Raw genomic sequence first — 114073 nt, 5'->3', positions numbered from 1 at the left:
GAGCAGCAACACCGCCGCCGTGGCCAAGGGCTTCCAGTGCGGCTTGATGCGCCGCCAGGCGCTGGGCTTGCGCGGTGCATTGAGGGCCACGGCGGCGCTGTGTACCGGCGCACCGCCCCAGGCGGCCTGGGCTTTGGCAAAGGCTTGGGCGTGACTCGGGTCGGCGGTGAGCCAGGCCTGGAACTCGGCCTGCTGGCCTGGCTGCGGGCATTGCAAAGCGATCAGCCAGTCGAGGGCTTGGTCCATGGCCGCATGTTGCAACACCTCATGAGCCAGCTCATGGGGGCGCAGTTTGTTCGGGTCCGTCACGGTGTTCCTCGGGTCTTCGCCACGTTTTATTCAGTGTCTTGCGTATTTTTGCGACATTTCTGTCGGCTTGTCCCGACAAAGCTTAAGGGTGATCGAGTCGTTCGGCCACACCTATGCAGATGGCCATGATCAATTTCAGTTCCTTTTGCACGGTGCTCAAGGACACCTGCAACTGGTCGGCAATCTCCTGATAGCTGCAGCCGTGCAGGCGGCTGAGGATAAAAATCTGCTGCTGGCGGGCGCTCAACTGTCCGAGGCTGACACTCAGGTGCTCCAGCAATTGCTCGGCGTGGGCGGCATCTTCGGGCGTCGTGACCGGGGAGGCGACGCTTTGCAGGACATCCAATGGGACATCTTCCTGCAAGGTGCGGGACTGGATCCGACGCGCGCGCAGATGGTCGAGGGCCAGGTTGCGTGCGGTCTGGAACACGAAAGGTTCGAGGTGATCAATCGGTCGCTCGCTGAGCGCCCGGGTGACGCGCAGGTAGGTTTCCTGCAACAGGTCCTCGGCGGTGCTGTGGTTATTCACCATCCGCTGCAAGGTGCGCAGTAGCACCACCCGTTGGGTGAGGAAGACTTGATTGAAGCGAGATAGGCTCACAGTGATACCGGACCAATTGGCAGTTAATGATAATGCTTATCATCAACGCAAATGGCAAGTGGCTATTTCTCTGAACCCACGCAAGACAAATGTGTGCGGGCTTGCTCGCGAATGCGGTGGGTCAGTCAATACATTTATTACTGACCCACCGCATTCGCGAGCAAGCCCGCTCCCACAGGGGGGGGTTACTCGGCGTTACACAGCGCCAGGCAGTTATCCAGCATACGGTTGGAGAAGCCCCATTCGTTGTCGTACCACGCCAGTACCTTGAGCAGCTTGCCGCTGGACTTGGTGTGGTTGGCGTCGAAGATCGACGACAGCGGGTTATGGTTGAAGTCACTGGAAACCAGCGGCAGGGTGTTGTAGCCGAGGATTTTCGAGTGTTGGCTGGCTTCTTTGAGCAGCGCGTTGACCTCATCGGCCGTGGCTTCTTTTTTCAGTTGCACGGTCAGGTCCACCAGCGACACGTTGATCACCGGCACGCGCACCGCCATGCCCGTCAGCTTGCCCGCCAGTTCCGGCAGGACCAGGCCCACCGCTTCGGCTGCACCGGTCTTGCTCGGGATCATGTTCTGCGTGGCCGAGCGGGCGCGGTACGGGTCGGTGTGGTAGACGTCGGTCAGGTTCTGGTCGTTGGTGTAAGCGTGGATGGTGGTCATCAGGCCGCTTTCGATACCCAATTCGCGGTGCAGCACCTGGGCCACCGGCGCCAGGCAGTTGGTGGTGCAGGAGGCGTTGGAGATGATCTGGTGGGATTGACGCAAGATGTCATGGTTGACCCCGTAGACCACGGTGGCATCCGCGCCCTTGGCCGGGGCCGAGATGATGACCTTGCGCGCGCCGGCGCTAATATGGGCAGCAGCCTTGTCACGGTCGGTGAACAGACCGGTGCATTCGAACACCACGTCGATCTTGTGCGCAGCCCACGGCAGATCGGCGGGGTTGCGAATGGCACTCACGGCGATCCGGTCGCCATTGACGGTCAGGCTTTCCTGATCGTGAGCAACCTCTGCATCGAAAGTGCCATGGACGGTGTCGTATTTGAGCAGGTGGGCATTGATCGAACTGTCGCCCAGATCATTGATGGCGACGATCTGCAAATCCTGGCGGTAACCTTGGGTATAAAGTGCACGCAGGACGTTGCGGCCAATACGGCCAAAACCATTGATTGCAATCCGAAGAGTCATTTGAAAGCGCCTGTCGTCGATTTGTTGTAAGAATTACAAGATTATTCGCATAAAAATAGAAAACAAGCCTTTTTAGTGGCAATATTTTGTTCAATCTACAACGAGTGACCTGAATCAACTGGTCCGATGATCCAAACGACTCCCTGCCATCCCATGAGCGGTGGGCGTTTGATCAGCATAGACACTCAGGTCGCCACATCCGTTAGCCTGGAGTTCTACACATGCATCCCCGCGTACTTGAGGTCACCGAACGCCTTATCGCCCGCAGCCGGGCAACCCGTGAGGCGTACCTTGCGCTGATTCGCGGCGCGGCCAGCGACGGGCCGATGCGCGGCAAGCTGCAATGCGCCAACTTTGCCCACGGCGTGGCCGGGTGCGGCACTGAAGATAAAAACAGCCTGCGGATGATGAATGCCGCCAACGTGGCAATTGTTTCGTCATATAACGACATGCTCTCGGCGCACCAGCCGTACGAACATTTCCCGGAACAGATCAAAAAAGCCCTGCGCGAAGTCGGCTCGGTCGGCCAGTTCGCCGGCGGCACCCCGGCCATGTGCGACGGTGTGACCCAGGGCGAGCCGGGCATGGAGCTGAGCCTGCTCAGCCGCGAAGTGATTGCCATGTCCACGGCGGTAGCGCTGTCCCACAACATGTTCGACGCCGCGCTGATGCTGGGGATCTGCGACAAGATCGTCCCGGGCCTGATGATGGGGGCCCTGCGTTATGGCCATCTGCCGATGATCTTCGTGCCCGGCGGGCCGATGCCCTCGGGGATCTCCAACAAACAGAAGGCCGATGTGCGCCAGCGCTATGCCGAAGGCAAGGCCAGCCGCGAAGAGCTGCTGGAATCGGAGATGAAGTCCTACCACAGCCCCGGCACCTGCACCTTCTACGGCACCGCCAACACCAACCAGTTGCTGATGGAAGTGATGGGCCTGCACTTACCCGGCGCTTCGTTCGTCAACCCGTACACACCGCTGCGCGATGCACTGACCCGCGAGGCTGCGCACCAGGTCACGCGCCTGACCAAGGCCAATGGCAACTTCACACCGATCGGCGAGATCGTCGACGAAAAATCCCTGGTCAACTCCATCGTCGCTCTCAACGCCACCGGCGGCTCGACCAACCACACCCTGCATATGCCGGCCATCGCCATGGCCGCGGGCATCATCCTCACCTGGCAGGACATGGCCGACCTCTCGGAAGTGGTGCCGACCCTGTCCCACGTCTACCCGAACGGTAAAGCTGATATCAACCACTTCCAGGCGGCGGGCGGCATGTCGTTCCTGATCCGCGAGTTGCTGGAAGCCGGCCTGCTCCACGAAGACGTCAACACCGTGGCCGGCCATGGCCTGAGCCGCTACACCCAGGAGCCATTCCTGGTGGATGGCGAACTGGTCTGGCGTGAAGGCCCGATCGAAAGCCTCGACGAAAGCATCCTGCGCCCGGTGGCCCGTGCCTTCTCCCCGGAGGGTGGCTTGCGAGTGATGGAAGGCAACCTCGGCCGTGGGGTGATGAAAGTCTCGGCCGTGGCCCTCGAGCATCAAATCGTCGAAGCGCCGGCCGTGGTGTTCCAGGACCAGCAGGACCTGGCGGACGCGTTCAAGGCCGGCCAGTTGGAGAAGGATTTTGTCGCGGTGATGCGCTTCCAGGGGCCGCGCTCCAATGGCATGCCGGAATTGCACAAGATGACGCCGTTCCTTGGTGTGTTGCAGGACCGGGGTTTCAAAGTCGCATTGGTGACAGACGGGCGCATGTCCGGCGCCTCGGGTAAGATTCCCGCCGCGATTCACGTCAGCCCCGAAGCCCAGTGCGGTGGGGCGCTGGCGCGGGTCAAGGATGGCGATATCATTCGCGTCGATGGCGTCAAAGGCACCCTCGAGCTTAAGGTGGACGCCGAAGAATTTGCAGCGCGCGCGCCTGCCACGGGCCTGTTGGGCAATAACGTGGGGGCCGGTCGCGAGCTGTTTGCATTTATGCGCCTGGCCGCAAGCTCCGCAGAGCAGGGCGCCAGCGCCTTTACCTCTGCCCTGGAGACACTTAAGTGAAACTTGCGCTGGTTGGTGACATCGGCGGTACCAACGCCCGGTTTGCGTTATGGCGGGACCAGGCACTGCATTCGATCCGGGTGCTGGCCACGGCGGATCACGCCAGCCCTGAAGAGGCGATCAAGGTCTACCTCGCCGAGGAAGGCCTGGCGCCGGGTTCCATCGGCGCGGTGTGCCTGTCGGTGGCCGGGCCGGTAAGTGGTGATGAGTTCAAGTTCACCAACAACCATTGGCGCCTGAGCAAGACCGCGTTCTGCAAGGCCCTGCAAGTGGACGAGCTGCTGCTGGTCAATGACTTCTCGGCCATGGCCCTGGGCATGACCCGCCTGCAACCCGATGAGTACCGCGTGGTCTGCGCCGGCACCCCGGAGCCGTGGCGCCCGGCCGTGGTGATCGGCCCAGGCACAGGGCTGGGCGTGGGCACCTTGCTGGACCTGGGCGCCGGCCGCTGGGCCGCGTTGCCGGGTGAGGGCGGGCATGTCGACCTGCCCCTGAGCAGCCCACGGGAAACCCAGTTGTGGCAACACATCTACAACGAGATCGGGCATGTCAGCGCCGAGACCGCCCTGAGCGGTAGCGGTCTGCCACGCCTGTACCGGGCGATCTGCGCGGTGGACGGCCATCCGGCGGTATTGGAAACCCCGGAGGCGATTACTGCGGCAGGGTTGGCTGGCGATCCGGTGGCGATGGAGGTCCTCGACCAGTTCAGCATCTGGCTGGGCCGCGTGGCCGGCAATAACGTGCTGACCACCGGCGCCCGGGGTGGGGTGTATATCGTGGGCGGGGTGATCCCGCGGTTTGCCGAGTTCTTTATCAACAGTGGCTTTGCCAAGAGCTTTGCGGACAAAGGTTGCATGAGCGACTACTTCAAAGGGATCCCGGTGTGGTTGGTGACGGCGCCGTATTCCGGGTTGACCGGGGCGGGTGTGGCGTTGGAGCAGGCATTTGCGTAGGCAGTGATGGCCTCTTCGCGGGCAAGCCCACTCCCACATTTGATTGTGTTCACAAATCAAAATGTGGGAGTGGGCTTGCCCGCGAAGAGGCCCTAGAGAGCACCCCATAACAACAAGGAGGCCCCCGTGAGCGTAATCAGTAAATCCATTCTTCTCGTCGATGACGACGAGGAAATCCGCGAGTTGCTGCAAACCTACCTCAGTCGCGCCGGCTTCCAGGTGCGGGGCGTGCCCAATGGCGCAGGGTTTCGCCAAGCCATGGACGAAGCCCCGTGCGACCTGGTGATCCTCGACGTCATGCTGCCCGACGAAGACGGCTTCAGCCTCTGCCGCTGGGTACGTCAGCACCCGCGTCAGGCCCAGGTGCCGATCATCATGCTCACCGCCAGTTCCGACGAGGCCGACCGGGTCATTGGTCTGGAGCTGGGTGCCGACGATTACATCGGTAAACCTTTCAGCCCCCGTGAGCTGCAGGCACGCATCAAGGCCCTGTTGCGCCGCTGCCAGTTTGGCCAGGAGCGCAGCGGTGGCGATGTGCTGGTGTTTGATGAGTGGCGGCTGGACATGATCAGCCATCGCTTGTTTCACGTTGATGGCGAGGAAGTCATCCTCTCCGGCGCCGACTTTGCCCTGCTCAAACTGTTCCTCGATCACCCGCAGCAAATCCTTGATCGCGACACCATTGGCAATGCCACCCGTGGCCGTGACCTGATGCCCCTGGACCGCATTGTCGATATGGCCGTCAGCCGCCTGCGACAACGCCTGCGCGACACCGAGAAACCGCCACGGCTGATCCGCACCGTGCGCGGCAGCGGTTACCAACTGGCGGCCAGTGTGGTTGCCAGCAATGCCCACTGAGCGCCGGCGCATTCCGGTCCCGCGTTCCTTGTTGGGGCGCATGCTGCTGCTGACCCTGTTGGCGGTGCTGTTCGCCCAGGCTTTATCCAGCGTGATCTGGGTCTCGCAGCTGCGCGCCACCCAGCTTGAGGGCCTGGTCACCAGCGCCCGCAGCCTGGCCCATTCGATGACCGCCAGCGTCAGTTATTTCCGTTCCCTGCCGGTGGCTTATCGCCCGCTGGTGCTCGACCAGTTGCGCAGCATGGGCGGCACGCGCTTTGTGGTGACGCTCAACGACAAACCGCTGGATATGCAGATCTTGCCGCAAACCCCGCGCAAACAGGCGGTGCTCGGCGCGGTGGACGAAGTGCTGCGCCAGACCCTGGGCAGTGATGTACATTTTTCGGTGGAATTTGTCAGTGCCAAAGACCTGCGTATCTTCAATGCCGGCCTGAAACTCGATGAGCTGCCACGTTCCTGGGCGCATTACGCGCTGACCCTGGAGCCGGTCAACCCGCCGGTGCTGGTGACGCAGATCGAATTGGGCGCCGGCGAATGGCTGTATATCGCCTCGTTGCTGCCCGAGCCCTACACCAGCCTCGAAGAACAGGGTCTGCCGTCCCAGCAAGTGTGGTTTATCGTGCTGACCAGCGGCTTTCTGTTGCTGTTTATCGGCTTGCTGGTGCACTGGCAAAGCCGGCCGCTCAAGCGCCTGGCGCGGGCGGCGCGGGACCTGTCCCTGGGCGCCGACGTGGAGCCGGTGGCCGAAGGCGGCGGCAGCGAAGTGGTGGAGGTAGGCCGCGCGTTCAATGCCATGCGCGAGCGGATCAGCCGCTACCTGACCGAACGCAGCCAGTTGTTCAGCGCAATTTCCCACGACTTGCGCACACCAATCACACGCCTGCGGCTGCGGGTGGAACTGCTGGAAGACGAAAAGCTGCAAGCCAAGTTCGGCCGTGACCTGGATGAGCTGGAACTGCTGGTCAAGGGCGCGTTGCAGTGCGTCAAGGACACGGACATCCACGAGAACATCGAGCCGGTGGACCTCAACCATGTGCTCGACTGCCTGGTGGAGCCGTATCTGGCGCCCAACGGCAATGGCCGGGTGACCCAGCACGGCCGGGCGTTGACGGCCTATCCGGGCAAGCCGCTGGCGCTCAAGCGCTGCATTGGCAACCTGATCGACAACGCCTTGAAGTACGGGCAGAACGCCCATCTGCGTATCGAGGACGATGGTGCGCAGTTCATCCTGCATGTGGATGACGAGGGGCCCGGTGTACCGGAGCAGCGTCTGGAGCAGGTCTTCGAACCGCACTTTCGCCTGGCCGGGCAGCAGCAGGGCTATGGCCTGGGGCTGGGGATTGCACGCAATATCGCCCATAGCCATGGCGGCGAAGTGAGTTTGCAGAATTTGCGCGAAGGTGGCCTGCGGGTGACCTTGCAACTGCCCCGCACCCCGGACTAAGCAGCGCTGCCGAGCCTATGTGGGGGCGGGCTTGCCTGCGACAGCGGTACATCTGACCCACCGCCATCGCAGGCAAGCCAGCTCCCACAGCGGTCCGCAGTAGGTCAGAGGCTCTGGCGCAACCTGGCTAAATCTCTAAGCGGCGGCGCCCCAAACAATCGGCTGTATTCCCGGCTGAACTGCGACGGGCTCTCATACCCCACCCGATACCCCGCCGCCGAGGCTTCCAGGCCTTCGGCGATCATCAGGCGCCGCGCTTCCTGCAAGCGCAGTTGCTTCTGGTACTGCAACGGACTCATGGCCGTGATGGCCTTGAAGCGGTGGTGCAGGGTCGACACGCTGAGATTCACTTCCTTGGCCAGGTCATCAATGCGTAGCGGTTGTTCGTAGTTGCCGTTCAGCCAGGTGATTGCGCGGCTGACCCGATGGCTCTGGCTATTGGCCACGGCAATTTCGTACAGGCGATAGCCCTGTGGCCCACGCAGCAAGCGGTAGAGGATTTCGCGATTGATCAACGGCGCCAACATCGCGATATCTTTGGGCGTATCCAGCAGGCGTGCCAGGCGCAATACGGCGTCGAGCAACTGGGTGTCGATCCGGTCGACATACATACCGCGCGCGGTCGGGCGCGTGGGCACCCCCATCGGGCCGGCTTCGGCAATCAGGGCGGTCAGTTGCGCCGGGTCGATATTGATGCGCACCGATAGGTTGGGGTCTTCGACCGTGGCGTCGATGACTCGCCCGGCCACCGGCATCGCGACCGAGAACACCAGGTAGTTGAGGGGGTCGTAGGCAAAGATTTCGTCGGCCAGGCGCACTTCCTTGCTGCCGTTGGCGAGGATGCACAGGGCAGGTTCAACCAGCACCGGCATGAAGTCGCGCGGCGTATTGTGGCGGTTCAGGTAGAGCGAAGTGATCGCGGTGCCGTAGGAACCGTCCTCCCAAGTGTGCCGGTGCACAATGCTGGCCAGTTCGGCGCGCTGTTTTTCCATCTCGGCATCGAGGGGAATGGACTGCTGTTCGGGCGACGACATGGAGCGTCCTCTGCATGCTTCTTTGATGGGCACAGCTTAGCGGTGGCGCTGCAAGCAGTGTTATGTCGATTCTGCACAATCCTTGCCTGATCCTGCGGCGCGTCTGGAATCAGGCAAGCCCCCCGGCCTGTCATCTGCCTGAAACAAGGCGCTTGTCCCTGCAATAAAGCCTGGGGCCGAACCGGGTGTCTACGCTTCTGGCAGGATTGTGCAATAAGCCGGCAGGAATCGACTAACCGCGCAGGGGCCTGCGCCCGTATCTTTGATTGTGTGGCAACACGCCCTCACAGTGCTTGCCGAGCATCACTTCTCAACGGGAGAGTCGAACATGTCCACCCCCATTCCCGCGAGCCATCTGGCCTTTATCCGCGCCCGCAGCGGGTGCAGCACCGAACTGGGTGCACGCTTGAGCAGTTTGATCGAACCGGGCCGTCAGGCTCAGGGTTGCCTGCAATTCTCGTTGCAGCATTCCCAGGTTGACCCCGATGTCTGGCTGGTTTCAGGTTTCTGGAGCAGCGAACAGGCCATGAGTGCCTACTTCAGCTCGCCGGCGCTGGTGCTGTTTACCGAGTTGTTGAACGACAGGGTCGTGCGCAGCATGGACTTCCAGACCTTCACTGACGCCTGCGCCGACAAGGCTTATGGCGAGTACCTGCAACTGGCCGGTTAGGGTTTAGAATGGCCGACTTTCCATTGGCCAGGACCTGCAACATGGCACGTAAAGAATTTGCCCACCACGAAGCTGTTTCCGCCCTAGTGCGCGAAGACCAGGGCGGCTATAGCGCCGCCATTGCCGTCAAGGCACTGGACGGCATGAGCGCACCGCGCTTTCACAAGATCCTCGATGGCCAACTGTTCAAGACTGCCGACGACGCCGACGATGCGGCGGCCCAGCAACTGGAGCGCTTGAGCGATATCGATGAAGAGGGCCAACTGGCCTGGGCAACCGCAACAAACTAAAGAACACCACCGACCCAACGGTGGGCGCGGGGTTTGTGTGGGAGCGGGCTTGCTCGCGAAAGCGTCGTGTCAGCCAGCCAATTTGGAACTGATCCACCGCTTTCGCGAGCAAGCCCGCTCCCACATTTTTAATTGCATTCGATCCAATCAGGGTTTGGTAGCCCCTGGGCGGTACATCTTGAACAGCGCTTCCGGCCCCATCTGGAAATAATCCGCCGGGCCGCCGCCCCGCAGAATCGGCTCGGCCGCCGCAGTGTCGTACACCCCATCCTTGAGCAACCATTTGGCGATATGCACCGCGACCACTTCGCCAAGCACCAGCCAGCTGGGCACCAGTTCCTTGTCGGCCCGCTGTAGCTGAATGATCTGCGTGACCTTGCACTCGAACGACACCGGGCTTTCGCCGACCCGCGGCACAGCGATCACTTTGGAGGCCACTGGCGTCAGCCCGGCCAATTCAAACTCGTTGACCTCTGGTGACACGGCGGCGCAGCTCTGGTTCATCTGCTCGGCCAGCGGGCGCGTGGCCAGGTTCCAGACAAATTCGCCGGTCTGTTCGATGTTATTCAGGCTGTCTTTACGCCCGACGCTGGAAAAACCAATGATCGGCGGGATGTAGTTGAAGGCATTGAAAAAACTGTAGGGCGCCAGGTTCAGGCGGCCTTCGCGGTCCTGGGACGAAATCCAGCCAATCGGGCGTGGGCCGACGATGGCGTTGAACGGGTCATGGGGCAGGCCGTGGCCGTTGGCGGGTTCGTAGAAATGGATATCGTCAGGCATGGACGGGGGTTCCTGCGGCGGGGAAAAGCGCAATAGTGCAGGCCCAAGGGCAGGATTTCCACCGGATTGGCGGTGCCGCATGGAGTTTTCATCCGGCAACCACCTGTTTTTTACCGCCCTGCGGCCAGTCTGCACGCCCGGTCGATGATCCTGCTCGTCTGGTTGCTGGTGATGATCGCCGGTGCTTGGTAGGTCCAGCGCGGGGACAACCGTCAGCTGCTGGCAGAGCTGCCCTGACGGGATGAAAAAAGGGCCATGTCATTGGATGACATGGCCCTTTTCTACACCTGGAGAACCCTTAGTCCGTGGTGATCCGCGAATGTTTGCGGGTGTCTTTCATGGTGATGTAGACCAGCAGCGACACGGCAATACACGCGGTGACGTACCAGTAGTAGCCGGTTTCCATGCCGATGCTCTTGAACCACAGGGCGATGTATTCAGCGGTACCGCCGAAGATCGACACGGTCAGTGCGTAAGGCAGGCCGACACCCAGTGCACGGATTTCGGTAGGGAACAGCTCGGCCTTCACCACGGCGTTGATCGAGGTGTAGCCGCTGACGATGATCAGCGCCGCCATGATCAGGAAGAACGCGCCCCACCAGGTCTGGACGGTGTGCAGAGTGGTGAGGATCGGCACGGTGAACAGGGTGCCGAGGATGCCGAAGGCGATCAGGATCGGCCGGCGACCGACCTTGTCCGACAGGCCGCCGACAATCGGTTGCAGGCACATGAACAGGAACAGTGTGGCCGCAGAAATGGTGGTGGAGTCGGAAATGCTCATGCCGACAGTGTTCACCAGATACTTCTGCATGTAGGTGGTGTAGGTGTAGAAGGCCAGGGTGCCGCCCATGGTCAGGCCGACCACGGTCATCAGTTCCTTGGGGTGGCGCATCAAGGTGCGCATTGCGCTTTCCTTGGCTTTTTCCTTCTTGGTGAACGACTCGGTTTCTTCCATGCCGCGTCGCAGGTACAGGGCTACGACTGCGCACAGTGCGCCGATGGCAAACGGGATACGCCAGCCCCAGGCATACAGCTCTTCGGTGGTGAGGATCTGTTGCAGCACGATCAGCACCGCCAGCGCGATGAGCTGGCCGGAGATCAGGGTCACGTACTGGAAGCTGGAGAAGAAACCGCGACGTTCCTTGGTCGCCATTTCACTCAGGTAGGTGGCCGAGGTGCCGTATTCGCCACCGACCGACAGGCCTTGCAGCAAGCGGGCGAACACCAGCAGGATCGGCGCGCCGACACCAATGGTTTCATAACCGGGGCTCAGGGCGATGATCAGCGAGCCGAAGCACATCAGCAGCACCGACGCCATCAATGCGGCTTTACGGCCTGCGCGGTCGGCGTAGAGGCCCATCAGCCAGCCGCCAATCGGGCGCATCAAAAAGCCCACGGCGAAGATCGCGGCGGTGTTGAGCAGTTGGGCGGTAGTGTCGCCTTTAGGGAAGAAGGCCTTGGCGAAGTACAGCGAGAAAGCAGCGTAGACGTACCAGTCGTACCACTCGACCATATTGCCGACCGATCCGCTGAAGATCGACTTGATGCGGCTGGAGGTGGTGCGTGCTTGCGCCGGCGCAGCCGCCGACCCCAGAGGCAGGGTATTGGAGTTATCCATTGAAGGATCCTTCATGTCATTGTTTTTGTGGAGCGCGCGTCAGCGCAGCCTGGTTGGACCTATAGCAGGAGCTGTGCCAAGCAGGTGAGGGCCCGATCTAGAAGGGTTGGGGGATTATTTTGAGCGGAAAGTCGCTGATCATTTTTTGTTGATGAGCGGAAATCCGCTTATGGCGGCTGTCCTCATCGCAGGCAAGCCAGCTCCCACATTCTGATTTGCGAATACATTCAAGTGTGGGAGCTGGCTTGCCTGCGATGAGGCCCTCAGGGGGCCCTCAATCCATCGACAAAAACATTTCCCGGGTCAGCCCATGGCGCTGCATCTTTTCATTGAAGGTCCGCCGTGGCAGTTGCAGTTCGGCCAGAACCGCCTTGATATCGCCCTTATGCCGAGTCAGCGCGGCTTTCAGGCAATGGGCCTCGAATGCCTCCTGCTGCGCCGCCAGGGATTGCCCGACCTCGATACCTTCCGGCTCCGGCTCGCCCAGGCCCAGCACCTGGCGTTCGGCGACGTTGGCCAGTTCGCGCACGTTGCCCGGCCAGTCATGGCTCAGCAACTGCCCCAGTTGCGGCCCGTTGAGGGGCACGGTCTCGCGGCCCAGGCGTTCGGCGGCTATCTGGGTAAAGTGGTCGAACAGCAGTGGGATATCTTCGCGGCGTTCGCGTAACGGTGGCAGGCGCAGTTGTGCCACCGTCAGGCGGTAGGCCAGGTCTTCACGAAAACGCCCGGCGCGGGCTTCGTCCAACAGGTCGGGCTTGGTGGCCGCAATGATGCGCAAGTCGACCTTGATGCTCTGGTTGGAACCCAGACGCTCCAGTTTCTGTTCCTGCAACACCCGCAGCAGCTTCACCTGCTGGGCCAGGGGCATGCTTTCGATTTCGTCGAGAAACAACGTGCCGCCGTTGGCGTACTCCAGCTTGCCGATGCGCTTGCCCTGGGCGCCGGTGAAGGCGCCGCTTTCATGGCCGAACAGTTCGGCTTCAAACAGTTGCTCGGGAATCGCCGCACAGTTGAGCGCGACAAATGGCTTCTTTGCCCGGGGCCCGAAGTCATGCAGGCAACGGGCGACGAGTTCCTTGCCGCTGCCGGTCTCGCCGCGGATCAGCACATTGACCGGCAAACCGGCCAAGTCCAGCACCTGGCGCCGCAGGTTCTGCAGGCTGCGCGACACCCCCAACAGGGTCGACTCCAACTGGGCGCGATGATCGGCCTGTTGGTGCAGGCGGCGGTTTTCCAGGATCAGTCCGCGTTTGTCCAGGGCCCGGCGCAGGCTGGCGAGCAGGGCGTCGGGGCTGAAGGGTTTCTCGAGGAAGTCGTAGGCGCCGTCGCGCATGGCTTCGACGGCCATCGGCACGTCGCCATGGCCGGTCAGCAGGATCACTGGCAAATCGGTATCGCGCCGTTGCACCTCGGCCAGCAGCTCCAGGCCGCTGAGGCCCGGCATGCGCACGTCGCTGAGAATCACCCCGGGGAAATCCCTGGGCAGCTTGGCCAGGCAGTCCTCGGCACGGCTGAACAACTGCACCTCGAACCCGGAGAGGCTCAGCCACTGTTCCACGGCCGTGCGGATGCTGGCCTCGTCATCGACCACGATCACCGCGTTCAGCATAGGTCTGGCGCCTCCAGCGCGATGGGCAGGATCAGGGTGAAGACGGCGCCGTCTCCCTGGTTGGCAGCAATCAGGCGCCCCCCCAGTTCATGCACGATAGCGTACGACACCGCCAGCCCAAGTCCGAGCCCGTCCCCCACTGGCTTGGTGGTGAAAAACGGGTCGAACACATTGTTCAGGTGTTCCTCGGCAATCCCACCGCCGCTGTCGCTGACGCTCAGGTGCCACAGTTGTTGATCGGCATGCAGGCGGATTTCCAGGCGCTTGCGTGGCTTGTTGGCCATGGCGTCCAGGGCATTGCGCAGCAGGTTGATCAGTACTTGTTCCAGGCGAATGGCATCGCCGCGCACCCAGGCCGGGCGGGTCAGGTCGAGCACGGTGCCGATGGCTTCGTCCCGCAGGCGTGCGTCGAGCAACTGCAGGGACTGGTCGACCACGGTCGCCAGGTCCAGGCGTTCGCGCAGGCCACTGGGGCTTTTGCGGGCGAAGGTCTTGAGGTGGCCGGTGAGGGCGGCCATGCGGGTGAGCATGTCGTCCAACGGCGTCAGGGCCTGGTAGGCGTCGTCGATACGCCCGTGGTCGAGCAGCAGGCGCAAGGTGGCCAGTTGCATGCGCTGGGCAGTCAGTGGCTGGTTGATTTCATGGGCCAGGGCCGCGGACATCTGTCCCAGCGCCGCCAGCTTGGCCGATTGCACCAGGCCATCCTGGGCGGTGCGCAAGGCACGGGTGCGTTCTTCCACCAGGCTCTCAAGCTCTGCGCGGCTGCGCTGGCGCAAGCGAGCGAGGCGCCAGCGCTGGCTGAGGAACAGCACCAGGAACACCAGGGTCAACCACAGGCCAGCGGCGGCGAGGCCGGCGTTACGTTGGTCTTCAAAGGCGACCTGGGGTTTGCGCAGCAGGTGCAGGGTCCAGCCTTCGGCTTTGAGAGGCAGGGATTCCCAGATGTAGTTGGCATTGCCTTCGGGCCCGGCGACGCGCATCAAGTGACTGTTTTCGTCAAAGCGCTGCAAAGTCTGGGTGTCCAGGGGCTGCAGTTGTTTTTTATCGTATTGGCGCGTGGCTTTGAGCTCGGCCAGATCGTTGGCCGACAGCGGGCGCAGGTTGCGGTAACGCCATCCGGGTTTATTGGCGATAAACACAATGCCCCGGGCATCGCTGACCAATAGCAGGTCGTCGCCCTGGGCCCATTCGCGCTCCAGTTCCGGGAACTCCAGTTTCACCACCATGGCGCCGAGAAACTGCTCCTGCTCATCCAGCACTGCGCTGGACAGGAAATACCCCGGAATCCCGGTGGTCACCCCCACCGCATAAAAGCGCCCGGTGCCCTGGCTGCGGGTCTGGCTGAAATACGGGCGAAACGCATAGTTGTGGCCGACATAGCTACTGGGCAACCGCCAGTTGCTGGCCGCCACGGCCAGGCCGGTGCGGTCCATCAGCTCCAGGGTCGACGACTGCGCGGCACCGTTGATGCGTTCCAGTTTGTGGTTGAGCACGTCCTGGGTCGCCGGATCCAGCGGGCCTTGCAAGGCGCGGATCATTTCCGAATCCAGGGCCAGTACGGCGGGCAGGGCGCGGTAACGTTCAATCAGGGTGTGCAGGGAGTTGGCGTACAGCGCCAGTTGCTGATTGGCACGGCCGGCATCGTCCACCAGGGACTGGCGTTCGGCCTGGCGCATGGCAAGAGCGGCGGCCAAAACGGCACCGGCGATAATCAGCAGGGAGTAGAAGGTCAGACGCAATGGGCGAGGGATCGCGATCATACGAGAATGAACAGCTGCAGTAGGGGGCGAGCACCATACCATGCAGCAGGACGAGCGCAGTACTTGTGGGAGCGGGCTTGCCCGCGATTGCATCGACGCGTTCTGCAGCCAGACCGCAGTGCCTGCATCGCGGGCAAGCCCGCTCCCACAAAATCGTCGGTCATAAAAAAGGCGACTGCGGCATGGAGCCACAGTCGCCTTTTATCCTTGCGGGGAGGTGCTTACTGCACCTCTACCGCCAGGCTCTCACTGATCTTTTTCTGCCAGATGGCAGGACCGGTGATGTGTACCGACTCGCCCTTGCTGTCGACCGCAACAGTGACCGGCATGTCCTTGACGTCGAACTCGTAGATCGCTTCCATGCCCAGTTCGGCGAAAGCGACCACGCGCGACTTCTTGATGGCTTGCGCCACCAGGTAAGCAGCGCCGCCGACGGCCATCAGGTACACGGCCTTGTGGTCCTTGATCGCTTCGATGGCGGTCGGGCCGCGCTCGGATTTGCCGATCATGCCCAGCAGGCCGGTTTGTTCGAGGATCTGGCGGGTGAACTTGTCCATCCGCGTGGCGGTGGTCGGGCCAGCCGGGCCAACCACTTCTTCGCGCACCGGATCTACCGGGCCGACGTAGTAGATAAAGCGACCCTTGAGGTCCACCGGCAGGGTTTCACCCTTGTTCAGCATCTCGACCATGCGCTTGTGCGCCGCGTCGCGACCGGTGAGCATCTTGCCGTTGAGCAGGACGGTTTCGCCCGGCTTCCAGCTTTGCACGTCTTCCGGGGTCAGGGTGTCGAGGTTGACGCGACGGGCCGACGGGCCGGCTTCCCAGACGATTTCCGGGTACGCGTCCAGCGGTGGCGCTTCCAGCGAGGCCGGGCCGGAGCCGTCGAGCACGAAGTGCGCGTGACGGGTGGCGGCGCAGTTGGGGATCATGCACACCGGCAACGAGGCGGCGTGGGTCGGGTAGTCCATGATCTTCACGTCGAGCACGGTGGTCAGGCCACCCAGGCCCTGGGCGCCGATCCCCAGTTGGTTGACCTTCTCGAACAGCTCCAGGCGCATCTCTTCGATACGGTTGGACGGGCCGCGCTTTTTCAGCTCGTGGATGTCGATGGATTCCATCAACACCTCCTTGGCCATCACTGCGGCTTTCTCGGCGGTGCCGCCGATGCCGATGCCGAGCATGCCCGGTGGGCACCAGCCGGCGCCCATGGTCGGAACGGTCTTGAGCACCCAGTCGACAATCGAGTCGGACGGGTTGAGCATGGCCATTTTCGACTTGTTCTCGGAACCACCGCCTTTGGCGGCCACGTCCACTTCCACGGTGTTACCCGGGACGATGGAGTAGTGGATCACGGCCGGGGTGTTGTCCTTGGTGTTTTTGCGCGCACCGGCCGGGTCGGCGAGGATCGAGGCGCGCAGGACGTTTTCCGGCAGGTTGTAGGCGCGACGCACGCCTTCGTTGATCATGTCGTCCAGGCCCATGGTGGCGCCATCCCAACGCACATCCATGCCCACGCGTACGAACACGGTGACGATCCCGGTGTCCTGGCAGATCGGGCGGTGGCCGGTGGCACACATGCGCGAGTTGATCAGGATCTGCGCCATGGAGTCACGGGCTGCCGGCGATTCTTCGCGCAGGTAGGCCTCGTGCATCGCCTGGATGAAGTCAACGGGGTGGTAGTAGGAAATGAATTGCAGGGCGTCGGCAACGCTCTGAATCAGGTCGTCTTGCTTGATCACGGTCATGAGTCGCGCTCCTCTATAAGGGAACATTCAATAAAGGTGGCTTCAGATGGGTGCATCGGTCGCTGAAGCCACCTTTTCCAAGGCACGCCGGGTAGTGCTGGCGCGACGCTAAAAAGGCGCGGCAGTATAACCCGGCGCGATGGCCGATACACCCGACGATGGTCAAACGCTGCCGACCACCCTCCTGGAGGAGCCGACGCCTGCAAAAAGCAGTTACAGTGATCGCACATTTTGATGCGAGGCCTTTCATGCCTGAACTGCACGTCGGCGAACGCCGCTGGTCGGTCTCCACCGGCAGCAATCTGCTGGATGCCTTGAACCAGGCCGGTGTGGCTGTGCCCTACAGTTGTCGCGCGGGCAGTTGCCATGCGTGTTTGGTGCGCTGCCAGGGCGAGGTTGACGACAAGCAGCCCGATGCCCTGAACCCGGCACAACGCCAGGACGGTTGGCGTCTGGCCTGCCAGTGCCAGGTCGTGGGCGATGTACAGGTCGAGACCTTTGACCCCTTGCGCGACGGCGCGGCGGCAACGGTGCTGAGCGCCGACTGGCTGAACCCGACAGTGTTGCGCCTGCGCCTGCAAGCGGAACGTGGGTTGCGCTACCGGGCCGGCCAGCACCTGGTGTTGTGGGCGGGCACGGTGGCGCGGCCGTATTCCCTGGCCAGCCTGCCCGAGGAAGATCCGTTCCTGGAGTTCCACCTCGATTGCCGCCTGCCCGGCGAATTCAGCGACCTTGCGCGGCAGTTACAGGCCGGCGATCCATTGCGCCTGGGCGAGTTGCGCGGCGGCGCGTTGCACTACGATCCGGACTGGCAATCCCGGCCGCTGTGGCTGCTGGCATCCGGCACCGGAATGGGCCCGTTGTGGGGCGTGTTGCGTGAGGCGTTGCGCCAGGATCACCAGGGCGCCATTCGCGTGATTCACCTGGCCCATGATGCTGATAGCCATTATCTGGCCGAGCCCCTGAGGCAACTGGCCGCGAGCCATCCCAGCCTCAGTGTGGAGCTGTGGACGGCGGCGCAGTTGACCGAGGCTTTGGCGCAACTGCGGCTTGTTTCCCGGCAAACCCTGGCCTTACTCTGCGGGCACCCCAGCAGTGTCGAGGCCTTTTCCAAGCGCCTGTTCCTGGCTGGCTTGCCGCGCAATCAACTGCTGGCCGATGTGTTCCTGCCCCGTGGTTGAGCGCTGATGTCTATCTGCGAGACTCACCATGACCGACGCCATCCTGCTGCACCGTGACCGTGGGCTGCTGATCCTGCAGCTCAATCGCCCCGACAAGAAAAATGCCCTGACCCGCGCCATGTACAGCCAATTGGCGGCGGCGCTGGAGCAGGCCGATGCCGACACGACGGTCAATGCCGTGCTGATCCAGGGCAGCAGCGACTGCTTTACCGCCGGCAACGACATCGGCGACTTCCTTGAGCAGCCGCCCACAGACCTGGACAGCCCACCCTTTCATTTCATGCAAAGCCTGCTCAACTGCCGTAAACCGGTGATTGCCGGCGTGGCCGGGGCGGCGGTGGGCATTGGCACCACGCTGCTGCTGCATTGCGACCTGGTGTATGTCAGTCGCGATGCCCGGTTGCGCATGCCATTCGTCAACCTGGGGCTGTGCCCTGAGTTTGGCTCCAGCCTGATCCTGCCGCGCTTGCTGGGGCACGCGAAAGCCGCCGAGTTGCTGCTGCTGGGCGAAGGGTTCAGTGGAGAGCAGGCTGCGCAGTGGGGGATCGCCACCGAAGCGTTGGGCAGCGGCGAAGCGGCCCTGGCCAAGGCGCGGGAAGTCGGCGGGCGCTTTGAGACCCTGGCGCCGGGGGCGGTGCAGGTGACCAAGCAATTGATGAAGAGCGTCGACCGCGAGCAATTGCGCCAGGTGATCGAGGAGGAGGGTGCATTGTTTACCCAGCGCTTGAGGTCGCCGGAGGCGATTGCGGCGTTGTCTGGGTTTATTGCCCGGCGCTGAAATCCAAGTGGTTGGACTGGCGTTATCGCGGGCAAGCCCGCTCCCACACTTGAAATGCGCTCCAATGTGGGAGCGGGCTTGCCCGCGATAACGCCAGTCCAGTCACCACAGCAGCGTGACTTGAAATGCAAAAGGCCCTGTCACTCACGTGCCAGGGCCTTTGCTTTTCAGCGGGTCACTCAGACCATTGGATCGCCAACGTGCAGGATCTTCATGCCGTTGGTGCCACCGATGGTGTGGTAGCTGTCGCCCTTGGTCAGGATCACCCAATCGCCTTTCTCGACTACGCCACGCTTGAGCAGTTCGTCGATGGCAGCCTGGCTGACTTGCTCAGGCGGCAGCGACGCCGGGTCGAACGGTACGGTGTAGACGCCACGGAACATGGCCGCACGGGCCTGGGTTTCGCGGTGCGGGGAGAACGCGTAGATCGGGATCGAGGAACGGATACGCGACATGATCAACGGCGTGTAGCCACTTTCGGTCAGGGCGATGATCGCCTTCACACCCGGGAAGTGGTTGGCGGTGTACATGGCGGCCAGGGCGATGCTCTGGTCGCAGCTTTCGAACACTTTGCCGATGCGGTGGCTGGAGGTTTTGCTGGTCGGGTGTTTTTCAGCGCCGACGCAGATACGCGCCATGGCCTGGACTGCTTCCAGCGGGTACGGGCCGGCAGCACTTTCCGCCGAGAGCATCACGGCGTCGGTGTAGTCGAGCACGGCGTTGGCCACGTCGGACACTTCGGCACGGGTCGGCATCGGGTTCTGGATCATCGACTCCATCATCTGGGTCGCGACGATCACCGCTTTATTGTGGCGGCGTGCGTGCAGGATGATTTTCTTCTGGATGCCGATCAGTTCTGCGTCACCGATTTCTACACCGAGGTCGCCACGGGCAACCATCACTGCATCGGACGCCTTGATCAGGCCGTCGAGGGTTTCGTCGTCGGCCACGGCTTCGGCGCGCTCGATCTTCGCCACCAGCCAGGCGGTACCGCCGGCTTCGTCGCGCAGTTGGCGGGCGTACTCCATGTCGGCAGCGTCACGCGGGAAGGATACGGCGAGGTAGTCCACTTCCATTTCGGCGGCGAGCTTGATGTCAGCCTTGTCTTTTTCGGTCAGGGCCGGTGCAGTCAGGCCACCACCGCGACGGTTGATGCCTTTGTGGTCGGACAGCGGGCCGCCGATGATCACGGTGCAGTTGAGCTCGGTGACGGTGGCGGTGTCGACACGCATGACCACGCGGCCATCGTCCAGCAGCAGTTCGTCGCCGACGCCGCAGTCTTTGACCAGGTCCGGGTAGTCGATACCCACGACCTGCTGGTTGCCTTCGGTCAGCGGATGGCTGGTTGAGAAGGTGAATTTGTCACCAATCTTCAGCTCGATGCGCTTGTTGGCGAATTTGGCGATACGGATCTTCGGCCCTTGCAGGTCACCCAGCAGCGCGACGAAGCGGCCATGCTTGGCGGCGAGGTCACGTACCAGCTTGGCGCGAGCCTTGTGCTCGTCCGGGGTGCCGTGGGAGAAGTTCAGACGGGCAACGTCCAGGCCAGCCAGAATCAGCTGTTCGAGGACTTCCGGCGAGTTACTGGCCGGGCCAAGGGTGGCGACGATTTTGGTACGACGGACGGACATGCACGGACTCCTGAGTTCTAGCGCTGGGGAAGGCTACTATGCTCTTTGGCTGTAGTCATTGTTCGTTTGCACTACTTATTGTCGATTCGCTTGTTTTCACGCGATGACGCCAGACGAACAACCTTGAAGATTTTCGCCCAAGGGTCGATACACTGCTCAAGACAGGAGAACACCCATGCGAGTTTTGATCATTGCAGCCCTGGCCGTCAGTGTTGTCGGCTGTACCCGTTGGTCGATGGACCATCATTTGAACAATGCCTACCGGGCCTACAATGTAGGCGACTGCGAACGGGTCACCCTGGAATTGTCCCAGGTCGACCGTCAAAGCCGGTCCCGGCGCTACGTGCAGCCGGAGGTCTCGATGCTGCGTGGGCAGTGCCTGGAACGGCAGAAGTTGTTCGTGGATGCCGTGCAGACCTATCAGTTCATCATCAGCCAATATCCGTCGAGCGAATACGCATTCCGTGCCCGCGCACGCCTGGATACCCTGCAACAACTGGGGCATTACCCCGGTGCAAGCACTGCCCGCGCACGGCCAGCCGCCTTGTGATGACATTTGTAATTTGACAGCTGGCCTCTTGCCGGAGTTGGGCTATTCTTCGAATGTCTGTTTGTACAACTTTCAATCCAAATAGATGTAGCCCCTGATTCGATGGCGTTTAAGCGACAGGGCAAAGGCTGCTGTTGTAGCGAAATCCGGGGGAGAGCGGGGTGCTGCTGGCAGCGCTCCGGTCCGAATCACAGGAACGGCCAGAATCATGGCCATTGGACGGCGATCTCATCATGTTTACCGACCGAAGGATTGAGCGACACCAGTTGCCCTGTTTTTTACAGGTGTTCAACCGCCACACGGATAAACCCATCGGTTACTTGGGTAACATCTCCAGCGAGGGGCTGATGTTGGTCAGCCGATTACCCATGATGGTCAACGCGGATTTTGAGCTGCGCTTGAAGATCCCCGGACCTGAGGGGGATGTGCATGCCATTGACTTCACTGCCACCTGCCTGTGGAGTCGTGAGGATATCAACCCCCAGCATTACGATTCGGGGTTCACCCTGCTGCAGGCCCCCGACGAGTACGGGCAATTGATTGCCGCGCTGTTGCAGTACTTCAGCTTTGATCCCTTGCAGGCTTCGGCCTAGCGTCATGCGCCACTCATAGCACGCCGGCCTTTTTCCAGCCCAGGTAACGGGTTACCAGGTCTGCGCCGAGGTCCGAGGGTCGGGCGTCCAATACCGCCAGGCCCTGCGCCTTCATGCGGTCATGCAATTCTTCCCGGGCATTGAGGTAGTCGACGCTGCCACAGTAGGCCAGCGCTTCCGGCAAGGTTTGCACAGGCGCCTGGTGCACTTGATCCAGCACTTCTTCGCGCAGGCTCGCGACCAATACCCGGTGCTGGCGGCTGATGCGCTTGACGGCGGTCAGCAGATCCTCGTCGTCCTCATCACGCAGGTTGGTCACGACAATCACCAAGGCCCGGCGTTTCTGGCGGGCCAGCAGTTGGTTGGCCGCAGCCTGGTAGTCGGCCGCGCGCCGGGTGGTGTCCAGGTCGTATACCGCGTTGAGCAACTGGTTCAACTGGCCGCTGCCCTTGACGGGTGCCAGGTAGCGCGGCTGGTCGCAGGCGAAGGTGCACAAGCCCACGGCATCGCCCTGGCGCAGGGCCACATAGCTGAGCAGCAGGCACGCGTTGAGAGCGTGGTCGAAATGCGCCAGCTCGTTGTCCTGGCTGCGCATCCGCCGGCCGCAGTCGAGCATGAACACAATCTGCTGGTCGCGCTCATCCTGATATTCCCGGGCAATCGGCGTGCGTTGCCGGGCCGTGGCCTTCCAGTCGATCTGGCGCAGGCTGTCACCCTCGCGAAATTCCCGCAACTGGTGAAACTCCAGGCCCAGGCCGCGACGCTGGCGCTGGCGTACACCCAGTTGGCTGAGCCAGTTGTCTACCGCCAGTAATTGCGCGCCGTACAGTCGGGCAAAATCCGGATAGACCCGGGTGGCATCCTTGACCGGCACCTGGCGCTTGGCAGTCCACAGCCCCAGGAGGCTGGGGAGGTGCACCTCACAGCGCTCAAAACTGAAATGCCCACGGCTCAAGGGGCGCAGGCGGTAGCCCAGTTCGCTCTGTTCCCCGGGGCGCAGGGTGATGGACTGGGGCAGGTTTTGCACGCTCAAACCATCCGGTACGTGATCAAACACCTCCAGGACCAACGGCTGTGGATAGTCATGTTCCAGGGTGATCCGCACCTCGCTCCAACGCCCCAGCGCCAGGCTGCCCGGCATCTGCCGGCGCAGGCGTGGCGAGGGGCGGCGTTTCAGCCGGCCAGCATCGAGCAAGGCCAGCAAGAGCAGCGCCAGGAGCAGGCCCCAGGCGATGGAATGCAGAGCGGCCGGCACGTTGAGTTGCAGGGCCACGGCCGTCCCGAGGGCGATGTTCAGGCCCAGCAACACGGCAAGCCAGGCCAGCAACAGGCGAGTCGGTCTCATGGGCATGTCACTGGCGTGGTGCCGGCACTTGGTCGAGTAACTGGGTCAGCACCTGATCCACCTCCAGGCCTTCGATATCCAGCTCCGGGGCGATGCGTACCCGATGGCGCAACACTGCCAGCGCACAGCTCTTGATGTCGTCCGGCGTGACGAACTCGCCACCTCGCAGCAGGGCGCGAGCACGGGCACCCCGCACCAGGGCGATGGACGCACGCGGGCCCGCGCCCAGGGCCAGACCGGGCCAGGTGCGGGTGGTACGAGCCAGGCGCACGGCGTAGTCGAGTACCTGTTCATCCAGGGCCAGCTCACTGGCGACCTGCTGCAACAGCAACACGTCAGCGGCTTGCAGCACGGTGCGCAGTGGTTGCACGTCGAGCATGTCGGCGCGCGATGAACGGGTCACTTCACGCACCATATCCACCTCTTGCTGCGCCTCGGGGTAGTCCATGCACACCTTGAGCATGAACCTGTCGAGTTCGGCCTCCGGTAGTGGATAAGTGCCTTCCTGTTCGATGGGGTTCTGGGTGGCCAGCACCATAAAGGGCTGGCCGATAGGCAGGGCTTCGCCTTCGAGGGTGACCTGGCGTTCCTGCATGGCTTCGAGCAGGGCGGCCTGGGTTTTTGCCGGGGCCCGGTTGATCTCGTCCGCCAGCAGCAAGTGGGTGAACAACGGCCCCTTGCGCAGTTTGAACTGCTCGGTGTGCAGGTCGTACACGGCATGCCCGGTTACATCACTGGGCATCAGGTCCGGGGTGAACTGGATACGCGCGAAGTCGCCGTCAAAGCAGCGGGCCAGGGCCCGTACCAGCAGGGTCTTGCCCAGGCCGGGAACCCCTTCGAGCAACACGTGGCCGCCGGCGATCAATGCGGTCAGCACATCATCAATCACCCCATCCTGGCCAATCACGGCCTTGCGCAACTCGGTGCGCAGCGCCTGGGCCAACTGGGTGGCCCGACCGGTGTCGAGGGTGTTGGGTGAATCCACTGGAGAGTCGCTCATAGGGCATTCCTGAGGGTTTGCAGGCAGGCCACCTGGCGGCTGAAGTCGGCGCTGGAAAGCCGCTTTGCCGGGAGTGGGCCCAGGGCCTGGCTGATAATGGATGGCGGTTGGCGAGTCAGGCGTTCAAGGGCTTGCCATTGCCCGGCAGTGTCCAACTGTTCGAAGCCGGGGTGGCGGCGGCGGGCGGTGCGCAGGATGTCCCGCTGCAGGGCGTGCAACAGGCTGTTTTGCCCACTGCGGCGCAGCAGGAAATCGGCACTGGCATTCAAGTGTTCCAGCAGTTGCCGGCGTGCCTTGGGCGCGGGTGCCTGGATGGGCCCCTGGCGTACGCCGGCGCGCCACAACCCCAGCACAATCAAGGCGGCGAGTGCCAACAGGGCCTGGGGGAAGTAACGCAGCAACAGGCTGAACAGGTTCTCGACATCCGTGTTGGACAGTAGGGTGACATTGCTGCCCTGGGTCAGGTACCAGAGCAGCCAGGCATTATCGTGCAGGCCTATATCCGGGGTTTTCCACAGTTCGCTGTCGGTGATCACTGTCACACGGCCCTGCCCGAGATCGAGTTGCATCAGGTGGCTGGACTTGGCGCTGTTGGCCGAAAACTGGGCCAGGTGCCTGGGGTCGATCAAGGTGAAGTCGGTGTCGAAACTGAAGAAGGCCGGTGCGGTTTCATTATCGACATACAGGCGTGTCAGGTCCGGCTTCTTGCCCTTGCGAGGTGGGACTGGCTGGTCGAAGTCATCGCTGAAGGCCTGGCGCAACTGCAGGCGATCGAGCAGCAGGTCGCCGCTGTCCTGGGTTTCTTCATCCCATATAGCTTCGGCCACCAGCAGCAGGTGGCCGCCGGCCTGGGTCCACTCCAGCAACTGGTCAACCTGGCGCGGGGTCATGTTGCTGCGTTCGCTGAGCAACAACAGGCTGCCGCCCTTGGTGGGCAGGGTAGCCAGGCGTTCCAGGCTGTTGGCGTGCTCAACGGCTATGCCTTGCTGGCGTAGGAAATGCTCCGCCGCCAGGTAGGGATTAGCCTGGGCTTCGGGTGATGGCCCGCGCTCGACCACTTCCCCGTAAGGGATCGCCTTGTGCCAGGCGTAGAAGCCCCCCGCCGTCAGCAGGCAGGCCAGGATCAGCGCGAGCCAGATCAGTGGCCGGTTCATCCCGTGGCCTCGCTGTCGAACAGCGCGCGCCAGTGGGCGCACAGTTGTTGTTGGGCCAGGGCAGGCGGTACGCGATGGCCATAGGCGAGGTTTTGCCAGTGGCGGGTCAGGTCGTCGCTGAATGCCAGCAATTGCGGCTGTTGCAAGTGACGCACGCGCTCCAGGACCTGGCCTTCGGTATCGGCGTTTTTCAGGGGCAGGTTGAAGTCATGCAACAGGCGGCTAAGCAGGCCGCGATAGAGCAGGCCAAGCGCTTCACGGGGCTGCGAGGCCCACAGTTGCTCGGCGGTACCGGCGATGTCATCGGGTAATGTTTCCACGCCCATGTCCAGGCCGAACAGTTGTGACGGCACTGGCTGGTCAACGGTGCGGGGGGCGCGGCGATGGCTGACAAAGGCGTGCAGCCAATCACGATAGCGCCAGGCCACCAAGGCAATGCCGGCGATCAGCAGGCTCCACAACAGCACCTCCATGACCAGGGCCAGGGACTTGAAGGTGTCGCTGTTGAGGTTGTCGAGCAAGGATTTAAGCCAGGCAGGCAACCGGGCATCCCCTGTGGGCTTTGGTTTGTCGATGGTCTTGTCTTCGCCGAAACGGTAGCGGGTCACGGATTCCGGATTCTTGAACGGGGGCTCTTCCAGCAGGCGCTTGATCGCCTGGCTGGCGGCTGGCGTACTCAAGGGTTGTGCAGCCACGGGTTGATCGGCCATGGCCTGGGGTGTTGGCGGGAGCAGCAGCAGGCCGACAGCCAGCAGCAGGACGGCCACCGTTGACCCCAGGCGCTGGCGCAGACGGCGGAACACCAACTCCAGGTCCCAGGCTTCGAGCACGGTACGCCGGTTCAGGTAGAGGCTGAACCCGCAGGCCACATAGATCGGCTCCCAGAGCACCAGGACCAGGGCGTACAAGGCATTGGTCAGGTGTTCCAGCCAGAGCCAGTCCTGGCTGCTGGCCAGCGCCAGTTGTTGCCAGTCCCAGTCGAGCTCTACCTGTTGTGGCAGGAACAGGTAGAACAGCGCCATCAAGCCAATCCACAGTGCTGTTTCCAGGTGAATACCGATCAGCGTCAGCCAGCGCGCTGCACCGGCATTGCGCTGTTGCAGCACCCCCAGCCGTTGTTGGCGGGCCAGGCCGCCGAGGCCTTCGAGTTGCACCACGGGCATGACGAAGCTGCGACTGAGGCTCAAGCGTCTCCAGGTCAGGCTGGCCAGCAGTTGACCTTTGAGCAGGCGGGGCCATTGGCGCAGCGCCTGCTTGAGGGTAGGCGTTTCGCCAAACAGTGCTGTGGACAGGATATACAGCGGCAGGCGCTCAAAGGCCGGTTTCAACCACCAGAACACCAGTACAGCAACAGATGGGTAGTCCCACAGCGCAAGGCTGATCAGGATAAAGATCGGCAGGCTGACCAAGGCCCAACTGCTCATCAAGAGCACGCGGTGCTTGCGGGCCAGCAATACCCCCAGGTCCATGGCTTCCCACGTAGTGCGGGGGCGGATTACCACGCTGGCGTCACTCAGGCGCATGACGACCCCTGCCGGCAAACAGCAGATAGGCGAGCACCATCGCCCAGAGCGCGGCGCCCACCAGGTACTTGCCCCAAGGTTCCACGGCGGTGGTGGAGGACCAATAGGCCTCTATAAAGGCCGCGATCAGCAGGAATAAAATCACGCCGCAGATCATTTTCACGCTTTTGCGGGCTGCCAGGCGCAGTGCTTCACCCCGGGGCAATGCTCCCGGCGCGATCAAGGCCCAGCCCAGTTGCAGGCCGGCCGCGCCGGCCAGGGCGATGGCCGTCAGTTCAAAGGCGCCGTGGCCGATGACAAAGGACCAGAAGGTCTGCCCATAGCCGATTTCGGTCAGGTGACCGGCGATGGCGCCGATCATCAGGCCATTGAAAAACAGGAAAAACACGCTGCCCAGGCCAAACAGCAGGCCGCCGGCAAAGGTCTGGAACGCGATGCCGATGTTATGCATGACGTAGTAGCCGAACATCATCCAGTCTTCGCTCGACGCCCGTGCGGCTGCGCGGCCCAGGCGACTGGCATCGGGGTCGTACATCTCCTGCATCTCGGACACTTGCGGGGCACTGACGATGGTGTAGATCAGTTCGGGGAACAGGTAGACCAGCAGCGCAATGCCGATCAGGCTGCCAAAGAACAGCAGGCTGGCGACCAGCACGAAGCGCCATTGCTCGCGAACCGTGCGGGGGAAATCCGCCAGCAGGAAGCCCAGCACCTTGGCCCCGAGCTGGCTGCGATGGCGATACAACTGTTGATGGCCGCGCAAGGCCAACTGTTGCAGCGGGTCTATCAGGTAGCTGCTATAGCCCCGCTCCTGCGCCAGTGCCAGATGTTGGCACAGGCGTCGGTAATCTTGAGGGAAACGCGTCAGGTCCTCGGCCTTTGCCTTGCCTTGTTCAAGCAGGGCCAACTGGCTGGCAAATGCCTGCCAGTGCGGCTGGTGACGGGTTTCGAACAGGCTTTGCTTCATGTCGGCCCCAACAGGCCGCGGGCCACGCCATTGAGCTGTTCCACGGCGCGCGCGGGGGAGACCTGCAGGGGCGTGGCCAGAATCGCCGCCAGCTCGTGGGTCCGTTCGGCGGACAGCTCACCCTGGCGCTCGGCAAAACCCAGGATCGCACGTTGCTCGTCCAGCTCGAGGGCAAAGGGCAGGCGCAATGCCGGGGCCTGGGGCAGGAGGGGGCGGGCCAGGGGCTGTTCGCGATAGATCACCAGGGTACCGGCCGCAATGTCGCCCAGGCGTTTGAAGTGGGGATGTTGCAGGCAACTGATGGCCCCGAGGAAATAGCCGAACGGCAACATATCGACAAACCGCAGCAGGTTGCGGATCAGGGATGCGGACCAGCCAATGGGCGTGCCGTCATCCTGTACCACGCGCAGGCCCATGATCTGTTTGCCCGGTGAACTGCCCTGGTTGAGCACTTCGAACAGCACCATGTACCACCAACTGACGAGGAACAGCAGGATCGAGCCCAGGCCGATGCCCAGGTTGCCGAGAAACGCCAGGGCGATGAACAGGACACCGAGGATCAGGCCGCGCAGGCCCAGGTCGAAGCCGAATGCCAGTGCCCGGGGCATCAGCCCGGCGGGGCGCAAGGGCAGGTCGATGCCTTCCGGGGTCTCGATCTGATAGCGGGTGTCCAATGGTGCGGTGGGCATTGCATTCCCTGGCAGTGCGGTGTGGCTGGGCATGGGCAACCTCGTCGGGCAGCCGGCAATTCGAGAGGCCGATGCTAGCAGTGTCGCGGACGGAAGTAACACCTGAAAATGCGCCAAGGTTTCACTGAATGTTTATCCAGTGCACACGGCGCTGGCCCCGGGCGGCGTCCAGCGCCTAGACTTTGTCGGTCTTCAGCACAGGAATAGCCCGTGACCTCGATCTTCTGGTACGACTATGAAACCACCGGCATCAACCCGCGCAGCGACCGTGCGCTGCAGGTTGCCGGGATTCGCACCGACCATGACCTCAATGAGGTCGGGCCGCCGGTCAATCTCTATTGCCAGCCCAGCGACGATATCCTGCCGCACCCGGCCGCGTGCATGATCACGGGCATTACCCCCGGCCAACTGGCGGAAAAGGGTCTGGCCGAAGCCGACTTCATGACGCGGGTGCATGCCGAGCTGGCCGCCCCCGGCACCTGTGGTGCGGGTTACAACACCCTGCGTTTCGATGACGAAATGACCCGCTACAGTTTGTATCGCAATTTTTTCGACCCTTACGCACGGGAATGGCAGAGCGGGAACAGCCGCTGGGACTTGATCGACGTGATGCGCACGGCCTATGCCCTGCGTCCCGACGGCATTGTCTGGCCCGAGCAGGACGGACGCGTGACCCTCAAGCTGGAGCGCCTGACGGCGGCCAATGGAATTGACCATGGCCAGGCTCACGAGGCTTTGGCTGACGTGCGGGCCACCATCGCCCTGGCGCGGTTGGTCCGGGAAAAACAACCCAAGTTGTACGATTGGTTGTTTCAACTGCGCAGCAAGCAGCGGGTCATGGATCAAATCCGCCTGTTGCAGCCCATGGTGCATATTTCCGGGCGCTTTTCCGCTGAGCGCCATTACCTGGGGGTGGTCCTGCCCCTGGCGTGGCATCCGCGCAATCGCAACGCGTTGATTGTCTGCGACCTGGGGCTCGACCCACAGGCGCTGCTGGACCTGGATGCCGAAACCCTGCGCCAGCGCTTGTATACCCGGCGCGATCAATTGGCGGAGGGTGAGTTGCCGGTGCCGCTCAAACTCATTCACATCAATCGTTGTCCGGTCGTCGCGCCGCTGAATGTGTTGCGGGCGCAAGACCAGCAGCGATTGAACCTGGACATGCGTGAATATCAGGCCCGGGCACTGCGGCTAACTGACGCACAGGAACTTTGGCGGGATAAATTGCCGGCGATTTATGCCGAGGACGATTTCGCCGCAAGCGCCGACCCGGAGCAACAGCTCTACGATGGTTTTATTGGTGATCGGGATCGACGTTTATGTGAGCAAGTCCGCACTGCTGAACCCGAGCAACTAGCACGCCAGCAGTGGCCTTTTGATGATCATCGTTTGCCGGAATTATTATTTCGCTATCGTGCCCGCAACTTTGCGCACACCTTGGACAGTGAAGAGCAACAACGCTGGAAACTCTTCTGTCAGCAACGCTTGTCAGATGCGGATTACGGCGCGCCAAATACCCTTGAGAGTTTCAATAAGGCCAGGCTTGAATTGGACGCTAGTGCTACATCGTTTCAGCGTCAGGTGCTGGATGAGTGGCAGGAATATGCTGACGCTTTAAGCCAGCGCCTGGGCCTGTAATCGACGTTTGATAAAAAGTGGGCAATAAAAAACGCCAGCGAACTGGCGTTTTTTATTGTGTCGCGAATCAGGTGACGATCTGGCGAACCTTAGTCCAGCAGGGTAGCCCAGCCTTCAACCACGTCACCGCCCCACTTGGCTTTCCACTCTTTCAGAGTCTTGTGGTTGCCACCTTTGGTTTCAATCACTTCGCCGTTGTGCGGGTTTTTGTATTGCTTGACCTTGCGCGCGCGCTTGGTACCGGTAACTTTCACGGCGGCGCGTGGTGCTTTAACTTTCGATTCCGGATCCAGCAGCGCGATGATGTCACGCAGGGATTTGGAGTATTCACCCATCAGGGTGCGCAATTTGCCTTCGAATTCCAGCTCGGTTTGCAGTTTGTCGTCTTGGGACAGATTCTTCAAACGTTCTTGCAGCTCTTTGATAGCGGATTCGGTGGCACGGTATTCGTTGATCAGGGACATGAGGACTACCTTATACGGGACGCTGAGGGACAGGGATAGTGGCCTAATAATAGTCAGACAGTTTGCCCAAGTAAACATTTAAGCTCGGTTTTATGTGATTTACTTTGGTTGTTTGTAGCGAAAGGCTCGGAGTGCATTATTTAGTGCGTCCAGCCGGCTAAAGATAATCTCATTAGATCTCGGCTAATTGCGGTAACAGATGCTTGTACTGACATAGTGCCCAGGTAAAAACCATACGCTGTTTAGGGCCGCCGCAAGGAATCGCGCGAATAAGCGCTGAGGAGTACTGCAGTTTTTCTACGGTGTCGCTAGAATGGCGGCCTTTGCGAAGTTCTGGAGTTTGCCCCTAATGCGCACTTTTCGTCTGGTGATTGCTTGCCCGGATCGGGTTGGTATCGTCGCTAAAGTCAGTAACTTTCTGGCCTCCCACAATGGCTGGATCACCGAAGCGAGTCATCACTCGGACAATCTCAGTGGTTGGTTTTTCATGCGCCACGAAATTCGCGCGGACACCCTGCCGTTTGGCCTTGAAGCGTTTCGCGAGGCGTTTGCGCCCATCGCCGAAGAGTTTTCGATGACCTGGCGTATTACCGACACCGAGCAGAAAAAACGCGTGGTGCTGATGGCCAGCCGCGAATCCCACTGTCTGGCGGACTTGCTGCACCGCTGGCACAGCGATGAACTGGATTGTGAGATCGCCTGTGTGATTTCCAACCACGACGACCTGCGCAGCATGGTGGAGTGGCATGGCATTCCGTACTACCACGTCCCGGTCGACTCGCAGAACAAACAGCCGGCCTTCACCGAAGTCTCGCGTCTGGTCGAGCAGCATCAAGCGGACGTTGTAGTCCTGGCGCGCTATATGCAAATCCTGCCGCCGGAACTGTGCCGCGAATACGCAGGCAAGGTAATCAACATTCACCACAGCTTCCTGCCGTCCTTTGTCGGGGCCAAGCCGTATCACCAGGCGTCGCTGCGTGGCGTGAAGCTGATTGGTGCAACCTGCCACTACGTCACCGAAGAGCTGGACGCAGGTCCCATCATCGAGCAGGACGTGGTCCGCGTCAGCCACAGCGACAGCATTGAAGACATGGTGCGTTTCGGCCGCGACGTCGAGAAGATGGTCCTGGCCCGTGGCCTGCGCTATCACCTGGAAGACCGCGTGCTGGTGCACGGCAACAAGACCGTGGTGTTCTGATCGACTGTTTTGGGTTGAAGCAAAAAGGGCCTGGGCGTTAAATCACCCAGGCCCTTTTTATTAGTGTCAGTTGCGAGGATCGAACCATGAATGATCCCCTGGATAAAGCCACGTCCAAGGCGCCCGCCACCTTGGGGGAGGGCTGTTTGAGCCGCTATGACCCGGATGCCCTGGATGCCGAGGACGGCACGGATTTCCCCGATGCCGCCCGGTTGTGGGAGCAGTTGCAGGAAGAGTCAGGGCCGCACGACAAGCCCGGCCCTGACAAAAACAACGCTGGCTGAATGTAGGCGCTGCTGTGTTGAGGTCTAGATGCGGAAGCTCCCCACCAATTGTTTCAAGCGCGCCGCTTGCTGCTCCAGATCGGAGCAGGCGCGCAAGGTGGACTGCAGGTTTTCCACACCCTCCTGATTGAGCGTGTTGATCTCGGTGATGTCGATATTGATCGACTCCACCACCGAGGTCTGCTCTTCCGTCGCGGTAGCCACTGATTGGTTCATGCCGTCGATTTCACCGATGCGCTGGGTCACGCTGCTCAGGCGCTCGCCTGCCAGGTTGGCGATTTCCACGCTTTCGAGGCTGTGGCGCTGGCTTTCGCTCATGGTGCTGACCGAATCCCGGGCGCCGACCTGCAGCTCCTCGATCATCTTTTGCACCTGTTGCGCCGATTCCTGCGTGCGGTGGGCCAGGTTGCGCACCTCGTCGGCCACCACCGCAAACCCGCGTCCGGCTTCCCCGGCTCGCGCAGCTTCAATGGCTGCGTTGAGTGCCAGGAGGTTGGTTTGCTGGGAAATACTGGTGATCACTTCGAGGATCTGGCCGATATTCACGGTCTTGCTGTTAAGTGCCTCGATATTGCTGCTGGAGGCACTGATCATCTCGGACAGTTGCGTCATGGCCTTGATATTGCGCTCCACCACTTGCTGGCCATCTTCGGCCAGATGGCGTGCGTCGCTGGCCTGGTTCGAGGCCTGGGCGGCGTTGCGGGCAATTTCCTGGGCAGCGGCACCCAACTGGTTGATCGCTGCCGCGACACTGTTGGTGCGGTTGGCCTGTTCGTCGGAGTTGACCATCGACGAGTTGGAGGCGCTTACCACGCGCAGGGCCACTTCATTGACCTGGCCGGTGGCGGAGGACACTTCGCGAATCGAAGTATGAATCCGCTCCACAAAGCGGTTGAAGGCTTTGCCCAGAATGCCGAATTCGTCGTGGTTCTGGATCGTCAGGCGGCGCGTCAGGTCACCTTCGCCATCGGCGATGTCTTCCATGGCCCGGGTCATGACATGCAGCGGTTGCATCAGCACGCGGATCAGCATGCCCAGCAGCGCGATGATGATTGCCACGGCAATCACCGTGGCAATAATGGCCGAGGTGCGGAATTCGCTGAGCATTGCGAAGGATTTGTCTTTATCTACCGACAGACCGATATACCAGTTCACTGACGGCAAACCCTTGATCGGGGCGAAAGTGACGATACGGGTTTTGCCCTCGACCTCGATTTCGCTGAAGTCGGCACTGATCTTGACGGTCTGGTTCGGGTACGCCTCGCCCAGGGTCTTCATCACCAGGTTTTTTTCCGGGTGCACCAGGATCTTGCCGTCGGCACTGACCAGGAACGCGTAGCCCATGCCGCCGAAGTCCAGCGCGCCGATATTGTCCACCAGGGTTTGCAGGCTCAGGTCACCGCCGACCACGCCGACGCTTTGCCCGGCCTTGCTGCTGGGGGTGGCGATGGAAATGATCAACTGGCCGGTGGCGGCGTCGATATAGGGCTCGGTCAGGGTCGAGCCATTGCTGCTCTGGGCACCCTTGTACCAGGGGCGCACGCGTGGATCGAAGCCGTCGGGCATCTTGGCATCGGGGCGAATGGTGAAGCCGCCTTTGCTATCGCCCAGATAGGTTGCCATGAACGAAGATGTCAGGGCTTTCTGCTCTAGCAGGCTGGCGATGACGCTCGGCTCGGGGTTGATGGCGATGTTCTGGGCGGCGTTTTCCACCAGCACAATACGTCCGGCCAACCAGCTCTGGATATTGCTGGCGGTGACATCCCCCATTTCGTGTAGGTAGCTGTCGAGGTCATTGCGAATCGCGTTGCGTTGCAGGTAGTCGTTGTACAGCGTAAACAACGCAAATGCGGCAATGACGATAAGGGCGGCTGCAAGCAGGATTTTGTGGCTGAAGCGCAGATTTTTATTCATGGCTCGTCGTGTCCGCTAGTGTCTTAATGTCCAAGGCGCGTCTTTTATGGCAACGCATAAATGACAGCGTTAAATAAAGTGTGATATTTCCATTTGCTCCTGCAGGAATTATCTGACCTAACTTTTTTAGGCTTTTTGGGTCTCTCGCTTTATCTGTATCGACCGTGCAGGGCTAAAGATTAATCATGGGTGACAAAATGCCAGACTCCTCGCAACTTCTTATTGGTGCAGACCTCGAAGGCCAAGTCATCGCCCAGGCCATGCGCCTGGGTAACCGCCATGGCCTGATAGCCGGCGCTACCGGCACCGGCAAGACCGTGACGTTGCAGCGGCTGGCAGAGGCGTTCAGTGATGCTGGCGTGGCGGTGTTCGCTGCAGATATCAAGGGTGACCTGTGTGGCCTTGGCGCTGCAGGCAATCCCCAGGGCAAGGTGGCCGAGCGGATCGCCGGCATGCCGTTCCTGAATTACGCGCCTAAGGCATATCCGGTAACGCTGTGGGATATCCACGGTCAGTCCGGTCATCCACTTCGTACAACCTTGAGTGAAATGGGCCCACTGTTGCTGGGCAGTCTGCTGGAGCTGACCGACAGCCAGCAGTCGACCTTATATGCAGCGTTTAAAGTGGCCGATCGCGAGGGCTTGTTGCTCTTGGATCTCAAGGACCTCAAGGCCCTGCTCAATCACCTCAAGTTCCACCCCGAATTGCTCGGCGATGATGCGGCCCTGATGACCACGGGCTCCAGCCAGGCTTTGCTGCGGCGCCTGGCCGTGCTGGAACAGCAGGGCGCCGAAGCTCTGTTCGGCGAGCCGGCGCTGCAACTGGAAGATATTCTGCAACCGGCCAGCGATGGGCGAGGGCGTATTCATTTGCTGGATGCCAGCCGCCTGGTGCACGAGTCACCCAAGGTCTATGCGACCTTCCTGCTGTGGTTGCTGGCGGAGCTGTTCGAGCAGTTGCCGGAACGCGGAGATGCCGACAAGCCGCTGCTGGCACTGTTCTTCGACGAAGCGCATTTGCTGTTTGCCGATACGCCCAAGGCCTTGCAGGATCGCCTGGAGCAAGTGGTGCGGTTGATTCGCTCCAAAGGTGTGGGGGTGTATTTTGTCACCCAGTCGCCGGGCGACTTGCCGGATAGCGTACTGGCGCAACTGGGTTTGCGGATCCAGCATGGCCTGCGGGCGTTCACCACCAAGGAGCAAAAATCCCTGCGGGCGGTGGCCGATGGTTTCCGGCCAAATCCTGCATTTGATGCGCTGGCGGTATTGACCGAGCTGGGCACGGGTGAGGCGCTGGTGGGTACGCTGCAGGAAAAAGGCACCCCCGAGGTGGTCCAGCGGGTGCTGGTCTCGCCGCCGCAGTCGCGGATCGGGCCGTTGACTGCCGCCGAGCGGGCAGGGTTGATTGCCGGCTCGCCCCTACAGGGGCGCTATGACAAGCCGATTGATCGTGAATCCGCCTATGAAGTGCTGATGGCACGCAAGGAGCTGGGGCCCGAGGCGAGTGCTGCGCCTGCCGCTGAAGAACCGAGCTTCACCGACAAGGCCGGGGCGTTTCTTGGCACGACTGCGGGCAAGGCCCTGAAATCGGCGATGCAGCAGGCGGCCAACCAGATGGGCCGCCAGTTGGTGCGCGGGCTGTTGGGGTCTTTGCTTGGCGGTAGCAAGCGCAAGTAGCCATCCAGGTCTATGCAACCCAATGGGGGAGCGGGCTTGCCCGCGATTGCGCTGTATCAGTCGATACATGTGCCGACTGGCACACCGAACTCGCGGCTGCCCGCTCTCAGGTCTTGGGCTTGGCGTGACTGGCCAGGCGCTCCAGCGCTGCGCGCAACTTCGGATCTGTAATCCCGTCTGCCGTCGCCTGGATGGTTTCGGCGGCATTCACCGACAAATCCATGGTATGCCCCACCGCACCTTGCTGCACGGTCGGTGGCTGGACCTTGAACTGGATGCGCTGCAGGCTCTCAAATACCTCAAATGCCTGTAGCTGGCGCTGCAAGCGTTTTTGTTGGTAGCGCAGGCGGGTTGCCCAATGCCCATCGGTGACGATCAGCAGCAGCGTACCTTCACGCCACGACGCCACATGACAGTGCTCGCGGGCTGCAGGTTGCAGTTGGCTTTCCAGGAGGCGTTGCAGATGGCCCAGGCGTTGCGCATGGCCAAAGATGGCTTTTAAAGGCTTGGCTTCGCGCAGCAACACGGCGGGAGCACGGGCCGTAAGAGGGCGAAATGCCATGATCTAGACACCTTAGGTAACAGAGCCGCCATGGTAGCAGAAAGCGTGTGCGGCACCGTGGTCATTGCTTTGTCAGCAGTTTATCCATTAAATCAATAAGTAACTTCTCACTCGAATGGGTTGAAGTTCAGCAAAAAGCCCCTATTTTAAACAAGCCCTCTGGGAACGCTGTGCCTGCATCGTGGAACAACGCCACTTTCCTCACCCTCGTTTCCGGGTAGAATGCTCGTTCGCATGCGGCCGTGAGGGCTGCTCGGGCGACTCACGGGGCGCCCCTTCATCCCTAATGTGTGGAAGAACCTGCCGATATGTTTGCGCCTTTGTTAAAGAAACTTTTTGGAAGCAAGAATGAGCGCGAAGTCAAACGCATGCTCAAGACGGTGCAGCTGGTCAATGCCTTCGAAGAGCAGATGGTTGCTTTGTCGGACGAGCAATTGCGCGCCAAGACCGAAGAGTTCAAGGCCCGCATAGCCAAAGGTGAGACCCTCGACAAACTGCTGCCCGAAGCCTTTGCGGTCGCCCGCGAAGCCGGTAAGCGGGTGATGGGCATGCGCCACTTCGACGTCCAGTTGATCGGCGGCATGACCCTGCATGAAGGCATGATTGCCGAAATGCGCACCGGTGAAGGCAAGACCCTGGTGGCAACCCTGGGTGTTTACCTCAACGCACTGTCCGGCAAGGGCGTGCACGTTGTGACGGTGAACGACTACCTGGCCCGCCGGGACGCCAACTGGATGCGTCCGCTGTATGAATTCCTCGGCCTGACCGTCGGCGTCGTGACGCCGTTCCAGCCGCCGGAAGAGAAGCGTGCCGCCTACGCCGCCGACATCACCTACGGCACCAACAACGAATTCGGTTTCGACTACCTGCGCGACAACATGGCGTTCAGCATGGAAGAAAAATTCCAGCGCGAACTCAACTTTGCCGTGATCGACGAAGTCGACTCCATCCTCATCGACGAAGCCCGTACTCCGCTGATCATCTCCGGCCAGGCCGAAGACAGCTCGCGCCTGTACACCGAAATCAACAAACTGATCCCGCGCCTTGAGCAACATATCGAGGAAGTGGAAGGCGTGGTGACCAAAGAAGGTCATTACTCCATCGACGAGAAGACCCGTCAGGTCGAACTCAACGAAGCCGGTCACCAGTTCGTCGAAGAAATGCTGACCCAGATCGGCCTGCTGGCTGAAGGCGAAAGCCTTTACTCGGCGCACAACCTGGGCCTGTTGACCCACGTGTATGCCGGCCTGCGCGCCCACAAGCTGTTCCATCGCAACGTCGAATACATCGTCCAGGACGGCCAGGTGGTACTGGTCGACGAACACACCGGCCGTACCATGCCCGGTCGTCGTTTGTCCGAAGGCCTGCACCAGGCCATCGAAGCCAAGGAAGAGCTCAATATCCAGGCCGAGAGCCAGACATTGGCCTCGACCACCTTCCAGAACTACTTCCGCCTGTACAACAAGCTGTCCGGCATGACCGGTACTGCGGATACCGAAGCGTTCGAATTCCACCAGATCTACGGTCTGTCGGTGATGGTCATCCCACCGAACAAGCCGCTGGCGCGTAAAGACTACAACGACCTGGTGTTCCTGACCGCCGACGAGAAATACGCGGCCATCGTCGCCGACATCAAGGAATGCATGACCCACGGCCGTCCGGTCCTGGTGGGTACTGCCACCATCGAAACCTCCGAGCACATGTCGAACCTGCTCAACAAGGAAGGTATCGAGCACAAGGTCCTCAACGCCAAGTTCCACGAAAAAGAAGCCGAGATCATTGCCCAGGCCGGTCGCCCAGGCGCGCTGACCATCGCGACCAACATGGCCGGTCGTGGTACCGACATCCTGTTGGGCGGCAACTGGGAAGTGGAAGTGGCGTCCCTGGACAACCCGACCCCTGAGCAGATCGCCCAGATCAAGGCCGACTGGCAGAAACGCCACCAGGCAGTGCTGGAATCCGGTGGTTTGCAGGTGATCGCGTCCGAGCGTCACGAATCGCGTCGTATCGACAACCAACTGCGTGGCCGTGCCGGTCGCCAGGGTGACGCCGGTTCCAGCCGTTTCTACCTGTCCCTGGAAGACAGCCTGATGCGCATCTTCGCCTCGGATCGGGTGAAGAACTTCATGAAGGCCCTGGGCATGCAGTCCGGCGAAGCCATCGAGCACCGCATGGTGACCAACGCCATCGAAAAGGCCCAGCGCAAGGTCGAAGGTCGTAACTTCGACATTCGTAAGCAACTGCTGGAGTTCGATGACGTCAACAACGAACAGCGTAAAGTGATTTATCACATGCGTAACACGTTGCTGGCCGCCGACAACATTGGCGAAACCATCGCCGACTTCCGTCAGGACGTGCTCAACGCCACCGTCAGCGCCCATATCCCGCCACAGTCCCTGCCTGAGCAGTGGGATGTTGCCGGCCTGGAAGCGGCGTTGAAGAGCGACTTCGGTGTCGATCTGCCGGTCCAGCAATGGCTCGACGAAGACGACCACCTGTACGAAGAAACCCTGCGCGAAAAACTGATGGCCGAACTGCTGGCCGCGTACAACGAGAAAGAAGAGCAAGCCAGTGCCGAAGCACTGCGCACCTTCGAGAAGCAAATCGTTCTGCGCGTGCTGGACGACCTGTGGAAAGACCACCTGTCGACCATGGATCACCTGCGTCATGGTATCCACCTGCGCGGCTACGCCCAGAAGAACCCGAAGCAGGAGTACAAGCGCGAGTCGTTCACGCTGTTCTCCGAGTTGCTGGATTCGATCAAGCGCGATTCGATTCGTGTGCTGTCCCACGTTCAGGTGCGTCGCGAAGACCCGATCGAAGAAGAAGCCCGTCTGCGCCAGGAAGCCGAAGCCCTTGCCGCGCGCATGCAGTTCCAGCATGACGAAGCACCGGGTCTTGAAGCACCTGAAGTGCTGGGCGAAGAAGTCGACGTGGCCCTGGCCCAGGCGCCGGTGCGCAACGAGCAGAAGCTGGGTCGCAACGAGCCGTGCTGGTGCGGTTCGGGCAAGAAGTTCAAACACTGCCACGGCGAAATCAACTAAGATTTTTGCCTGACGCTGCAATACCCCCGCGCCGCGACCGGCATCAGCCGTCGCGGCGTTTTGCCATTTAATCACCGTCGACGACGACGGTGCAGACATCGTTAAGGAGCGCATTCATGGCTGTTGGTCTTGGTCCTTTGCCCACGTTGCACCCGGTTGCCGGTTTTGAACTCGGTATCGCTTCGGCCGGCATCAAACGCCCTGGGCGCAAAGACGTGGTGGTGATGCGCTGTGCCGAAGGCTCGACCATCGCCGGCGTGTTCACCCTGAACGCGTTTTGCGCCGCGCCGGTGATTCTCGCCAAGCAACGCGTCGAAGGCCCGGTACGTTACCTGCTGACCAACACCGGCAATGCCAACGCCGGCACCGGCGAACCAGGCCTGGCCGCTGCCGCGCGCACCTGCGCCAAGCTGGCGGAGTTGACCGGCGTGGACGCCAGCCAAGTGCTGCCGTACTCCACCGGGGTGATCGGTGAGCCATTGCCCGTGGAAAAAATCGAAGGCGCCCTGCAAGCCGCGCTGGACGACCTGTCGGTGGATAACTGGGCGGCCGCGGCTACCGGGATCATGACCACCGACACCTTGCCCAAGGGCGCCAGCCGCCAGTTTGTGCATGACGGCGTGACCGTCACCGTGACAGGTATCAGCAAAGGCGCGGGCATGATCCGCCCGAACATGGCGACCATGCTCGGCTACATCGCCACCGACGCCAAAGTCTCCCGTGACGTGCTGCAAAACCTGATGCTTGATGGCGCCAACAAGTCGTTCAACCGCATCACCATCGACGGCGATACCTCGACCAACGACTGCTGCATGTTGATTGCCACCGGCAAGGCCGATCTGCCGGAAATCACCTCGTCCAACGGCCCGCTGTTCGCGGCGTTGAAGCAGGCGGTGTTTGAAGTGTGCATGGAAGTGGCCCAGGCCATCGTGCGTGACGGCGAAGGCGCGACCAAGTTCGTTACCGTTGAAGTCAACGGCGGCGGTAATCACCAGGAGTGCCTGGATGTGGGTTACACCGTGGCCCACTCGCCATTGATCAAGACCGCGCTGTTTGCGTCCGACCCGAACTGGGGCCGGATCCTCGCGGCGGTTGGCCGTGCCGGCGTACCGAACCTGGATGTGAGCAAGATCGACGTGTTCCTCGGCGATGTGTGCATCGCCAGCCGTGGTGCCCGTGCCCAGACCTACACCGAAGCCCAGGGCTCGGCGGTGATGCAGCAGGAAGAAATCACCATCCGTATCGAGTTGGGGCGCGGTGAGTGCAGCGAAACCATCTGGACCACCGACCTGTCCCACGAGTACGTGAAGATCAACGCCGAATACCGTACTTGATACCTGCCCGGGGCATTGGCAATGCCCCGGCAGGCGCCGGCTTAGAGGACGTAAAACCGTGAAACGAGTTCATGTAGCAGCCGCAGTCATTCGCGGTACCGATGGCCGGATTCTGTTGGCCCGTCGTGCAGATACCCAGCACCAGGGCGGCCTCTGGGAGTTTCCCGGTGGCAAGGTGGAGGCCGATGAGTCGGTGCTCACCGCACTGGGGCGAGAGCTGCAGGAAGAATTGGGTATCCAGGTCACCACGGCCCGGCCGTTGATCCAGGTACAGCATGATTACCCGGACAAGCAGGTGTTGCTGGATGTCTGGGAGGTCTCGGCGTTTACCGGCGAGCCCCACGGCGCGGAAGGGCAGCCCCTTGAATGGGTGGCGCCACGGGACTTGCAGAACTACGAGTTTCCCGCGGCCAATGCGCCCATCGTGGCTGCTGCCCGTTTGCCCGCCGACTACCTGATCACCCCAGGCGAACTGGAAACCCCGGTGCTGTTGCGCGGTATCCAGAAAGCCGTTGCCGGTGGCATCAAACTGATCCAGTTGCGTGCGCCCAATGGCTACGACCCCAAATACCGCGACCTGGCGGTGGACGCCGTAGGCCTGTGTGCCGGCAAGGCGCAATTGATGCTCAAGGGGCCGTTTGAATGGCTCGGTGATTTCCCGGCTGCTGGCTGGCACATGACCTCGGCGCAACTGCGCAAATACGCGAGCAAGGGCCGACCGTTGCCCAAGGACCGCTGGTTGGCGGCGTCTTGCCACAATGCCGAGGAACTGGCATTGGCCGAACTGATGGACGTGGATTTTGTCACTCTGTCGCCGGTGCAGCCGACCCAGACTCACCCTGATGCGCAGCCTCTGGGTTGGGAAGAGGCGGCGCAGTTGATCAAGGGCTTCAGCAAGCCGGTGTTTCTGTTGGGCGGGGTTGGGCCTGACGAGCGGGAGAAGGCCTGGGAGAGCGGGGCGCAGGGTGTGGCGGGGATTCGGGCGTTCTGGCCTGAGGTGTGAGTTGTCATTGCTGGCCCCATCGCAGGCAAGCCAGCTCCCACATTTGAATGTATTCACAAATCAAAATGTGGGAGCGGGCTTGCCCGCGATGAGGCCCCGCCAAACAATACAAAACCCGCAGAATCTCAGTGCGGCCTAGCCGCCTGCCACAAAATCCCCACATTTGAATGTATTCACAAATCAAAATGTGGGAGCGGGCTTGCCCGCGATGAGGCCCAGTCAAACAATACAAAACCCGCAGAATTTCAGTGCGGCTTAGCGGCCTGCCACAAAATCCCCACATTTGAATGTATTCACAAATCAAAATGTGGGAGCGGGCTTGCCCGCGATGAGTCCCTGCCAAACAATACAAAACCCCGCAGAGTCTCAGTGCGGCTTAGCCGCCGCCTGCCACAAAATCTCCGCAATCCCTTGCCTCCGGGCAATCACCCTTGCTGCCACAAACAGCAAATCCGATAGCCGATTGATATATGCCAACCCCGCCCCTTCCAACGGCTCCAGCGCATTCAGTTGCTGGCAGCGCCGCTCGGCGCTACGGGCCAGGCTGCGGCACACGTGGGCCTGGGCAATCAGCGCCGAACCGCCGGGCAGGATGAAGTTCTCCAAAGGCCCGACTTCTTCATTCCAGCGATCAATCGCGGCTTCCAGGCGGTCCACCTCGCCCGCATTGAGCGCCTTGTAGACCGGCATTGCCAACTCGCCACCCAGGTCAAACAATCGATGCTGGCAGGGTGTCAGTACCTCGATCACATCCTTCAGCGCGGGATGCTGGCCGCTTTGCTCCTCAAGGCCAGCCAACAGCAGGCCCAGTTGGCTGTTGAGGCTGTCCACTTCACCGATCGCCTCCACCCGGGGGTGATCCTTGGGCACGCGGCGGCCGTCACCCAGGCCGGTTTCGCCCTTGTCGCCGGTACGGGTGTAAATTTTCGACAGGCGAAAGCCCATGGTCAGTGCTCCAGTTGAGTCAGTTCGTGGTGGGCAAGCTGGCTACCGGCCAGTGGCAGGCGCAAGGTGAAACAGGTGCCCTGGCCCAGGGTGGAGTGAACCTCCATCTGGCCCTTGTGGTTGTTGGTGATGATGAAGTACGAGACCGACAGGCCCAGCCCCGTGCCCTGGCCGATTTCCTTGGTGGTGAAGAACGGTTCGAACGTGCGTTTGCGCACGTTCTCACTCATGCCGATGCCATTGTCTTCCACCTGGATCTCGGCCCAGGGTGGGTTGAGCCGGGTGCGCAGGATGATGCGCCCCGGCTCGCTGTCGTCTTCGCGCAGGTGGATGGCCTGGGCGGCGTTTTTCAGCAGGTTGAGCAGGACCTGCTCCAATTCGTTGGCGGTGCCCGGCACGGGGCCCAGCAAAGGGTCGAACTGGCGGATGATCGCCTGGCCCTTGAAGTCGAAGCCGATGGTCAGGTCGAAGTCGTTACCGGCAATTTCCACGGCCTGGTCAATCAGGGCCGGCAGGTCGCAAGGCGCCATCTGCCGGTTGCTGCGGCGGCTGAAACTGAGCATATGGGTGACGATTTTCGCTGCACGGGCCCCGGCTTGCTGGATGCCGTCGAGCAGCTGCGGCACTTCGCGGCTTTGCAGGTAGCGGTTGACCGTTTCCAGTTCCACGCCCACCTGCTCGGCATGCTCCTGGTTTTTCGGCAGGTCCGCCGACAGGCGTCGCCGAATGTTCTGCACGTTGTGCAGGATTGCCCCCAACGGGTTGTTGATTTCGTGGGCCATGCCTGCGGCGAGCCCTCCGACTGACAGCATTTTCTCCGATTGCACCATCATTTCTTCCAGGGACAGGCGCTGGGTGATGTCGTCGATACGGATCACCACCCCGCGCCCGGCGCCACCCATCAGCGGGTAAAAGGTCAGGGCATAGTGCTTGGGTTCGTCGTCCTTGATCCAGGTAACGCGCTCGATGCGCTCCACCGTGTGCTGCTCCACCGTGGCCTTGAGCTGGGGCAGATAGGGCTTGAGCGGTTCGAAGGCGAGGAAGATCGGCTGGTTCAGGGCTTCATCCAGGCGCGTGCCGGACAGGGCGCTGGCTTCCTGGTTCCATTGGGTGACGTAGAGCTGCTCGTCCAGGGCAATCAGGGCGGAGGGCATGGAGTCGATGATGCTGTTGAGATAGTTCTGAAAGCCGGTGAGTTTTTTCTCGATCTTGCTGCGAACCTGCACTTCCAGTTCCAGCTTGCGGTTGGTATGCCGGGTTTCCTCGGCCAGACCCTGGGCCTGGTCGTAGGCGGCCTGGGAGTCGTCCCGTGCGCGCTTGAGTTGCTGCTCCCGGGCTTCGATACGCGACAGCATGGTATTGAACGCTTCGGCCAGGCTGCCGATTTCGTCATGGTTGCCGCGACCGGCCCGCAGGGCGTAGTTCTCCTCGCGGGTGACCTGGCGCGACAACTCTTCCAACTCGTGGATGGGCCGGGTAATCAGGCGTTTGATCTGCCGGGCAATCACCATCCACAGCAGGATGCTGAAAATCAGGATGCCAAGGCTGGCGGTCAGGGTGCCGGTGTAGAAAGCGACTGGCAGTTCGCTGCTGGCCACCAGCAGCAGATGCCCTGAGGGCAGGCCGGGGCGGGGCAGGGTGATGACTTGATTGCTGCGAAACTCGGTAACCCGCCACGCCTCGATGTCGCGATAGTGCGCCGGCAGTTGCAGGCGATCACCGTGTTGCAGTTGCGCCAGGCGGCTGCCTTCGCCGTCATACAGGGCCGCCGCCCGCAGTGGCGAATAGCTGGTCAGCTCGTTGAGCAAGGCATCGGCGTTGGCGGGAGAGTCCAGGGCTTGCGCGGCGAGGGCGGGGTTGGAAACCAGCCGGCCAATTGCCTGCAAGGCTTGCGGGGCCATGCTTTCCTGGGAGATCCAATAGGCGGCGCTGATAAAGGTCAGGTTGGCCACCAGCAGCACGGTGGTCAGCAGTACCAGCAGGGCCGCCAGCAGTTTCTGCCCGACGGGGAGGTTTTCGAGACGCTGGCGCAGTGGCATCAGGTGGTTCGCAGGCAAGGATCCAGTTGGCAGGGTAGCGCGTGCCTCAGTCGCTGGGCAATCCGTGTGCGTCCAGGTAGGCGGCCAGGCGTACCTGCAGTTGTTGCAGATGCGGCAGGCTCAAACGATGGCGCAAGGCCGCCTGGCAGGCATGGCCGAGCAGATAGCTGATCTCGGTGCGCCGCCCGTTGGCCACATCCTGGTACATCGACGAGAAGTTGGCCGCTGTCGCCTGGATCACCCGCTCCACTTCGGCCTGCAGATTCTCGGCCGCCGCGGGCTGGCCGCAGCACGTCAGCAGCTCGCCGAGCTCGGCACACAAGGTCGCCACCTCGCAGTGATGCGCCTGCAATCCGCCATTGCGGCATTGATAGAGCACCGTCAGTGGATTGATCGCACAGTTGAGTGCCAGTTTTCGCCAGAGCCGCGTGAGGATGTCGGTGCTCCACTGGTGGGGAATGCCGGCAGCGTGCAGGTCGTCCAGCCACAGCGGCGCCGTGGGATGGCTGGCGTCACCGAGCCAGGTGAAGCCGTGGCCGGCAAATACCACGCTGCCATCACTTTGCCGAAACGCACCCTCGGTGCTGGAGGCGAAGATACAGCGTGCCTGGGGCAATAGGGCGGCAACCGCATCCTGGCTGCCCAAGCCGTTCTGCAGCAGGATTACCTCGGCATTGGGTGTCAGGCGTCGTGCCAGCTGTGCGACAGCGCCAGGAGCATCGTAGGCTTTACACGCGACCAGCAGGCGATCAATTGGCTCGGGGCTGTCGGATGTTTGTGCAACCACCGGATAAGTCTGGGCATGCCCTTGTTCGACCAGGGTCAGCCCGGGAGATGCCTGATAGCGGGTCAGGCGCGCCTGATCGCGCAGGATCAGCGTGACGGGCAGGCCCGCGCGGGCCAGGCGTGTGGCCCATAATGTGCCGAGACTGCCTGCGCCGAGGACATGCCAGGTGGTGGACATCAATTTTGCTCCGTAAGCCGCTGGGTGAGCCAAGCAGCTCAGGGTAAAGAGTCGTTATAATGCCCCGGCATTTTACCCGCAAGCCAGGCGCGCTCCATCTTTACTGAGCCGCGCCCCTTTTTTATTGGAGAAACTACATGCCGTCGTTCGACGTGGTATCTGAACTGGACAAGCACGAAGTCACCAACGCCGTCGAGAACGCCGTCAAGGAGCTGGACCGTCGTTATGACTTGAAAGGCAAAGGCAGCTTTGAGTTCAAGGAAAAAGAACTGACGGTCAACCTGACCGCTGAAGCCGATTTCCAGCTGGAAGCGATGATCGAGATCCTCAAGCTGGCCCTGGTCAAGCGCAAGATTGATGTGCAGTGCCTCGAAGTCAAGGATGCCTACGCTTCGGGCAAGTTGATGAAGCAGGAAGCCGTGCTCAAGGAAGGTATCGACAAGGAGCTGGCGAAGAAAATCGTCGCTCACGTCAAGGACGCCAAGCTCAAGGTCCAGGCCGCGATCCAGGGCGAGCAGGTGCGTATCACCGGCAAGAAGCGTGACGATTTGCAGGATGCGATTGCCGCCCTGCGCGCCAAGACCTTTGATATGCCGCTGCAGTTCAACAACTTCCGCGACTGACCCGGTTCTCGGGAACCCGTGAGGGATTTCGACGTCCCACGCCACAGAACCTGCAGAAACGATTGAGCCCTACGGGGCTCAATTGCTGTGGCGACCTTTATATGCAGTGCTAAACAGGAGAATCTAGATGGACTTGAATGCTGAAGTGGATCAATTGATCAAGGCTTCCCAAGCCTGGGTCCCGATGATCATGGAGTACGGCAGCCGGGTATTGCTGGCGGTGCTGACCCTGGCCATTGGCTGGTGGTTGATCAACAAGTTGACCCACAAGGTAGGGCGCCTGCTGGCCCTGCGCAATGCCGACCTGGCGCTGCAGGGCTTTGTGACCAGCCTGGCGAACATCGTGCTCAAAGTGATGCTGATCGTCAGCGTCGCCTCGATGATCGGTGTCGAAACCACCTCGTTCGTCGCCGCGATCGGTGCCGCGACCCTGGCTATTGGCCTGGCGTTGCAAGGCAGCCTGGCTAACTTTGCCGGTGGCGTGCTGATCCTGCTGTTCCGCCCGTTCCGCATCGGTGACTGGATCGAAGCCCAGGGCACAGCGGGTACCGTCGATAGCATCCAGATCTTCCACACGGTGATCCGCACCGGCGACAACAAGACGGTCATCGTGCCTAACGGCATCTTGTCCAACGGCATCATCACCAACACCAACCGCCAACCGACCCGCAAGGTGGTGTTTGACGTAGGTGTCGACTACGAAGCCGACCTGCAAAAGGCCCGTGAAGTGCTGCTGGAACTGGCCAAGGACCCACGGGTTCTGGCGGACCCGGAGCCGGTTGCCGTGATTTCGACCCTGGGCGACAGTTCGATCACTGTTTCCCTGCGCGTATGGACCAAGACTGCAGATTATTGGGATGTGATGTTCATGTTTAATGAACTGGCGCGGGATCGTTTGAAAGCTGTAGGGATAGATATCCCATTCCCGCAGCGCGTTATTCGCATGATGCAGGAAGCACCTGCCAAGTAATAACGGGAGCAGGGATCGAACTTGGCTGAATGGTCAGGTTTAATCGCAGTAACAAACTAGATAGCTAGCTTGCTAGTTATTTAAGCAGTAGAAATATTAGTGCAATAAAAAGCCGCTCACTGATTAACAGTGAGCGGCTTTTTAATGAGGGGCCGAAGCCCCTGGGCATCTTCGATTACAAGATGTTCAGCGGGTATTGCGCGATCAGACGCAGTTCGTCGATCGACGAAGAACCGTAGTAAACGCCATCAGACGAGCGATAAGTCGCTTGGCGAATACGCAGGCTCAGGTCTTTGGCCGGGCCGCTCTGGATCACGTATTTGGCTTCGAGGTCGCGTTCCCACTCTTTGCCGTTCGAGGTCAGGGCGGTGTTGGCGCCGCTACCGGTGACGTACGAAGCCAGGAAGCTCAGGCCAGGTACACCGAAGGTGGCCATGTCGAGGTCGTAACGGGCCTTGAAGGATTTCTCGCCTTCGGCGTTGAAGTCGGAACGGGCGACGGAGTTGGCCAGGAACACTGTGCCGCCACCGTCAATGCCGTAGCCGTAGTCGCCGTCACCGGTAACCTTCTGGGCAGCCAGGGTGAAGGTGTGTGCACCGATGGTGTAGGCACCCTGCAAGCTGAACGCACGGTTGTCGAGTTTGGTCACGTCGTCTTTGAAAGCGCGTTGCAGGCCGGCACCGTCGCTCTTGGTGTCGTAGATGTTGAAGTCTACAGCCACCGACTGGTCGTCGCTCAGGGCATGGGTCCAGTTGACGTTGGCGTAGTATTTGCGCCAGTAGTCTTCGACTTTCGAGTAGTAGAGGCTGGTGGTGAACTCAGGCGTCCAACCGTAGGTACCACCCACGAAATTGGCTTGCTTGATGCCCCGGGAGGTTTCAGGGAAGTCGATGATACTGTCCCTGTAGGTTTGCGCCTGGGCAACGCTGGAAGTGAAGTGACCGGCTTCAAGCTTGAGGTCTTTGATCTCGTTGCTGACGATCGAGATACCTTGCGGCAGCTCCGGCAGCAAGCGACTGTCGTCGGACGCGAAGACCGGCGCAGTGGTGTACTGGTCGCCGACTTTCAGCACGGTATTGGAGAGACGGAACTTGATAGCGCCGCCGCCCTTGGAGTACTCATCCTCTGAGCGGCCATCCGAGCCTTCCGGGAACAAACCAGTGCCATTCCGGCCTCTGCCGCTGTCCAGTTTCACGCCCAGCAGGCCGATTACGTCAACACCCACACCGATGGTGCCCTGGGTGAAACCCGACTGGTACAAACCGTTGAAGCCCAGGCCGCTTTCCCGGGTGTAGCTTTTACCCGACGTGTTGTTGCGGTTATCCCGGCTGAAGTACAGGGCACGGGTGTTGATGCTGAAGGTGCTGTCTTCGACAAAACCTTTGGCATCATCTTGGGCGGACGCCATTGCGAACTGTGAGGTGCCTGCTGAGACAGCGAGGGCGATCATGCTCCACTTCATCACGCGCATCGTGATTTGCTCCTTTGGTTTTAGGAAGAGTACTGCCGTCCCACCTGTATTTTTGTCTGGGCGGCTCTTTCTTTTTTGTGACAACGCAAACTTATAGCACGCTGGCAATAATTGGCGATACTTGCACATCTGTCCTTTCAGCTTCTTTACGAGGCTGTCGTAAATTGCTAGATCCATGTCGCAAATCTACAGTCTGTTTGTCACCAGACTGACAACTTCAATACTGTCTTTAATACCCTGAGCAGGGGTGCAAAGTACCCTGTTCAAAGTTTTAAAACTTCCTGTAGGTGTATTGACTCACTGTTGTTTTTATCGTGAAACACTGCCTTCCTGGCAAGTGCCGTTGTCGACGATATGAGAGTGAATGCAACAAGCGTGCTCAAACTGCCGGGCGGATGTCATTTTTTCGTGAAAAATGTGTTGGATCTGTGAAAAGCGCCTGGAAACGGGGCTTTTGCGTGGTTTTTTTTGGAATTCGTGGCGCCAGTTGTGCGGGATTTCGAACGCGCAATAATACGTTTCTGTCAGAAATGTTACCGGTCCACCCTGTGGGGTGGGTAATCGGCGGATAAGCCCTGCCCGATGTAGGGCATAAAAGACTCATTTTGGTGCATCTGCCGATTGCCGCAGGTGTCGCGCGGATTGCCCCGTGAAGCAGTCGCCATTCGCAGGTATGCTGGGCGCCTGAAACTGACTAGCCGAACGGAGTGACTGCGGTGTTCGCCTTGGATCCACGTCTGCAAAACGACACCTTGCCCATCGGGGAATTCCCCCTGTGCCGGCTGCTGCTGTCCAATGACTCTAACTACCTCTGGCTTATCCTGGTGCCGCGCATTGCCGGCATCAGCGAAGTGTTCCAGCTCGACGCTGGCGACCAGTCCCGGTTGTGGCGCGAAACCACCACGTTGGCACAGTTGCTCAATGACGGGTTCGGCGCCGATAAAATGAACATCGGTGCGCTGGGTAACGTGGTCAACCAGTTACATGTGCACGTGATTGTGCGCAAACGCGACGATGCGGCTTGGCCTGCACCGGTCTGGGGCAAGCATCCGGCAGTGCCTTATAGCGACGATCAGGTGGCGCTGATTCGTACCCGCCTGCGGGAGCTGCTGCCGCCCGAATTCATTTTTGCCCAGGACTGAACCATGGACCTGCAAGACCGCGTGATGGACCTTGAGAGCCGCCTGGCTTTCCAGGACGACACCATCGAGACATTGAATGACATCCTGGTCGCCCAGCAGCGGGCGGTAGAGCGTCTGCAATTGCAGATGGCGGCCTTGCTCAAGCGTCAGGAAGAAATGGGCGGGCAGTTCGAGTCTTCCGAGGAAGAAGCGCCACCGCCTCATTATTGAGGGCTCGGGAAAAGTCCCGGCGATAAAAAACCGCGATGCAGTGTCAGCTGCATCGCGGTTTTTTTTGGGGCGTGCTCTGGGTTCAGCGACGCGGCAGGGCGGCGATCACGTCTTCAGCTTGCAGGCCTTTGTCGCGGTTCATCACGGAGAACTCCACGCGCTGGCCTTCCACCAGGACGCGATGGCCTTCGCCGCGGATGGCCCGGAAGTGGACGAAGATATCGTCGCCCGAGTCCCGGGAAATAAAGCCGAAGCCTTTAGAGGTGTTGAACCACTTGACGGTCCCGGTATCCCGGTTGGTCATGTCGTAGTTTTGCGAGCTGGCCGGGGCAGACGAACGGTAGAAGCTGATGGCCAGGTGAAGAACGATCGCGACCACCGCAATGGCCAGGCTGAGCAGGATGGCTGGATGGCCGCCGACTTCAGGCATAGGGGCCAGGAGGGTGAGGGTTTGTACCACGACAGCCAGCACCAGCAGGGCGCTGACCAGGTTTTGCAGTTGATGGCGTGTGCCTTTGTTCCAGTAGGGAATCACTGGCGCCAGCGTCAGGTTGAGAAGGCCGAACAGAGCCAGGTACAGCGCGTCGTGTTGTTGCAGGTACGGCAGGCTTTCTGGTTGCAGGCTCGGGATAAAGGACAGCAGCAAAGCTGCAGCGCCCGTTAGCAGGTGGACGATTTTCAACATTTTGATTAACTCACGTTAAGACGGATCACGAAGGAAGAGCTGACTGGCACGGTTCGCTTCTGAACAATGGGAGGCGTTGGGCACGTGCGCGATTATTCAGCCTATGCCGCTTGCCGCAGGAAATAGCGGCGGCGACACGCAGCCTATTTAACAGCAAAGCCTGTGCCTTCTCAAATCAAGCGTTTCAGGGCGTTGCAAAGATCATCGCATTTGTGCGGCAAACCCTTGTCCTAGACAGGTGTGGGTGTTTTTAACCGTGCCAGGCCTTGCCGCCCGTGGTCGAGCGCGATGCAAAGGGGCGATTTGCCGCAGGCCACCTGCGGCAGTAGGGCTGCGCAAGGCGAGGACTCTTGCTAGAGTGGGTAAGCACCTGATCAATGAATTTTCATCAATTGAAGGGAATAGACATGGCAATCGATATCGGTATCAGCGAAGAAGATCGTAAATCCATTGTTGACGGACTTTCACGGCTGCTTTCAGATACCTATGTACTTTATCTGAAAACCCATAACTTTCATTGGAACGTCACGGGGCCACAGTTTCGTACATTGCACTTGATGTTTGAAGAGCAATATAACGAACTGGCGCTGGCGGTTGACTCCATTGCCGAACGTATTCGTGCCCTGGGCTTTCCTGCGCCGGGTGCCTACTCTATCTATGCCCGTCTGTCTTCGATCAAGGAAGAAGAAGGCGTGCCCAGTGCTGAAAACATGATCAAGCAACTTGTCGATGGGCAGGAAGCTGTTACCCGCACCGCACGTGGGATCTTCCCGTTACTTGATAAAGTCAGCGATGAGCCGACTGCGGACTTGCTGACCCAGCGTATGCAGATCCACGAAAAGACCGCCTGGATGCTGCGTTCGCTGCTCGAAGGCAAATAAGCACCGCAGGCCAGTGGTGCCTGGCAGGCGCCACTGGCTTCAGCTGATTGCTTCCTGATACCTGCGTTGGCTTGTCCTACGCACAACAACTCTCCGTCTTCTGGCTGCACTTGCCTGCTTGATGTTTTATAGGCTCAACGGCCAATAACAGCCGTTTGTTCAAGAGCCGTTTGGCAAGGGAGTGTCAGGTGTATGTCGCGTAGTACGGGTAAAGGTGTGCTGGAAACTTCCGGCGTCTACAAGATAAAGATCGACCCTTTCGTCAAAGGGTTCGATATGGCATTGGCACGGCCACTGTCGCGCTCTGTCCGGTTGAATGGTTTTTCAACATGCCTGCGGCTTGAAGAAGTGTATTGGAATATTCTTGGCGAAATCGCCAGGATCAATACCTGTTCGGTCAGTGCGTTGCTGTCCTACGTGGATCGCGAGGTGCACTTGCGTTATGGCGGGGTGAAGAATTTCAGCGGTCTGGTCCGGGTCGTGTGTGTGGTTCATGCGTTGAAAGGGCAGGCTTCAGCCGTCAATCAGGCGGGCCTTATATAGCCGGGTTAGCCGAGACCGGAGCCGCAGGGGTGTTTCTATATAGTGCGTTGCACGTTGCCACGGCTGCACAGCCTCGATTTAACGGATATAATCTCGCCCTTTGCTGCGCAACCGGCTCTACCCGGGCGCAGCGCAGCAATGACGTGATCGCCGAGACATCCCATGCCCATGTACGATTACCAATGCGCTTCCTGTGGTCACCAGTTGGAAGCCATTCAGAAGATCAGCGACGCGCCGTTGGTCGATTGCCCTGCTTGCCAGGCGCCAGAGCTGAAAAAGATGCTGTCCATGCCGGGTTTTCGCCTGAGCGGTAGCGGCTGGTACGAGACCGACTTCAAGACCGGCGCCAAGAAGAATCTGGCGGGCGGCGACAAAGCAGACTGAGTTGAACTCTACGCGCGAGCTCCTGCATTATCCGTGGCCTGACTTAAAAGGTGCGGTGTCCGAGCAGGAACTCCACCGAATTTCGAATTACGAGAAGTGAAACCACTACCATGATGCGCAGCCACTATTGCGGCCAACTGAACGAGACCCTGGAAGGTCAGGAAATCACCCTTTGCGGATGGGTTCACCGTCGCCGCGACCATGGCGGGGTGATTTTCCTCGATATCCGTGATCGTGATGGTCTGGCCCAGGTGGTATTCGACCCGGATCGCGCCGAGAGCTTCGCCGCCGCCGACCGCGTGCGCAGCGAGTACGTCGTGAAAATCACCGGCAAGGTCCGCCTGCGTCCGGCCGGTGCCACCAACGCCAACATGGCGTCGGGCATGATCGAAGTCCTGGGCTACGAGCTGGAAGTGCTGAACGAGTCGGAAACCCCGCCGTTCCCACTCAACGAGTTCTCTGACGTTGGCGAAGAAACCCGCCTGCGTTATCGCTTCCTCGACCTGCGTCGCCCGGAAATGGCCGAGAAGCTGCGCCTGCGTTCGCGCATGACCACCAGCATCCGTCGCTTCCTGGACGAGAACGGCTTCCTCGACGTCGAGACGCCGATCCTGACCCGCGCTACGCCAGAAGGCGCACGTGACTACCTGGTGCCAAGCCGTACCCACGCCGGTAGCTTCTTCGCCTTGCCGCAATCGCCACAGTTGTTCAAGCAACTGCTGATGGTCGCCGGCTTCGACCGTTACTACCAGATCGCCAAGTGCTTCCGCGACGAAGACCTGCGCGCCGACCGCCAGCCGGAATTCACCCAGATCGACATCGAGACCAGTTTCCTCGATGAAAAAGAGATCATGGGCCTGACCGAAGAAATGATCCGCAACCTGTTCAAGGAAGTGCTGGGTCTGGAATTCGGCGAGTTCCCGCACATGACCTTCGAAGAGGCCATGCGCCGCTACGGTTCCGACAAGCCAGACCTGCGTAACCCGCTGGAACTGGTTGACGTTGCCGACCAGCTCAAGGAAGTCGACTTCAAGGTGTTCAGCGGCCCGGCCAACGACCCGAAATGCCGCATCGCCGCACTGCGTGTGCCAGGCGGCGCGAGCATGCCGCGCAAGCAGATCGACGACTACACCAAGTTCGTGGGTATCTACGGTGCCAAGGGCCTGGCGTACATCAAGGTCAACGAGCGCGCCAAGGGTGTTGAAGGCCTGCAGTCGCCAATCGTCAAGAACATCCCGGAAGACAAGCTCAATGTGATCCTCGATCGCGTTGGCGCAGTCGATGGCGATATCGTGTTCTTCGGTGCCGACAAGGCCAAGATCGTCAGCGAAGCCCTGGGCGCGCTGCGGATCAAGCTGGGTCACGACCTCGACCTGCTGACCTGCAAGTGGGCCCCGATGTGGGTTGTCGACTTCCCGATGTTCGAAGAAAACGACGACGGCAGCTTCAGCGCCCTGCACCACCCGTTCACCGCACCCAAGTGCACGCCACAGGAGCTGGAAGCCAACCCGGCCGGCGCGTTGTCCCGTGCCTACGACATGGTGCTCAACGGTACTGAGTTGGGCGGCGGTTCGATCCGTATCCACCGCAAGGAGATGCAACAGTCGGTGTTCCGCCTGCTGGGCATCAACGAAGCGGAACAGGAGGAGAAGTTCGGCTTCCTGCTCGATGCCCTGAAATACGGTGCTCCACCCCACGGTGGCCTGGCCTTCGGCCTTGACCGCCTGGTGATGCTGATGACCGGTGCCCAGTCGATCCGTGAAGTGATTGCCTTCCCGAAAACCCAGAGTGCTGCGGACGTCATGACCCAGGCTCCAGGTGTGGTGGATGCCAAGGCACTGCGCGAGCTGCACATCCGTCTGCGCGAGGCGCCGAAGGCTGAGTAAGGCTGCGGCGTGAAAGCGCGATAACGTTGTACGCAGTCAAAAAGGCGCATCTTCGGATGCGCCTTTGCGTTTAAAAGAGGGAAATCTCGCCTGGGGCGGGATTGAAAGGTTTCTAGAGAATTTCGGAGTTGTGTTATGGCTGGCCATTCCAAGTGGGCGAACATCAAGCACCGCAAAGAGCGTCAGGATGCCAAAAAAGGCAAGATCTTCACCAAGTGGATTCGTGAACTGACGGTTGCTGCCCGCCAGGGTGGCGGTGATCCGGGCTCCAACCCGCGCCTGCGCCTGGCGCTGGACAAGGCCCTGGGCGCCAACATGAGTCGCGACATCATCGACCGTGCCGTGGCCCGTGGCGCCGGTGCGGCGGATACCGACGACATGGTCGAGCTGACCTACGAAGGCTACGGCCCGGGCGGCGTCGCGGTGATGGTCGAGTGCATGACCGACAACCGCAACCGTACTGCGGCAGCCGTGCGCCATGCGTTCAGCAAGTGTGGCGGTAACCTCGGCACGGATGGCTCGGTGGCCTATCTGTTCGAGCGCAAGGGGCAGATTACCTTTGCGCCGGGTACGGATGAAGATGCGCTGATGGAAGCCGCGATGGAGGCGGATGCCGACGACGTGGTGACCAACGAAGACGGCTCCATCGACGTGTTTACCTCGTTTGCCGGCTTCTACGCGGTGCGTAACGCCCTGGAAGCCGCTGGTTTCAAGGGCACCGACGCGGAAATCGTCATGCTGCCGACCACCAGTGCCGAACTGGACCTGGACGGCGCGCAGAAGGTGCTCAAGATGCTGGATATGCTTGAAGACCTGGATGATGTGCAGAACGTCTACTCCAACGCCGACATTCCAGAAGACGTGGCCGCACAGCTAGTCTGAAGGCTGGTGTAGACCAAAATGTGGGAGCGGGTTTGCTCGCGAAAGCGGTCTGTCAGTCAGTCCATGCGTTGACTGAAACACCGCTTCCGCGAGCAAGCCCGCTCCCACATTGGATCTTCGCTGTATCAAAAAATGTGTTTACCCAACCTGCAGGCGTTATGACTTTAATCCTAGGTATCGACCCCGGTTCACGCATCACCGGCTTTGGCGTGGTGCAGCAGACCCCGCGTGGCTGCGTCTACGTGGCGTCGGGTTGTATCCGCACCGGCGCCGGCGAGTTGGCCGAGCGTTTGCAGATCGTCTATCGCGGCGTGCGTGAAGTGATCCAGACCTACGGGCCGGTGACCATGGGCATTGAAAAGGTGTTCATGGCCAAAAATGCCGACTCGGCCTTGAAACTGGGCCAGGCCCGGGGCGCTGCGATTGTTGCCGGGGCGGAGGAGGGCATGGAAATCGCCGAATACACCGCGACCCAGGTCAAGCAGGCGGTGGTCGGTACCGGCGCGGCGAATAAAGAGCAGGTGCAGATGATGGTCATGCATATGCTCAAACTCACCTCCAAGCCACAGATCGACGCCTCTGACGCCCTGGCCATTGCCATTTGCCATGCCCATACCCGTTCCAGCCTGCTGCCCCATGGCCTTGGCACGGCACGCAGTCGTGGCGGGCGCCTGCGTCTCTGATAGCATCAGCGCAATCGTTATGGTCGGGCCTCGATCTGACCTCAAGCTTTAAGGATCTGAACCGTGATTGGACGCTTGCGCGGCACCCTGGCTGAGAAACAGCCGCCGCACCTGATTCTGGATGTAAACGGGCTGGGGTATGAGCTGGAAGTGCCCATGACCACCCTGTACCGCCTACCGTCGGTCGGTGAGCCGATAACCTTGCACACCCATCTGGTGGTGCGCGAAGACGCGCAACTACTCTATGGTTTCATCGGCAAGCGTGACCGTGACTTCTTCCGTGAGCTGATCCGCCTCAATGGTGTGGGCCCGAAACTGGCCCTGGCCTTGATGTCGAGCCTGGAAGTGGACGAACTGGTACGTGCCGTTTCGGCCCAGGACACCTCGGCGCTGACCAAGGTGCCGGGGGTCGGTAAGAAAACCGCTGAGCGCCTGTTGGTGGAGCTCAAGGACCGCTTCAAAGCCTGGGAAGTGGTGCCAAGCATGTTTGCCCTGGTGCCGAACCAGCCGGATATGCCGGCGGCCCAGGTCGCCAGTGCCGAAAGCGATGCCGTCAATGCGCTGATCTCCCTGGGCTACAAGCCGCAGGAAGCCAGCAAGGCAGTGTCGGCCATCAAGGACAAGAACCTGAGCGCTGAAGACATGATCCGCCGAGCCCTGAAGGGAATGATTTAAGTGATTGAAGCTGATCGTCTGATTGCGGCCACCGGCCCTCGCGACCGTGAAGAGGTCCAGGACCGGGCCATCCGCCCCCTGAGCCTTGCCGACTACATCGGCCAGCCCACTGTGCGTGAGCAGATGGAGCTGTTCATCCAGGCGGCGCGCGGGCGTGCCGAGTCCCTGGACCATACGTTGATCTTCGGTCCGCCGGGGCTGGGCAAGACCACCCTGGCCAATATCATCGCCCAGGAAATGGGGGTGTCGATCAAGAGCACCTCCGGTCCGGTGCTGGAGCGCCCCGGTGACCTGGCTGCGTTGCTGACCAACCTTGAACCCCATGATGTGCTGTTCATCGACGAAATCCACCGGCTGTCGCCCATCGTCGAAGAAGTGCTGTACCCGGCCATGGAAGATTTCCAGCTGGATATCATGATTGGCGAAGGGCCGGCGGCGCGCTCGATCAAGCTCGACCTGCCACCCTTCACTCTGGTCGGCGCCACCACCCGTGCCGGCATGCTGACCAACCCGTTGCGAGACCGTTTCGGCATTGTTCAACGTCTAGAGTTTTATAGCACTGCCGATCTGGCGACGATTGTCAGTCGTTCGGCTGGGATTCTCGGCTTGCCGCTGGACCCTGAGGGTGCCTTCGAGATTGCCCGTCGGGCGCGTGGCACGCCGCGGATCGCCAACCGCTTACTGCGGCGGGTGCGCGATTTTGCCGAAGTGCGGGCCAAGGGGCATATCACCAAGGCCGTGGCCGACCTGGCGCTGAACCTGCTGGATGTCGATGAACATGGCTTTGACCACCAGGACCGGCGCCTGCTGTTGACCATGATCGAGAAGTTCGATGGCGGGCCAGTGGGCGTGGACAGCCTGGCGGCGGCGATCAGTGAGGAGCGCCATACCATCGAAGATGTGCTGGAGCCGTACCTGATTCAACAGGGTTACATCATGCGCACGCCGAGGGGCCGCGTGGTCACGCGCCATGCGTATTTGCACTTTGGGTTAAACATTCCGTCACGATTGGGGGAGATGCCTGTGGTAGACGAATTCCTCGATGCAGTGGACGATTAAAAAGGTATGGCGGGTCGATTTATTCGACGTTTGTGCTGTCCTAGTGGCTGGCGTCGTCATTCTTTCGTTAGAAATGCTGCAGAGAATGAAAAACAGTTGCCTGGCCGGATTGGCAACCTGAGGAGTAAGCACTAGAGTATGCGCGCGCAAAACGGGGATCAGTCGTTCGCACATCGCTGTCGCGTTTATTACGAGGACACCGATGCGGGCGGCATCGTGTATTACGTCAATTATCTAAAGTTCATGGAGCGGGCTCGAACCGAGCGGCTACGGGAGCTGGGCTTTGCCCAATCCCAGCTGGCAGGGGAGGACCTGTTATTTGTCGTGCATTCCAGCGAGGCCCGTTACTACGCGCCGGCGCGACTGGACGATGAATTGCTGGTCAGCGCGGAAGTAATCGAATTGAACCGTGTCAGCCTGCGCTTTAAACAGCAGGTCAGGCGGGCAACGGATGCAACGCTGCTCTGTGAGGGGCAGTTCCTGGTGGCGTGTGTGCGCACCAACAGTTTGAAACCCAGGGCCATTCCCGAAACTCTACGTGCGGCCTTTGCCAACGTGAGCGGCGCGGGTCAACAATCAAAGCAGGAGATTTAGCGTGGAACCTACCGTCGTCGACCATTCCTCCATGTGGAGCCTGGTCAGCAATGCCAGTGTCGTGGTTCAACTGGTCATGCTGACCCTGGTAGCCGCATCGGTTACCTCATGGGTCATGATTTTTCAGCGCAGCAACCTGCTGCGTGCCGGTCGACGTGCCCTGGAGAGCTTCGAAGAGCGCTTCTGGTCGGGTATCGACCTGTCCAAGCTGTATCGCCAGGCGGGCAGCAACCCGGACCCGGATTCGGGCGTCGAGCAGATCTTCCGCGCTGGCTTCAAGGAATTCTCCCGCCTGCGCCAGCAGTCCGGCGTTGACCCGGAAGCCGTCATGGAAGGCGTGGCCCGTGCGATGCGCGTAGCGATCTCCCGTGAGGAAGAAAAACTCGAGCAGAGCCTGCCATTTCTGGCCACCGTCGGTTCGGTCAGCCCGTATATCGGCCTGTTCGGTACCGTATGGGGCATCATGAACTCCTTCCGTGGCCTGGCAACGGCCCAGCAAGCGACCCTGGCCACCGTGGCCCCGGGTATCGCCGAAGCGCTGATCGCCACTGCCATCGGCCTGTTCGCTGCAATCCCCGCAGTAATCGCCTACAACCGTTTCGCCGCCACCAGCGAAACCCTGATTGGCCGTTACTACACCTTCGCCGATGAATTCCAGGCGATCCTGCACCGTAAAGTGCACACCAGCGAAGAATAAGCAGGTAATTCCCAATGGCTTTAATCGCTCGAGCTCGCAAAAAGCGCAAGCCGGTCGCCGAGATGAACGTAGTGCCTTACATCGACGTGATGCTGGTGCTGCTGGTGATCTTCATGGTGACCGCGCCGATGCTCAATCAGGGGGTGAAAGTTGATCTGCCCAAGGTTTCCAGCGAAGCCTTGCCGCAGGACAACAACACCCAGGTCCTGACCATTTCGATCAAGGCTGACAAGACCTATTACTGGAACCTTGGCAGCGAAGTCGATACCCAGAAGCAGCAGGACAAGGCCATGACCTTGCCGCAAATGACCGACGCCGTGACCAAAATCATCCGCGCCGGCAACGAAGGCGGCAAGCACACCCAGGTGTTCATCCGCGGTGACAAGTCGGTCGACTATGGCTCCGTCATGGGCGCCATGGGTGGGCTGCAGAAAGCCGGGGTCGGTAATGTTGGCTTGATTACCGAGGCGCCCTGATGCAGCAACAGCGAGAGCCGTCCGCCTCGGAAAGCTTCTTCTGGCCTAGCGTCTGGGCAATAGCCCTGCACGTTCTGGTGTTTGGCATGCTGTTTGTCAGCTTTGCCATGACCCCGGAGCTGCCGCCAGCCAAGCCGATCGTGCAGGCGACCCTGTATCAGCTGAAATCGAAAAGTCAGGCCACCACCCAGACCAATCAGAAGATTGCGGGTGAGGCCCAGAAGTCGGCTGCGCGCCAGACTGAAGTCGAACAGATGGAACAGAAGAAGGTCGAGCAGGAAGCGGTGAAGGCTGCTGCGGAACAAAAGAAAGACGAGGCGGCTCAAAAGGCCGAGGAATCGAAAAAGGCTGACGAAGCGAAGAAGGCCGACGAGGCGAAAAAGGCTGATGAAGCCAAGAAAGCCGAGAAAGCTGCCGAAGCTAAAAAAGCCGAAGAGAAACAATTGGCTGATATAGCCAAGAAGAAATCTGAAGAAGAAGCCAAGAAAGCGGCTGAAGAAGAGGCCAAGAAAAAGGCCGCTGAAGAAGCCAAGAAGAAGATAGTCGAAGACGCGAAGAAGAAAGCCGCCGAAGACGCCAAGAAAAAAGCTGAAGCAGACGAGGCGAAGAAGAAAATCGCCGACGACGCGAAGAAAAAAGCTGCCGCCGACGCCTCCAAGAAAAAGGCCCAGGAAGCAGCGCGCAAATCCGCCGAAGATAAAAAGGCCCAGGCCCTGGCAGATTTGCTTTCCGACACGCCGCAACGTCAGCAAGCCTTGGCCGATGAACGTGGTGATGAAGTCGCGGGCAGTTTCGACGATCTGATTCGCGCGCGCGCAGCGGAAGGCTGGACACGTCCACCTTCGGCACGCAAAGGCATGACAGTCGTGCTGCAGATCGGCATGTTGCCGGACGGTACGGTGACTTCGGTCAGCGTGGCCAAGTCCAGTGGCGATGGTTCGTTCGACAGTTCGGCGGTTGCAGCGGTCAAGAATATTGGCCGGCTGACCGAGATGCAGGGAATGAAACCAAGCGACTTCGCTCCCTATCGTTCATTCAAGATGACATTCACACCTGAGGATCTAGCCTTGTGAGAAACCTTCTTCGAGGAATGCTTGTCGTTATTTGCTGCATGGCAGGGATAGCGGCGGCGGATGAAAAGAACATCCTGGTAACCAGCGGTAGCGATCGGGCCACTCCGATTGCGGTTGTACCGTTTGGCTGGCAGGGCGGCAGCGTGCTGCCGGACGATATGGCGGAAATCATTGGTAATGACCTGCGCAACTCGGGTTACTACGCGCCAATTCCGAAACAGAACATGATCAGCCAGCCGACCCAAGGTAGCGAAGTGATCTACCGTGACTGGAAAGCCCTGGGCGCCCAGTACCTGATGGTCGGTAGCATTGTTCCAGCAGGCGGTCGCTTGCAGGTGCAATACGCCCTGTTCAACGTGGCCACCGAGCAGCAAGTGCTGACCGGTAGCGTATCGGGCAGCGTCGACCAACTGCGGGACATGGCGCACTACATCGCCGACCAATCGTTCGAGAAACTGGTCGGTATCAAAGGTGCGTTCTCCACCCGCATCCTGTACGTGACGGCTGAGCGTTTCTCGGTGAACAACACCCGCTACACCCTGCAACGTTCGGACTACGACGGTGCCCGTGCAGTGACTCTGTTGCAATCGCGCGAGCCAATCCTGTCGCCGCGTTTTGCCCCGGATGGCAAGCGTATCGCCTACGTGTCGTTTGAACAGAAGCGTCCGCGCATCTTCGTTCAGCACATTGATACCGGTCGCCGTGAGCAGATCACCAACTTCGAGGGCCTGAACGGCGCGCCAGCCTGGTCGCCGGATGGCAATCGCCTGGCATTCGTGCTGTCCAAGGACGGTAACCCGGATATCTACGTGATGAACCTCGGTTCGCGCCAGATCACCCGCGTCACTTCCGGTCCTGGCATCAACACCGAACCGTTCTGGGGCAAGGATGGTTCGACCATCTACTTCACTTCAGACCGTGGCGGCAAACCGCAGATCTATAAGAGCAGTGTTGGCGGTGGCGGTGCGGAGCGTGTGACCTTTATCGGTAACTACAACGCCAATCCGAAGCTTTCGGCTGATGAAAAGACCCTGGTAATGATCCATCGCCAGGATGGTTTCACTAATTTCAAGGTGGCGGCCCAGGATTTGCAGCGCGGAAGCGTAAAAATCCTCACAGATAGCACTCTTGATGAGTCGCCTACTGTTGCGCCCAACGGCACCATGGTAATCTACGCCACCCGCCAGCAGGGCCGGGGAGTCTTGATGCTCGTGTCCATTAATGGACGCGTAAGGCTCCCGCTTCCTACCGCACAAGGCGAAGTCAGAGAACCATCCTGGTCCCCTTACCTGAACTGACGCGGCGCTACAAAAAGAAGTACTTAACACACTGGGGTTCATTAGGAGTTTCACGATGGAAATGCTGAAGTTTGGTAAGTTTGCTGCTCTGGCTCTGGCTCTGTCCGTAGCCGTTGGTTGCTCGTCTAAAGGCGGCGACAATGCCGGTGAAGGCGCAGCTGTTGATCCAAACGCTGGTTACGGCGCTAACACTGGTGCAGTTGACGGCTCCCTGAGCGAAGAAGCTGCTCTGCGCGCAATCACCACTTTCTACTTCGAATACGACAGTTCGGACCTGAAGCCAGAAGCCATGCGCGCTCTGGACGTTCACGCGAAAGACCTGAAAGGTAACGGCGCTCGCGTTGTTCTGGAAGGCAACACCGACGAACGTGGTACTCGTGAGTACAACATGGCACTGGGCGAGCGTCGTGCGAAAGCCGTTCAGCGCTACCTGGTACTGCAAGGTGTTTCCCCAGCTCAGCTGGAACTGGTTTCCTACGGTGAAGAGCGTCCAGTTGCTACCGGCAACGACGAGCAATCCTGGGCTCAAAACCGTCGCGTCGAACTGCGTAAGTAATTCGTCATGCGAACGTGCCGTCGTGTAGTAACCGTATTGGCTCTCAGCCTCGCACCGCTTGCGGTGTGGGCTGCGGTTCCCGTGGAAGATAGCAACTCTGGCTATAACAATAGTGGGAGTAGTTATCCACCAGCAGGTTATGGCACGAACGGCGCCTATGCAGGGGGAGCGGTTACTGCCGCTCCCTCGGCACAGGGCGAGCTGTTCAACCAGCTGCAACGCATGCAGGATCAATTGGCACAGCAACAAGGTGCGATTGAGGTTCTGCAAAATGAAGTGAACCGCCTGAAGCAAGAAGGCCTGGAGCGATACCAGGATCTTGATCGGCGTATAGGAACCGGCGTTACACCTGCCGCGACTCCTGAGAATTCTTCTGCCGGTGGCGCTGCAAGCGCCGCCGGTGGTGCAGCCGCCCAGGCCCCAGCGGCCAGCAGTGAACCGGCTGATCCGGCCAAGGAAAAGCTGTATTACGATGCAGCCTTCGACCTGATCAAAGCCAAGGATTTCGACAGGGCCAGCAAAGCGTTCACCGCTTTCCTGGGACGTTATCCAAACAGCCAGTACGCGGGCAACGCCCAGTACTGGTTGGGTGAGGTCAACCTGGCCAAGGGTGATTTGCAAGGTGCAGGCCAGGCGTTTGCCAAGGTCAGCCAGCTTTACCCCAAGCATGCCAAGGTGCCTGATTCGTTGTACAAACTGGCTGACGTAGAGCGCCGCCTGGGTCATACCGACAAGGTCAAAGGCATTCTGCAGCAAGTAGTGGCCCAATATCCTGGGACCTCTGCTGCCCAGTTGGCTCAGCGCGATTTGCAGCGTTTGTAAGCAGTGCTGTCCCGCTTGGAAGAAACCCGCGCCTGTCGCGGGTTTTTTCGTTAGAATCCACGCCCTTTTATGAAATACGCTTTTTGGGGTTCACGCTTTGCCGGGATCCCATGAAGTGCCTGACGGAGGCGGACAGCCTGTTTAGCTGTTACGCCCGTGGCGACTATGCAAGACACATTACGCATCACCGAAGTTTTTTACTCGTTACAGGGTGAAACGCGCACTGCCGGCCTGCCCACAGTATTTGTGCGCCTCACTGGCTGCCCGCTGCGCTGCCAGTACTGTGACAGCGCCTACGCCTTCAGCGGCGGCACCATTCGTACCCTCGACGACATCCTGGAGCAGGTTGCAGGCTTCCGGCCGCGCTACGTCTGCGTGACAGGCGGCGAGCCCCTGGCCCAGCCCAATGCCATTCCTTTGCTCAAGCAACTGTGTGACGCCGGTTACGAAGTGTCGCTGGAAACCAGTGGTGCCCTGGACATTTCCGCGGTCGATCCTCGCGTCAGCCGAGTGGTTGACTTGAAAACCCCGGACTCCAAGGAGGCGCATCGCAACCGTTATGAGAACATCGAGCTGCTGACGGCCAACGACCAGGTCAAGTTCGTCATTTGTTCGCGGGACGACTATGACTGGGCCAACTCCAAGCTGATCCAGTACGGCCTGGACCGACGCGCCGGCGAGGTGTTGTTCTCTCCAAGCCACCATGACTTGAACGCTCGCGACCTCGCTGATTGGGTGGTTGCGGACAACCTGCCGGTGCGCCTGCAATTGCAGCTGCATAAATACCTTTGGAATGACGAGCCGGGACGCTGAAATGACTGAACAAACGACTGATCAAAAACGTGCGGTAATCCTGCTGTCCGGCGGCCTTGACTCCGCCACCGTGGTGGCGATGGCCCGTGCCGAGGGTTACAGCTGCTACACCATGAGCTTCGACTACGGCCAGCGTTCCCATGCCGAGTTGCACGCCGCCGCCCGGGTTGCCCGCGACCTCGGTGTGGTGGAGCACAAGGTAATCGGCCTGAACCTCAATGGCATTGGCGGCTCGGCCTTGACCGACAACACCATCGACGTGCCTGAGGCGCCCACAGAGGGCATTCCGGTCACCTATGTGCCGGCCCGTAACACCGTGTTCCTCTCGCTGGCCCTGGGCTGGGCAGAAGTGCTCAACGCCCGTGACATCTTTATCGGCGTCAACGCCGTGGACTACTCCGGCTACCCGGACTGCCGCCCAGAGTTCGTCGAATCGTTCGAGCGTATGGCCAACCTGGCGACCAAGGCCGGCGTAGAAGGCCACGGCTTCCGTATCCAGGCGCCGCTGCAAAACCTGAGCAAGGCGGATATCGTGAAGGCGGGTGTAAGGCTGGGTGTCGACTACTCGCTGACTGTTTCCTGCTACCAGGCGGACAATGATGGTCGTGCCTGTAGGAAATGTGACAGCTGCCGCCTGCGCGCTGAAGGCTTCCAAGCGGCCGGAATTACTGACCCAACGCGTTATTTCTGATTTATTTAAAATAAGGTGTTGAATAATCCTTAGAAATCAGTATTATACGCGCCACCACACAGCGGGTCGTTAGCTCAGTTGGTAGAGCAGTTGGCTTTTAACCAATTGGTCGTAGGTTCGAATCCCACACGACCCACCATTTTTGGCGGTTTAGAAAATCCGGAAGGCCCACGCAAGTGAGGATTTCCGGGTTTTTTTTTGCCTGGTGCAAAAGCACGCGCAGGGCTCTCTGGCAGCGTGACGTGCTGCTTGCCGGTTAGACAGGCAGCCGTCTGCGGCGACCATTCATTTCGTGGGTGGGTTGATGTCGATCGGCTGAAGATGGGCTTCGGCTGCCCCTGAACCGCGCCGCAACCCTAGGCTCAAAGCTGCTTGGCTCCATTCATCCAAGGGCTGTAGTCCACCTCCACGTAACCCTGGGGCAGGCCTTGAGGGTAGTTGGCAAACCCCTGCATCTGTCGCAAGTCCAGTCGTTTGCACTGCGTGACAAGGCGCTGCTGCAACGCGCTATCTACCTTGAAGCCTTGTGAGCGGTACGGGCTTTGATTCAGGTTGACCATGCACTCACTCACTTTGCCCTGGGCATCGGCGATGAAGTGGAAGCTCGCGACGCCAATACTCTGGGGGTCATGCCCGACAAACAATTGCTCACGGAAGAAGCGGATCTGCCGGTAGAGGTCGATGCGCTTTTTCTGCAGTTGTTGCTGTTCTTCCGAAAGCCCAATCAGAGGGGTGAACACCATGGGGGCGATAATCTTTTGGGTGTCCTTGGCATCGGCGAAGACCTTGGGCGAGACTTCGGGAAACAAGGTGGTCCAGCACAGTTCGGTGACCAGTTTGGCCAGCTTTGCCTGGCGCAGGTTGTTCTGGCCCTCGTTGGGCAGCAGGGTTCCGCGTTGGGCTGAGCAGTCCACTACGTGGTTCTGCGCATCGACGGTCAGGATCATATTCATCACCCCCGTCAGTTCCTGTTCATTGGCGGCCAGGGCATAGCCGCGCAATATCGTTTGGAACGTAGTGACGAATTTTTCGTCTTTTTGTTGCAGCTGTGCTGCCGCTGAGGCTGCCGCCTGTTCGGGGGTGTGGCTCTGGCAGCCGGACAGTGACAGCAGGCTTGCACCGAACAAGGCCAGGAGCCAGCGGGACGAAGAAGGCGCGTTGAATTCCATTTCTTGGGGGCTCGTGCACAAAGAGATTGGGAAGAGGTAGACGGGAACCATTCTCACCCATCAGGCGGTAAAGTGCGATTCGAAATACAAAAACCACACTGCTGATGGTTTTGGTTGTAATAGCTGACGTTTATCCAACGCTGGTTTGCTCTGTAGACTCATATTGTCTATATTTGAATCTATAGATTAATTCCGAGGTGGCAACCATGAGCCTAGCCCTTCAAGCACAGCCCTTCACCCGGGAGCAATGTGTCGCCGGACTCCGGGCGGCCGTGGGCATCCTGGAAAAATGGCAGGCCAGCAGCGACCAGGCCTGTCGCATCCTGCGTATCTCGCGCAGCACTTATACCCGTGCGCGGCAGCGCGATGCCGCGTGGTCGGTGAGCCTGGATGCCGACCAGATGCAGCGCATCAGTTTTGTGCTGAACATCCACGCCACGCTGCGCATGGTGTTCGATAACCCCGAGAACGTGTACGGCTTTGCGGCGATGGCCAACGACAATGCGTTTTTCAACGGGCGCTCGCCCCTCGAGGTTATGGCCCAGGGCGATATGATTTCCCTGTACGAGACCTTCCGCCGTATTGACGTGTTGCGTGGTGCGCAATGGTGAAGGTGAGCCAGTTGGGCGATTTGCCCAGCGGGCTGTTGCACGCCCATCGCCTGGTCAATTCCAAATTCCCGCCGATTGCGTTGTTTGACGATGTGGCGGATGCCGACGAGTTTGAGGCGCTCTATCAGATCCAGGCCCTGACCAACCCACGACTGGGTAATGAGGTCGGTCGGATCGAGCTGATACCCCGTAGGGAAATCCCCTTCGGGATCGTGGGATGTTCCTACGCCATTGCCCCGTTCACCCACGTCAATCCGGGCGGATCGCGTTTCAGCGCGGGTGATTTTGGCGTGCTGTACCTGGCGGCCACGGTCGAGACGGCACTGGCAGAAGTGCGTTATCACCAGAACCAGTATTGGTCCGGAGTTCATGGCCTTAACTATGAGCGCTTTGTTTTTCGTGGGCTGTCTTGCACCTTTGCCGGCGACGCCATGAAGGATGCGACGTCGGTGCCGATGAGCGATCCGATCTACGACCCTGACGACTACAGCCACGCCCAGCGCTTGGGGGGCGCGCTAAAGAAGGCCGGTTGTCCCGGCCTTCGTTACCTGTCGGTGCGCTCAGAAGGCGATCACTGCTGGGCGTTGCTGACACCCAGGCCGGTGTCGTCGATTGTCCAGGCCGCCCATTACGAGATGGTCTGGAATGGACAGATCACCAGTGTCAGCAAAATCAGCGAAGCCTGAGGCTGGCGGGTCAGATCTGCCCGCGCACCAGGATTGACTCATCAATCTGCGCAATCGACGTAACCCCGGTCAGGGTCATGGCCACGCGCATTTCCTTGGCAAAGATATCCAGCAGATTCTCTACACCGCGCTGGCCATCGGCAGCCAGCGCATAGGCAGGCGCTCGTCCCAGCAATACGCCACGGGCGCCGAGGGCGAGCATGCGCACCACGTCCAGCCCCGAACGCACCCCGGAGTCCACCAGCACCGTGAGGTCGCTGCCAACCGCCTGGGCAATCTCAGGCAGAGCCTTGGCGGTGGACAACACGCCATCGAGCTGGCGGCCGCCGTGGTTGGACACGACGATGCCGTCGGCGCCGAAACTCACCGCGTCCTTGGCGTCCTGTGGGTCGAGGATGCCCTTGATGATCATCGGGCCCTTCCAGAACTCGCGGATCCACTCCAGGTCTTTCCAGCTGATGGAGGGGTCGAAGTTGGTAGCGAGCCAGCCGATGTAGTCTTCAAGGTGGGTCGGTTTGCCCAGGTATTTGGAGATATTGCCCAGGTCGTGGGGGCGGCCCATCAGCCCTACATCAAGAGCCCAGGCCGGTTTGGTCACGGCCTGCAACATGCGCCGCTGGGCGGCGTACGGGCCGGACATGCCGGAATGGGCATCACGGTAGCGGGCGCCGGGGGTGGGCATGTCGACGGTAAACACCAGGGTTTTCACCCCGGCGGCTTGCGCACGCTCCAGGGCGTTTTTCATGAAGCCGCGGTCTTTCAGCACATACAGTTGAAACCAGATCGACTGCGCCGTCTGCGACGCTACTTCCTCGATCGGGCACACCGACACGGTCGACAGGCAAAACGGCACCCCTTTATTGGCCGCCGCGTTGGCCACCTGGACTTCCCCGCGTCGGGCAAACATGCCGGTCAGGCCTACCGGGCTCATGACCACCGGCATCGCCAGCGGTTGGTCGAACAGCGTGGTCTCCAGGCTCAGGCTCTCGACGTTGCGCAGGACACGCTGGCGCAGGCTGATGTCTGCCAGGTCCGAACTGTTGGCCTTGAGGGTGTGCTCGGCGTACGCGCCACCGTCAATATAGTCGAACAGGAAACGCGGCAGTTTGCGGCGTGCGGCTTCGCGGTAATCCGATGCGGACGAAATGATCATGAACAGTGAGGCCCCGGAATAAAGAAAACGGTGGGTGGAGGATAGTCAAAGGCATTTCATGGTAAAAACAACTTTTACAACTTCATTCAAGTCGCAAATGGAATAGTCATGAACCTGCGAACGCTGCGAGCCTTTGTCGAAGTGGTGCGCCAAGGCAGTTTCTCACAGGCGGCCGAGATGGTTTCGCTTACCCAATCGAGCGTCAGCAAAGCGGTCAAGACCCTTGAAGAAGAGTTGGGCACGCCGTTGTTCAGTCGTATCGGCCATAAGAGCGAACTGACAGCAGCCGGTGAAATTGCCTACCGCCGCGCCCTGGTGTTGCTCGCCGAGCGCAGTGACTTGGTCGCCGAGATCAACGACCTGCTGGGGCTCAAGCGTGGCGTATTGCGCATTGGCTTGCCGCCGGTGGGCAGTGGTGAATTGTTTGCGGCGATGTTTGCAGTGTACCGCCAGCGTTACCCACAGATAGAGATTGAGCTGATCGAGCACGGCAGCAAGAAGCTGGGCGAGTGCCTGCAAGCGGGGGAGGTGGATGTGGCTGCGCTACTGGTGCCGGTGGAGGGCGAGTTTGAGTATCAGGACGTGCGCGTCGAGCCGCTGATGGTCGTCCTGCCCAGCAGCCATCCATTGGCCGGGCGTGAGAGTGTGGATTTTTCCGACCTGTCCGACTCGCCATTCATACTGTTCGAAGCCGGTTTTGCCTTGAACCGCATCATTCTTTCCGCCTGCGAGCGTCGGGGTGTATCGCCGAAGGTTTCGGTGCGCAGCGCCCAGATCGACTTTATCGTCGACCTGGTGGGCGCGGGCCTGGGAGTCGCCTTCCTGCCGCGCATGCTGGCCTACAAACACTTGCATGCCGGCATTGCCCTGATTGCCCTGGATGAGCCTCAGACCGACTGGCATATTGCTTTGACCTGGCGGCGCAATGCTCATCTGCCGCCGGCTGCACGAGCCTGGTTGGACCTGGCCAGGGAAATGGGCAATGTCCCTGCGCCCTAAACGATGCCAATGTCGCGGGATATCACCCGTATGCTCCCGCCGGGTAGGCGTTTTGCGGCATATTAGGCTTTTGAATCCATTCGATATTCTGTAGCCTTGCGCAGCTTCACCTTAACCCGTGCTTGATGAACACAATCACTTCGTCCGGCGGCGCCCGAAGGGCTCCGGAGCCGGTGGTACACTCGACTTTCGCGCAACTGCGCCTGCAGGTCTTGCGAACATGACGCAAATTTCCGAACGCCTTCTGGTCCAAGCCCACCTCGATGCCAAGCAGCCCAAGGTGCTCAGTGCCGAGCAAGAGGCAAGCTTACGTTCTGCCATTGCTGCCGAGCTCAAGGCTCAAGACGCGGTGCTGGTGGCGCACTTCTATTGTGACCCGGTGATTCAGGCCCTGGCCGAAGAAACCGGTGGCTGTGTTTCCGACTCCCTGGAAATGGCCCGCTTCGGCGCCGCCCACCCGGCCAAGACCGTACTGGTCGCCGGCGTGCGCTTTATGGGCGAGACAGCGAAAATCCTCACCCCCGAAAAGCGCATCCTGATGCCGACCCTGGAAGCCACATGCTCTCTGGACCTGGGTTGCCCGGTGGAAGAGTTCTCGGCGTTCTGTGATCAGCATCCGGAACGCACCGTGGTGGTGTATGCCAACACCTCGGCGGCGGTCAAGGCCCGTGCCGATTGGGTGGTGACCTCCAGTTGCGCCCTGGAAATCGTCGAAAGCCTGATGGATAACGGCGAGACCATTATCTGGGGCCCGGACAAGCACCTGGGCACCTATATCCAGCGCCAGACCGGTGCCGACATGCTGCTGTGGGACGGTGCCTGCATCGTCCACGAGGAGTTCAAGTCCAAGCAGTTGGAAGACATGAAGGCGCTGTACCCGGACGCAGCGATCCTGGTACACCCGGAGTCACCGACCTCGGTCATCGAGTTGGCCGATGCCGTGGGTTCCACCAGCCAGTTGATTGCGGCGGCGCAGCGCTTGCCGAACAAGACGTTTATCGTCGCCACTGACCGCGGCATTTTCTACAAGATGCAGCAGCTGTGCCCGGACAAGGTGTTTGTCGAAGCGCCAACCGCCGGCAACGGCGCGGCGTGCCGCAGTTGTGCGCACTGCCCGTGGATGGCGATGAATACCCTGGAGCGCACGTTGCAATGCCTGCGGGAAGGCAGCAACGAGATCTTTGTCGAGCCGTCCTTGATCCCCCATGCCGTGCGCCCACTCAAGCGCATGCTGGACTTTACCCAGGCGGCCCGCCTGAAGCTGGCGGGCAACGCCTGATCCACGGCTGATGCAGCAAAAAATGTGGGAGCGGGCTTGCCCGCGATAGCGGTGGATCAGTCTGCACATGTAGTGACTGACACACCGCCATCGCGGGCAAGCCCGCTCCCACATTTAGATTTCATTGGCCTGGGGCTATTTCTTTTTCTTCGGGATCCGCACCAATTGCGTGTCCGAATAGATGTCATGCCAGGCCCGCTGTTTCTTGTCCACCAGCGACCAGATAAACCCCAGCCCCGCGCACAACCACGACGCAATCGACACCACAAAACGCAACAGCGCCTGCCACAGGCTGATGCGCGAGCCGTCCGCATTCTGCACACGTACGCCCCACACCTGCATGCCCAGGGTCTGTCCGGAATGGGTCCAGAACTTGGCGAAGAAGCCAAACAGCACAAAAAACAGAATCGTCGACAGCAACGGATCACCGTCCAGGGCGCCGGACTCCGAGAGCGTGCGCATCTTCGCTTCACCGACAAAGGCAATCCACACCAGCTTATAGAGGAAGGCGGTGACGATCAGCAGGGCGGTACACAACAGGAAGTCATAGAACATCGCTGCCAGACGACGGCCCAGGCCAACGGCGGGGAATTCGCCTTGGGGGCTTAGCAGGTGTTTCGACATGGCTCGGCTCTCTGGAGGAAAAAAGCCATTTTACGGACAAACGCACATAAAAAAGCCTCTGATGTCACCATCAGAGGCTTTTTGTCGCAGTAAGGATCAGGCTTCTGCTTGTACTTCGTCAGCCTGCATGCCTTTCTGGCCCTGCACGGCGATGAAGGTCACTTTCTGGCCTTCTTTCAGGCTCTTGAAACCGTTGCCCTGGATAGCGCGGAAATGCACGAACAGATCCGCACCGCTTTCTGGAGTGATAAAACCAAAACCTTTCTCGTCGTTAAACCACTTGACGGTACCGCTCTGACGTTCAGCCATTTTCTTATTTCCTTGACGCTAAAAATTAATGACAGCCCCTTTCACCTGAAAGAGTACTGGGCTGGGTTGCAGGAAAGTAAGAGACGTCGAACGGGTTGTAGCAAACTTTGGCTACTGCCCAGGTCCAGGTTCAAAGCGACCCATGCAAACACAGTGGGCAAACTCTACGACAACTAACACAGAAAAAACAAGCCCTCTGCAAGCCACGTATTTACTCGCCTTCATGACACTTCGGTCAACATTGCGGCACTGTGTTATTCGATAGCGTGGGTCACTTGTTATAGGTTAATCGATATAATATTGACTATCGTCAGTGCACTATTTTATGGCGGTTGCGTTACAGATTAGTGCAAATGAACACAACCGCGTTACTTATAGGAACAGTCGATCAGCCACGGTAGTAACGTTGTGGCACGAATGGCATTTTACTTACACGAAGTGGCACCTTTTTCCCACGCACTAATGCAGAGACTTCGCTCTCCAGCGCGGTAAAGGCCGTGTCGAGGTAGCCCATGGCGAGCGGGCCGCCGAGGCTCGGGCCAAAGCCGCCGCTGCACACACGGCCGATCACGGTGCCGTGTTCATCGACAATCTCGGCGCCTTCACGGACCGGGGTGCGTTCCTGGGGCAGCAGGCCAACGCGTTTGCGGCTGACGCCGGTTTGCTGCTGGGTGAAAATCCGATCTGCCCCCGGGAAGCCCCCGGCACGCGCGCCATCGGCGCGACGGGCCTTGGAAATCGCCCACAGCAGGCTGGCTTCAATCGGCGTGGTCTCGGTGTTCATATCGTGGCCATAGAGGCACAGCCCGGCTTCCAGGCGCAGGGAGTCGCGGGCGCCGAGGCCGATAGCTTCGACTTCAGTTTCGGCCAGCAGGCTACGGGCCAGGCTTTCGGCACTGGCCGCAGGCACCGAGATCTCAAAACCGTCTTCGCCGGTATAGCCGGAACGGCTGACGTAGCACTCGACCCCCAGCAGGCGCAGGGGCGCGAACTGCATAAAGGTCATCTTGGTCACTTCCGGCGCCAGGCGCGCCAGTACTTTCACCGCTGCCGGGCCTTGCAGGGCCAGCAGGGCGCGCTCTTCAAACAGTGGCTCGATCTGGCATTGCTCGCCCAGATGCTGGCGCAGGTGCGCCAGGTCCTGATCCTTGCAGGCGGCGTTGACCACCAGAAACAGCTCGTCGTTACCCAGGTTGGCGACCATCAGGTCATCGAGGATGCCGCCCTGGTCGTTAGTGAACATGGCGTAGCGCTGCATGCCCACGGGCAGGTCGATGATATCCACCGGCACCAGGGTTTCCAGGGCCTTGGCGGCGTTGGACCCGGTCAGGCGGATCTGGCCCATGTGCGACACATCAAACAACCCGGCCTGTTCACGGGTGTGCTGGTGTTCTTTCATCACGCCCAGGGGGTATTGCACCGGCATGTCATAACCGGCGAACGGCACCATGCGTGCGCCCAGTTCAAGGTGCAGGGCGTGCAGCGGGGTTTTCAACAGGGTTTCGGTGGACATATTCAGCTCCTGAAAAACGTGCTGGCGCGTTTATAAGCATCAGCACTCGATAATGTTGACGGCCAAACCGCCACGGGCGGTTTCCTTGTATTTGCTTTTCATATCGGCGCCGGTCTGGCGCATGGTGCGGATCACCTTGTCGAGGGACACGAAGTGCTGCCCATCACCGCGCAAGGCCATGCGCACCGCATTGATCGCCTTCACCGAACCCATGGCATTGCGCTCGATGCAGGGCACCTGCACCAGGCCGCCAATCGGGTCGCAGGTCAGGCCGAGGTTATGCTCCATGCCGATTTCGGCGGCGTTCTCCACCTGGGAGACGGTGCCGCCCAGCACTTCACACAAGGCTCCGGCGGCCATGGAACAGGCCACGCCCACTTCGCCCTGGCAGCCGACCTCAGCCCCGGAGATCGAGGCGTTTTCTTTGTAGAGGATGCCGATGGCCGCGGCGGTCAGCAGGAAGCGCACCACCCCGTCCTCATTGGCGCCGGGGATAAAGCGCATGTAGTAATGCAACACCGCCGGCACAATCCCGGCGGCACCGTTGGTGGGCGCCGTGACCACGCGCCCGCCGTTGGCGTTTTCTTCGTTGACCGCCAGGGCATACAGGTTGACCCAATCCAGCACCGACAGCGGGTCGCGCAGCGCCGATTCCGGGTTCTTGCACAACTGGCGATGCAGCGCGGCCGCACGGCGCTTGACCTTCAAGCCACCGGGTAGGATGCCTTCATTGCGACAGCCGGCCGCCACGCAGTCCTGCATGACCTGCCAGATCTTCAGCAGGCCGCTGCGGGTCTCGGCTTCCGGGCGCCAGGCGCTTTCGTTGGTCAGCATCACCTGGCTGATGGACAGCCCGTAGGTGGTGCAATGGCCAAGCAAATCCTTGGCGTGCTTGAAAGGGAAGGTCAGGGGCGTGGCGTCTTCGACGATCCGGTCGGCGCCGGCCGCGTCTTCATCCACCACAAAACCACCGCCCACCGAGTAGTACTCACGGCTGCGGATCTGGATGCCGGCTGCGTCAAACGCACGAAAGATCATGCCGTTGGGGTGGTAGGCGAGGGGTTTGCGAATCATCGCCAGGTGTTCTTTCTCGTTGAACGCAATGCTGTGTTCACCGAGCAGGTTCAAGCGAGCGTCGCCGCGCATCTGCACCAGGCGCGCGGCCACGGTTTCGGTGTCGACGGTGTCCGGGTGTTCGCCTTCCAGGCCCAGCAGCACGGCCTTGTCACTGCCGTGGCCTTTGCCGGTGGCGCCGAGTGAACCGTAGAGTTCCACCTTGACGCAGGTGGTGGCGTGCAACAGGTCGTCCCGCTTGAGGCCCTCGGCGAAGCGGGCGGCGGCACGCATCGGGCCAACGGTGTGGGAACTGGAGGGGCCGATGCCAATCTTGAACAGGTCGAACACGCTTAAAGACATGAGTTGTTCTCCGGTTTCTTATTATTGGAAGCAAGCTGTTCTGCGCAATGCGATCACTGTGGGAGCCGGGCTTGTGTAGGCGCTGGCTTGCCTGCGATGCAGACACCTCGGTCTATCAGTAGCTCCGAGGTGAGGCTATCGCAGGCAAGCCAGCTCCTACACTGACTGCGTCTCTTCAGTCAGATCACGCGTAGCTCTCGATCGACGGGCACGCACACACCAGATTGCGATCGCCAAACACGTTGTCGACCCGGCCGACCGGCGGCCAGTACTTGCCTTCGATCAACGACGCTACCGGATACACCGCCTGTTCACGGCTGTACGGGTGGCTCCATTCACCGACGATTTCAGCTGCCGTGTGCGGCGCGTTTTTCAGCGGGTTGTCGTCCTTGTCCAGCGTGCCGTTTTCCACCGCGCGGATTTCCTCGCGGATAGCGATCATGGCGTCGCAGAAGCGGTCCAGTTCTTCCTTGGATTCGCTTTCGGTCGGCTCGATCATCAAGGTGCCGGCCACCGGGAACGACATGGTCGGGGCATGGAAACCAAAGTCGATCAGGCGCTTGGCCACGTCATCCACGCTGATGCCGCTGCTGTCCTTGAGCGGGCGCAGGTCCAGGATGCACTCGTGGGCCACCAGGCCGTTGCTGCCGGTGTACAGCACCGGGTAGTGCTCTTCCAGGCGACGGGAAATGTAGTTGGCATTGAGGATCGCCAGCTGCGAAGCGCGCTTGAGGCCCGCACCACCCATCATGCTGATGTACATCCAGGTGATCGGCAGGATGCTCGCACTGCCAAATGGCGCCGCGCAGACTGCGCCTTCCTTGCGCTGCATGGCCGCGTGGCCGGGCAGGAATGGCGTGAGGTGCGACTTGACGCCAATCGGGCCAACGCCCGGGCCGCCACCGCCGTGGGGGATGCAGAAGGTCTTGTGCAGGTTCAGGTGCGACACGTCGCCGCCGAACTTGCCCGGGGCGCACAGGCCGACCATGGCGTTCATGTTGGCGCCATCGATATACACCTGGCCGCCGTTGTCATGGATGATCCCGCAGATTTCGCGGATGCCTTCCTCGAACACGCCATGGGTCGACGGATAGGTGATCATCAGCGCGGCGAGGTGCTCGCGGTGCTCGATGGCCTTGGCGCGCAAGTCTTCGATGTCCACGTTGCCACGGGCATCGCACGCGGTGACGACTACGCGCATGCCGGCCATGTTGGCGGTGGCCGGGTTGGTGCCGTGGGCCGAGGAAGGAATCAGGCAGATATCGCGGCGTTCTTCGCCACGGCTCTGGTGATAGGCACGGATCGCCAAGAGGCCCGCGTACTCGCCCTGGGAACCGGCGTTCGGCTGCAGGGAGATGGCGTCGTAGCCGGTGGCCGCGCAGAGCATGGCTTCCAGTTCAGTGGTCAGTTGCAGGTAGCCGGCGCTTTGCTCGGCCGGGGCGAACGGGTGCAGGGCCCCGAACTCGGCCCAGGTCACCGGGATCATTTCACTGGCAGCGTTGAGCTTCATGGTGCACGAGCCCAGCGGGATCATGGTGCGGTCCAGTGCCAGGTCCTTGTCGGCCAGCTTGCGCAGGTAGCGCATCAGCTCGGTTTCCGAGTGATAGCGGTTGAACACCGGGTGGCTGAGGATCGGCGATTGGCGCAGCAGCGCGGCCGGCAGAGTGCTGTCGACGCTGGCGGCGAGGGCGGCGAAGTCCGGCAGGGCTTTACCGCCTGCGAACACGCTCCACAGGGTTTCGATATCGGCCTGGGTGGTGGTTTCATCCACCGACAGGCCCAGGCGTGCCGCGTCCACGACGCGCAGGTTGATGCGCTGGGCACGGGCCTGGTCGTGCAGGGCCGCAGTGTTGGCGCCGGTGGCCAGGGTCAGGGTGTCGAAGAACGTCTCTTGTTCAACCTTGAAGCCCAGGGCACCCAGGCCTTTGGCGAGGATTGCGGCCAGGTGATGAATGCGCGTGGCGATCTGCACCAGGCCTTTGGGGCCGTGGTACACCGCGTACATGCTGGCAATGTTGGCCAGCAGTACCTGGGCGGTGCAGATGTTGCTGGTGGCCTTTTCGCGGCGGATATGTTGCTCGCGGGTCTGCATGGCCAGGCGCAGGGCCGGCTTGCCGAAACGGTCTACGGACACACCGACCAGACGCCCCGGCATGTCACGCTTGAACGCGTCCTTGGTGGAGAAGTAAGCGGCGTGCGGGCCACCAAAGCCCAGCGGCACGCCGAAGCGCTGCGCACTGCCGATGGCCACGTCGGCACCGAACTCACCCGGTGGGGTCAGCAGGGTCAGGGCCAGCAGGTCGGCGGCCACGGCCACCAGTGCGTTGGCGGCGTGGAAGCGCTCGGTCAATTCACGGTAGTCGAACACATCACCGTTGCTGGCCGGGTATTGCAGCAGGGCGCCGAAGAACGGGCTGACATCCGTCAGTTCACGCTCGTCGCCCACTACCACCTCGATGCCCAGCGGCTCGGCACGGGTGCGCAGCACGTCGAGGGTCTGCGGGTGGCTGTGCACGGAGGCAAAGAACTGGTTGCTGCCCTTGTTCTTGCTCAGACGCTTGCAGAAGGTCATGGCCTCGGCGGCGGCAGTGGCTTCGTCGAGCAGGGATGCGTTGGCGATCGGCAGGCCGGTAAGGTCACTGATCAGGGTCTGGAAGTTCAGCAGCGCTTCCAGGCGGCCTTGGGAAATCTCGGGCTGGTAAGGCGTGTAGGCGGTGTACCAGGCCGGGTTTTCCAGGAGGTTGCGCAGGATCGGCGACGGCGTGTGGCAGTTGTAATAGCCCTGGCCGATGTAGGTCTTGAACAGTTGGTTCTTGGCGGCGATGGCCTTGATCGAGGCCAGTGCATCGGCCTCGCTCAGGCCGTCGCTCAGGCCCAGCACGGCGGTGCCCTTGATGCTTTCCGGGATCACGCTGGCGCTCAAGGCTTCCAGGGAGTCAAAACCCAGGGTCGCGAGCATCTGTTGCTCGTCGTCCTGGCGCGGGCCGATGTGGCGGGCGATAAATTCGTTGGCGGTGCTCAGGTTGATACTCATGGCGCGCTCCTCAAGCTTCAGCGTTGGCTTTGATCAGGCGGTCGTACGCATCCTGATCCAACAGCTTAGCTACTGCATCGGCGTCAGCCGGTTTAAAGCGGAAGAACCAGCCTTCGCCCGTCGGGTCTTCGTTGACCAGTTCCGGGCTTTCGCTGAGCTGGTCGTTGACTTCCAGCACTTCGCCGGTCAGGGGCATGTACACGCCGCTGGCGGCCTTGACCGATTCCACAGTGGAGGCTTCGGCGCCCTGCTCGTAGGCCTGCAGCTCCGGCAGTTGCACGTAAACCACATCACCCAGGGCGTTTTGCGCGAACGCGGTAATACCTACGGTGACGCTGCCGTCAGCTTCGGCACGCAGCCATTCGTGATCTTCAGTAAAACGCAATTCGCTCATGGAAACTCCTCAGGGCCAGAATCGTCTGGTGGACGGGATTGGAATGGGAGAGTCCTTAGCAAAAATGCGGCCAATATAAATTTATTGTTATTAATCAATTGTTTATAGATATGTGGTGGTGAGTGAGGGGCACGCCCTGTAGCGAAATCGCTACGGATCGACAGTGGAAAAAAAGCCTATTTGGATCAAAGCCTTGCATGGCGAAGGCGGGCCAGACGTGTATTGAAAACGTTCCGCTGTAGCGTTTTCGATACGGCTGCGCGAGATGTATGTAGCGCACGGGCCGGCAGGGGGCGGCTTATTTTGCCGTTATCCAATGATTAGGACGCGCGGCATGAGCCATTCAATAGCGGCATTTCAGGGCACTTCCCAGCTAAACGCATCCCGCGACTTTCTCCGGCGCCTGTTTGCCCAGCGCCCGACGTTGACGCAAGTGGCCGAGTCCATGGTCCAGGACTGGATCGCCGACGGGTTCGCGGCCTCCCGTTTACGGGCCAACATCACCTGGATCGGCGTGAGGCAGCCCGCTCAAGCCGGCGCTGACAGCTATACCCAGCTCACGACCCTGGGTGATGCCTTGATCAGGCGCTGCATGAGCAGCGAAGTGCTGAACTACGTGGCCGGTCATCACTACCTGTTGGTCAGTTCCATAAGCCATGGCCTCGTGCCGATAACCGATGTGGTGTCGGTCGATGATATTGAGTTCATGCTCAACGCCCTGGCCCCCCAGTTGCTCGCCGGTTTTAACGCAAGGCTGGTGGCCTACTGGAACGCGCCTGCCCCCGGCGATGCAGGGCTTAGTCGCTGGGGCGCAGTCGGCACGCAGTTGCGTGAGTGTTTGCTCAGCGCCCGGCAGACTCCGCCCCTGACACCGCAGCAAGCAAGCGCGCTGCTGGGGCTGGGGGACGGGCCGCAGGAACTGTGGGGCCATCAGGTGGACCGGCAAGCGCTGGGCGGGGCCGATGTGCTGCGGATCTATCAAGTCTATGCCGGCCAGGAGGGGCGGCCCGGCGAGTGGCTGCCGTTGTTGGTCTTGCAGCGTCAGGTCGCGCAGCAACAGGTCAACCTGGTTTATGTTCCCGCGATAAGCCTGCTCAAACTGACTGCGTTGGACGAGTTGGGCAGCCTGCTGCCACGCTACATGAGCCACTACACCCCTGGACTGCTCGTCAATTGGGTGCTCAAGGAGCCGCAAGGTGATGTGTTCGATGCACAGGCCCAGACCTTGCTGGAGCGCCAGTTAAGGGCGTTGCAGCAGCTCAATTGGTCGGCCCTGCCCGGCGTCGACAGCTACAAGCGCCTGTTCAGCCAACTCACCGCACCCGAGGTGTGGTTCGAGGGCGACTATCTCCAGCAGCCCCACGAAGAGCAGTTGCCGCTGTGGTTGCAGGTCGCCAGCGGGGCCGACCGGAACACCTACGGCCAATGGCTGGAGCGTCTGGCAGACCTGCAAAAACGCACGGGCGGTGCATCGTTTCTCGACGGGCTGGAGCCGATTGACGTGTATGCCCGCCATGCGCTGCAACGCCAGATGCACCTGGATTTCCCGCAAGAAGCCGCGATCAATCCGGATGATTACCTGCTGACGTTTGAACGCACCCAAGGCGCCACGGTGGGCTGGACGCAGCGCACCACCAAGTCCTTGACCTCATGGTCGTTGGAAAACCCCTTTGCAACCCCCTATGCCAGTGTGCAGATCGCCCATCAGGCGGCGCCGGGGCAGGAGGTTGCCGGGTGGATCAGGCCGGCGTACCTGGAAAAACTGATTGAGACGGTCGATGTGGGGCGGCATTACCCCGCGCTACTCAAGCGGGCGCTGGTGTCGGACCCGGCAGAGTCTGCACGGCGCCGACGCTTGTTTGTCGAGCAGATGGCCTTGCAGCTTCCATTGCGCGCCCTTGAGAACAGCCTGCGCCAACGCAACGGGTTTACCCCGCCCGGCGCAGAGGTGGTGCAAGCCTTGCTGCAGAGCGACCCGCTCAAGCGGGCGGTCGGTAACCAGGTGATCATCGCCCGGCCCTTGGCTTTTCTGACGCATGCCGGGGGAACGGTGCATAAAGCCAGCAACCTGTTTGTCATCGGTCCGCGGGATAACAGCCCGTTGCCCCATATTCTGTACCGGCCTGATCAGGCCGAGGCGCTGCTCCAGCAGTTCGCCAGCCGCCAGGCGCTGCTCGACGAGATCACTCGAACGGGCAGTGACCTGCAGGCGGTGGTGCTTGAGCAACTGTCTGAAAGCAGCCGCGCATTGTTTGCCAACGGCGGGTTTTCAAGCCCCCATGTCCAGCGCTTTCTACAGGGGGACGAATACAGCGAGCACGCTGCGGCGAGCCCGGCATTGCTCAGCGACGAGCCAGTACCTGGGGTGTTTCTTGAGACGGTATTTGATGAAAACGCCAGGAGCCTTTGGCAGTCCGCCGAAAAACGCGCCACCTCTATCGAGGCGCTGCGTTGGACGCTGTTCAAGAATAATCTCTGGCAGATCTTCAATGCCCTGCTGCCCCTGCTCAGGGGATCGGTGGCAGTGGCGGGGTGGTTGTCCCAGGTGTATGTCAGCTTTCGCACGGTGCTGGCTTTGCCGGCCGCAGCCAGTCAGGAAGACACCGCCGGTGCCCTGGTCGATTTGCTCGGCAGCCTGGCCGGCCTGCTGTTGAGCCCGGTGGTCAGTCTTGATCAGCGTTTGCGGTTGAGTGAGACCCGGTCACTGTCTACTGGCGCGATCGAAACCACGGCGGTCAGGCATGTCCAGCAGACGCCCTCGACCTTTGCCTGGCAGCGTTCACTGGCCGATGTCACGGGCATGGACTTTTCCTGGGCCAACGCGCGGTTGCGCCTTGATCCCGCGCAACAGGCACAGCTTGAGACCTTCCGCTGGTCCCCAGGGCAGGGCGAGCAGTGGCCGGGAACGCCCACGGTCAGCTCGCCAGACAGCCCTATACGCGGCCGGGTCGCGGTGCGGCGCCCCGGCGGCACGGTCAGCCATGAAGATTACCTGTTGATTGACAGCCAGCTGTATGGGGGCAAGCAGGTGGATGGGCGTTGGCGCATCGTGGACCTGAGAACCCCCCTGCGCGCCGGCCCCTGGCTCAGGAAAGATTCACGCGGGGTGTGGAAAGTCGACCTGGGCCTGCAATTGCTCGGTGGCCATCCCAAGCTGTCGGCTGCCAGCCGCCGCGCCAATATCCAGCGTCAGAACCAGATGTTTGAACGTCATTATCAAGAGATGACGGAACGCCTGATGGAGGCTGAAAAAGCCGCGGCGGCCGCTGAAGAGCGCTTTGAACACGCCCACGGCGGCGATCAGCAAAAACTCTTTGATCCATCCCTGCAAGCGCTGCGGGCCAGCTATCTGACCGCCCTGGAGAAACAAAGCCGGGCGCAGTTCAACCGGCTGGACGCGTTGATCGCAAAAAATGCCAACAAACCCGTGGAGCGGTTCGAGCCGGAAAAGATCCTGCAGTTGGAGGACCTTGTCCAGACCCTGCGTGTGCAGATGGTGATGCTGATCGCAAACCGCTCGAACGAGGTGTTTCCCGGTGAGCGTCGCAGCCAGTTGGGTGAACAGCTGGAGCATGAAGACGTAGCCGTTGTTCAGGCTGCGCACCACACGCTCGTCGAGTCGATGCAGACAATTATTGGCTACAACGAGCAACTGATCGACTTGAGCATCCTGGAGCGAAACAACTATGCCAGGCTGGCCCAAGTACCCGGGTATGACTCGCGGCCTGAAGCCTTGCTTCCCTCCACACTTGGCACGCCGCTGGACTGGAAGTCGCTGCAGTTGAAGGCATTGGGCGGGGTGATAGTGCGCAGGCCGCCGAAGCCCGAGGAATATGAGGATTTCATCCGGATCGGCTCGTTGGTCGATGAGGCGACCCAATCGGTGCAGTCACAAAAAAACCTGCAGGAGGCAGGCCCCCTGAGTGTGCAACAGCGCATCGACGGCTATGACGCGATTTTGCTCGACTATGACAACACCCAAGCGTCCCTGCGTGAGTACGGCGACATGGATTCCGACCTGCTCTATGAGGGCAGCATCGAGCGCTTGAATCGCATGCTCAACGCCTTGGAGCATGAAGCGCGCGGTTCCCTGGCGGCGCTGCTGCGTGAGCGCGAGCAGACTCCTGCACGCGCGCCCGGGCCCGCGCTTGGCTCTGGCAAGCGCCTGATCCGTGACCGCAAGAGCCGCTATCTGGTGGGCCAGGTTCGGGCGCGTACGCCGCAGATGAACGAGCACATTGTCGATGTCATCAACCCGGTCGATCAGAGTGTGGTGGCGAGCTTTCGGCAGGCACCTGGCAGTGATGAGTTTGAGGCAATCACCCAGGCCAGTACGCCGCCAGTGCGCCCGGTGCGTTCCCTGGAAAGGCTCAGGGACGATGGGCGCAAGCTGCTGGCGCGCCAGTCGACTGTGCTTGAGCAGACGCGTAACGAAGCGCGCCTCTCCAGCCAGCCCGCCAGCGTCGAGGCCCGGTTGTTACGGCATGCCGGGAAAATCAATGGGGTGGCCGATAAGATCCGCAAGGCCCTGGGGCAGGAGCAAAGCCAAACGCAGGAGCCCCTGCTCAAGGAACTGGGTCAGGCCTCCAGCCGCCTGGCGGAGCACGGCAGGCTGATCCGTATCGAGATGGTCAAGCGCCTGGCGCCTGATGAAGAGGGGATTGCTTACCTCAAGAGCCAGAATGAGGTGCAAATCCTACCGATAGAGGGGCGCATAGCGCTTAAACGGGAGAATGATTTCCTGCAGGAATACCTGGTCAAGGACACTGGCGGCAAGGTATTGGCCTACGCCCATTTTCATTACCGCACACGCGAGGCGGCCAACGCGCCATACAGCGCCGGCCATTTGAAACGGCCGGAACAACGCTTTATGAGCTTTCGCAGTCTGGCCGACAAGACCGACAGCGATGTGATTGCGATCTACTATTCGCGGATCAGTCCAGCCATGGCCCAGCAGCTGTTTTTCAGCGCGACGGGGGCGGTGATCCAGCGTGGACGCAGGGTCCTGTGGTGATCAGGGTTTGCCGGGGATGCCGTATTTGCGCAACCGATGGGCGATAGCGGTGTGAGACGTCTGTAGACGGTTGGCCAACTGACGTGTCGAGGGGTAGGTGCTGTAGAGCTTTTCGAGCAGGCTGCGCTCAAAGTCCTCGACGGCCTGCTCCAGGCTGTTCACTTCGCCGTCGCTCTGGCGGGCGACCGAGGTGCCGGCAATATCCAGGTCGCCAATGTCCACCAGGTTGCTTTCGCAAATGGCGGCGGCGCGGAAGATCACGTTCTGCAACTGGCGCACATTACCCGGCCAGCGGTTGCCCAGCAGCGCCGGGTAGGTGCCCGGTGCCAGGCGGCAGACCGGGCGCTGGATCTGCGCGCAGGCCTGCTGCATGAAGTAGCGGGCCAGCAGCAGGATGTCCTGGCCACGTTCGCGCAGGGGCGGCACTTCCACATTCAGCACATTGAGGCGGTAGAACAGGTCTTCGCGGAAGGTGCCTTCGCTGACCATCTTTTCCAGGTCGCGGTGGGTGGCGCTGAGGATGCGCACATTGACCTTGACCTCGCGGTCGCCGCCGACCCGGCGAAAGCTGCCGTCATTGAGAAAACGCAGCAGCTTGGCCTGCAAGTACGGCGACATCTCGCCGATCTCATCGAGAAACACCGTGCCCTGGTTGGCCAGTTCCATCAGCCCTGGCTTGCCGCCGCGCTGGGCGCCGGTAAAGGCGCCGGGGGCGTAGCCGAACAGCTCGCTTTCGGCGAGGTTTTCCGGCAGCGCCGCGCAGTTCAGCGCCAGGAACGGTGAGCTGTGGCGTGCGCTGATGGCATGGCAGGCGCGGGCCACCAGCTCTTTGCCGGTGCCGGTCTCGCCCTGGATCAACAGCGGGGCGTCGAGGGCCGCCACCCGTTGCGCACGGGTCTTGAGGGTGCGGATGGCCACGGACTCGCCCAGCAACGCATCGAAGCCTTCGGCATGGTCATGGTGCAGCGCCGAGAGCCGCTCGCCGATGCGATTGGGTTGGTACAACGTCAGCAGCGCGCCGGCATCGGTAATCGGCGTGGCATCCAGCAGCAAGGTCTGGCCGTTGACGCTGATCTCGCGCAGGGGCAGGCGAAAGCCATGTTCGAGCAAGGCCTCCAGCAGCGCCGGATCGTCAAACAGCTCGGCGATACTTTCGCCAGCCGGCTCGCGGCCATAGAGGGCGATCAGCGCCGGGTTGGCCAGCAGCACCTTGCCGGCGCTGTCCAGGGCCAGGACCGGGTCGGTCATGGCCGCCAGCAGGGCGTCGAGTTGCAGGTGGCGGCGCTGGCCGGGAAGGATATCCACCACCGTCACCGCCTGTACGCCATGGACGCTGAACAGCGCGTCGCGCAACTCTTCCAGCACCTCCACGCTCAGGGTCGGTGCGTCGATGTAGACGTTGGGCGGGATCATCTCCACCGCATCCAGGTTGAGATTGCGCCCACCGAGCAGGGCCAGGACTTCCTGGGTAATGCCGACGCGGTCGATGAAGCTGACGTGGATACGCATGGGGCGGACTTTGATTCTGCAATGCGGAGGGTGGCCAGTATGCCTGAGCGACGGTGGAGATCAAAAATGTGGGAGTTGGCTTGCCTGCGATAGCCTCATCGAGGTGTGACTGATACATCGAGGTGCCTTCATCGCAGGCAAGCCAGCTCCCACACAAGCTGGCTCCCACATTTGATCTGTTTTGGCCGTGGAGCAGGGGTTATTCCAGGTGTTCAGGCTTGATCGGATCGCCCGGCTTTACATCCAGCTGGTGGCGCACATCCTCGAACATCAAGTCGTACTGTTTATGCATGCCTCCGTTGAGGACCGCGGTTTTCGGCATGCCGTATTTCTGCGCAATGTTCATGGCATGGCGGGCAAAGTCGAAGGCCTGGTCCTTGGGCAGGAAGAATTCTTCCTTGAGCTCTTTGCCCTGCACCGAACCATGCATCTTGAAGAGCATTCCCTTGCCTTCCTTTGGATCCTGGCTGACTTCATAGTCGATGCACAGGTCGTAGCTGTGGTCCTGGGCATTCAAGGCGTGGCGTTCAACATGCAAGTGACCGGGTTCAAAAATGGCCATAGGCGTCTCTCCCTAACAAGGCATTGGAGAAGGGCGGCTGCAACAGCCGCCCGGGGTGTATTTATAAGTAGGTGATGCCAGGTTTTGCCGTGCTGATACGGGTACCGGCGGTGCCCTGGACGATCGCTTCGATGTCCGAGAGTGAACCGATCACTGCGGTTTTGCCAGTGTTGCGGGCGAACTCGCAGGCGGCCTGGACCTTGGGCCCCATGGAGCCGGCGGCGAAGCCGAGTGTTTCCATGTCGTCGGGGTGGGCCTGGGCGATAGCCTTTTGCGTCGGCTTGCCGAAGTCGATAAAGGCGGCGTTGACGTCGGTGGCGATCACCAGCAGGTCGGCTTCCAGTTGCTGGGCCAGCAGCGAGGAGCACAGGTCTTTGTCGATCACGGCCTCGATGCCCTTGAGCTTGCCGTTCTCGTCATACATGGTCGGGATGCCGCCGCCGCCGGCACAGATCACGATGCTGCTCTTTTCCAGCAGCCACTTGATCGGGCGGATCTCAAAGATGCGTTTGGGCCGTGGGCTGGCCACCACCCGGCGGTATTTATCGCCATCGGGGGCAATCGCCCAGCCTTTTTCGGCGGCCAGTTTTTCCGCTTCGGCTTTGGAGTAGACCGGGCCGATCGGCTTGGTCGGGTTCTGGAAGGCCGGGTCGTTGGCGTCCACTTCAACCTGGGTCAGCAGGGTGGCGAATGGCACCTCAAAGTCCAGCAGGTTGCCCAGTTCCTGTTCGATGATGTAGCCGATCATGCCTTCGGTTTCGGCACCCAGCACGTCCAGCGGGTAGGGCGAAACCTGGGTGTAGGCGGCGGCTTGCAGGGACAGCAGGCCGACTTGCGGCCCATTGCCGTGGGCGATCACCAACTCGTTGCCGGGATGGATCTTGGCAATCTGTTCGGTGGCGATCCGGATATTGGCGCGTTGGTTGTCCGCAGTCATGGGTTCACCACGGCGGAGCAGGGCGTTACCGCCCAGAGCAACGACGATACGCATAGCGGTTGTCCTTTTAGAGTGCGGCTTTGTGAACACCGGACAAAATGTCGGAGCTGGCTTTATGTGGGAGCTGGCTTGCCTGCGATGGCATCACCTCAATATGCCTGGCAGACCGAGGTGACTGTATCGCGGGCAAGGCCGGCCGCATAAAGCCCGCTCCCACATTGACCGTGTTACATCAGTGGGAGCGGTGTTGGGTTACAAGTCAGCCAGCGTCGAAACCAGGATCGCCTTGATGGTGTGCATGCGGTTTTCCGCTTGCTCGAAGGCGATGCAGGCTGGGGACTCGAACACGTCGTCGGTCACTTCGATGCCGTTGGCCAGGTGCGGATACTGCTCGGCAATCTGTTTGCCGATCTTGGTATCGCTGTTATGGAACGCCGGCAGGCAGTGCATGAACTTGGTGCGTGGGTTGCCGGTGGCTTTCATCAGTTGGGCATTGACCTGGTACGGCAGCAGTTGCTCGATACGCTCGGCCCAGGCTTCCACTGGCTCGCCCATGGAGACCCAGACGTCAGTGTGGATAAAGTCCACGCCCTTGACCGCCGCTTTCGGGTCTTCGGTGAGGGTGATGCGTGCACCGCTTTCTTCCGCGTATTTTTTGCAGCGACCGACCAGGTCATCGTGGGGCCACAGGGCTTTGGGTGCGCAGATGCGTACGTCCATGCCCAGTTTGGCGCCGACCAGCAGCAGCGAGTTGCCCATGTTGTTACGGGCGTCGCCCAGGTAGGCGTAGCTGATGTCGTGGATCGGCTTGTCAGCGTGTTCACGCATGGTCAGCACGTCGGCGATCATCTGGGTTGGGTGGTACTCGTCGGTCAGGCCGTTGAACACCGGTACCCCGGCAAATTTCGCCAGTTCTTCGACGATTTCCTGCTTGAAGCCACGGTATTCGATGGCGTCGTACATGCGCCCGAGTACGCGGGCGGTGTCTTTCATGCTTTCTTTGTGGCCGATCTGCGACGAGTTCGGGTCGATATAGGTGACGTTGGCGCCCTGGTCATAGGCTGCGACTTCGAAGGCACATCGGGTGCGGGTCGAGGTTTTCTCGAAGATCAGCGCGATGTTGTTGCCTTTGAGGTGCTGCTGCTCGGTGCCGGTGTACTTGGCGCGCTTGAGGTCGCGGGACAGGTCCAGCAGGTAGCGCAGCTCGCGCGGGGTGTGGTGTTCCAGGCTCAGCAGGTTACGGTTGTGGATGTTGAACGCCATGATGATTCTCCTTGGATTCGGTAATCGGCCCGGTCGGCATCGGGTAGGTGCCGACCGGGGAGACGGTCGTTTAGTAGTCGATAGGATCGCGGATGATTGGGCAGGTCATGCAGTGGCCACCGCCACGGCCGCGACCCAGTTCACCGGCACTGATAGTGATGACTTCCACACCGGCCTTGCGCAGCAGGGTGTTGGTGTAGGTGTTGCGGTCGTAACCGATCACCACGCCAGGCTCTACCGCTACCACGTTGTTGCCGTCATCCCACTGTTCGCGTTCGGCGGCGAAGCTGTTGCCGCCGGTTTCCACTACGCGCAGGGTCTTGAGGCCAAGGGCTGCGGCCACGGTGTCGAGGAAGTTGGTTTTCTCCCGTTGGATATCAATGCCGTGGGGCTTGCTTTCGTCAGGGCGCAGGGTGAAAGGAACGATCTGGCTTACCACTTCGGGGAAGACGGTGACCAGGTCGCGGTCGCAGAAGCTGAACACGGTGTCCAGGTGCATCGCGGCGCGGGATTTCGGCAGGCCGGCAACGATGACTTTTTCCACGGCCTTGTTCTTGAACAGGTTGCGCGCCAGTTGGCCGATGGCCTGGTGGGACGAGCGCTCGCCCATACCGATCAAGACCACGCCGTTGCCAATCGGCATCACGTCGCCGCCTTCCAGGGTGGCTGCACCGTGTTGCAGGTCAGGGTCGCCGTACCAGATCTGGAAGTCGGCGTTGGTGAACTCGGGGTGGAACTTGTAGATGGCGGTGGTCAGCAGGGTTTCCTGACGTCGCGCCGGCCAGTACATCGGGTTGAGCGTTACGCCACCGTAGATCCAGCAGGTGGTGTCGCGGGTGAACTGGGTGTTGGGCAGCGGCGGCAGGATAAAGCTTGAGTGGCCGAGGAAGTCGCGGAACATCTCGATGGTCTTGCCACCAAAGCTGCTCGGCAGGTCATCGGCCGACACGCCACCGATCAGGAACTCGGCGATCTTGCGCGGCTCCAGGCTGCGCAGCCAGGAACCGACTTCATCGGCCAGGCCCAGGCCAACTGTATCGGCAGTGATCTTGCGCTCCAGGATCCAGTCCAGGGCTTCGGGGATGGCAACAATGTCGGTCAGCAGGTTGTGCATTTCCAGCACATCAATATCGCGTTCGCGCATCTTGGTGACGAAGTCGAAATGGTCCCGCTTGGCCTGGGCAACCCAGAGCACGTCATCGAACAACAGTTCGTCGCAATTGTTGGGGGTCAGCCGCTGATGGGCCAGACCTGGGGAACACACCATGACTTTGCGCAGTTTGCCGGCTTCGGAATGTACGCCGTACTTAACTTTTTCCGTGGTCATTACAGATCCTCCAGTGAACATAAAGATTCAGGTGTTACAGGGTCAGGAAGCCGTCGTAGAGCCCATAGGCCGCCACCAGGGCGCCAATGACCACTGCGGCGAAAATCAGCTTCTCGACGTTGGTGAAAATCGGTTTGCCCAGTTCACGCTTGGCCTTGGCGAACAGGATCGCGCCAGGGGCGTAGAGCAGGGCGGACAGCAGCAGGTACTTGGTGCCACCGGCATACAACAGCCAGACCGCGTAGATCAGAGCGACGGCTCCGATAAACAGGTCTTTCTTGCGCTCGGCCAGGGCCGCCTCGTAGGTCTCGCCGCGCACTGCCAGCAGCAGCGCGTAGGCCGCCGACCACAGGTAGGGCACCAGGATCATCGAGGTGGCGAGGTAGATCAGCGACAGGTAGGTACTGGCGGAAAACAGGGTGATCACCAGGAAGACCTGGACCATGGCGTTGGTCAGCCACAGGGCGTTGACCGGCACATGGTTGGCGTTTTCCTTACGCAGGAACTCCGGCATGGTGTGGTCTTTGGCAGCGGCGAACATGATCTCTGCACACAGCAGCACCCACGACAGCAGCGCACCCAGCAGCGAGATGATCAAGCCGACGCTGATCAGCACCGCGCCCCAGTGGCCGACCACATGCTCCAGCACGGCGGCCATCGACGGGTTCTGCAGCTTGGCCAGTTCCGGTTGGGTCATGATGCCCAGGGACAGCACGTTCACCAGCATCAGGAACAGCAGCACGGTGATAAAGCCGATGACGGTGGCCTTGCCCACGTCCGAGCGTTTTTCGGCACGGGACGAGAAGATGCTCGCGCCTTCGATACCGATAAATACCCAGACGGTGACCAGCATCATGTTGCGCACCTGGTTCATTACGCTGCCCAGGTCGGGGTTTTTCAGGCCCCAGATATCAGCGGTGAAGATGTCCAGCTTGAACGCGAACAGCGCGATCAATACAAACAGCACCAGCGGTACGATCTTGGCGACGGTGGTCACCAGGTTGATAAACGCCGCCTCCTTGATCCCGCGCAATACCAGAAAATGCACGGCCCACAACAGCACCGAGGCGCCGATCACCGCCGCCGGGGTGTTGCCTTCGCCGAAGATGGGGAAGAAGTAGCCCAGGGTGCTGAACAGCAACACGAAGTAGCCGACGTTGCCCAGCCAGGCACTGATCCAGTAGCCCCAGGCTGACGAGAAACCCATGTAGTCGCCAAAACCGGCCTTGGCGTAGGCGTACACGCCGCCGTCCAGGTCAGGTTTGCGATTGGCCAGGGTCTGGAATACAAAGGCCAGGGTCAACATACCCACGGCAGTGATAACCCAACCAATCAACACCGCACCGACATCGGCGCTGGCGGCCATATTTTGCGGCAACGAGAAGATCCCGCCGCCAATCATTGAGCCCACAACAAGAGCAACAAGGGCGCCTAATCGAAGTTTTCCGGGAGATTCAGACATTGCGTGACTCCAATGCAGGAGAAGAGAGACCACAGAATAAAACTGTGCGCTGTTCAAATAGCTGACTTAGATCACTTCATTGGCACATTCCATTGTGAATTAAAGACTTATGAATAAATGCTACAGGCGTATAATTGCCCGGATATGCTCATTTCAGAGCATCTCTCCGTTCGGGTTAATCCTTTTGTGCGCAAGACGTGGACGCTTGAAGCTAGCCCGTTTTCGCAGATGTGCAAACTTTTTCAGAGGCTTTGCCAAATACCTCCCATGGATAAAAGACAAGCCGTATTTAAATTCTAAATTTACCTAAACTCGATTAATTGAAATGTCATTAAGTTATGAGGCGAGCAGTTTTATTCGCTATAGCTAATAAACATTGATTGATTTCGATAAATTAGCCGAGTGCAGCGCTCAATAACTGTTTTATCTGCAGGAGTTTCTATGTCGCAACCGGCACAAAAGCTGCGTCTCAGTGCTCTGGTGGCATTGGTGGTGGGCTCGATGATTGGCGGCGGAATCTTCTCGTTGCCGCAGAACATGGCTGCGCGGGCCGAGGTGGGGGCGATCCTGATCGGTTGGGGGATCACTGCCGTGGGTATGTTGACCCTCGCGTTCGTGTTCCAGACCCTGGCCAACCGCAAGCCCAACCTCGACTCCGGGGTGTATGCCTACGCCAAGGCGGGGTTTGGCGACTACATGGGCTTCTCGTCGGCCTGGGGCTACTGGATCAGTGCCTGGATGGGCAACGTCGGCTATTTCGTGTTGCTGTTCAGCACCCTGGGCTATTTTTTCCCGGTGTTCGGCCAAGGCAACACGCCGGTGGCGATCGGTTGCGCGTCGTTGCTGCTGTGGGCTGTGCATTTTCTGGTGATGCGCGGGATCAAGGAGGCAGCGTTTATCAACCAGGTCACCACCGTGGCCAAGATCGTTCCGCTGCTGATGTTTATCGTGATCGCCGCCGTGGCCTTCAAGGCGGATGTATTCACCCGGGATATCTGGGGCCTGGGCAACCCGCAGTTCGGTGGGGTGATGGACCAGGTGCGCAATATGATGCTGGTCACCGTGTTTGTGTTTATCGGTATCGAAGGGGCCAGCGTGTACTCGGCGCGCGCGGAAAAACGCTCGGACGTGGGCCGCGCCACGGTGATCGGGTTTGTCGGAGTGCTGGCCCTGCTGGTGCTGGTCAACGTGCTGTCCCTGGGGATCATGAGCCAGCCCGAGTTGGCCAACTTGCAGAACCCCTCACTGGCGGGCGTGCTGGAACATATCGTCGGCCCCTGGGGCGCAATGTTGATCAGCATCGGCCTGGCGGTGTCGCTGCTGGGGGCGTTGCTGTCATGGGCCTTGCTGTGTGCCGAAATTCTCTACGCCACTGCCCATGACAAGACCATGCCGGCCTTCCTGAAAAAGGAAAATGCCAACCGCGTGCCGGTCAATGCGTTGTGGCTGACCAATGTGATGATCCAGCTGTTCCTGGTGATCACGCTGTTTTCGGCCAGCACTTACACCACGTTGATCTACCTGGCGTCGTCGATGATCCTCGTGCCGTATTTATGGTCGGCGGCCTATGCCGTGTTGTTGTGCGGGCGCGGAGAAACCTACGAAGAAGCCCATGGCCAGCGGCTCAAGGACCTGCTGGTCGGCGTGATTGCCCTGGGCTATGCGGTGTGGCTGCTGTATGCCGGGGGCTTGAAATACCTGCTGCTGTCGGCGTTGCTGTATGCACCTGGGGTGATTTTGTTTGCCCAGGCCAAGCGCGAGCAGGGCCAGCCGCTGTTTACCTTGCTGGAAAAGGGGATTTTCAGTTGCGTGATTGCCGGGGCGAGCCTGGCGGCGTATGGGTTGTATAGCGGAGTGCTGACCCTGTGAGCATGACGCCTGGTTGATTGTGCTGGGGAGGGCCTTATCGCGGGCAAGCCCGCTCCCACAGTTGATCGTGTACACGGTCAACTGTGGGAGCCGGGCTTGCCCGCGATGACCATTTCAAGGTCACCACCGTGCTCGATGCGCGCCCAATTCCCCAGCCGGCAAATCCCACTGCAGCGGTGTCCCGGCAAGAGTGACCGGCGCCAGCAACCGATGCGCCGGCCCCCAGGCCGTCTGCTCCACCAGCAGCCCCTGATCACCCGGTTCTTCTTCACGCAACGCTGGCTGCTTCACGCCTTGTCCCGCCTCGATCAACAATTTCGCCGTACGCGCCAGCGACAGCCGGGCCGAACCCCCATGCCCGCTGCTTAAGCGCTCGGCCAAGGCCAGTATCGCACTGGCCGCCATCAGGTAACCGGTGGCATGGTCCAGCGCCTGCACCGGCAGCGGCACGGGTTTATCCGCCTGCTTCCATTGCATGCCGGCGTGGGCGATACCGCTGCTCATCTGCACCAGGCTGTCGAAGCCCCGGCGATTGCGCCACGGGCCGCTCCAGCCGTAGGCGTTGAGGCTGACGTCGATCAGGCCGGGGGCGAGTTGCTGCAGTGCGCTCGCGTTGTAACCCAGTTGCTCCAGTGCATCGGCCCGATAACCGTGAAACAGAATGTCGGCATCCTTGAGCAAACCTTCGAATAATTGCCGGTCGTCGGTGTTTTTAAGGTCCAGGCGCGCGCAGCGTTTGCCCAGGGTCATTTCCGGCACGACCCCTGGTTCGTTCCAGGTGGGGGAGTCGATGCGTAATACGTCGGCGCCAAGCCCTGCGAGAAAACGGCTGGCCACAGGACCGGCCAGAACGCGGGTCAGGTCCAGTACCTTGACCCCCGCCAACGGGCGCGCCACGTTGCCCAGCCAGGTGGTGTTGCCGGCTGCCTCGAAGCGCTCCCATGCCACCAACGGTTCCTGATTGACCGCCAACCCTTGGGGATGAGCCTGCCAGTGCTGCCAGGTGCGCATCTGCGCGGCGCAGCCGGCCTCATCGACAAACGCCTGCTCAAGCTCGGCGGCGTTCCAGGAGGCGACCCTGAGCGCCATCGCCGCCCGATCCGCGACCTGCCCCAGTACACGCTCGGCAGCTGCGCGGTGGTGGGGGGCGTTGGTGTGCAGACGAATCCAGCCGTCAGCGCAGGCGTAGTCACCGGCAATCGGATCCCACAGCGGCGGTACGCTCCAGCCCAGTGGGCGCAGGGAGCTGGAGAACCAGAAGGAGGCCAGGCGCGGGTCGACGCTGACCAGGGGCAGGCGCCCGGTGTGTTGTTCCAGCAGCCGGGCTATGGCCTGGCCGGCAGCCCCGATGCTGGCGCAGGCCAGCTCGGTGACAGCGAAGGTTGACGGCAGGGCGCCGGCTGCAGTGGTCGCCAGCGGCGTGGGCGGCAGATCGAGTGCACGCTGGATCGAGGTGAGCAGATCAGTCATCAAAGGCCCTCCATAAGAGAGGGGCCATCATAGAAGATCTTCAGGGGTGTGCTGCAATCCCCGGCTGCAAGGGCAAGTCCAGGGTGGCGATAAATCCGCCCTCGGGATGATTGGCCAGGCTCAAGCTGCCGCCATGACGTTCGGCGGCCCGGCGGGCGATGGCCAGGCCCAGCCCATGACCTTGGGCGGTTTGCCCGGGGGCGCGGTAAAACGGCTCGCCCAGTTTTTGCAGGTGTTCGGCCTCCACGCCCGGGCCGTGGTCGCGCACGCTGATCACAATGCGTTCGCCTTGGCGCTGGGCCTGGACTTCAATCGGCTGGGTGGGAGGGTTGAAGCGCTGGGCATTACGCAACAGGTTGTCCAGCGCCCGCTCGATCATATGGGGCCAGCCCTTGAGTTGCAGCGCCGGCTCGGCTTGCAGTTGCACCAGCTGCTCCGGGGCGCCGAGCTGGGCGTCCTTTTGCAGGGTCTTGAGCAGGGCGTTGAGGTCGATGTCTTCGGCGCTGGCGTTGTCGGCGTCGACCCGCGCCAGCACCAGGATCTCGCTGATCAAGGCTTCCAGGCGATCACATTCCAGGGTCAGGCGCGGCCAGAGCTTCTCCCGGGCTTCGGGCGTGGCCCGTTCCGCCAGGGCCAGGGCGATCCGCAGGCGCGCCAGGGGCGAGCGCAGTTCGTGGGACACATCGCGCAGCAATTGCCGCTGGCTGCCGATCAGGCTTTGCAGGCGAGCGCCCATGCGGTTGAAGTCGGTGGCCAGTACGCCAAATTCATCACGTCGGTCGGCCAGGCGCGCCAGGCTGTTTTGCTGGTACGTGGTCTGGCCCAGGTCATGCACTGCACCGCGCAGACGGCTGAGGGGGCGAGTGATGGACAGGGTCACCAGCAGGCTGAACAGGGTCAGCACCACCAACGCAATCGCCAGGGCACTCAAGGGCCAGAGCAGGCTGCTGCGGTGCCAGGCATCCAGCTCCGGCAGGGCGATGCGGTAGATCAGCAGGTAGGTATCGCCGGTTTTTTCACTGGTGTACTCGGCCGTCAGGCGGCGCCACGGTAGCCGGCCCTCGTGGCTCTCATGCTGGCGGGCTTCAAAGGCGGCGGCGCGGCGCGGGAAGGTGCCACGCACCACCGGGTCGCCGCTCTCGTTGAGCACCTGCACATCGACGTGGTACTGGCGTTTGCGCTGTTGCAACAAATCCTGGGCGGCGTCCTCGCCCTGGGTTTCATAACGCTGGGTCCATTCTTCGGCCAGGTTGTTGAGGCCGGGATGGCGGCTGAGAATCCAGGCGTCCTGGTTGAGCATATGCCCAAGCAGGACCGACAGCCCGGCAACCAGGGCGATAGCCAGCCAGAAACTGGCAAGGATGCGCCAGAAGAGTGAACGCACAGGAAACCCTCAAACAGGAAAAGCCCAGCGGCACGGGCCACTGGGCTGGGAGGTTGCTAACGCATTATTGCGCTTTTTGCGGTTGTTGCGCTTTCCAGGCCTGGAACTGCTGCCACTCGGCTTGACGCTCGGCGCGTTTCTTCGCCATTTCGTCGAACTTCTTCTGCTGGTCAGGCTTGAGCAAGGCGCGGATATCCGCCTGGGTTTTCTGCTTGGCGGCGGCCATTTCGTCCTTCATGGCCTTCTGGTCAGCGGCCGGGAGTTTGTCCAGGTACTTCTTGACCAGTTGTTGGCGGCCTTCCCGTTGTTCGCCCATCAGTTTGCCGATCTGCTGGCGCTGCTCGCGGGTCAGGTCCAGTTGGCTGAACGGGCCGCCTTTGCCGCGCATGCCGTGTTCACTGCCGTGGCCCGGGCCACCCATCATGTGGCCTTCAGGGCCGCCCATCGGGCCATGGCCTTCTGGCATGGCCATGGCGACGGTCGGCAGGGCTGCGGCGAACATCAGAGCGATAAGGGTCTTGCGCATGGTGTTTCTCCTTGTCTCGGTTCCGGTGAGTCCGGATGTGAGTAGATTACGAAGATCAAGGTCAGCGGCGGTCAGGGAAGGGTAAAGCTTGGGTAAAGACGGATTGGGTGGGGGCTTACAAACCTGTAGGCGCCGGGTTGCCGGCTCCTGCTGGGGATGTCAGAGGCTGTAGTAGTAGCCACGGCTGCGCAATGCAACGATCCGCGGGCGGCCGTCGGCATGCGGGCCGATTTTCTTGCGCAGGTTGCTGACGTGCATGTCCAGGCTGCGGTCATACAAGGTCAGCTTGCGCCCCAGGGCGATCTGCGCCAGCTCCTGCTTGTCCAGGGGCTCGCCCGGCTGGCGCAGCAAGGCTTCCAGCAGGCGGCTTTCGGACAGGGTGAGGGTCAGTTCCTGATGGTCGATGATCACCACACCACGCACTGGGCTGAAGCACAGGTCGCCCAGTTCCAGCTGGGTCGACACCGCCGTCGGGTGGCTGCGGCGCAGTACCGCCCGCAGGCGGGCGGTCAGTTCGCGGGGGTCGCAGGGCTTGGCCAGGTAGTCATCGGCACCCAGTTCCAGGCCGAGGATCCGGTCCAGGGGCTCGCCCCGGGCCGAGAGCATCAGTACCGGCAGCTCCGGGTGGTCGGCGCGCAATTGCTTGAGCAACTCCAGGCCGCTGCCGTCGGGCAGCATCACATCCAGCACCACCGCCGCCGGCGCGGCTTCGGCCAGGGCTTTGCGCGCGCTCACGCCGTCATGGCAAGCGCGCACCTGGAAACCTTCCTGGCTCAACCAACTGGTCAGCAGCTCACAAAGCTCCTGGTCATCATCTATCAGTAACAGCTCGCTCATGACTCACTCAATTTAGCCATTGTCGACGGCGCCGATGCCCGCCACTGGCGAAGATACCGCACAGCAGGGCGACCAGCGCAACTCCCGCACCAATCACAAACCACTGCTGCTGGTCAGTGAGCCAGCGTGGCAGGGCGCCACCTTGTGCTTCCTTGAGTTGCTGGGCCAGGCGCTGATTGTCCTGGCGCAGCCGGCTCAGTTGCGCACTCTCGCGGGCAGCATCGGCAGTCTGCAATTGTTTGCTCAGCTCTTCGCGCAGGCGTTCGCTTTCTTTCAAGCGTTGCTGCAACTCGGTGATCTGGCTGCCGGCACTCAAGGACAGGGGCGTGGAACTGCCGGTGTTCGAGGTTTCTTCAGCCTGGGCCGTAGCCCCGATCGTTAACACTGCCAACAGACACAACTGACGTAAGCGCATCGGAACTCCTGATTCCACACGAATATTCAGAACGTTGTCGGCAGGTTACCGAGAATAATGAGCGATTAGGCGTTTGCCGAGCCCAATAGGTTCAGCACCACCGGGATCAGGGCAGGACTTGTTTGAACGGTTTGACCACGACATCGGCATAGGCGCCGGCCGCCACATACGGATCGGCCTTGGCCCAGGCCTGGGCATCGGCCAGGGAGGCGAACTCTGCGATGATCAGGCTGCCGGTGAAGCCAGCGTCCCCCGGATCATTGCTGTCGACCGCCGGGTGCGGGCCGGCGATCACCAAGCGCCCCTCGGCCTGCAGCGCCTTGAGGCGTTCCACGTGGGCCGGGCGAACGGACAGGCGTTTTTCCAGGGAGTTGGCAACGTCGGTGGCGATGATGGCGTAGAGCATGTCAGTCCTCGGTTTTTGGCGTGGTGGGGTCGGTGTCATGCAGATGGCGCGACAGGTAGATACCCTGGGCAACCAGGAACACCACGGTCATGCCCAGGCTGCCGAACACCTTGAAGTCGACCCAGTAGCTCTGGAAGGTAAAGGCCACGAACAGGTTGGCCGCGCCACAGAACAGGAAAAACCCGATCCAGGCGATATTCAGGCGGGTCCAGATCGGCTCCGGCAGGCTCAGGGCGTGGCCCATGATCCGCTTGATCAGCAGGCGATCACCAATGAAGTGGCTACCGATAAAGGCCAGGGCAAACAGCCAGTTGACCACTGGGGCTTTCCATTTCAGGAAGGTCTCGCTGTGGAAGGCCAGGGTCAGGCCGCCAAAGACCAGGCAGGCGATCAGGGTCAGCCACTGGCTTTTTTCCAGCTTGCGCTGGGAGATGAAGATCGCACCGTAGACCACCAGGGAGCTGATGATCAGCACCGCCGTGGCGCTGTAGATGCCGCCGAACGACAGCTCATGGCCGCCGATATCAAGGACCCGTGGGTCGGTTTTGAAAACGATGAAGAACAGCAACAGCGGGATGAAGTCGATGAATTGTTTCACAGTAAGAGCCAGAAGCTGGATGTGGCGGCATAATAACAAACATCCTTGGTAGCGAAAGCGCCAGCTGACTTGAGGTTACACACTTCCGTGAATGTTGATTTGCACTGCCACAGCACGGCCTCCGACGGCGCCCTGGCGCCCGCGGTACTGGTTGCGCGTGCGTTTGAAAAAGGCGTGCGAGTCCTGTCGCTGACTGACCACGACACCCTCGAAGGCCTGGAAGAGGCGCGTAGTGCCGCCACGGCCCTGGGGATGCATCTGGTCAATGGCGTCGAATTGTCCTGCACCTGGGGCGGCGCGACCATTCATGTCCTGGGCTACGGTTTTGACGTCACGGCCCCGCCATTGGTGGCGGCCATTGCCAATTTGCACGATGGCCGCTGGCTGCGGTCCGAAGAAATAAGCCGCAAACTGGCGCTCAAGGGCATGCCCAACGCGCTGGAGGGCGCCCGAGCGATCCAGCAGGAGCTGGGCGACAGCGGCAACGCGCCGGCCCGTCCGCATTTTGCCGACTGGATGGTGCGTGAAGGGTTCGTCAAGGACCGCGCCGAAGCGTTCCGCAAATGGCTGGGCGCCGGCAAGCTGGGGGACGTCAAGCTGCACTGGCCGACTCTGGAGGACACGGTTGCCACGTTGCGTGCTTCCGGGGCCTGGGTCAGCCTGGCGCACCCCTGGCATTACGATTTTACCCGCAGCAAGCGTCGCAAGCTGATAGGCGACTATATTCAAGCGGGTGGCCACGCCATCGAAGTGGTCAATGGGCATCAACCCGCCGAACAGGTTGGCAGCCTGGCGATTCTTGCCCGTGAATTTGGTCTGCTGGTCAGTGCCGGCAGTGATTTCCATGGCCCAGGCGGCTGGTCGGAGATCGGCGAATATCGTCCGGTCCCGGAAGACTTGCCGCTCCTGTGGGGGCGATTCAAGCATGACCCCATTACCGCCACCGTCTGAACAGGTAGAGAACGTGAGTCAATTTTTCCAGATTCACCCGGAAAACCCGCAAGCGCGGCTGATCAAGCAGGCCGTGGAGATCATTCGAGGCGGCGGCGTGGTGATCTACCCCACGGATTCCTCCTACGCCATCGGTTGCCAGATCGGCGACAAGAACGCCGTGGAGCGCGTAAGACGCCTGCGCGAACTGGACAAGAATCACAACTTTGCGCTGATCTGCAGCGACCTGTCGCAATTGGGCCTGTTCGCCAAAGTCGATACCGGCACTTTCCGCCTGCTCAAGGCCCATACGCCGGGGCCGTACACCTTTATTCTGAATGCCACCCGCGAGGTGCCGCGCCTGTTGCTGCACCCGAAAAAGCGCACCATCGGCCTGCGGGTGCCGGAGCACCCCATTGCCCTGGCGCTGCTGGCCGAGTTGGGTGAGCCGCTGATGAGCGTGTCGTTGATCATGCCCGGCGACACTGAGCCGCTGGAAGATCCCTATGAAATGCGCCAGCTCCTGGAAAAGCACGTAGACCTGATCATCGACGGCGGGTACGGCGGCAACAAGGCGTCCACCGTGATCAACCTGGCCGACGGCGAGCCGGAGGTGATCCGTGTGGGTTGTGGCGACCCGGCACCGTTCCTGGTCGAGGCCTGAATGTCGGCCGTGGAAACCGTCGACAGCCAGGCCGGCGCCCAGCAGGAGCTGCCATTTGCCATGGTCTACGGCCAGGCGGTCATGGAAATGCCCCTGGACCTGTATATCCCGCCGGATGCCCTGGAAGTGTTCCTTGAGGCCTTCGAGGGTCCGCTGGACTTGCTGCTGTACCTGATCCGCAAGCAGAACATCAATATCCTCGATATCCCTGTGGCGGAAATCACCCGCCAGTACATGGGCTATGTCGAGTTGATGCAGTCGGTGCGCCTGGAGCTGGCCGCCGAGTACCTGGTGATGGCGGCGATGCTGGCGGAGATCAAGTCGCGCATGCTGCTGCCGCGTTCCGAGACAATCGAAGCCGAAGAGGACGATCCCCGCGCCGAACTGATCCGCCGCCTGCAGGAATACGAGCGCTTCAAGGCTGCCGCCGAAGGTATTGATGGCTTGAGCCGCGTGGGCCGTGACGTTGTGGTGCCCAAGCTCGACGCCCCGGAAGCCCGGGCGCGCAAATTATTGCCGGATGTGAGCCTGGAAGAACTGTTGATGTCCATGGCCGAGGTGCTGCGCCGTGGCGATATGTTTGAAAGCCACCAGGTCAGCCGCGAAGCCTTGTCCACCCGTGAGCGTATGAGCGATGTGCTGGAGCGCCTCAAGGGCGGCGGCTTTGTGCCGTTTGTCGAGCTGTTTACCGCCGAAGAAGGGCGCCTGGGCGTGGTGGTGACCTTTATGGCGATCCTCGAGCTGGTCAAGGAATCCTTGGTCGAGCTGGTGCAGAATGAGCCTTTTGCGGCTATCCACGTGCGGGCGCGAGCCGAATAACGAGCTGAATTGATGAATCTGACTGAACCCCGCGAACTGGCACCGCTGTTGGAAGCCTTCCTCTTGGCCTCGGGCAAGCCGCAATCGCTGGAGCGCCTGTTTGAACTGTTTGAAGAGGCCGAGCGCCCGGAACCGCCGGTGTTCAAGAAGGCCCTGGAAATCCTGCGCAAATCCTGTGACGGCCGTGCTTTTGAACTGCGCGAAGTGGCCTCGGGCTATCGCTTGCAGATCCGTGAGAAATTTTCGCCGTGGGTGGGGCGCCTGTGGGAAGAGCGCCCGCAACGGTATTCCCGGGCGATGCTGGAAACCATGGCGCTGATTGCCTATCGCCAGCCCATCACCCGTGGCGAGATCGAAGACGTGCGCGGCGTGGCGGTCAACAGCCATATCGTCAAGACGCTGCTGGAGCGCGAGTGGATCCGTATCGTCGGCTACCGCGACGTACCCGGCAAACCTGCGATGTTCGCCACCACCAAGGTGTTTCTCGATCACTTCAACCTGAAGAACCTCGACGACCTGCCGCCTTTGGCCGAGCTGCGTGAGATCGAGGCCGAACCGGTGCTCGATTTCGACGATGCCCCGGTGCCGCCCGGCTTGCAGGAGCTGGCTGATGCCAGCGCCGAGCCGGAAGAGCCGAAGGACGAGACCAGTTTCCACACCTTGCTGCTGGAGCTGGACGATATGGAGCAGGGGATCAAGACCGACTTTGATGACTTGCTGCGTGATGGGGCGGGCGAAATGCCGGTGAACGTTGAAACGGCGCCTGCGGTCGAACCTGAGCCTGAGGAAGACATCCTGGGTGTGGCGGCCGCCCGCGAAAAACTGCTGGCCGCCGTCGCCGCCCTGGAACAGCCCGAGTTGAGCGAAGAAGAAGCCGAAGCCCGGGCACTGGCCGAAGCCATCGAAAACGAACGCCGCGAATTCGAAGACTGACCCAGAACCAAATGTGGGAGCGGGCTTGCTCGCGATTGCGGAGTGTCAGCCACTGGATATATGACTGATCTACCGCAATCGCGAGCAAGCCCGCTCCCACATTGGATCTTCTGCACCAGGGAGAATGTATATGAGCTCCACCAAAGACCCCTGTATCAGCCTCTGCAAGTTCAGCGACGATATCTGCGTCGGCTGCGGGCGCAGCAAGCGTGAGATCCGGGCCTGGAAGAAGCTCGACAAGGTCGACAAGCGCGCGGTGCTGGCCGAAGCCGAGCTGCGGCTGATCGCCCTGGGTGCCACCGGTCGGCGGAAAAGCAAATGAGCCGGCCCATATCGACTAGTCTCTGATGCGCAATGCGCGCCATGAGCGTATGATTCGCGACCCTTCGGCGATGCGTTCGCCCAAGACAACAGTTTCAATACCTTCAGGCCACGCCTGAATCGACACACCGGGAGGTGCTTAAGATGAAAGACCAAGACCAGAACGACAGCCAGGAAATCGGCCCAGCCGGCGAGAAGCTGCAAAAAGTCCTCGCTCGTATCGGCGTCGGCTCGCGCCGCGACGTAGAAGCCTGGATCACCCAGAAGCGCATCAAGGTCAATGGCGTCGAAGCCACCCTGGGCCAGCGCGTCGATCTGCATGATGCGATCACCATTGATGGCAAGGTCATCAAGCGTGAAGAGGCCGCCGAATCGGTGCGCCGCGTGATCATGTACAACAAGCCCGACGGCGAGATCTGCACCCGTGACGACCCGGAAGGCCGTCCAACCGTGTTCGACAAGATGCCCAAGCCTAAAGAAGGCCGTTGGATCAACATCGGCCGCCTGGACATCAACACCACCGGCTTGCTGATGTTCACCACCGACGGTGAGCTGGCCAACCGCCTGATGCACCCGTCCTACGAGATGGACCGTGAGTACGCGGTACGTGTACGGGGTGAAGTCGATGACGAGATGATCGAACGCCTCAAGGCTGGCGTGGTGCTGGAAGACGGCCCGGCCAAGTTCACCGACATCAAGCAGGCCCCCGGTGGCGAAGGTTTCAACCACTGGTACCACTGCGTGGTGATGGAAGGGCGTAACCGTGAAGTACGTCGCCTGTGGGAATCCCAGGGCCTGGTGGTCAGCCGCCTGAAGCGCGTGCGTTTCGGCCCGGTGTTCCTCAACTCGGACCTGCCGATGGGGCGCTGGCGCGAAATGAGCCAGTACGAAGTCGACATCCTCAGTGCTGAAGTGGGCCTGACCCCTGTGGCCATGCCGCAGATGAATGCCAAGAGCAAAGACAAGCTGGAGCGCATGCAGCGTAAATCGTCGCGCCCGGTGGCACGTACCGAACGCGTTGCGCGCACCTTGCGCCCGGCGCTGGATGCTCCGGCCACAGGCGGTCGTATTTCCCGTCAGCCGCAGATCGAGGGCGATCGTCGTCCATCGGCTCCAGCCCGTCAGGATGGCGAGCGTGCACCGCGTACCCCGCGGCCTGCCGGTCGTGGCGAAGCACCAACGGGCGGTCGCAGCAACCGTGGCGATACCGGCCGTGGTGCTCCGCAGACCGATCGCCCAGCCGAAGGTGCCAAGCGTCCAGCCAAGCCCGCGCCGAAAAAGCGCCCAGGGCTCAAACTGGTCGCGGACGAGCCGTCGGGCAAGCGCCGTGGCGCACCGGCAGGTTCCGGCCAGCGTCCGGGGTTTGGGCGTAAGAAGCCTTAAGAGCAGCAGCAAGCTTTAAGCTTCAAGCTGTAAGAAAAAGCGTCAACCTGCGGGTTGGCGTTTTTTTTTGCGCGCTGTGTGGCGAGCGGGCTTGCCCGCGTCGGGCTGCGCAGCAGCCCCACACTCTGCTGTCTCGGTCTGCCTGGTTGACTGGGTTGTTCTTTCAAGGGACTGCTGCGCAGTCCAGCGCGGGCAAGCCCGCTCGCCACGGGGTAGTCGGTGGGGTGTCAGGAATGGCTTCCGCGATGTAACGATTATTTTACGGTTGGGCCGAGCCTACGCAGGGCGTGCTCTTGATGAACTTTCTGTGTAAAGAAAATCTTCCATTTGACGAACAATCTCTCCCGCAACCCTCCCTAGCGGATCGAGCGGTGTACAATGCGCCGCGTTTTACTGTGACCCCCCTTGCGTACCCACGCAAAAGGCCTTCAAGGCTAGCTGCCTTGTTAACTCCGCCCGGCCATAAGCCGGACGGGTTCGATTTCGTCACAGATAAAAACAAACAGGTGACGCATGACCGTTAGAAAGACGCTGGACTCCTGGTGTTTGCGCTGGGGTTTGATCGGCGCTGCTTGAGTCGGTTTCAAAGCAGCATCGTGTATTGAACATCATCAAACCTTGCGTGAGACCCTTTTCATGAGTGGACCCAACTCGCATTCAGGCGAACTGAAGCGCGGCCTGAAAAATCGTCATATTCAATTGATCGCCCTCGGTGGCGCGATCGGTACCGGCCTGTTCCTGGGCTCGGCGGGGGTGCTAAAGTCAGCCGGCCCGTCGATGATCCTCGGCTATGCCATCTGCGGTTTCATTGCCTTTATGATCATGCGCCAGTTGGGCGAAATGATCGTCGAAGAGCCAGTGGCCGGTTCCTTCAGCCATTTTGCCCACAAGTACTGGGGCGGTTTCGCAGGCTTCTTGTCGGGCTGGAACTGCTGGATCCTCTATATCCTGGTGGGCATGTCGGAGCTGACGGCGGTCGGCAAGTATGTGCATTACTGGTGGCCGGAGATTCCGACCTGGGTCTCGGCGGCGGCCTTCTTCGTGCTGATCAATGTGATCAACCTGGCCAACGTCAAAGTGTTTGGCGAAGCCGAGTTCTGGTTTGCGATTATCAAGGTGGTGGCGATTATCGGCATGATCGCCCTGGGCAGCTACCTGCTGGTCAGCGGCACCGGCGGGCCCCAGGCGTCGGTGACCAACCTGTGGGAGCACGGCGGGTTCTTCCCCCATGGTGTCGGCGGCCTGGTGATGGCCATGGCAATCATCATGTTCTCCTTTGGCGGCCTGGAAATGCTCGGTTTTACCGCCGCTGAAGCGGACCAGCCACGCACCGTGATCCCCAAGGCGATCAATCAGGTGATCTACCGCATCCTGATTTTCTACATTGGCGCCCTGGTAGTGCTGCTGTCGCTGACGCCGTGGGACAGCCTGCTGGTGACCCTGAATGCTTCCGGCGATGCCTATAGCGGCAGCCCGTTCGTGCAGGTGTTCTCGATGCTGGGCAGCAACACCGCCGCGCATATCCTCAACTTCGTGGTGCTGACGGCGGCGCTGTCGGTGTACAACAGCGGCACCTACTGCAACAGCCGCATGCTGCTGGGCATGGCCGAGCAAGGCGACGCCCCGGCGGCGTTGGCGAAGATCGACAAGCGCGGTGTACCGGTGCGTTCGATCCTGGCCTCGGCGGCCGTCACCCTGGTGGCGGTGTTGATGAACTACTGGATCCCGCAGCATGCCCTGGAATTGCTGATGTCCCTGGTGGTGGCCACGTTGGTGATCAACTGGGCGATGATCAGCTTCTCGCACTTCAAGTTCCGCCAGCACATGAACCGCACCGGTCAGGTGCCGCTGTTCAAGGCGCTGTGGTACCCCTATGGCAACTACGTGTGCCTGGCGTTTGTGGTGTTTATCCTGGGGGTCATGTTGTTGATTCCGGGGATTCAGGTCTCGGTGTATGCGATTCCTGTCTGGCTGGCCTTTATGTGGGTGTGCTATGTGCTCAAGAACAAGCGCAAGGCTCAGGCTGACGTGAGTGCTGTATCCTCGCTGAACCCCTAGCCCACCGCGTAGGGGCCGGCAACCCGGCCTCTACCCTCGCTCACGGACCCGCTTTCGATGTTGGTGATCTCCAGTAACGTGCACCTGCCCGATGCCGAAATCGAGTTGACGGCCATCCGCGCCCAGGGCGCTGGCGGGCAGAACGTCAACAAGGTCTCCAGCGCCGTGCATTTGCGCTTCGATATCGGCGCTTCGTCGCTGCCGCCGTTCTACAAGGAACGCTTGCTGGCACTGCGTGACAGTCGGATTACCAGCGACGGCGTGTTGATCCTCAAGGCCCAGCAATACCGGACCCAGGAACAGAACCGCGCCGATGCCCTGGAGCGCCTGGTGGAGTTGATCCTCAGCGCGACCAAGGTCGAGAAAAAACGCCGCCCGACCAAGCCCACCCTGGGCTCGAAAAAGCGTCGCCTGGAATCCAAGACCAAGCGCGGCAGCATCAAGGCCGGGCGCGGCAAGGTGGATTTCTAGCCGGCGTTACGTTCGTCGCGGTATTTGGGGGCCTGGCGATACAGGTACAGGCTCAGCAGCAGCCCGGCGAAGGCCGCCAGCGCGGCAAACAAAAAGATCGAGGCAAAGCCGAAACCCGCCGCAATCGCCCCGGCCAGCGGCCCGGTGATACCCAATGACAAGTCGATAAACAACGAATAGGCCCCTACCGCCGCGCCACGGCTGGAGGCGGGTACCAGGTTGACCGCTTCAACCCCCAGCGCCGGGAACACCAGGGAAAACCCGAAACCGCTCAAGGCCGCGCCCGCCAGGGCCAGCTCGGCGCTCGGGGCCAGCCACAACAGCAGCAGGCCGAGGGTTTCTACCGACAGGCAGGCAATCGCCACGCGAAACCCGCCGATCCGGTTGATCAGGTTGCCGAACAGCAACCGCGCCCCGATAAAGCTGGCGCCGAACAGGCTCAGGCACAGCACTGCGTTATCCCAGTTGCGGGTCGCGTAATACAGGGTGATAAACGTGGCGATGGTGCCAAAACCGATGGAACCCAGGGCCAGCCCGCAGCCGTGGGGCAGCACGCGGCCGAGCACATGCATAAAGGGCAGGCGCTCGCCGACCACAATGGGCGCCGCGACTTTCGGCCAGGCCAGCAACAGGCCCAGCACCGCCAGGGCAATAATGCTGGCACCCATGCTCCACAGCCCGAACCGACTGACCAGCAGCACCCCCAGCGGGGCGCCAATCGCCAGGGCGCCATAGCTGGCAATGCCGTTCCAGGAGATGACCTTGGCGGTATTCACCGCGCCGACCCGGCCGATGCCCCAGCCAATGGAGCCCGAACCCACCAGGCTTTCGGCACTGCCCAGCACCAGCCGGCCAATCAACAGGCTGGCCAGGCTCAGGGCCGGCAGGTGGGTCAGGGCGGCGGATGCCAGCATGAACACCCCGCTCAAGCCGCAACCGGCCAGGCCGTACATCACCGCGCGCTTGCTGCCGCGGTTGTCGATGATGCGCCCGGCGTAGGGCCGGCTCAGCAGGGTGGCCAGGTACTGCACGCTGATCACCAGGCCCGCGATCACGGCGCCAAAGCCCAGGTCGCTGTGGACATAGCCCGGCAATACGGCCAGGGGGATGCCGATATTCAGGTAGCCGATAAAGGTGAACAGCACGATGGAAACGACTTGCAGCGTGACCGCCATGGGGCGCTGGGTATCTGGCATGGGAAAGATCCACTGTCGCGGCAGGAAAAGATAGGTTGCTTATGATACCGGTGCTTTACGCTGCCAGAAAATCATTCACCACGGCAACTGTGGCAAAGGGGCTTACTGTAACCAGAGGGCTTGTGGTGGCTAGGGGGCTTGCTGTGGCGAGGGGGCTTGCCCCCGTTGGGTGGCGTAGCCGCCCCAAAACCAGCCACCTCGGTTTACCTGACAGGGGGGCTGCTGCGCAGCCCAACGGGGGCAAGCCCCCTCGCCACAGGATAAAAATCAGGGGGTTTCGGGGTCGAGCATGCGCGTGGTCACCAGCGCGGCCAGGGCGTTTTCCTGGGTGCCAAAGCGCTTGAGCAGCAGCGCCTGTTTTTCCGGGCTGAGGCGGCTCCAGACGTCGACCATTTGCAGGGCGGCGCCGAGTAACGCTTCATCGGGGGAATTGTGGGGGGTATCGGGCATGTGGCGTGTCTCTTGATTCAGGCGGTGTGGAAAGCGCGCAATGTCACGCTTTCCACACGGTCTGGGTGCTGCGGTCAGTCGTCGCTATCGCTGTCGACCGGTGTTGCCTGTGCCGGCGCTTGTTTGTCACTGCCGGCCTGTTGCGGGGTTGGCTGCTCAGTCTCGTGCAGGCTTGGGAAGGGGAGATTGGGAATTTCGTGCATCGTCGTCGCTCCTCGCAAGGTCTGTTGTGCAATTGCAGATGTGCCACGCTTTTCACAAAGCCTGGGCAGGATACAGCACTGCAAATGACAAAAAGACTTTTATCTCGCCAAATGCGCAAACCTTCATCTACCCGGCGCAAGTGACAAGAGGTCACAGGCTGGCCTGGCGTTCCATGGCGGCCTTGTAGAGCGAGTTTTTTGGCTGGGCAAAGACCCGCGCCAGCTTCGGTTCGAAAAAACTCAGGGGCAGGGTGGCATAGGCGGGGTCGAACGCCGCCGCGTCATACAGTGCGCAGAACTCGATGGTTTGCTCGTACTGCGGGTGTTCGCCAAATTGCTCGCGCAGGTGGCGATCCATGCCCAGATGATGAAAGAAATAGTAGCCCTGGAAAATCCCGTGCTTTTCCACCATCCACAGGTTCTGCGGGCTGACGAACGGCTTGAGGATGGCGGCGGCAATGTCCGGGTGATTGTAGGAGCCCAGGGTGTCGCCGATGTCATGGAGCAGCGCGCAGACCACATATTCTTCGTCGCGGCCATCGTGCCAGGCGCGGCTGGCGGTTTGCAGGGAATGGGTCAGGCGGTCCACCGGGAAACCGCCGAAGTCACCTTCCAGCAGGCGCAGGTGCGCGAGGATCCGTCCGGGCAGTTGGCGGGCGTAGGCACTGAAGTCGGCAGCGATGATTGCCCAGTCTTCCTGGGTGCCGTCCTGCATATGGGTAAAGCGGGCCTGTTGGCTCATCGACATGTCTCTTATTGTTTTGCGGGTTTAGAACGGTACCTTGCCCAGAATCATGTCGCGGTACATCACGAAATCGCCCAGCAGGCTGTAGAACGGATGCTGGAACGTGGCCGGGCGGTTCTTTTCAAAGAAGAAGTGGCCGATCCAGGCAAAGCTGTAGCCGGCCACCGGCAACACCCACAGCAGCCACCAGGCACCTTTGCCGACGGCGAAGGCGAGAATAAAAATCACCAGGCTGGTGCCGATAAAATGCAGGCGCCGGCAGGTGCTGTTGCCGTGTTCGCTCAGGTAATACGGATAGAACTCGGCGAAGCTATTGAATTGTCTGACATTTTCCACGTTGGCCGGCCCTCTGTTTGTTGTTGTGCCCGACGGATGTTCGGCGGGGAGCTTATTTGAGTCTAGAGTCATTACAGGCAAGGGCCAGTGACAATAGACGCCACTTTAGTATCCTTGGGTTCCGGGCTGCGGTTTCAGCCGTCCCTTCATAGAACGCGCGCAAGAAAACGCCATGAACGAACGAACCACTTCTGCAAGTTGGGCGATGGGGATAGTCAAGGCGCTGGAGCTCGATGGCCTGGATTGCCGTGCCCTGTTCCAACAGCTGGGCCTGGATTACCGCGCCCTGGATGACCCCGATGCGCGTTTCCCCCAGGACTCCATGACCCGGCTCTGGCAGCGCGCGGTTGAGCTGTCGGGCAATCCGGCCATTGGCTTGAATATGGGCAAGGTGGTGCGTCCGGCGTCCTTCCATGTGGCGGGTTATGCCTTGATGTCCAGCAGCACCCTGGCTGAAGGCTTTGCCCGGCTGGTGCGTTACCAGCGAATCATTGCCGAAAGTGCCGACCTGAGTTTCCGCCTGTTACCCGAAGGCTATGCGCTGATCCTTACGGTCCACGGCGACCATCTGCCACCCACCCGGCAAAGCGCCGAGGCTTCACTGGCCTGTGCCCTGGCGTTATGTGGCTGGTTGACCGGGCGCACGCTGCAGCCGCGCAAGGTGTTGGTGCAGGGTGATCAGCCAGTGGACCTGGAGCCTTACAAGCAGGCCTTTCATGCACCGCTGGTGTTCAACGCGCCGTATGACGCGCTGATCTTCGAGCGGGCGGACATGGAAGCGCCGTTGCCCACCGCCAATGAGGCTATGGCGCTGCTGCACGATCGATTTGCCGGGGAGTACCTGGCGCGGTTTTCCGAGAGCCGGGTGACCCACAAGGCTCGCCAGGTGCTGTGCCGGCTGTTGCCCCAGGGCGAGCCCAAGCGTGAGGTGGTGGCGCAGACGTTGCACTTGTCCCAGCGCACCTTGCAGCGGCGCTTGCAGGAGGAGGGCACCAGCTTCCAGGCTTTGCTCGACGACACCCGCCGCGAGCTGGCCGAGCAGTACCTGGCGCAGCCGAGCATGACCCTGCTGGAAATCGCCTACCTGCTGGGGTTCGCCGACCCGAGTAACTTCTTCCGCGCGTTTCGCCGCTGGTTCGATGCCACGCCCGGCGAATACCGGGCGCGGCTGCAGGCTACGTCGGTGAGTGTCAGTGGCGCCAGAACGCCGGAATGCACAGCACCAACACCGTAATGATCTCCAGCCGGCCCAGCAGCATGCCCAGGGACAGGATCCACTTGGCGGCGTCCGGCAGGGTCGCGAAATTGCCAGCCGGGCCAATGGTTTCCCCCAGCCCCGGACCTACACCGGAGACGGTACTGGCGGCGCCGGTCAAGGCGGTCATCCAGTCCACGCCCAGCAGCGACAGGGCCAGGGCAATCATGCAGATGGTGATGGCGAAGAAGAACGAGAACGTCAGGATCGAGCGCACGATTTCTTCGTCGAGGCGATGGCCGTTGTATTTCTGCTTGATCACCGCCCTTGGGTGAATCAACTGGTTCAAGTTGGCCTTGAGCAGGATATAGGCGACCTGGAAGCGGAAGATCTTGATCCCGCCGGCGGTGGAGCCCGAGCAACCGCCGACAAAGCCCAGGTAGAAGAACAGCATCAGCGAGAAATTGCCCCACAGGCTGTAATCGCCCAGGGCAAAGCCGGTGGTGGTCACCACGGACGTGACGTTCAGCGCGACATGGCGCAGTGCATCCAGCCAGTGCAGGTTGGTGGTCCACCAGTACCAGGTGCCGAGCACCACCCAGGTCACCAGCAGCATCGCCAGCAAACCTTGTACTTGCTGGTCCTTGATCAGCGCCTTGCGGTTGCCACGCAATGTCGCGACATACAGGGCAAACGGCAGGCTGCCCATGATCATCACCACGATCGCCACCCAATGCACCGCCGGCTGTTTCCAGTGGGCCAGGGACTCATCGGAGGTGGAGAACCCACCGGTGGAAATGGCCGACATCGCGTGGTTGATCGCGTCGAACAGGCCCATGCCGGCCCACCAGAACCCGAGGCTGCCGAGGATGGTAATCCCCACATAGGCCGCCACAATCAGGCGCGCCACCATATGGGAGCGCGGCATGACCTTCTCGGAGCGGTCCGAGGATTCGGTCTGGAACAGGCGCATGCCCCCGATGCGCAGCAGCGGCAGGATCGCCACCGCCATGCCGATAAAACCGATGCCGCCGAGCCAGTGCAGCATCGAGCGCCACATCAGGATGCCCGGCGACATGGTGTCCAGGCCGCTGAGCACGGTGGCGCCGGTGGCGGTGATGCCGGACATGCTTTCAAAGAACGAGTCGGTATAGCTGATGTGTTGGGTCAGCAAAAACGGCAGCGCGGCAAAGATGCACACCACCACCCAACTGCTGACCGTCAGCAGGTACATGTCCCGGGGGCGCAGTTGCACCTGCTTCGGGCGCCCGGGAATCACCAGGGCCAGGCCGGCGATAAAAGTGATCATGCTGGCCCAGAGAAAGGACGGCAGGTCGCTGGTGCGCTCGAAAAATATCAGGGTGGCCATGGGCACGACCATGGCGACCGCGAGGGTAATCAGGAAGATGCCGATGATGAAACCAATGATCCGCAGGGTCGGCATTGCCATGAATAGCGCTCGGGTAACAGTCGGAGGCGCCATTCTACCTACGGTGCAGGGCTTGTAAACCGGGGGCTGCAAAGGGGGCGCGGATATGATGTAGGACTTGGCTTAATGGGGAGCTGGCTTGTGTGGGAGCTGGCTTGCCTGCGATGGCGGTGGGTCAGGCCCGAATGCTTGACTGAACCGCCGCCATCGCAGGCAAGCCAGCTCCTACAGGGGAGGTGGCGAGGGCAAACGATGAATACAAAAAAGGCGACCCGAAGGCCGCCTCATTCAAACCGCGTGGATCAGAACTCGTGATCAGCGGTATCCGGGTTCAGGTCTCCGATGCCCAGCTTGCCAGCTGCTTGCTCGATGGAGCCGGTCTGCTTGACCAGGGCGGCGATGGCATCGCGCACGATTTGGTTGCCCGCCGTGTTGCCGGCCGCGATCAACTGGTCGTAGTGCTCACCCTTGTTGGCGTGGTCGACCATGACCTGGATCTTCGCTTCGGTAGCAGCCAGGTCAGCCTTGAGGGCTGCATCGGCGGCCGGGTCGATCTTGGCCACCAGGGACGACAGGCTGGCGCCGGTCAGCTTGGTGCCATCGGCGCGGGTGTACTCGCCCAGGTAGACGTTGCGGATGCCCTTGGCGTCGTAGAACTGCGAATTGTGGGTGTTGTCGCTGAAGCAGTCGTGCTCGTCTTCCGGCGAGTTGGCTTCCAGGGACACCTTCATGCGCTCGCCCGCCAGTTCACCCAGGGACAGGCTGCCCATGCCGAACAGCATCTTGCGCAGGCCGTCGGTCGCAGGTTCTGCTTCCAGGGTGGCGCGGTAGTTGTCTTCGACGTTGGGTTTCCAGTTGCCGACCATTTCTTCGAGGTCGCTGACCAGCAGTTGGGTCACGGCGCGCAGGTAAGTGCGGCGACGCTCGTTATGCCCACCGGTGGCGCCGTCGCCTTGCAGGTAGTCCGACGCTGGACGGTTGCCGGCGCCAGGGCCGGTGCCGTTCAGGTCTTGGCCCCACAGCAGGAATTCGATGGCGTGGTAGCCGGTGGCGACGTTGGCTTCGGAGCCGCCCAGCTCATTGAGGCTGGCGAGTTTTTCCGGGGTGATTTCCTTGACGTCGACCTTGTCTTCGCCGACCTGGATCTCGGTGTTGGCGATGATATTGGCCGTGGCGCCCGGGTTGCCGAGGGCGTGTTCGTAGGACTTGTCGACATAGTCGATCAGGCCTTCGTCCAGCGGCCAGGCGTTCACCTGACCTTCCCAATCGTCAATGATGGTGTTGCCGAAGCGGAACACTTCGCTCTGCAGGTACGGTACGCGCGCGGCGATCCAGGCGGTACGGGCGGCCTTCAGGGTCTCGTCGTTGGGGTTGGCGAGGAAGGTGTCGATCGCGGTCTGCAGGGTTTTTGCGGTGGACTCGGAGTCGCTGTACACCGCGAACACCAGGTCTGCGTAATGCGCGACGACTGCCTTGGCGGCCGCCTCGTCAACCTGGCCGGCGGTAGCGGCAGCCGCTGGAGCGGTAGTGCTGGCAGTTGGCGTCGGCGCCTGAGGCGCGGCAGCCTTGTCTTTGCCCTCGCCGCAGCCGGCGAGAGAAATGGCGATGGCCAGCAGACTGGCGGTGGCCAGGGGCATACGAATCATGGCGAACATCCTGCTTCGGTAGTGGATCGGGGCGCAGTGCAGCGCGCAAAACTGCAACATAATGCGAAAGATTTGCATTTTCTGTAAAGGGTTAACGCAGGAAAAGTTTCATAGTCAGGCGCCAGCCGCCCAAGGCCGTGCCTTGGGCGGCATTAAGGCTTTACAGGATGGCGGCGTTATTGCGCTCGGCTTGCTTGAGGTAGGCCGCCAGCTCACGGGCGGGCAGGGGTTTGCTGTAGTGATAGCCCTGACCTTCGTGGCAGCCTTCGCTGATGATGTAGGCTTCCTGCTCGGGTGTTTCCACACCTTCGGCGATGACCTGCATGCCCAGGCTTTTGCCCAGCTGGATGATCGCCCGCACGATGGTCGCATCGTCGTCGTCGTCCAGCAGGTCCTGGACAAAGCTCTTGTCGATCTTGATTTTGTCCAGAGGCAGGCTTTTCAGGTAACTCAGTGACGAGTAGCCGGTACCGAAATCGTCGATGGCAATCAGCGCGCCGGAGCGGCGCAGGCTCAGCAAGTGCTGGGCGGCGGTGCTGATGTCTTCCATCAGGCCGGTCTCGGTCACTTCCAGTTCCAGGCTGCGCGGCGGCAGGCGATAGATCTGCAGCAGGTTGTTGACCACCCGTGGCAGTTCGGCGTGGTGCAGTTGCACCGTGGACAGGTTGACCGCCATGCGCAGCTCGGTAAAGCCCTGGTCATGCCATTCGCGCAATTGCCGGCAGGCCTGGTCCAGCACCCACTCGCCAATGGGGATGATGGTGCCGTTCTGTTCCGCCAGCGGGATAAACAGGTCCGGTGGCACCAGGCCGTGTTCCGGGTGTTGCCAGCGAATCAGCGCCTCGACGCCGACCACGCGATGATCGGCATAGCTGATCTGCGGTTGGTACACCAGATGAAACTGGTTGCGGCCCAGGGCTTCGCGCAGGTCTTTCTCCAGTTCGCGGCGACGGCGTATCTCGCTGTCGACACTGGCGATATAGAACTGATAGCGATTGCGCGAGCGGCTCTTGGCCAGGGTCATGGTCTGCTCGGCCTTTTGCAGCAGTTTCTCGGTGCTGTCGCCGTCTTCGGGGAACAAGGTGATACCGATGGTGGCGCGCAGGCGGATCTGTTCGTGGTCGAGGGCGAACTCGGCTTCCAGGTCATCGAGGATGCTCTGTGCCAGCTCGGCGGCTTCGTAGGGTTGCTCGATATCGGCCTGGACCAGGGCGAACTGGTCGCCGCCCAGGCGCGCCAGGGCGCCGAGGCGCCCACTGTGGGCACGCAAGCGGTCGGCCAGGGCCAGCAGCAACTGGTCGCCGGCCTGGTAGGTGTACTGCTCGTTGACGCTCTTGAAGTCATCCAGCCCCACGCACAGCACCGCGACCCGGCGTTGTCGGCGCCCGGCGTCGACCAGGATCTTGTCCAACTGTTCCTGCAGTTTCTGGCGGTTCGGCAGGCCGGTAAGAAAGTCGTACTGGGCCATGCGCAACAGGCTGTTTTCTGCTTCGTGGCGCAAATGGGTGTTGCGCTCGATAGACGCCAGCAACTGGTTGGCAGTGTTGATCCACAGCCCCAGTTCATTCTTTTCGTGGCCCTTGAGTTGCGGGATCTTGTGCTCGCTGGGGCGGTCGGGATTGATCGAACTCAGGTGGCTGATGATCCGCGACAGGGGCTTGGTCAGCAGCCAGTGATAGACCAGGTACAACACCAGGCCCATGGCCAGGGCGCGCAGCACCCCGGAGATAAAAATGATCCCCGAATTGACGATAAAGCCCCGGCCATAGGTGGCGGTGTCGAGGGTGATGCTCAGGTCGCCGTAATACTCGCTATAAGGCCCGCGCCCTACCAGCGGGGTGGTAAAGCTGCGTTCCCGGCCCAGAATCACGTCCGTCAGCCAGCGGCTGGGGGACTGCTGCAAGTCCCGGCTTTTTTCGGCGAGCATGGGTTCATTGGGATGGCCAATAGAGGCCATGCGCACCGCATCATCCTGAAACAGGCCTTCGATGACCTGCATGCCCATCTCACGGTCCAGGCTGTAGACGGCCTG

106 protein-coding genes, 1 tRNA gene and 1 pseudogene (2 of these 108 cut by a window edge) are annotated in these 114073 nt (G+C 60.9%); 54 read left to right on the top strand and 54 right to left on the bottom strand.

The window, feature by feature from the left end:
• The 3 genes from K1X80_RS22445 to gap all read right to left on the bottom strand — a co-directional run.
• Positions 1 to 309 carry the 5' end (the start) of a FecR domain-containing protein gene (locus K1X80_RS22445; protein WP_057958658.1) on the bottom strand. The gene continues 660 nt to the left of window position 1, outside the view, so 309 of the gene's 969 nt are visible here — the first part of the coding sequence; the start codon lies at positions 307 to 309; the stop codon falls past the left edge of the window.
• An 82-nt stretch (positions 310 to 391) separates the two neighbouring features.
• Entirely contained in the window at positions 392 to 910 is a 519-nt protein-coding gene (locus K1X80_RS22440; protein WP_057439388.1) for an RNA polymerase sigma factor, read from the bottom strand.
• 185 nt (positions 911 to 1095) lie between these two features.
• Positions 1096 to 2097 carry a type I glyceraldehyde-3-phosphate dehydrogenase gene (gene gap, locus K1X80_RS22435; RefSeq protein WP_029295415.1) on the bottom strand — a complete coding sequence of 334 codons (1002 nt, stop codon included), beginning with the start codon at positions 2095 to 2097 and terminating at the stop codon, positions 1096 to 1098.
• Between the two features lie 221 nt (positions 2098 to 2318).
• Here gap and edd point away from each other — a divergent pair, with 221 nt between their 5' ends.
• The 4 genes from edd to K1X80_RS22415 all read left to right on the top strand — a co-directional run bounded on the left by edd (position 2319) and on the right by K1X80_RS22415 (position 7400).
• Positions 2319 to 4145 (top strand): phosphogluconate dehydratase, encoded by a 1827-nt coding sequence (gene edd, locus K1X80_RS22430; protein ID WP_057439389.1) that lies wholly within the window; start codon positions 2319 to 2321, stop codon positions 4143 to 4145.
• A complete protein-coding gene (locus tag K1X80_RS22425) occupies positions 4142 to 5098 on the top strand; it encodes a glucokinase (protein ID WP_057439390.1) in 957 nt (318 codons plus the stop codon). The genes edd and K1X80_RS22425 overlap by 4 nt, the downstream gene beginning before the upstream one ends.
• 126 nt (positions 5099 to 5224) lie before the next feature.
• A complete protein-coding gene (locus K1X80_RS22420) occupies positions 5225 to 5956 on the top strand; it encodes a response regulator (RefSeq protein ID WP_057439391.1) in 732 nt (243 codons plus the stop codon).
• Entirely contained in the window at positions 5946 to 7400 is a 1455-nt protein-coding gene (locus tag K1X80_RS22415) for an ATP-binding protein (RefSeq protein ID WP_057958660.1), read from the top strand. The genes K1X80_RS22420 and K1X80_RS22415 overlap by 11 nt, the downstream gene beginning before the upstream one ends.
• A 104-nt stretch (positions 7401 to 7504) precedes the next feature.
• Here the strand turns inward: K1X80_RS22415 and K1X80_RS22410 are convergent, their stop codons facing one another.
• Complete coding sequence (locus tag K1X80_RS22410) at positions 7505 to 8434, bottom strand: AraC family transcriptional regulator (protein ID WP_057439392.1); 930 nt, start codon at positions 8432 to 8434, stop codon at positions 7505 to 7507.
• Positions 8435 to 8762: 328 nt separating this feature from the next.
• Between K1X80_RS22410 and K1X80_RS22405 the strand changes: the two genes are divergently transcribed.
• A complete protein-coding gene (locus tag K1X80_RS22405) occupies positions 8763 to 9104 on the top strand; it encodes an antibiotic biosynthesis monooxygenase family protein (protein ID WP_057958661.1) in 342 nt (113 codons plus the stop codon).
• A gap of 8 nt (positions 9105 to 9112) precedes the next feature.
• The gene (locus K1X80_RS22400) at positions 9113 to 9394 is read left to right on the top strand and encodes a hypothetical protein (RefSeq protein WP_057439394.1); all 282 of its coding nucleotides are present in this window, start codon (positions 9113 to 9115) and stop codon (positions 9392 to 9394) included.
• A 147-nt stretch (positions 9395 to 9541) separates the two neighbouring features.
• Here K1X80_RS22400 and K1X80_RS22395 read toward each other — a convergent pair whose 3' ends face one another.
• The 5 genes from K1X80_RS22395 to K1X80_RS22375 form a co-directional block, all read right to left on the bottom strand.
• On the bottom strand, positions 9542 to 10174 hold the full coding sequence (locus tag K1X80_RS22395; protein WP_220172513.1) for a flavin reductase family protein: 633 nt from the start codon (positions 10172 to 10174) through the stop codon (positions 9542 to 9544).
• A 298-nt stretch (positions 10175 to 10472) separates the two neighbouring features.
• Positions 10473 to 11792 carry an MFS transporter gene (locus K1X80_RS22390; protein ID WP_057958662.1) on the bottom strand — a complete coding sequence of 440 codons (1320 nt, stop codon included), beginning with the start codon at positions 11790 to 11792 and terminating at the stop codon, positions 10473 to 10475.
• A 274-nt stretch (positions 11793 to 12066) separates the two neighbouring features.
• On the bottom strand, positions 12067 to 13401 hold the full coding sequence (locus K1X80_RS22385) for a sigma-54 dependent transcriptional regulator (protein WP_220172512.1): 1335 nt from the start codon (positions 13399 to 13401) through the stop codon (positions 12067 to 12069).
• Positions 13395 to 15161: an ATP-binding protein gene (locus K1X80_RS22380; protein WP_057958664.1), complete on the bottom strand. Its 1767-nt coding sequence runs from the start codon at positions 15159 to 15161 to the stop codon at positions 13395 to 13397. Before K1X80_RS22380 ends, K1X80_RS22385 begins: the two co-directional genes overlap by 7 nt.
• 221 nt (positions 15162 to 15382) lie before the next feature.
• On the bottom strand, positions 15383 to 16906 hold the full coding sequence (locus K1X80_RS22375; RefSeq protein ID WP_057960547.1) for a fumarate hydratase: 1524 nt from the start codon (positions 16904 to 16906) through the stop codon (positions 15383 to 15385).
• 248 nt (positions 16907 to 17154) lie between these two features.
• Between K1X80_RS22375 and K1X80_RS22370 the strand changes: the two genes are divergently transcribed.
• Both K1X80_RS22370 and K1X80_RS22365 read left to right on the top strand, forming a co-directional pair.
• The gene (locus K1X80_RS22370) at positions 17155 to 18087 is read left to right on the top strand and encodes an iron-sulfur-binding ferredoxin reductase (RefSeq protein ID WP_120734030.1); all 933 of its coding nucleotides are present in this window, start codon (positions 17155 to 17157) and stop codon (positions 18085 to 18087) included.
• Between the two features lie 28 nt (positions 18088 to 18115).
• Entirely contained in the window at positions 18116 to 18865 is a 750-nt protein-coding gene (locus K1X80_RS22365) for an enoyl-CoA hydratase (RefSeq protein WP_057960545.1), read from the top strand.
• 179 nt (positions 18866 to 19044) lie between these two features.
• Here the strand turns inward: K1X80_RS22365 and pyk are convergent, their stop codons facing one another.
• Positions 19045 to 20496, bottom strand: a complete 1452-nt coding sequence (gene pyk, locus K1X80_RS22360; RefSeq protein ID WP_029295454.1) for a pyruvate kinase — start codon at positions 20494 to 20496, stop codon at positions 19045 to 19047.
• Between the two features lie 175 nt (positions 20497 to 20671).
• On the opposite strand from pyk, the gene K1X80_RS22355 reads away from it, so the two are divergent.
• Together K1X80_RS22355 and K1X80_RS22350 are read left to right on the top strand one after the other, a co-directional pair.
• Positions 20672 to 21046: a hypothetical protein gene (locus K1X80_RS22355; RefSeq protein ID WP_057440129.1), complete on the top strand. Its 375-nt coding sequence runs from the start codon at positions 20672 to 20674 to the stop codon at positions 21044 to 21046.
• A 233-nt stretch (positions 21047 to 21279) separates the two neighbouring features.
• Positions 21280 to 21639 carry a PilZ domain-containing protein gene (locus K1X80_RS22350; RefSeq protein WP_057960549.1) on the top strand — a complete coding sequence of 120 codons (360 nt, stop codon included), beginning with the start codon at positions 21280 to 21282 and terminating at the stop codon, positions 21637 to 21639.
• A 13-nt stretch (positions 21640 to 21652) separates the two neighbouring features.
• Here the strand turns inward: K1X80_RS22350 and K1X80_RS22345 are convergent, their stop codons facing one another.
• The 6 genes from K1X80_RS22345 to K1X80_RS22320 are packed head-to-tail and all read right to left on the bottom strand — an operon-like array spanning position 21653 to position 28317.
• A complete protein-coding gene (locus tag K1X80_RS22345) occupies positions 21653 to 22984 on the bottom strand; it encodes a DUF58 domain-containing protein (protein WP_057960544.1) in 1332 nt (443 codons plus the stop codon).
• A 7-nt stretch (positions 22985 to 22991) separates the two neighbouring features.
• The gene (locus K1X80_RS22340; RefSeq protein ID WP_128593427.1) at positions 22992 to 23984 is read right to left on the bottom strand and encodes a MoxR family ATPase; all 993 of its coding nucleotides are present in this window, start codon (positions 23982 to 23984) and stop codon (positions 22992 to 22994) included.
• Positions 23981 to 25138 (bottom strand): DUF4350 domain-containing protein, encoded by a 1158-nt coding sequence (locus K1X80_RS22335; protein ID WP_186625480.1) that lies wholly within the window; start codon positions 25136 to 25138, stop codon positions 23981 to 23983. Before K1X80_RS22335 ends, K1X80_RS22340 begins: the two co-directional genes overlap by 4 nt.
• Positions 25135 to 26661 (bottom strand): DUF4129 domain-containing protein, encoded by a 1527-nt coding sequence (locus tag K1X80_RS22330; protein ID WP_057960541.1) that lies wholly within the window; start codon positions 26659 to 26661, stop codon positions 25135 to 25137. Before K1X80_RS22330 ends, K1X80_RS22335 begins: the two co-directional genes overlap by 4 nt.
• Positions 26648 to 27628 (bottom strand): stage II sporulation protein M, encoded by a 981-nt coding sequence (locus K1X80_RS22325; protein WP_057960548.1) that lies wholly within the window; start codon positions 27626 to 27628, stop codon positions 26648 to 26650. The genes K1X80_RS22330 and K1X80_RS22325 overlap by 14 nt, the downstream gene beginning before the upstream one ends.
• Entirely contained in the window at positions 27625 to 28317 is a 693-nt protein-coding gene (locus K1X80_RS22320) for an RDD family protein (RefSeq protein ID WP_057960540.1), read from the bottom strand. The genes K1X80_RS22325 and K1X80_RS22320 overlap by 4 nt, the downstream gene beginning before the upstream one ends.
• Before the next feature lie 210 nt (positions 28318 to 28527).
• Here K1X80_RS22320 and sbcB point away from each other — a divergent pair, with 210 nt between their 5' ends.
• Positions 28528 to 29955, top strand: a complete 1428-nt coding sequence (gene sbcB / locus K1X80_RS22315) for an exodeoxyribonuclease I (RefSeq protein WP_220172511.1) — start codon at positions 28528 to 28530, stop codon at positions 29953 to 29955.
• A gap of 89 nt (positions 29956 to 30044) precedes the next feature.
• Here sbcB and mvaT read toward each other — a convergent pair whose 3' ends face one another.
• Positions 30045 to 30419: a histone-like nucleoid-structuring protein MvaT gene (mvaT, locus tag K1X80_RS22310; protein WP_057440135.1), complete on the bottom strand. Its 375-nt coding sequence runs from the start codon at positions 30417 to 30419 to the stop codon at positions 30045 to 30047.
• Between the two features lie 349 nt (positions 30420 to 30768).
• On the opposite strand from mvaT, the gene purU reads away from it, so the two are divergent.
• Complete coding sequence (gene purU, locus K1X80_RS22305; protein ID WP_029295472.1) at positions 30769 to 31617, top strand: formyltetrahydrofolate deformylase; 849 nt, start codon at positions 30769 to 30771, stop codon at positions 31615 to 31617.
• Between the two features lie 86 nt (positions 31618 to 31703).
• Positions 31704 to 31901 carry a hypothetical protein gene (locus K1X80_RS22300; protein WP_057960537.1) on the top strand — a complete coding sequence of 66 codons (198 nt, stop codon included), beginning with the start codon at positions 31704 to 31706 and terminating at the stop codon, positions 31899 to 31901.
• 24 nt (positions 31902 to 31925) lie between these two features.
• On the opposite strand, the gene K1X80_RS28645 is transcribed toward K1X80_RS22300, so the two are convergent.
• A complete protein-coding gene (locus K1X80_RS28645) occupies positions 31926 to 32690 on the bottom strand; it encodes a methyl-accepting chemotaxis protein (protein ID WP_370694606.1) in 765 nt (254 codons plus the stop codon).
• Positions 32691 to 32783: 93 nt separating this feature from the next.
• Positions 32784 to 33815, bottom strand: a pseudogene (locus K1X80_RS28640) (cache domain-containing protein); the annotation flags it as partial.
• Positions 33816 to 34012: 197 nt separating this feature from the next.
• Between K1X80_RS28640 and K1X80_RS22290 the strand changes: the two are divergent.
• Positions 34013 to 35491, top strand: coding sequence for a helicase HerA-like domain-containing protein (locus K1X80_RS22290; protein ID WP_057960538.1), 1479 nt, complete (start codon positions 34013 to 34015; stop codon positions 35489 to 35491).
• Positions 35492 to 35597: 106 nt separating this feature from the next.
• On the opposite strand, the gene K1X80_RS22285 is transcribed toward K1X80_RS22290, so the two are convergent.
• Positions 35598 to 36053 (bottom strand): DUF721 domain-containing protein, encoded by a 456-nt coding sequence (locus K1X80_RS22285; protein WP_057440138.1) that lies wholly within the window; start codon positions 36051 to 36053, stop codon positions 35598 to 35600.
• A 308-nt stretch (positions 36054 to 36361) separates the two neighbouring features.
• Between K1X80_RS22285 and secA the strand changes: the two genes are divergently transcribed.
• From secA to K1X80_RS22270, 3 genes are all read left to right on the top strand, one after another.
• Complete coding sequence (gene secA, locus K1X80_RS22280) at positions 36362 to 39097, top strand: preprotein translocase subunit SecA (protein ID WP_115128834.1); 2736 nt, start codon at positions 36362 to 36364, stop codon at positions 39095 to 39097.
• 116 nt (positions 39098 to 39213) lie between these two features.
• Positions 39214 to 40431: a bifunctional glutamate N-acetyltransferase/amino-acid acetyltransferase ArgJ gene (gene argJ / locus K1X80_RS22275; protein ID WP_120734020.1), complete on the top strand. Its 1218-nt coding sequence runs from the start codon at positions 39214 to 39216 to the stop codon at positions 40429 to 40431.
• Positions 40432 to 40489: 58 nt separating this feature from the next.
• Positions 40490 to 41434 carry a Nudix family hydrolase gene (locus K1X80_RS22270; protein WP_120734018.1) on the top strand — a complete coding sequence of 315 codons (945 nt, stop codon included), beginning with the start codon at positions 40490 to 40492 and terminating at the stop codon, positions 41432 to 41434.
• 366 nt (positions 41435 to 41800) lie between these two features.
• Here K1X80_RS22270 and K1X80_RS22265 read toward each other — a convergent pair whose 3' ends face one another.
• Genes K1X80_RS22265 through K1X80_RS22255 form a run of 3 tightly spaced genes read right to left on the bottom strand, consistent with a single transcriptional unit; the run spans position 41801 to position 45382 of the window.
• Positions 41801 to 42379, bottom strand: coding sequence for a cob(I)yrinic acid a,c-diamide adenosyltransferase (locus K1X80_RS22265; RefSeq protein ID WP_120734016.1), 579 nt, complete (start codon positions 42377 to 42379; stop codon positions 41801 to 41803).
• A 2-nt stretch (positions 42380 to 42381) separates the two neighbouring features.
• Complete coding sequence (locus tag K1X80_RS22260; protein ID WP_120734014.1) at positions 42382 to 44418, bottom strand: HAMP domain-containing sensor histidine kinase; 2037 nt, start codon at positions 44416 to 44418, stop codon at positions 42382 to 42384.
• Positions 44419 to 44464: 46 nt separating this feature from the next.
• Entirely contained in the window at positions 44465 to 45382 is a 918-nt protein-coding gene (locus tag K1X80_RS22255; RefSeq protein WP_057960530.1) for a putative 2-dehydropantoate 2-reductase, read from the bottom strand.
• A gap of 137 nt (positions 45383 to 45519) precedes the next feature.
• Between K1X80_RS22255 and K1X80_RS22250 the strand changes: the two genes are divergently transcribed.
• Positions 45520 to 46005, top strand: a complete 486-nt coding sequence (locus K1X80_RS22250; RefSeq protein WP_057440144.1) for a YajQ family cyclic di-GMP-binding protein — start codon at positions 45520 to 45522, stop codon at positions 46003 to 46005.
• A 127-nt stretch (positions 46006 to 46132) separates the two neighbouring features.
• Positions 46133 to 46975: a mechanosensitive ion channel family protein gene (locus K1X80_RS22245; protein ID WP_057960529.1), complete on the top strand. Its 843-nt coding sequence runs from the start codon at positions 46133 to 46135 to the stop codon at positions 46973 to 46975.
• 175 nt (positions 46976 to 47150) lie between these two features.
• Here K1X80_RS22245 and K1X80_RS22240 read toward each other — a convergent pair whose 3' ends face one another.
• On the bottom strand, positions 47151 to 48446 hold the full coding sequence (locus K1X80_RS22240; RefSeq protein ID WP_057960526.1) for an OprD family porin: 1296 nt from the start codon (positions 48444 to 48446) through the stop codon (positions 47151 to 47153).
• Between the two features lie 716 nt (positions 48447 to 49162).
• Here K1X80_RS22240 and K1X80_RS22235 point away from each other — a divergent pair.
• Positions 49163 to 49588, top strand: coding sequence for an HIT domain-containing protein (locus K1X80_RS22235; protein WP_057960525.1), 426 nt, complete (start codon positions 49163 to 49165; stop codon positions 49586 to 49588).
• A gap of 3 nt (positions 49589 to 49591) precedes the next feature.
• Positions 49592 to 49798 (top strand): SlyX family protein, encoded by a 207-nt coding sequence (locus tag K1X80_RS22230; protein ID WP_029300323.1) that lies wholly within the window; start codon positions 49592 to 49594, stop codon positions 49796 to 49798.
• A gap of 82 nt (positions 49799 to 49880) precedes the next feature.
• Here K1X80_RS22230 and K1X80_RS28420 read toward each other — a convergent pair whose 3' ends face one another.
• The gene (locus K1X80_RS28420; protein ID WP_057441381.1) at positions 49881 to 50483 is read right to left on the bottom strand and encodes a cold-shock protein; all 603 of its coding nucleotides are present in this window, start codon (positions 50481 to 50483) and stop codon (positions 49881 to 49883) included.
• Between the two features lie 407 nt (positions 50484 to 50890).
• On the opposite strand from K1X80_RS28420, the gene K1X80_RS22220 reads away from it, so the two are divergent.
• The 18 genes from K1X80_RS22220 to K1X80_RS22135 all read left to right on the top strand — a co-directional run bounded on the left by K1X80_RS22220 (position 50891) and on the right by K1X80_RS22135 (position 64635).
• Entirely contained in the window at positions 50891 to 51364 is a 474-nt protein-coding gene (locus K1X80_RS22220) for a Dps family protein (RefSeq protein ID WP_029300319.1), read from the top strand.
• 192 nt (positions 51365 to 51556) lie between these two features.
• Positions 51557 to 51907 (top strand): ribbon-helix-helix domain-containing protein, encoded by a 351-nt coding sequence (locus K1X80_RS22215; protein ID WP_057441379.1) that lies wholly within the window; start codon positions 51557 to 51559, stop codon positions 51905 to 51907.
• 162 nt (positions 51908 to 52069) lie between these two features.
• Positions 52070 to 52291, top strand: coding sequence for an FmdB family zinc ribbon protein (locus K1X80_RS22210; RefSeq protein WP_057441377.1), 222 nt, complete (start codon positions 52070 to 52072; stop codon positions 52289 to 52291).
• A 110-nt stretch (positions 52292 to 52401) separates the two neighbouring features.
• Positions 52402 to 54177, top strand: a complete 1776-nt coding sequence (gene aspS / locus K1X80_RS22205) for an aspartate--tRNA ligase (RefSeq protein ID WP_057960524.1) — start codon at positions 52402 to 52404, stop codon at positions 54175 to 54177.
• A gap of 135 nt (positions 54178 to 54312) precedes the next feature.
• Positions 54313 to 55059, top strand: a complete 747-nt coding sequence (locus K1X80_RS22200) for a YebC/PmpR family DNA-binding transcriptional regulator (RefSeq protein WP_038442836.1) — start codon at positions 54313 to 54315, stop codon at positions 55057 to 55059.
• A 158-nt stretch (positions 55060 to 55217) separates the two neighbouring features.
• Positions 55218 to 55742: a crossover junction endodeoxyribonuclease RuvC gene (gene ruvC / locus K1X80_RS22195; RefSeq protein ID WP_016975450.1), complete on the top strand. Its 525-nt coding sequence runs from the start codon at positions 55218 to 55220 to the stop codon at positions 55740 to 55742.
• 63 nt (positions 55743 to 55805) lie between these two features.
• Positions 55806 to 56417, top strand: coding sequence for a Holliday junction branch migration protein RuvA (gene ruvA, locus K1X80_RS22190; RefSeq protein ID WP_003193868.1), 612 nt, complete (start codon positions 55806 to 55808; stop codon positions 56415 to 56417).
• Positions 56418 to 57476: a Holliday junction branch migration DNA helicase RuvB gene (gene ruvB / locus K1X80_RS22185; RefSeq protein WP_029300308.1), complete on the top strand. Its 1059-nt coding sequence runs from the start codon at positions 56418 to 56420 to the stop codon at positions 57474 to 57476. It begins immediately after the preceding gene.
• 138 nt (positions 57477 to 57614) lie between these two features.
• Positions 57615 to 58070 carry a tol-pal system-associated acyl-CoA thioesterase gene (gene ybgC, locus K1X80_RS22180; RefSeq protein WP_057441374.1) on the top strand — a complete coding sequence of 152 codons (456 nt, stop codon included), beginning with the start codon at positions 57615 to 57617 and terminating at the stop codon, positions 58068 to 58070.
• Between the two features lies 1 nt (position 58071).
• Positions 58072 to 58767 (top strand): protein TolQ, encoded by a 696-nt coding sequence (tolQ, locus tag K1X80_RS22175; protein WP_029300305.1) that lies wholly within the window; start codon positions 58072 to 58074, stop codon positions 58765 to 58767.
• A gap of 23 nt (positions 58768 to 58790) precedes the next feature.
• Entirely contained in the window at positions 58791 to 59243 is a 453-nt protein-coding gene (tolR, locus tag K1X80_RS22170) for a protein TolR (RefSeq protein WP_162473200.1), read from the top strand.
• Positions 59243 to 60316 (top strand): cell envelope integrity protein TolA, encoded by a 1074-nt coding sequence (gene tolA / locus K1X80_RS22165; RefSeq protein ID WP_029300302.1) that lies wholly within the window; start codon positions 59243 to 59245, stop codon positions 60314 to 60316. Before tolR ends, tolA begins: the two co-directional genes overlap by 1 nt.
• A gap of 17 nt (positions 60317 to 60333) precedes the next feature.
• Complete coding sequence (tolB, locus tag K1X80_RS22160; protein WP_154220440.1) at positions 60334 to 61614, top strand: Tol-Pal system beta propeller repeat protein TolB; 1281 nt, start codon at positions 60334 to 60336, stop codon at positions 61612 to 61614.
• A 55-nt stretch (positions 61615 to 61669) separates the two neighbouring features.
• Positions 61670 to 62170, top strand: a complete 501-nt coding sequence (gene pal / locus K1X80_RS22155) for a peptidoglycan-associated lipoprotein Pal (protein ID WP_029300299.1) — start codon at positions 61670 to 61672, stop codon at positions 62168 to 62170.
• Between the two features lie 6 nt (positions 62171 to 62176).
• Positions 62177 to 62992 carry a tol-pal system protein YbgF gene (ybgF, locus tag K1X80_RS22150; protein WP_057960522.1) on the top strand — a complete coding sequence of 272 codons (816 nt, stop codon included), beginning with the start codon at positions 62177 to 62179 and terminating at the stop codon, positions 62990 to 62992.
• 165 nt (positions 62993 to 63157) lie between these two features.
• Positions 63158 to 63805, top strand: coding sequence for a 7-carboxy-7-deazaguanine synthase QueE (queE, locus tag K1X80_RS22145; RefSeq protein WP_057441364.1), 648 nt, complete (start codon positions 63158 to 63160; stop codon positions 63803 to 63805).
• Position 63806: 1 nt separating this feature from the next.
• A complete protein-coding gene (gene queC, locus K1X80_RS22140) occupies positions 63807 to 64496 on the top strand; it encodes a 7-cyano-7-deazaguanine synthase QueC (protein ID WP_057960521.1) in 690 nt (229 codons plus the stop codon).
• A 63-nt stretch (positions 64497 to 64559) separates the two neighbouring features.
• Positions 64560 to 64635: transfer RNA gene (locus K1X80_RS22135), tRNA-Lys, on the top strand.
• Positions 64636 to 64858: 223 nt separating this feature from the next.
• On the opposite strand, the gene K1X80_RS22130 is transcribed toward K1X80_RS22135, so the two are convergent.
• Positions 64859 to 65665: a hypothetical protein gene (locus K1X80_RS22130; protein ID WP_057960520.1), complete on the bottom strand. Its 807-nt coding sequence runs from the start codon at positions 65663 to 65665 to the stop codon at positions 64859 to 64861.
• Positions 65666 to 65871: 206 nt separating this feature from the next.
• Between K1X80_RS22130 and K1X80_RS22125 the strand changes: the two genes are divergently transcribed.
• Both K1X80_RS22125 and K1X80_RS22120 read left to right on the top strand, forming a co-directional pair.
• A complete protein-coding gene (locus K1X80_RS22125; RefSeq protein ID WP_057440007.1) occupies positions 65872 to 66276 on the top strand; it encodes an antitoxin Xre-like helix-turn-helix domain-containing protein in 405 nt (134 codons plus the stop codon).
• On the top strand, positions 66270 to 66962 hold the full coding sequence (locus K1X80_RS22120; protein ID WP_057960519.1) for an RES family NAD+ phosphorylase: 693 nt from the start codon (positions 66270 to 66272) through the stop codon (positions 66960 to 66962). The genes K1X80_RS22125 and K1X80_RS22120 overlap by 7 nt, the downstream gene beginning before the upstream one ends.
• 10 nt (positions 66963 to 66972) lie before the next feature.
• On the opposite strand, the gene lldD is transcribed toward K1X80_RS22120, so the two are convergent.
• A complete protein-coding gene (gene lldD, locus K1X80_RS22115; protein ID WP_120734006.1) occupies positions 66973 to 68115 on the bottom strand; it encodes an FMN-dependent L-lactate dehydrogenase LldD in 1143 nt (380 codons plus the stop codon).
• A 108-nt stretch (positions 68116 to 68223) separates the two neighbouring features.
• Between lldD and K1X80_RS22110 the strand changes: the two genes are divergently transcribed.
• Positions 68224 to 69114 carry a LysR family transcriptional regulator gene (locus K1X80_RS22110; RefSeq protein ID WP_057440005.1) on the top strand — a complete coding sequence of 297 codons (891 nt, stop codon included), beginning with the start codon at positions 68224 to 68226 and terminating at the stop codon, positions 69112 to 69114.
• A 220-nt stretch (positions 69115 to 69334) separates the two neighbouring features.
• Positions 69335 to 70393 carry a quinolinate synthase NadA gene (gene nadA, locus K1X80_RS22105; RefSeq protein ID WP_029300280.1) on the top strand — a complete coding sequence of 353 codons (1059 nt, stop codon included), beginning with the start codon at positions 69335 to 69337 and terminating at the stop codon, positions 70391 to 70393.
• A 135-nt stretch (positions 70394 to 70528) separates the two neighbouring features.
• Here the strand turns inward: nadA and K1X80_RS22100 are convergent, their stop codons facing one another.
• From K1X80_RS22100 to gcvH, 6 genes are all read right to left on the bottom strand, one after another.
• Entirely contained in the window at positions 70529 to 71017 is a 489-nt protein-coding gene (locus tag K1X80_RS22100; RefSeq protein ID WP_029300279.1) for an RDD family protein, read from the bottom strand.
• A gap of 96 nt (positions 71018 to 71113) precedes the next feature.
• On the bottom strand, positions 71114 to 71326 hold the full coding sequence (locus K1X80_RS22095) for a cold-shock protein (protein ID WP_029241865.1): 213 nt from the start codon (positions 71324 to 71326) through the stop codon (positions 71114 to 71116).
• A 388-nt stretch (positions 71327 to 71714) separates the two neighbouring features.
• On the bottom strand, positions 71715 to 72839 hold the full coding sequence (gene gcvT, locus K1X80_RS22090; RefSeq protein ID WP_057960517.1) for a glycine cleavage system aminomethyltransferase GcvT: 1125 nt from the start codon (positions 72837 to 72839) through the stop codon (positions 71715 to 71717).
• A gap of 39 nt (positions 72840 to 72878) precedes the next feature.
• Complete coding sequence (locus K1X80_RS22085) at positions 72879 to 74255, bottom strand: L-serine ammonia-lyase (protein ID WP_057960516.1); 1377 nt, start codon at positions 74253 to 74255, stop codon at positions 72879 to 72881.
• 184 nt (positions 74256 to 74439) lie between these two features.
• Positions 74440 to 77289 (bottom strand): aminomethyl-transferring glycine dehydrogenase, encoded by a 2850-nt coding sequence (gene gcvP / locus K1X80_RS22080; protein WP_115128821.1) that lies wholly within the window; start codon positions 77287 to 77289, stop codon positions 74440 to 74442.
• A gap of 10 nt (positions 77290 to 77299) precedes the next feature.
• The gene (gcvH, locus tag K1X80_RS22075) at positions 77300 to 77683 is read right to left on the bottom strand and encodes a glycine cleavage system protein GcvH (RefSeq protein ID WP_057440003.1); all 384 of its coding nucleotides are present in this window, start codon (positions 77681 to 77683) and stop codon (positions 77300 to 77302) included.
• 334 nt (positions 77684 to 78017) lie between these two features.
• On the opposite strand from gcvH, the gene K1X80_RS22070 reads away from it, so the two are divergent.
• Positions 78018 to 82697 (top strand): hypothetical protein, encoded by a 4680-nt coding sequence (locus tag K1X80_RS22070; RefSeq protein ID WP_220172510.1) that lies wholly within the window; start codon positions 78018 to 78020, stop codon positions 82695 to 82697.
• Here the strand turns inward: K1X80_RS22070 and K1X80_RS22065 are convergent, their stop codons facing one another.
• From K1X80_RS22065 to arcD (K1X80_RS22040), 6 genes are all read right to left on the bottom strand, one after another.
• Complete coding sequence (locus K1X80_RS22065) at positions 82698 to 84206, bottom strand: sigma-54-dependent transcriptional regulator (RefSeq protein ID WP_057440001.1); 1509 nt, start codon at positions 84204 to 84206, stop codon at positions 82698 to 82700.
• Positions 84207 to 84405: 199 nt separating this feature from the next.
• A complete protein-coding gene (locus K1X80_RS22060) occupies positions 84406 to 84768 on the bottom strand; it encodes a DUF5064 family protein (RefSeq protein WP_057440000.1) in 363 nt (120 codons plus the stop codon).
• Positions 84769 to 84829: 61 nt separating this feature from the next.
• Complete coding sequence (gene arcC, locus K1X80_RS22055; protein ID WP_057439999.1) at positions 84830 to 85759, bottom strand: carbamate kinase; 930 nt, start codon at positions 85757 to 85759, stop codon at positions 84830 to 84832.
• A 198-nt stretch (positions 85760 to 85957) separates the two neighbouring features.
• Positions 85958 to 86968, bottom strand: coding sequence for an ornithine carbamoyltransferase (locus K1X80_RS22050; RefSeq protein ID WP_029296316.1), 1011 nt, complete (start codon positions 86966 to 86968; stop codon positions 85958 to 85960).
• 70 nt (positions 86969 to 87038) lie between these two features.
• The gene (gene arcA, locus K1X80_RS22045; protein WP_057960511.1) at positions 87039 to 88295 is read right to left on the bottom strand and encodes an arginine deiminase; all 1257 of its coding nucleotides are present in this window, start codon (positions 88293 to 88295) and stop codon (positions 87039 to 87041) included.
• Positions 88296 to 88329: 34 nt separating this feature from the next.
• The gene (gene arcD, locus K1X80_RS22040) at positions 88330 to 89757 is read right to left on the bottom strand and encodes an arginine-ornithine antiporter (protein WP_057439997.1); all 1428 of its coding nucleotides are present in this window, start codon (positions 89755 to 89757) and stop codon (positions 88330 to 88332) included.
• A 441-nt stretch (positions 89758 to 90198) separates the two neighbouring features.
• Between arcD (K1X80_RS22040) and arcD (K1X80_RS22035) the strand changes: the two genes are divergently transcribed.
• Positions 90199 to 91626: an arginine-ornithine antiporter gene (arcD, locus tag K1X80_RS22035; protein ID WP_057960510.1), complete on the top strand. Its 1428-nt coding sequence runs from the start codon at positions 90199 to 90201 to the stop codon at positions 91624 to 91626.
• 120 nt (positions 91627 to 91746) lie between these two features.
• On the opposite strand, the gene K1X80_RS22030 is transcribed toward arcD (K1X80_RS22035), so the two are convergent.
• From K1X80_RS22030 to K1X80_RS22000, 7 genes are all read right to left on the bottom strand, one after another.
• Positions 91747 to 93096, bottom strand: coding sequence for a CoA transferase (locus tag K1X80_RS22030; protein WP_198792067.1), 1350 nt, complete (start codon positions 93094 to 93096; stop codon positions 91747 to 91749).
• 40 nt (positions 93097 to 93136) lie between these two features.
• Complete coding sequence (locus K1X80_RS22025) at positions 93137 to 94480, bottom strand: cell wall metabolism sensor histidine kinase WalK (RefSeq protein WP_220172509.1); 1344 nt, start codon at positions 94478 to 94480, stop codon at positions 93137 to 93139.
• Positions 94481 to 94544: 64 nt separating this feature from the next.
• Positions 94545 to 95006, bottom strand: coding sequence for an LTXXQ domain protein (locus K1X80_RS22020; RefSeq protein WP_057960507.1), 462 nt, complete (start codon positions 95004 to 95006; stop codon positions 94545 to 94547).
• Positions 95007 to 95165: 159 nt separating this feature from the next.
• Positions 95166 to 95843, bottom strand: coding sequence for a response regulator transcription factor (locus tag K1X80_RS22015; protein ID WP_057960506.1), 678 nt, complete (start codon positions 95841 to 95843; stop codon positions 95166 to 95168).
• Between the two features lie 7 nt (positions 95844 to 95850).
• Positions 95851 to 96258 carry a hypothetical protein gene (locus K1X80_RS22010; protein ID WP_057439993.1) on the bottom strand — a complete coding sequence of 136 codons (408 nt, stop codon included), beginning with the start codon at positions 96256 to 96258 and terminating at the stop codon, positions 95851 to 95853.
• Positions 96259 to 96364: 106 nt separating this feature from the next.
• The gene (locus K1X80_RS22005; protein ID WP_057439992.1) at positions 96365 to 96664 is read right to left on the bottom strand and encodes a YciI family protein; all 300 of its coding nucleotides are present in this window, start codon (positions 96662 to 96664) and stop codon (positions 96365 to 96367) included.
• A 1-nt stretch (position 96665) separates the two neighbouring features.
• Entirely contained in the window at positions 96666 to 97262 is a 597-nt protein-coding gene (locus tag K1X80_RS22000) for a septation protein A (protein WP_057960504.1), read from the bottom strand.
• Between the two features lie 87 nt (positions 97263 to 97349).
• Here K1X80_RS22000 and K1X80_RS21995 point away from each other — a divergent pair, with 87 nt between their 5' ends.
• The 8 genes from K1X80_RS21995 to arfB all read left to right on the top strand — a co-directional run bounded on the left by K1X80_RS21995 (position 97350) and on the right by arfB (position 104841).
• Positions 97350 to 98213 carry a PHP domain-containing protein gene (locus K1X80_RS21995; protein WP_057960503.1) on the top strand — a complete coding sequence of 288 codons (864 nt, stop codon included), beginning with the start codon at positions 97350 to 97352 and terminating at the stop codon, positions 98211 to 98213.
• Positions 98214 to 98226: 13 nt separating this feature from the next.
• The gene (locus K1X80_RS21990; protein ID WP_057439989.1) at positions 98227 to 98856 is read left to right on the top strand and encodes an L-threonylcarbamoyladenylate synthase; all 630 of its coding nucleotides are present in this window, start codon (positions 98227 to 98229) and stop codon (positions 98854 to 98856) included.
• 120 nt (positions 98857 to 98976) lie between these two features.
• Positions 98977 to 99675, top strand: a complete 699-nt coding sequence (locus tag K1X80_RS21985) for a ScpA family protein (protein WP_169851199.1) — start codon at positions 98977 to 98979, stop codon at positions 99673 to 99675.
• 12 nt (positions 99676 to 99687) lie between these two features.
• Positions 99688 to 100608 carry an SMC-Scp complex subunit ScpB gene (gene scpB, locus K1X80_RS21980; RefSeq protein WP_057960501.1) on the top strand — a complete coding sequence of 307 codons (921 nt, stop codon included), beginning with the start codon at positions 99688 to 99690 and terminating at the stop codon, positions 100606 to 100608.
• A 130-nt stretch (positions 100609 to 100738) separates the two neighbouring features.
• Positions 100739 to 100930, top strand: a complete 192-nt coding sequence (locus K1X80_RS21975) for a DUF1289 domain-containing protein (protein WP_057439987.1) — start codon at positions 100739 to 100741, stop codon at positions 100928 to 100930.
• Between the two features lie 143 nt (positions 100931 to 101073).
• A complete protein-coding gene (gene rluB / locus K1X80_RS21970) occupies positions 101074 to 102312 on the top strand; it encodes a 23S rRNA pseudouridine(2605) synthase RluB (RefSeq protein ID WP_057960500.1) in 1239 nt (412 codons plus the stop codon).
• A gap of 636 nt (positions 102313 to 102948) precedes the next feature.
• A complete protein-coding gene (locus tag K1X80_RS21965) occupies positions 102949 to 104370 on the top strand; it encodes an amino acid permease (RefSeq protein WP_057439985.1) in 1422 nt (473 codons plus the stop codon).
• 57 nt (positions 104371 to 104427) lie between these two features.
• The gene (gene arfB, locus K1X80_RS21960; protein WP_057439984.1) at positions 104428 to 104841 is read left to right on the top strand and encodes an alternative ribosome rescue aminoacyl-tRNA hydrolase ArfB; all 414 of its coding nucleotides are present in this window, start codon (positions 104428 to 104430) and stop codon (positions 104839 to 104841) included.
• Here the strand turns inward: arfB and K1X80_RS21955 are convergent.
• The 5 genes from K1X80_RS21955 to K1X80_RS21940 form a co-directional block, all read right to left on the bottom strand.
• On the bottom strand, positions 104838 to 106037 hold the full coding sequence (locus K1X80_RS21955; protein WP_057960499.1) for an MFS transporter: 1200 nt from the start codon (positions 106035 to 106037) through the stop codon (positions 104838 to 104840). The two genes, arfB and K1X80_RS21955, sit on opposite strands and share 4 nt — an antisense overlap.
• A 267-nt stretch (positions 106038 to 106304) precedes the next feature.
• Positions 106305 to 106487: a hypothetical protein gene (locus K1X80_RS21950; protein ID WP_115128812.1), complete on the bottom strand. Its 183-nt coding sequence runs from the start codon at positions 106485 to 106487 to the stop codon at positions 106305 to 106307.
• 74 nt (positions 106488 to 106561) lie between these two features.
• Positions 106562 to 106690, bottom strand: a complete 129-nt coding sequence (locus tag K1X80_RS28310) for a hypothetical protein (protein ID WP_258558642.1) — start codon at positions 106688 to 106690, stop codon at positions 106562 to 106564.
• A gap of 151 nt (positions 106691 to 106841) precedes the next feature.
• The gene (locus tag K1X80_RS21945; protein WP_186625462.1) at positions 106842 to 107432 is read right to left on the bottom strand and encodes an HD domain-containing protein; all 591 of its coding nucleotides are present in this window, start codon (positions 107430 to 107432) and stop codon (positions 106842 to 106844) included.
• A gap of 27 nt (positions 107433 to 107459) precedes the next feature.
• Entirely contained in the window at positions 107460 to 107771 is a 312-nt protein-coding gene (locus tag K1X80_RS21940) for a DUF962 domain-containing protein (RefSeq protein WP_057439981.1), read from the bottom strand.
• A gap of 172 nt (positions 107772 to 107943) precedes the next feature.
• On the opposite strand from K1X80_RS21940, the gene K1X80_RS21935 reads away from it, so the two are divergent.
• Positions 107944 to 109005 carry an AraC family transcriptional regulator gene (locus K1X80_RS21935; RefSeq protein ID WP_057960496.1) on the top strand — a complete coding sequence of 354 codons (1062 nt, stop codon included), beginning with the start codon at positions 107944 to 107946 and terminating at the stop codon, positions 109003 to 109005.
• On the opposite strand, the gene K1X80_RS21930 is transcribed toward K1X80_RS21935, so the two are convergent.
• The 3 genes from K1X80_RS21930 to K1X80_RS21920 all read right to left on the bottom strand — a co-directional run.
• A complete protein-coding gene (locus K1X80_RS21930) occupies positions 108962 to 110416 on the bottom strand; it encodes a TrkH family potassium uptake protein (protein ID WP_057960495.1) in 1455 nt (484 codons plus the stop codon). The genes K1X80_RS21935 and K1X80_RS21930 overlap by 44 nt on opposite strands.
• Before the next feature lie 281 nt (positions 110417 to 110697).
• Positions 110698 to 112041: an imelysin family protein gene (locus K1X80_RS21925; protein ID WP_120734466.1), complete on the bottom strand. Its 1344-nt coding sequence runs from the start codon at positions 112039 to 112041 to the stop codon at positions 110698 to 110700.
• A gap of 160 nt (positions 112042 to 112201) precedes the next feature.
• Positions 112202 to 114073: the 3' portion of a bifunctional diguanylate cyclase/phosphodiesterase gene (locus K1X80_RS21920; protein WP_057960494.1), read on the bottom strand. The gene runs 180 nt beyond the window's last position; the window shows 1872 of its 2052 coding nt (coding positions 181-2052); its start codon lies beyond the right edge, outside the window; its stop codon occupies positions 112202 to 112204.

The organism is Pseudomonas sp. So3.2b (assembly GCF_019464415.1).
GTDB classification, from domain to species: Bacteria; Pseudomonadota; Gammaproteobacteria; order Pseudomonadales; family Pseudomonadaceae; genus Aquipseudomonas; species Aquipseudomonas shahriarae.
This window is presented reverse-complemented; position numbering and strand designations above follow the sequence as displayed.

Bases quoted from the DNA above. Each gene is read 5' to 3' on its own strand.
- K1X80_RS22350 (WP_057960549.1), top strand. From the start codon at position 21,280: ATGTTTACCGACCGAAGGATTGAGCGACACCAGTTGCCCTGTTTTTTA.
- K1X80_RS28310 (WP_258558642.1), bottom strand. From the start codon at position 106,690: ATGCACGAAATTCCCAATCTCCCCTTCCCAAGCCTGCACGAGACTGAG.
- K1X80_RS22330 (WP_057960541.1), bottom strand. From the start codon at position 26,661: ATGCGCCTGAGTGACGCCAGCGTGGTAATCCGCCCCCGCACTACGTGG.
- edd (WP_057439389.1), top strand. From the start codon at position 2,319: ATGCATCCCCGCGTACTTGAGGTCACCGAACGCCTTATCGCCCGCAGC.
- ruvC (WP_016975450.1), top strand. From the start codon at position 55,218: ATGACTTTAATCCTAGGTATCGACCCCGGTTCACGCATCACCGGCTTT.
- K1X80_RS21925 (WP_120734466.1), bottom strand. From the start codon at position 112,041: ATGATTCGTATGCCCCTGGCCACCGCCAGTCTGCTGGCCATCGCCATT.
- K1X80_RS22370 (WP_120734030.1), top strand. From the start codon at position 17,155: ATGCCTGAACTGCACGTCGGCGAACGCCGCTGGTCGGTCTCCACCGGC.
- arcA (WP_057960511.1), bottom strand. From the start codon at position 88,295: ATGACCACGGAAAAAGTTAAGTACGGCGTACATTCCGAAGCCGGCAAA.
- mvaT (WP_057440135.1), bottom strand. From the start codon at position 30,419: ATGTCCCTGATCAACGAATACCGTGCCACCGAATCCGCTATCAAAGAG.
- K1X80_RS22255 (WP_057960530.1), bottom strand. From the start codon at position 45,382: ATGTCCACCACCTGGCATGTCCTCGGCGCAGGCAGTCTCGGCACATTA.
- K1X80_RS21935 (WP_057960496.1), top strand. From the start codon at position 107,944: ATGAACGAACGAACCACTTCTGCAAGTTGGGCGATGGGGATAGTCAAG.
- K1X80_RS28420 (WP_057441381.1), bottom strand. From the start codon at position 50,483: ATGTTGAAAATCGTCCACCTGCTAACGGGCGCTGCAGCTTTGCTGCTG.
- K1X80_RS22265 (WP_120734016.1), bottom strand. From the start codon at position 42,379: ATGGGCTTTCGCCTGTCGAAAATTTACACCCGTACCGGCGACAAGGGC.
- queC (WP_057960521.1), top strand. From the start codon at position 63,807: ATGACTGAACAAACGACTGATCAAAAACGTGCGGTAATCCTGCTGTCC.
- K1X80_RS22320 (WP_057960540.1), bottom strand. From the start codon at position 28,317: ATGCCCACCGCACCATTGGACACCCGCTATCAGATCGAGACCCCGGAA.
- tolB (WP_154220440.1), top strand. From the start codon at position 60,334: ATGCTTGTCGTTATTTGCTGCATGGCAGGGATAGCGGCGGCGGATGAA.
- K1X80_RS22100 (WP_029300279.1), bottom strand. From the start codon at position 71,017: ATGTCGAAACACCTGCTAAGCCCCCAAGGCGAATTCCCCGCCGTTGGC.
- rluB (WP_057960500.1), top strand. From the start codon at position 101,074: ATGAAAGACCAAGACCAGAACGACAGCCAGGAAATCGGCCCAGCCGGC.
- queE (WP_057441364.1), top strand. From the start codon at position 63,158: ATGCAAGACACATTACGCATCACCGAAGTTTTTTACTCGTTACAGGGT.
- K1X80_RS22065 (WP_057440001.1), bottom strand. From the start codon at position 84,206: ATGCGTATCCACGTCAGCTTCATCGACCGCGTCGGCATTACCCAGGAA.
- K1X80_RS22325 (WP_057960548.1), bottom strand. From the start codon at position 27,628: ATGAAGCAAAGCCTGTTCGAAACCCGTCACCAGCCGCACTGGCAGGCA.
- K1X80_RS22230 (WP_029300323.1), top strand. From the start codon at position 49,592: ATGGACCTGCAAGACCGCGTGATGGACCTTGAGAGCCGCCTGGCTTTC.
- K1X80_RS22375 (WP_057960547.1), bottom strand. From the start codon at position 16,906: ATGACCGTGATCAAGCAAGACGACCTGATTCAGAGCGTTGCCGACGCC.
- K1X80_RS22390 (WP_057958662.1), bottom strand. From the start codon at position 11,792: ATGGATAACTCCAATACCCTGCCTCTGGGGTCGGCGGCTGCGCCGGCG.
- K1X80_RS21930 (WP_057960495.1), bottom strand. From the start codon at position 110,416: ATGGCAATGCCGACCCTGCGGATCATTGGTTTCATCATCGGCATCTTC.
- K1X80_RS22405 (WP_057958661.1), top strand. From the start codon at position 8,763: ATGTCCACCCCCATTCCCGCGAGCCATCTGGCCTTTATCCGCGCCCGC.
- ybgF (WP_057960522.1), top strand. From the start codon at position 62,177: ATGCGAACGTGCCGTCGTGTAGTAACCGTATTGGCTCTCAGCCTCGCA.
- K1X80_RS21975 (WP_057439987.1), top strand. From the start codon at position 100,739: ATGAGCTCCACCAAAGACCCCTGTATCAGCCTCTGCAAGTTCAGCGAC.
- gcvP (WP_115128821.1), bottom strand. From the start codon at position 77,289: ATGAGTATCAACCTGAGCACCGCCAACGAATTTATCGCCCGCCACATC.
- pyk (WP_029295454.1), bottom strand. From the start codon at position 20,496: ATGTCCGTCCGTCGTACCAAAATCGTCGCCACCCTTGGCCCGGCCAGT.
- K1X80_RS22220 (WP_029300319.1), top strand. From the start codon at position 50,891: ATGGCAATCGATATCGGTATCAGCGAAGAAGATCGTAAATCCATTGTT.
- K1X80_RS22245 (WP_057960529.1), top strand. From the start codon at position 46,133: ATGGACTTGAATGCTGAAGTGGATCAATTGATCAAGGCTTCCCAAGCC.
- K1X80_RS22250 (WP_057440144.1), top strand. From the start codon at position 45,520: ATGCCGTCGTTCGACGTGGTATCTGAACTGGACAAGCACGAAGTCACC.
- pal (WP_029300299.1), top strand. From the start codon at position 61,670: ATGGAAATGCTGAAGTTTGGTAAGTTTGCTGCTCTGGCTCTGGCTCTG.
- K1X80_RS22200 (WP_038442836.1), top strand. From the start codon at position 54,313: ATGGCTGGCCATTCCAAGTGGGCGAACATCAAGCACCGCAAAGAGCGT.
- K1X80_RS21965 (WP_057439985.1), top strand. From the start codon at position 102,949: ATGAGTGGACCCAACTCGCATTCAGGCGAACTGAAGCGCGGCCTGAAA.
- K1X80_RS22120 (WP_057960519.1), top strand. From the start codon at position 66,270: ATGGTGAAGGTGAGCCAGTTGGGCGATTTGCCCAGCGGGCTGTTGCAC.
- K1X80_RS22210 (WP_057441377.1), top strand. From the start codon at position 52,070: ATGCCCATGTACGATTACCAATGCGCTTCCTGTGGTCACCAGTTGGAA.
- K1X80_RS22060 (WP_057440000.1), bottom strand. From the start codon at position 84,768: ATGGCCATTTTTGAACCCGGTCACTTGCATGTTGAACGCCACGCCTTG.
- K1X80_RS22030 (WP_198792067.1), bottom strand. From the start codon at position 93,096: ATGACTGATCTGCTCACCTCGATCCAGCGTGCACTCGATCTGCCGCCC.
- nadA (WP_029300280.1), top strand. From the start codon at position 69,335: ATGACGCAAATTTCCGAACGCCTTCTGGTCCAAGCCCACCTCGATGCC.
- arfB (WP_057439984.1), top strand. From the start codon at position 104,428: ATGTTGGTGATCTCCAGTAACGTGCACCTGCCCGATGCCGAAATCGAG.
- K1X80_RS22410 (WP_057439392.1), bottom strand. From the start codon at position 8,434: ATGTCGTCGCCCGAACAGCAGTCCATTCCCCTCGATGCCGAGATGGAA.
- gcvT (WP_057960517.1), bottom strand. From the start codon at position 72,839: ATGTCCACCGAAACCCTGTTGAAAACCCCGCTGCACGCCCTGCACCTT.
- K1X80_RS22380 (WP_057958664.1), bottom strand. From the start codon at position 15,161: ATGATCGCGATCCCTCGCCCATTGCGTCTGACCTTCTACTCCCTGCTG.
- K1X80_RS22335 (WP_186625480.1), bottom strand. From the start codon at position 25,138: ATGAACCGGCCACTGATCTGGCTCGCGCTGATCCTGGCCTGCCTGCTG.
- arcD (WP_057439997.1), bottom strand. From the start codon at position 89,757: ATGTCTGAATCTCCCGGAAAACTTCGATTAGGCGCCCTTGTTGCTCTT.
- K1X80_RS22355 (WP_057440129.1), top strand. From the start codon at position 20,672: ATGCGAGTTTTGATCATTGCAGCCCTGGCCGTCAGTGTTGTCGGCTGT.
- K1X80_RS22125 (WP_057440007.1), top strand. From the start codon at position 65,872: ATGAGCCTAGCCCTTCAAGCACAGCCCTTCACCCGGGAGCAATGTGTC.
- purU (WP_029295472.1), top strand. From the start codon at position 30,769: ATGCGCACTTTTCGTCTGGTGATTGCTTGCCCGGATCGGGTTGGTATC.
- scpB (WP_057960501.1), top strand. From the start codon at position 99,688: ATGAATCTGACTGAACCCCGCGAACTGGCACCGCTGTTGGAAGCCTTC.
- K1X80_RS22345 (WP_057960544.1), bottom strand. From the start codon at position 22,984: ATGAGACCGACTCGCCTGTTGCTGGCCTGGCTTGCCGTGTTGCTGGGC.
- secA (WP_115128834.1), top strand. From the start codon at position 36,362: ATGTTTGCGCCTTTGTTAAAGAAACTTTTTGGAAGCAAGAATGAGCGC.
- K1X80_RS22070 (WP_220172510.1), top strand. From the start codon at position 78,018: ATGAGCCATTCAATAGCGGCATTTCAGGGCACTTCCCAGCTAAACGCA.
- K1X80_RS22085 (WP_057960516.1), bottom strand. From the start codon at position 74,255: ATGTCTTTAAGCGTGTTCGACCTGTTCAAGATTGGCATCGGCCCCTCC.
- K1X80_RS22215 (WP_057441379.1), top strand. From the start codon at position 51,557: ATGTCGCGTAGTACGGGTAAAGGTGTGCTGGAAACTTCCGGCGTCTAC.
- lldD (WP_120734006.1), bottom strand. From the start codon at position 68,115: ATGATCATTTCGTCCGCATCGGATTACCGCGAAGCCGCACGCCGCAAA.
- K1X80_RS22005 (WP_057439992.1), bottom strand. From the start codon at position 96,664: ATGCTCTACGCCATCATCGCCACCGACGTTGCCAACTCCCTGGAAAAA.
- K1X80_RS22110 (WP_057440005.1), top strand. From the start codon at position 68,224: ATGAACCTGCGAACGCTGCGAGCCTTTGTCGAAGTGGTGCGCCAAGGC.
- K1X80_RS28645 (WP_370694606.1), bottom strand. From the start codon at position 32,690: ATGGTCAACTCCGACGAACAGGCCAACCGCACCAACAGTGTCGCGGCA.
- K1X80_RS22400 (WP_057439394.1), top strand. From the start codon at position 9,113: ATGGCCGACTTTCCATTGGCCAGGACCTGCAACATGGCACGTAAAGAA.
- K1X80_RS22130 (WP_057960520.1), bottom strand. From the start codon at position 65,665: ATGGAATTCAACGCGCCTTCTTCGTCCCGCTGGCTCCTGGCCTTGTTC.
- aspS (WP_057960524.1), top strand. From the start codon at position 52,402: ATGATGCGCAGCCACTATTGCGGCCAACTGAACGAGACCCTGGAAGGT.
- K1X80_RS21945 (WP_186625462.1), bottom strand. From the start codon at position 107,432: ATGAGCCAACAGGCCCGCTTTACCCATATGCAGGACGGCACCCAGGAA.
- arcD (WP_057960510.1), top strand. From the start codon at position 90,199: ATGTCGCAACCGGCACAAAAGCTGCGTCTCAGTGCTCTGGTGGCATTG.
- K1X80_RS22385 (WP_220172512.1), bottom strand. From the start codon at position 13,401: ATGCTGAACGCGGTGATCGTGGTCGATGACGAGGCCAGCATCCGCACG.
- K1X80_RS22240 (WP_057960526.1), bottom strand. From the start codon at position 48,446: ATGCGCGTGATGAAGTGGAGCATGATCGCCCTCGCTGTCTCAGCAGGC.
- ybgC (WP_057441374.1), top strand. From the start codon at position 57,615: ATGCGCGCGCAAAACGGGGATCAGTCGTTCGCACATCGCTGTCGCGTT.
- K1X80_RS22020 (WP_057960507.1), bottom strand. From the start codon at position 95,006: ATGCGCAAGACCCTTATCGCTCTGATGTTCGCCGCAGCCCTGCCGACC.
- K1X80_RS22340 (WP_128593427.1), bottom strand. From the start codon at position 23,984: ATGAGCGACTCTCCAGTGGATTCACCCAACACCCTCGACACCGGTCGG.
- K1X80_RS22050 (WP_029296316.1), bottom strand. From the start codon at position 86,968: ATGGCGTTCAACATCCACAACCGTAACCTGCTGAGCCTGGAACACCAC.
- K1X80_RS21950 (WP_115128812.1), bottom strand. From the start codon at position 106,487: ATGCCCGATACCCCCCACAATTCCCCCGATGAAGCGTTACTCGGCGCC.
- K1X80_RS22015 (WP_057960506.1), bottom strand. From the start codon at position 95,843: ATGAGCGAGCTGTTACTGATAGATGATGACCAGGAGCTTTGTGAGCTG.
- arcC (WP_057439999.1), bottom strand. From the start codon at position 85,759: ATGCGTATCGTCGTTGCTCTGGGCGGTAACGCCCTGCTCCGCCGTGGT.
- gcvH (WP_057440003.1), bottom strand. From the start codon at position 77,683: ATGAGCGAATTGCGTTTTACTGAAGATCACGAATGGCTGCGTGCCGAA.
- gap (WP_029295415.1), bottom strand. From the start codon at position 2,097: ATGACTCTTCGGATTGCAATCAATGGTTTTGGCCGTATTGGCCGCAAC.
- K1X80_RS22300 (WP_057960537.1), top strand. From the start codon at position 31,704: ATGAATGATCCCCTGGATAAAGCCACGTCCAAGGCGCCCGCCACCTTG.
- K1X80_RS21955 (WP_057960499.1), bottom strand. From the start codon at position 106,037: ATGCCAGATACCCAGCGCCCCATGGCGGTCACGCTGCAAGTCGTTTCC.
- K1X80_RS22290 (WP_057960538.1), top strand. From the start codon at position 34,013: ATGCCAGACTCCTCGCAACTTCTTATTGGTGCAGACCTCGAAGGCCAA.
- argJ (WP_120734020.1), top strand. From the start codon at position 39,214: ATGGCTGTTGGTCTTGGTCCTTTGCCCACGTTGCACCCGGTTGCCGGT.
- K1X80_RS22010 (WP_057439993.1), bottom strand. From the start codon at position 96,258: ATGCGCTTACGTCAGTTGTGTCTGTTGGCAGTGTTAACGATCGGGGCT.
- K1X80_RS22285 (WP_057440138.1), bottom strand. From the start codon at position 36,053: ATGGCATTTCGCCCTCTTACGGCCCGTGCTCCCGCCGTGTTGCTGCGC.
- K1X80_RS22095 (WP_029241865.1), bottom strand. From the start codon at position 71,326: ATGGCTGAACGTCAGAGCGGTACCGTCAAGTGGTTTAACGACGAGAAA.
- K1X80_RS22260 (WP_120734014.1), bottom strand. From the start codon at position 44,418: ATGCCACTGCGCCAGCGTCTCGAAAACCTCCCCGTCGGGCAGAAACTG.
- tolA (WP_029300302.1), top strand. From the start codon at position 59,243: ATGCAGCAACAGCGAGAGCCGTCCGCCTCGGAAAGCTTCTTCTGGCCT.
- K1X80_RS22415 (WP_057958660.1), top strand. From the start codon at position 5,946: ATGCCCACTGAGCGCCGGCGCATTCCGGTCCCGCGTTCCTTGTTGGGG.
- K1X80_RS22365 (WP_057960545.1), top strand. From the start codon at position 18,116: ATGACCGACGCCATCCTGCTGCACCGTGACCGTGGGCTGCTGATCCTG.
- K1X80_RS22395 (WP_220172513.1), bottom strand. From the start codon at position 10,174: ATGCCTGACGATATCCATTTCTACGAACCCGCCAACGGCCACGGCCTG.